The sequence below is a fragment of the Chryseobacterium sp. FH1 genome (assembly GCF_000735135.1).
Taxonomy (GTDB): domain Bacteria; phylum Bacteroidota; class Bacteroidia; order Flavobacteriales; family Weeksellaceae; genus Epilithonimonas.
Window position 1 is genome coordinate 1095759 of sequence record NZ_JPLZ01000006.1, and the last position, 115343, is coordinate 1211101.

Sequence of the window (115343 nt, forward strand, 5' to 3'; positions counted from 1 at the left end):
GAGGAGGGAAATCCCGTTGCTGGTTACGATGCTGGCGGACAAATTGACCACGCGAGAAATGACTTATTAGTGCGTGTGGCTGGTTCACAATTCAGAACCAAATTTTCTCCGGATGTGAACACAGATTTTGAATTTGGTGTGAAATACGAAAGAGAAAGCATCAAAGATTTCACCAATGAGTGGCAGTTTGTAGATTCCATCGGTTACAGCAATCCAAGAGATTTTGTGATTCCGGGAAATCTTGATACATCTAATCTTAATCTAATGTATCACATCGCAGGGCAAAACGACATCAACACAACAAGAGTTTCTGCTTACGCACAGTTTTCTAAAAAATTCTATTGGGGAAGCAACCGTATCTTCGTGAATGGAGGTGCAAGAATCCAGAATTGGAACTTCAACAAGGAAACATTATTCAGCCCGAGAGCGCAGTTTGCCATCAAGCCGAACTGGGATATGGATATGTTGTTCAGATTGGCTGGAGGGGTTTATTATCAGGCGCCATTTTACAAAGAAATCAAAGATTTGACGGGCGCTTTCAATCCGGATATTACGGCTCAGAAGTCTTACCAGATTATCCTAGCCAACGATTATGAATTCCAATTCAAAGAAAGAAAATTCAAATTGACGACTGAGGCTTATTATAAAAAAATGGAAAATTTGATTCCTTATTATATGGATAATGTGAGAGTTAGATATTCCGGAAAAAATAATTCCGAAGGGTATGCTTACGGTTTGGATGCGAGATTGTTTGGAGAGTTCGTTCCAGGAATCGATTCTTACATTTCTGCGAGTTACGCGAGAGTTTATGAGAATATCGAAGGAATGGGTTACATCCCGAGACCTACGGACCAGCGTTTTAGATTTGCAATGTTCTATCAGGATTATATGCCGAAGTTCCCAAGTATGCGCGTGAACTTGACGTTGACTTACGCAAGTGGATTGCCTTCCGGAACACCGGTTTTATTTGATGGCAACGGCGTTCCAGATTATTTGGCCGCTTACCGTTATCAAAAAACTTTGCCAGCTTACAAAAGAGTTGATATTGGTTTGACAAAGGTTTTCATCGACCAAAAAGACAACAAAGCGAGCGGAAACTTCTGGGGCAAATTCAAGGAATTGACTTTGGGTGTTCAGATTTTCAACGCGTTCAACATCAACAATACGATTGCAAACCAATGGATAAGCGATGTGAATGCATCTCCGCAAATGTATTATCCAGTGCCTGTTAGATTGACGGGAAGATTCTTCAACGTGAAGTTGGAGTTCAAATTGTAATTTTAAATTTTGGAAAAATGGAAAAACCAGAAGGTCTTGCTCATCTGAGTGATGAAGTGCTTACAAAAAGTTACAATACGGCGAAAGGCATTTTGATTGGATTCATCGTCGTTTTCGTCTTGCTGTTTGCCACTGCGATTTTCATTACCATCAAAAAAGGTTTTGGGGTTTTTACAATTTTGCCAATCGTTTTTATGTCGGTCTTGATGAGTAATATCACCAATTTTAATAAGTTAAAAGAAGAGATGAAAAACAGGAATTTGATTTAGCCATTACTTTAATATGAATACCAAAAGCTTCCAAACCGGAAGCTTTTTTTTGTCTAATGATCACATTCTCCAAAGACTCCATTTCGATTTGATCGCCGATGGATTCAAAGTTTTAATTTTATCATAAAAGTCACGAAAACTCTTGTTCCAAATCGTGTAATTGTGCGCAAATTTGAAAACCAATTCTTTGTTTTCGACATTGATCTTGACCTGCCAAATAGTTCTATTATTAATATTGATTGCGGTTCTGCTCAGTTCAGTGATGTCTTTCAAATTGAACTTTGCCGTTCTATTTTCTGGATTGATGGCGTAGAAATTATCATTGTCGAAGTAAAATTCATCATCACTCAATAATTTTTTTTCCAATCCGAATAGAAATGGTTTGGTTGAGATTTTAATTAAATCCTTTGGAATCGAATTGCTATAACTAATATTCTGATTGCTCGGTTTGAAACCTACAAAGTATTTTTTGTAAACTTCCCGACCAATCAAAAAAGCAAAAACAAAACTTGACAATACAACGGCAATCAAATAATTGTCATTAATCGAACTCATCGCCAGTGTGATTCCAACGAGGAATATCGCGTACAAAAGGACTATTAGAATGATTCTTTTTATCATAGTTTATCACTTCCATTTTTCGGACCACTTTTTTTCCTCTGGCGTCAGGTCATTCACGTTTGGGATATATTTCGGGTCAGGAATATACCAATCGAGGCCTTCGAAATAACTTTTCAGTTCAGGATTCTGGAAGATGTAGCCTCGTCTTGCAAACGGAAGATTTTTTAGAAGCTTTTTTTCAAATTCAGTTTTTGGCTCGGCAATATTTCCCGATTGGTAATAGGAGTGTGGCAAATACGCAAAATCCTGAACGCCAATGGAATTGACCGAATACACAAAAAGATCACCATTTGGTTTAAAATTAATTTTCTTAAAAATAACCTTCCCTTTTTGAATGTGAAATTTCAAAGCATCTCTTTCTATAAATGAGTTAGGACTTCCTTTTACATTTTCAGTTTTTCCAACGCCGTCGATTTTCCATTCATTGGCATCTTTAAAAAAACTTTTGTTGATGGAGAACGTTTCAAAATCGCCATTGTCTATAATCAAAGTGAAATCATCGATATGATTGTTTCCCCAACGTTTCGCCGGAGAAAGTGCGTATTCAAAATCGTAATTGTAGTCAATAGAACCCGAAACATCGTATTTGTAAGTATGCTTGATGATATTCAGACCTTTTTTGAAATGGGCTACAAAATGATAGACGTAGAAAAAATCCACATAGTTTCCGCTTTTGTTTCCTTCAAAATTCTTAAAATCGATAGCCTTGATTTTCCCCGCGTTATTGTACAAATTGTCAGAAACGTAGGCAACTTTGTAGTTTAATTTTTCTTGATTAAGTTCCACCGTGAAGTCGCTCATATATGGATGTTTCCCATTTTTCGGAGCGCCTTCCACATCGCCTTGCGGAGAGAAAGCTTCGAAACCGACAGTCAATGTTTTGGCTTCTTTTGGATTGAAAAATTCGTAGTAAACCGTCACTTCTATGTATTTATTCTTGATTTTTTTCAAAGTCAGAATTTCTTTTTTGACAGAAATGTTGGTTTCAGAAATCGGAATGAGTTGATTTCCTTTGGCGAAAAAAGCACCATCATTTGCCAAAATCAAATTGGGCAAAAGCATCAATAAAATTAAGAGTGCAAGATTTTTCATTCTTTTGTTTTTATTAGAGTCTGTCTAAAATTATTGAAATTTCATTTTTAATTAATATTTGTCTGCCCCAACCCTAAAAGGAGCAAAAATCAATTAAAAATGCTATCAAAATTACTCCCTTTAGGGTTGGGGAAATAATTTTGATGGAATTTTAAACAGGCTCTTGATGAATATATCAAAATTACTTTTACTGTAGATCTTTCCTAAGGAATTGTCGAAGTGATGGTTCTGGAAATTAATTTGTTATCCTTCACGCAAAAGGTAATGTTGTAACTATCTCCACCGTCACCCGCATTTAAAACAATGTACAACTCACCTTTGTTTCCAATGTAAACAAGTGAGTTTTCAGCATCAGTTCCCATCAGATTTTTGAAACTGGATTTCGGAAAATTGTAAGTTCGATTTTTTGATTTGACAGTTATATTTTTAATTTCCGTTGTATCTCCGCCATAATAGTTAAAAACTTTCTCGTCATCAATGTTGTAAAATCCTTTATCAGATTGGGTTATTTTATGTTTAGATTTATTGAAAGCTAGGGTTTCTATAATGATTTCAAAATCTTTATTTCGATGACTAGCTTTGTTAGGATTTAATTCTTTTTTTTCAAATTTTGGTAAACTTTCCAGTTCTACCAATCGACTTTTGTGAATATAACCTGTTTTCTCTTCGCCTTCAAATTTTGTAAAGCCTAAATTTTCATTGATGTTAAGGGGAAATTTTACAGCAATCCAATCTTTCGATTTATTCTCTTCATCTTGCACATAACTGTCAATCGCAAAAACTTGATGTTCTACAATTTTCCCAATTATTTTGGAGTTTTGATATGTTTTTTCGCGCACATTGGTGTAGCCATCATTATCATCAATGATGCAAAGTTGCGCTTGATAAACTCCAGTGAAAAGAAGAGAAATAAATAATAATAATATTTTCATATTATCAGATGATTTTATTTGAAGGTATTTCAAACTTGCAACAAGATATGTTCCACTCAGAAATGATTTTCAGAATGTTATGAAAAAAATAAAGAATAAAATAATCTGTCTTTGGAAAAACGCCTAAAAATAAGATTTTATAAATCTCAATTTGTGCGTGTGCTTATTTTGATCTTTGTTGAAGATCCCTGAAGAATCCAGACTGTCAATCCGCACTTTTCCGTGCGCGTGAATGATTTTCTGATCCGTCAAAATAAATCCAACGTGAATAATCCTTCCTTCCGAATTTTCAAAAAAAGCGAGATCGCCCGGTTTTGCTTCCTCGATGAAAGTCAGTGCTTCGCCGATTTCTGCTTGCTGATAAGTATCTCTCGGGATTTTGATGCCGTGAATTTTATAAATGATCTGCGTAAATCCACTGCAATCGATCCCGAAAAAACTTTTTCCGCCCCATAAGTAAGGAACATTCAAAAATTCTTTCGCACAATTCACAATGCTTTCGCTCAAGTCGTGTCCACGCGTTGGCGAACTGGTTTCAAAAGTCACTTCTGAACCCATTGAGAGCAATGTCCGTCCGCTTTCCAACATTGTCGATTGGAAAGGTTCTTTGATCAGATTGGTTTTTCTTGAGGCTAAATATTCGTCGGAAACAGGCGTGATTTGTTTCGTGTCCATCCAGGCTTCGTAGTTGTCGTAATGCGTACGGATTCTTGTCCAATTATTGGAAACATCGATGATGTCGGCAGATTCGCCGTACAGAAGTTGTGTTACGATTTCACTTTTGTCGGAGCAGTCTGCTCTCAGCGGAGCGATGGAAACGTTGCAAATTCCTTTGTTCATTTGTTGTGGATTGATTTCAAAAATACGAATTTTTTGGTCTCAAGTAAAATTGGATTATATTTTAAAGTATTGCCTATTGAGCCTATTGCCAAAAGCCAATTGATATCAGCGACTTATTTCTTTCTAATGAGATGCAATCCGTCTCGCAAAGGTAAGATTAGATTTTCGAAATCGGGATCTTCAGCCACTATTTTATTCACGAGTTTGATCTGTTCTGTGGATTTGTCTTTCGGGTTTTCCTGCAGGACTTTTCCGTACCAGAGTACATTGTCGATGAGGATGATACTTCCAGAACGCAGGTTTGGTTTGATGAGTTTCAGATATTCCAGATAGCTTTCTTTGTCGGCATCAATGAAAATCAAATCCCAAATTTTGTCCAGTTTTTTGATTTCTTCTTTCGCATTACCGATGATGAATTCAATTTGATCATTGTAATCACTTTCGGCAAAGTATTTTTTTGGAATATAAGATAGATCTTCGTTCTTATCGATCGTGTAGATTTTTCCGTCTTTGGGCAAACCTTCCGCAATGCTAAGTGAAGCGTAACCTGTAAAGGTTCCAATTTCCAAAACATTTTTTGGTTGAATGATATGCGACAAAATACTCAACAATCGGCCTTGCAAATAGCCGGAGATCATATGCGGTTGAGTTGTCTTCTGGTAAGTTTCTTTTCTTAATTTCTTTAGGATTGCTGGTTCTTGGGAAGCGTTTTCTTCCAGGTAGCGATCCATCTCTTTGTCTAATTCTTCGAAATAACTCATTCGGAATTCAAGATTTAAAATTTAATATTCAAAGTTAATGTAATTTGGATTTAATTACCAATTTTGCCTGAAAGTACATTGGATATTATCAATCGAGACCAATAATTATAAAAGCACTTCGACTCCGCTCAGTGTGACAATTATAATGTAAAATCTACTATTTGGATGTCAGTCTGAGCGGAGTCGAAGACTTTTTAAATTGAAGTCCATTCTACTTAATTATAAACCAATTTTGATTGGATAACAAATCCGCAACCCGACTTGAACGGAAATCCTTTTTTGCGTGAAGTAAAGTTCTATATTAAATGGAAATCGTCGACAAAAAAGATTGGGAGTGGAAGGCGGATAAGTTGCCCAAAATACAAGCACAAAAAAACCTCGCCATTTCTGACAAGGTTTCAATTCTGAACTCTGAATGAATCATTTATCATTCATCGTTTATCATTTATTTTTTAACTGGAGCAATGTCCATCAATTTCATAAATTCATCCAATTTCGGCATAATGATGATTTCCGTTCTACGGTTTTCACCACGTCCAGAAACTGATGCGTTGGTCGTTTTCGGATTGTATTCGGATCTACCACCAGCTGTGATTCTGTTAGGATTCACACCAAATTGGTTTTGTAAAACTTTCGCTACAGAAGTCGCTCTAAGCGCAGAAAGTTCCCAGTTGTCTCTTGGTGAGTTGTTGCTGTTCAATGGTGAGTTGTCTGTGTTACCCTCGATCAATACGCTGTAAGTATCATAATCGTTGATCACTTTTGCAACTTTTGCTAACACATCTGCAGCTGCTGGCTGGATTTCGTATTTACCAACTTGGTAAAGCATTTTGTCTGATAATGAGATTAATACAACTCCTTTTAGAACTTTCACATCAACATCTTGGTCTGCTATGTTATCAAGAGAACGTTTCAATTTGTTTGATAAAGCCAAATTCAAACTGTCGTTTTTGCTTTTTCCAGAGATCAATTGTTTGATGTATGCGTTGGAAGCATTGATCTCGCCAACCAATTTATCAATATTTGCGGAGCCTTTTCCTGCGTTGGACAGACAAGCATCTAGACTGGATTTTAAAGCGTTGTTTTGTCCTACCAAAAGATCGTTTTGACCTTTGAGAGAAGCGTTTTCACCTTTCAAGTCTTGAATTTGACGCATTCTATCGCCGGCATCTTCGATACATTGTTTGTAATTTAGATTAAGCGCGTCGAATTGTTTTTTGCTGACACAAGAGGTGAGGGAAAGTCCCACTACACCAATGGCCAGAAGTTTAAATAACCTCATATTGTAAATATTTATTTGTTTAAAAATAATAGTTCTGTTCGTAATTTTAACATTTCAAAAGTAAGAATTAATAAACGTATATTTGTGTTTATAACTTAATATTTCGTTATAAAATTGTGTTAAGTCTCTTAAAATTTCAAAACGCTCTTGAGCAATTACAACCTCAGTCGCAACAAAAAACATACCTTTTAGCGGTAAGTGGAGGCGTGGACTCTATGGTTTTGGCTGATTTGTTTGAGGTTTCAGGTTTGAAATTTCAAGTCGCACATATCAATTATCATCTTCGTAATGAGGATTCGAAGCTCGATCAGAAAGTGGTTTCAGACTTTTGCGAACTTTACAAAATTCCTTTTCATTTGTACGAAGTTTCGGAGAAGGATAAAAAGCCGGAAAATTCTATCCAGAATTGGGCGCGGGAATTACGTTACCAGTTTTTCCGAAAAATCCAAAAGGAACAAAATCTCGAATATCTTGTCACAGCGCATCATTTGAATGATCAGTTGGAAACTTTCATCATCAATCTTTCCAAAGCTTCTGGTGTAAAAGGTTTGAGTGGAATTCCTGCGAATCAGAATCAAATTATTCGCCCGCTTCTTGATTTTTCTAAAGATGAGATTTATGAATTTGCTAAGGAAAACAAAATTGAATTTCGCGAAGATAAGTCGAATCAAAAATCCGATTATCTAAGGAATAAAATCCGACACAATATTGTTCCAGAATTTGAAAAGATCAATCCAGATTTTCTAAATAATTTTTCGAAAAGCATCAGTTATATCAATCAAGCTAAAAATTTTATTGATGAATTTGTGGATGAAAAAATTGAAGCTTTCAAAATAAATTCTGACGAAAATCAAGCCATTATTAATAAAGAAAAATTATCACAGGAATCTGAACTGGTCAGGTATGAGATTTTGAAAAGATTTGGTTTCACCGATGAAAATGAAATGCAAAAAGTGCTGACTTCTCAAACTGGAAGTTCATTCTTTAATTCTAAATTTCAACTAATCATTAATCGAAATGAATTGATTTTTAGTAAGAAGCTAGAAGTAGTAAATGAGAATTTAGAAGAAATAGCGCTTGAAATTATGGATGGCGAAATCGTAATTCCTCAAAATATTAAAAATGAGATTCAGGAATTTGGAAATTGTTTTTGGAAATTTGATAAAGAGAAAGTTCAGCAACCTTTGAAATTACGAAAAAAACAAGAAGGCGATTTGTTTTTCCCTATTGGAATGATTGGAAAAAAGAAAATTTCGAAGTTTTTTAAAGATGAAAAATTGTCTATTTTAGCCAAGCAAAAAATCTGGCTTCTTTGTGATGCTAATGAACAGATTATCGGTGTTTTACCTTTTCGGCAAGATGGGAGGTTTGCTTCCGAGGAAATTGAAAGAACATTATCATTGTTCATTTAAAAATAATTAACCACATAGACACATAGAAAAATTTAAGTTTTTTTTAGCGTGAAAAATTAAGTTAACATAGTAAATGACACAAAAACAGATTACAGAACTGACTTACAAAATTTTGGGAGCTTGTATTGAAGTTCATAAGATTTTAGGTCCAGGTCTTTTGGAAAGTGTTTATCATAAAGCTTTGCAAGAAGAATTTAAAATTCAGGAAATAAATTTTAAATCTGAATTTATTATACCAGTAAACTATAAAGGAATCGATTTAGATTGTGGATTTCAGTGTGATTTTATAATAGAAGATTCTATTGTTTTAGAAATAAAATCTGTTTCTGAATTACACGATATTCATAAAGCGCAAGTTTTAAATTATATGAGTTTGTTGAAACTACCGAAAGGAATATTGGTAAACTTTAATGTTTCAAATATTTTCAAAGAAGGACAAAAAACATTTGTAAATAAATATTACGAACGATTAAACTAAAAACCATTTACACATATTGGAATTTATAAGAATGGTATCTATTTTACCTTTTTAATTTCCTTTATTGAAAATTAAATCTATGTGCCTATGTGGTTCAAATAAATTTTAAAAATGAAAGACTTAAAACTAGTGTTATCCACACTTTTTATATTCATCATCACCATTTTCAACGCTCAGATCAAGAATCCTGTCAAGTTCAAATTTGATGTGGTTTCTGTTGGCAATGATCAATACGAAGCGGTTCTGACGGGGACAATCGAAGACAAATGGCACATCTACTCCAAAGATCTTCCGCCAGATTCTGGAATCCCAACTGAGTTCAAGGTCACTTCAAAAGAAGGAATCCAATTGATCGGAAAAGTGACCGAAGTTGGTAAAAAGCACGACGAATTCTCGGAAGCTTTTGGGGCGCAGATAGTTTATTATTCTGACAAAGTGGTTTTCAAACAGAAGTTCAAGCCGAAAGATGCTTCGAAACCTGCGACGATCACAGCTGAGATAATGTATCAAACTTGTAACGACAGAGTTTGTCTGGCGCCAAATACATTAGAATTTGAAAAGCAAATTACAGGAACTGCGACTGCTGTGGCTACCGAAGAAAATGTTGAAAAAACAAAAGATACTGTTTACGAAGTTGCGCCTGCAGGACAAGTCGGCACTATTTTGAAACCAACAAATATTGAACAAACTCCTGTAGCAAAACAAGACGGTTTGCGCGTTAACTCTTTAGATTTCAAAAATCCATTGACAGATTGCGGAACTGTTGCGCAAAAACCGAATGATGACAATTGGCTTGTTTTAGGTCTTGGTTTCCTAGGTGGATTGATCGCGTTGCTCACGCCGTGCGTTTTTCCAATGATTCCGCTCACGGTTTCGTTCTTCACAAAAGGTAATAAGGACAAAGCGAAAGGGAAGCGAGATGCTTTTATTTACGGATTTTTTATCTTGTTGATTTTCGTTTTATTGAGTATTCCTTTTCATATTATTGATGGGATCTCTGGGAATATTTTCAACCAGATCTCGACCAATATTTGGCTGAATTTATTCTTCTTTGCGATATTTTTATTTTTTGCCTTAAGCTTTTTTGGTTATTACGAAATCACGTTGCCAAGCTGGATCGCGAACAAATCTTCAAAAGCTGAGGAAGCAGGTGGCATAATCGGGATATTCTTTATGGCGCTGACATTGGTCATCGTCTCATTCTCCTGTACAGGTCCGATTTTGGGAAGTTTGCTTGGTGGAGTAGTTGCGGGAGCTACAAATGTTCCGACACTTTTAACTTTTGCTTTAGGCGGTTTTGGATTGGCTTGGGCATTGGTTTTTGGCTTGTTGGCCTTGTTTCCGCAGGCGCTTCAAAGTTTGCCAAAATCTGGTGGTTGGATGAACACGGTGAAAGTGGTTCTTGGTTTTATTGAGTTGGCTTTGGCTTTAAAATTCCTATCGAAAGCGGATCTGGTTTCCAAAACTTTCTTGTTGAAAAGAGAATTGTTCATCGTACTTTGGATTCTGATTGCAATTGGATTAGTAGTTTATTTATTTGGTAAAATCAGATTTCCGCACGATGACAAGAAACCGAATATCAGTTTGGGAAGAAGGATTTTAGGGGTTTTCGGAATTGTTTTCGTGGCTTATTTGATTCAAGGATTGATTCCATCAGAAAAGCCGAAACTTCAAATGTTAAGCGGGATTTTGCCTCCGTTGAATGTCAGTTATTTCCACGATGAAAAAGACGGAATTCTTGGTTTGAAACCTTATCACAATTACTTCGAAGCGATAGAAGTTGCGAAGAGAGAGAACAAACCTGTTTTGATTGATTTCACGGGTTATGGTTGTGAGAACTGTAGAAAAATGGAAGAGTTTGTGTGGAGTCAGGATGATATTTTGCCAATCCTTCAAAACGACTTGATCATCGCTTCTGTGTATGTGGATGACAAGGAGGAATTGCCGGAAAATGAGCAACTTAAAATCGATATGGGCGAAGGTCAAATGAAAAAGATCAAAACAATTGGAGATAAATGGAGTTTGTTCCAGCAGGTTAATTTCAATAATAATTCTCAGCCTCATTATGTTTTGGTAACGCCAGATCAAAAAGTGATCAACATTCCGGTTTCTGGTTATATGCCAAAAGAGGATTTTAAAAAATTTCTGAAATGTGGAATTGATTTTTATAAAAACAATAATTAATATGGATTTCAGAGACGCAAAGATTGAAGATATCAAACAGATGCAATTGGTTCGAAATTCTGTAAAAGAGAATAAATTATCAGATCCGAATCTAATATCAGAAGACGATTATAAAGAATTCCTTACCAAAAAAGGGAAAGGCTGGGTTTGCGAAATCAAAAATCAAATTGTTGCTTTTGCTGTTGTTGATACGGTTGCGAATAATGTTTGGGCTTTGTTCGTTGCGCCAAGATATGCAGATCAGGGTATTGGAAAACAATTGCATAATATGATGCTGAATTGGTACTTCCAACAAACCAAAACACCAATCTGGTTGGGGACTGAACCCGATACAAGAGCCGAAGAATTCTACAGATTGGCCAATTGGGCAGAAGTTGGAAAGCATGGTAAAAATGAAGTCAAATTCGAAATGACTTATGATCAATGGATGAAGTCGTAATTTGGTCAATAACGATTTTATAATGAATTAAAATTTAGGGTACAAAATTTGTATTCAAAAATCCATAATGATGACAAATCGTTATGGATTTTTTAATTTTAATACTAATTTATAAAATGTAAAGCTATGGCCGAAATTCAAATCAAAGAGCAATCTAAAGGAAAGAAAACTCTGAGCAAAAAAGCAATCCACGTGGATATGACGCCAATGGTGGATCTGGGATTTTTGTTGATCACATTTTTTATGTTTACCACCAATTTCTCAAAACCGAACACCATCAATTTTTCAAATACGCCAAAGAACCCAACAAACATTGAAACTCACATTGATTATCGAAATTCAATCACTTTCATCTTAGGAAAAGACGGCCGAATCTTTTATTATCAGGCCTATAAAAATAATTTGACTGACAATAGTTTGAAAGAAGTTTCATTTGATAGATCTCAAGTGGCAAAAACCATAGAATCTGCAAAAGCCAACGCACCGAAAAAAGAGAACTTCACTGTGATCTTGAAACCTGCAGACGATTCGAAATACAAAACGATGATCGATATGTTGGATGAATTGACCATCACAAAATCCGAGCGCTACGGCATTTCTGATATGAGCGACAAAGAAAAAGAATTGTACGAAAATAAAATTCAATAAATCTCAACTTTGTCAAAGTTCCACACTTTGACAAAGTTTTTTTACTTAGAGTGTCTGATGGACGCTCTTTTTTATTTATTTTAGAAGAAAATTTAGCCAATGAAAAACTTTTTCCCAATTCTTATTTTACTTTCAGTTGTCTCCTGTAAAAAAACTGAAGAGACCATTGTTTCTAAGGTTGACAGCTCAAAAATCATCGATTCCATCAATGTTGCAAGAACCAAAATCAACGATAGTATTCTCAATAGCCGTAGTTTCAAAAATCTGGAAGGCACACACCGTTTGACGCACGATCAGCTTTCTGGATCTGGGAAGATCACTTTTAAGAAAGTGGGACAAGATGAATATCAAGTTTCTGGAAAGCAAACAAACGGCAAGGATTTTTTGTCGATCGATGGAACGGCGAGAATGACTTCTTCGAAAAATCTTAAATTCGATGGAAATATCAGACAAAGCATTTCGGAGTACGACAACGGAAAATTGGATCAGAGAAGTGGAAAGAGAAATTTTTCGACAAAAGACGGAGGCAAAACTTTCAAACTGCACGAATCTGTAAATAATGCGGGTTTTGCTGATGATATTAAAATTAAATTATAAAAAATGCTCAACTACGAAATAGAAGGAAACGGAACAGAAAACTTGGTGTTGCTCCACGGATTTATGGAAAATCTCTCCATCTGGGAGGATTTGAAACCGCATCTGTCCGAGAAATTCAAATTGATAAAAATCGATCTGCCAGGATTCGGAAAGTCAGATGTAATTGCCGAAGTTCAAACAATGGATTTGATGGCTGAAGAAGTGAAAAAACTAACAGACCATCTGAAATTAAATGAATTCCATTTTCTGGGACATTCGATGGGCGGTTACATTGCCTTGGCTTTTGCAGAAAAATATCCTGAAGATTTGAAATCATTCACGCTGTTTTTCTCAACCTATTTTGCAGACGACGAAGAGAAGAAACAGACCCGAACCAAAGGTTTGAGGATCATCAAAGAAAATCTGAGAGCATTCGTAAATGCCGGCGTTCCCAATCTCTTCAATCCAAACGAGCACGACATTCTGGAATCCAAAATAAAACTTGCCAAAGAAATCGCCTACACATCTTCCGTTGATGGCGTTCTTGCGTCGCAAAAAGGAATGACAGAACGTCCTGACAGATCCAAAGTTTTAGAAAACTTTGAAGGGAAAATCCTAATTTTATCTGGCAAGCACGATTCGGCGGTCAATTCAGAAAAAACCATCAAAAATCTGCCCGATAATACCAACATCAAATCATACGTTCTGGATTGCGGGCACAACGGACATTGGGAAAAACCGGAAGTTTGCGCCTCGATCATCAATACGGAATTGCTCTATCATCTACCCAAAAAATTCGTTCTCTAAAATGGAAATCCTATCAAAAATCCTCATCGCAATCGTTGCGCTAGAGCATCTTTACATCTTGTATATGGAAATGTTCGCGTGGGAAACCTTGGGCAAGAAAACCTTCAAAGATTCACTTCCGGACGAGCTTTTCAAACCAACAAAAGGACTCGCCGGCAACCAAGGCTTGTACAACGGATTTCTCGCCGCCGGACTCATCTGGAGTTTGTTCATATGCGACGCCGTTTGGTCAAAAAATGTAGCGATTTTTTTTCTTGGATGCGTGATTGTAGCCGGAATTTACGGCGCACTTTCAGCTTCGAAGAAAATATTTTTCGTTCAGGCTTTGCCAGCCATCATCGCTTTGGTTTTCGTCTTGTTGCGATAGATTTTTAGGAGCTTAATCCCGCTGTCCACTATATCTTTTTTGTCTTAGAAGTTTTGTCATCAAAAACAAGTTTTCGGATAAGACAAAAAAGGATGCCGTTCCCATCGGGGCTATGGGCTTTATCTATCTATCAAGATTGGTCAAAAAAAATTAAAGTTTCAACAAATATAACTGACAATTTTTCAGATTATTTAGGCATTTGAACCAATATTTTTACTGAAGTTTAATAATTTCTTTTTATTATTTTTGTTCTAAAATAACCTTTGGCTTCAATCGTTTCTTGATTTTTTATCATTTTTAATTTTAAAAATCCATAAATAGAATCATGTATTTTAAAGTTTTTTCTATTTAATATTAGTTTGCTCTCAAGGATTTTTATTGAATCTTTCTGCTTGTGATCTATTACAACATCACTTGCTTCTATATATTCGGTTTTAAATATATTGCGATAAATTTTTAAGGTAACTCCATTTCCATAATAGCCATTGAAATTGTCAATTAAAACAATTAAAGTGTCCGTTACTTTATTATCAATACGAATTTGAAAAAAAGATTCTGAGTTAAACTCATTATAATTTTTTTTAATTGTCCTAATTCTGTTTTGATTTCGAGATTATTTGACCTTTTTTGATTTCCGCCAATTTTTCTAAATCGATAGCCAAAATCAAATTCATTCTGTTGGTTTAAATTTTTAAAGACTTCGTTATTCTTTAAATTCTTACGAACTTCATATTTTTCATAATCTCTAATATTCTCTTCTTTGCAAGAAGGTAATAATAGTAAGATCGAAAAAAAAGATGTAGCTATTTTTAACATTGATTTTGTGAGTTTTATAAATAATCATTTGTTAAAACTCCTCCGCCTCGATCTTCTCTTTAAAATCCTCAATCGTTTCCTCCATAGATTTGAAATATTTACCGCCAGAAGCATTGATGTGTCCGCCACCGTTGAAGTGCTTTCTCGCAAACTGATTGGTGTCCACAGCATCTTTGGAACGGAAAGAGATCTTGATGAAATCTTCATATAGATCTTCCATAAAGAAAACCGCCATTTTGGTTCCGAGAACGCTCAGGCCATAATTCACGAAACCTTCTGTATCGCCTTTGTCAAAGCCATATTCTTTCAATTCAGCACGTTTCAACCAAAGAATGGCAACTTTTCCATCTTTAGTTAATTCGATTCTGCTAAGAACGAGAGAAAGCAAATGCAATCGGGAAATTGTATTCGTATCCCAAGTGTTGGAAGTGATGATGGCTGGATCTGCACCTTTCTCGATCAGATCGGCTACAATTCTGTGTGTGCTTGCGCTCGTAGAACGGAAGCGGAAACCGCCTGTATCGGTCATTATTCCGGTGTAAAGACATTGTGCAATATCCAGATTCACAGATTTTTCATCATTGTTGGCTTGGATAAAGTGATAGACCATTTGGCAAGTCGCCGGGATTGTCGTGTCAGAATATACATAATCGAATTGCTCAGGCATCTGATGATGGTCGATCAAGATTTTTTTTGCTTTCGCTTTCGTTACCCAATCGCCAAGAATTCCTATTCGCGAAGGTGAATTGAAATCAAGACAGAAGATCACATCCGCGTTATAGATCGCTTCGCCAGCCACTTTTCTTTTGTATTCGCCGATCACGATCTTCTTCGCTTCCGGCATCCATTTAAGGAACTTTGGAAAGTCATTGGGAACGATCACGGTTGCTTCGATGCCTTTTGTTTTCAGGTAATGTTTGAGACCAAGAGAAGAGCCGATTGCGTCTCCGTCTGGATTGTGATGTGATACGATGACGATATTATTTTCCGGAACGAGAAGCGCGTTGATCTCTGAGATTTCTTTGGCTGTAAACATAAATGATGATTGAAAAAGTGAAGTTCCAAAGGTAAAACTTTAAATAAAAAAATCGACTCAAATTTGAACCGATTTTACTGTTGATTTAAAAGTAATTTTCTCTCCCCAACCCTAAAGGGTGTAATATTACTTTTAAATCTAATCAAAATTGCACCCTTTAGGGTTGGGTAATAATTTTGATCTTCAATATTATTTTTTGATGATCTTTTGAACAGATTTTCCGTCAACTTTCAGATAATAAACGCCCGAAGGCAGATTTTTGATATTAATTTCAGTATTGCTAGCTGTATTATTGGAAATTGATTTCACGATTTTCCCTGAGTTGTCAATTAATTGCAAAAAAGCATTTGGTCTCAGATTTTCTATAGTTATAATGTCAGTTGATGGATTTGGAGCTATCATAATTTTGGATAGTTCATTCTCTTTTGTTCCTAAAGTAACCGATTTAAAATGTATTGATTGAAATATTGTATTATCAATGGTTAATGTTTTTTCACTTCCATTATTTGTAATAGTGTAATAATAATTTGAGTCGGGTTGGAAAAAACTACACAACAATCCAAAAAACTGATTCACTTCTCCATTGTCATCCATATAGTTTGCCAAAGTACAAGCCTTGTTATTTACTGTAAACTGATTTTCTCCAGTGTAAGTTAGATCAGCTGAGACAGTATTGAAAAAAGATAGATTTAGTTTTGATGGATTTGCTCTAAACTCGGTCACTTGCTGATAAGGCATTGATGGAGGAAGTTGATCAGAAAACATCTCCCCAACAACTTTGGTGACCTGCCAGCTTGTGTTTATTAATTCTGCATTTTGTGCAAAAAACAAATTGGCAAAAAAGATAAGCAGTAAAGTTTTTTTCATAGAATGTAATTTTTATTTAATCTTAAAATTACAGTTTTTTATAATATGGTTTTAATCGACTGATAGTTTTAATATGATCATAATACAAGTCGTCCTGCAAAAATTCCGTAACTTTGCAAATCATTTCTAATCGTTGAATGCTCAAATCTTTTGGTCATTCAACCTTTTAATTTTAATTCAAGTTAATGCACAAAGCAGGATTCGTAAACATCGTTGGGAAACCAAACGCCGGAAAATCAACCCTTCTCAATCAATTGATGGGAGAGAAGCTGGCAATCGTGACCCAAAAAGCACAAACCACAAGACACAGGATCTTCGGGATCTATAATGAAGAAGACCTTCAAATCGTTTTTTCTGATACGCCAGGCGTTCTGGACCCGAAATACGGTTTGCAGGAAAAAATGATGGATGTTGTGAAAGATTCTTTACAGGATGCAGACGTTTTCTTGTTCATAGTTGATGTGACGGACAAAGCGGAACAATCAGAATTCTTGATTGATAAATTGAACAAAATACCAGTTCCTGTTCTATTATTATTAAACAAGATCGACCAGACCAATCAGGAAGCGCTCGAAAAAATCGCGACCGACTGGCACGAGAAAATCCCAAAAGCTGAGATCCTTCCAATTTCTGCTTTAAACTCTTTCAACACACACGTGATTCTTCCGAAACTGAAAGAGATGTTGCCGGAAAATCCACCTTACTACGACAAGGAAATGTACACGGACAGACCAGAACGTTTCTTCGTCAATGAAGCAATACGTGAGAAGATCTTGTTGAATTACGAGAAAGAGATTCCTTACGCTGTAGAAGTGGTGACAGAACAGTTCAAGGAAAAAGAAGGTGCGATCGTTATTGATTCAATCATCTACGTGGAACGTGATACGCAGAAAGGGATCATCATTGGCCACAAAGGCGAGATGATCAAAAAAGTGGGTACAGAAGCGCGTATCGACCTGGAGAAATTCTTTAATAAAAAAATACATCTCAGCCTTTTCGTAAAAGTCAAAAAAGACTGGCGAAAAAATGATAGAGATCTCAAAAACTTCGGTTACCGTTAAAAACCTCCTAAATCCTTTTCTATAAAGGATTTTTTTTGTTAGCTTTGGTAGAAATTGATTCTGGAAATGAGAAATTTTAATTCATCTAAAGTTAATGACACGGTTTTAAACGGATTGATATTGATAATAAGATTATTCGTGGGAATATCAATGTTGACGCACGGTTTGCCAAAATTGGATAAGCTGATCGCGAATGACAAGATAGAATTTATGAATTTCCTGGGACTGGGATCAGCGATTTCTCTGGTGCTTGTTGTTTTTGCTGAGTTTTTGTGTTCCGTTTTCATTATGCTTGGATTTCTCACAAGATTTGCCACAATTCCTTTGATGGTCACAATGCTCATTGCGTTTTTCGTGGTTCACGGTTCAGATCCGTACGCGACCAAAGAATTGAGCTTGGTGTATTTCTTCTTTTATCTTACGATATTTGTCTTAGGTTCAGGCAAGTTTTCTCTGGATTGGCTATTTTCTAAGAAAGAAGCGCTTTACTAATTAAAACAGATTGGCAAAATAATCGCGGATGATGATCCAGAAATTTTTACCAAGAAAATAGATAAGGGTAGAAGTGATGATTCCTTTCACAGTAAAGAAAATGATTCCGCCGATGCCAAACTTTTTAAGTAAGATCTTCCACTTCGGTAATTTTTTCTCCTCCGACTGAATATGCTCTTCCATTTTTTATTTTTTTCAAAATTAAGGAAAATTATCCAATTTAGATTTGTTCAAAATAATTTTATGTTTGGCTACTATTCAGTTCTCCCACACCCAAACGCTACAACTTCTATACTTTTCAACTCGTTTACTAACGTTTGTTAGTTTTAAATTTTGTCCGTCGAAATATATTTTTATCTTTAGAGACTTCTAAAAATAAAAAATTATATGTCCTCAATTTCAATATCAGAAAGCTTAAAAAAATTAGGAATCTCCACCGAAAACAACGGAACTTCCACAGGATTGGAATTTTTCTCTTCTGGAAAAAAAATAGAAAGCAATTCTCCCGTTGATGGGAAATTAATAGCTTCCATCAAAACTTCTGACGCCAATGACTACGAAAAAGTGTTGTCAAAAGCACAGGAAGCTTACAAAGAATTCAGACAAATTCCTTCTCCAAAACGTGGTGATCTAGTGCGTCAATTCGGAAACAAATTGAGAGAATATAAAGACGACTTGGGAAAACTTGTTTCTTACGAGATGGGAAAATCCCTGCAGGAAGGTCTTGGAGAAGTACAAGAAATGATTGACATCTGTGACTTTGCAGTCGGATTGTCGCGTCAACTTCACGGTTACACGATGCATTCCGAAAGACCAGGTCACAGAATGTATGAGCAATATCATCCGCTAGGAATTGTAGGCGTGATCTCCGCTTTCAACTTTCCGGTGGCAGTTTGGGCTTGGAACGCTTCATTGGCTTGGATCTGTGGAAATGTTGTTGTTTGGAAACCGTCAGAAAAAACACCACTTTGTGCAATTGCTTGTCAAAATATCTTTGCTGAAGTAGCCAAAGAAAATGGACTTCCGGAAGGAATTTCAAGTTTGGTGATTGCGGATCACGAGATTGGCGATACATTGGTGAATGACAAAAGAATTTCGTTAGTTTCTTTTACAGGTTCTACTAAAGTTGGAAGAATCGTTGGACAAAATGTGGCGAAACGTTTCGGAAAATCGATTCTGGAATTGGGCGGAAATAATGCCATCATCATCACAGAAAATGCCGACATCAATATGAGTATCATCGGCGCAGTGTTCGGCGCGGTCGGGACGGCTGGACAAAGATGTACTTCTACAAGACGTCTCATCATCCACGAGTCTGTTTATGACCAAGTGAGAGACCGTTTGGTAAAAGCGTATGGACAATTGAAAATCGGAAATCCGTTGGACGAATCCAATCACGTTGGTCCTTTGATTGACAAATCTGCCGTAAAACAATATCAGGATTCCATCGAAAAATGTAAAGCAGAAGGTGGGAAATTCGTGGTTGAAGCTGGCGTTTTGGAAGGTGAAAATTACACTTCCGGCTGTTACGTAAAACCCTGCATTGCTGAGGTTGAGAATAGCTACGAGATCGTTCAACATGAGACTTTTGCACCCATTCTTTATCTGATCAAATATAAAACTTTGGAAGAGGCGATTGCGATCCAAAATGATGTTCCACAAGGTTTGAGTTCCGCAATTATGACTCAAAATCTGAGAGAAGCAGAATTGTTCCTTTCAAACGGCGGTTCGGATTGTGGCATCGCAAACGTGAATATCGGAACTTCTGGAGCAGAAATCGGTGGCGCTTTCGGTGGCGAAAAAGAAACTGGAGGCGGGAGAGAATCCGGTTCCGATGTTTGGAAATATTATATGAGAAGACAAACCAACACAATCAATTACACGACCAGTTTGCCTTTGGCTCAGGGAATTAAATTCGATTTAGATTAATAAAGTCGGAAGCTGGAAGTCAGATGTAAGAAGTTTTTTAAAATTCTGCATTTATCATTTATCAATCACCATTTATCACTTATAAAAATGAACACAATTGTACACGAAAATAAAGTAAAAGAAACTCTCGGCAAACACATCCTTGCAGACGGTTTCGATTTTGTAATGGATTTCGAAAAGTCCCACGGTTCCTACATTGTCGACCGTTTGACAGGCAAAGAATATCTCGATATGTTCTCGATGTTTGCTTCGGCTTCCGTTGGTTACAATCATCCTTACATTTTGGAAAAAGCCAATTGGTTGGGAAAAATGGCAATCTACAAACCCACATTGAGTGATGTTTACCTTCAGGAATATGCAGATTTTATGGACGTTTTCTCGAGAGTGGCAATCCCAAAAGAACTGCCTTATTGCTTTTTCGTGGAAGGTGGCGCTTTGGCTGTAGAAAACGCTTTGAAAACGGCTTTCGACTGGAAAACCAGAAAGAACTGGCAAAAAGATATTGACAAGGAGGCTAGTTTGGTCATTCATTTCAAACAGTCTTTCCACGGCAGAAGTGGTTACACATTGTCATTGACAAATACTTCGGACCCAAGGAAACACCAATATTTCCCAAAATTTGAGTGGCCTAGAATCACCAATCCAAAACTGAATTTCCCAATCACGGAAGAAAATTTGGAAGAAACCATCAAGCACGAACAAATGGCTTTGCTTAATATTCAGGAAGCGATTTTGGCAAATCCGGATGAGGTGGCTTGTATCATCATAGAGCCGATCCAGGCAGAAGGTGGCGACAACCATTTCAGAAACGAATTCTTCGCCGAACTGAGAAGGATCTGTGACGAAAACGAAATCCTTTTGATCCTCGACGAAGTTCAAACCGGAATCGGAATGACGGGAAAAATGTGGGCTTACGAAGACTTAGGAATTATTCCAGACGTCATTTCTTTCGGTAAGAAGACACAGGTTTGCGGAATCTTGGCCAACAAAGAAAAGCTGGACGAAGTAGAACATCACGTTTTCGTAGAAAGTTCCAGGATCAACTCTACTTTCGGTGGGAATTTTATCGATATGCTTCGTTTTCAGTTGGTTTTGGAAATTATTGAAAATGAAAATCTAGTAGAGAATTCAAAAATTGTTGGTGAGTTTTTATTAGAGGGCTTATTAAAATTAGAACAAAAATTCCCAGAACAGATTTTCGCATCTAGGGGAAAAGGCTTGATGTGCGCTTTCGATTTGAAAGATCACGACACCAGAAATTGGCTGAGAGAAAAGCTTTATGACGAAGGAATCATCGTCTTGACCTGCGGTGATCAGTCCATTAGATTCCGGCCGCATCTTAATGTAACAAAAGAAGAAATTCAGATTGTTTTAGATAAAATTAATTCAATATTTGAGAATTTACTATAAAGAATTTTTGATTTTGATATTTTTTTTATAAATTGCTATGCTTAATAAATATCAAAATCTGAATTATGGATGCAACAACCAGAGTCTCTGTTTACGAAAGCAGTAGCCCACAGGAGATCCAGCTGATGAAGTCTAAGCTGGAAGATGCAGGAATAAAATGTGATGTTGAGAACTCTTACCTTAGTTTTCTTTCGACTCCCACTGCAACCAACACTTTTATTAAAGTTGATCTGAACGACGAGAAAAGAGCGTTTGAGATCATCGACGAGTATTTAAAATCAAACCAAAATTGATTTCATATTTTTAAATTTTACGTTTTACAGAAATCGGGTTCAAATTTATTTGAGCCCGATTTTTTGTTTCTTATTTGATTATAGATTTAATTTATTATTTTGCATGAAATAATGGCGTAAACACACTGATGAAATCTACAATAACAAAAATTTTCTGTGAATCGAAACGTAAGATTTGTATATTGTCTGCCTTTTTCTCATTTATTATTGCAAATTCACAAAATAGAATTACACAAAAGTATATTGACTCTATTATAGATAATGGAGATAGTTTAACTCTTCAAACGTATTTTTATAAAGGACTGCTTTTGTATAAGAAAGCTAATCAATTCTCTAATAATATTAATTATAAAAATGGTATCATTAGAAGTGATTTTAAAATTGCTCGTAATCTTAATAGTCTGGGGAAATATAAAGAAACTTTTGATCAGATAAAAATTATCGAAAAAAAGCATCATAATTTCATCAGTAAAAATCCTGAGTTTGAATATAAACTTAGAGATTTAGTTGGTAGTAATTATCTTTCTTATCATTTCAAAAGAGAAGCTTCGACGGAATTTAAGAAAATGCTTCCGATTGCAGAAAAATTCAAAGATGAAAATGTAAAAGTAGATAAGAAACTTTATATCTACCAGTGTATTGCATCTTGTTACGAATTTGTTGAGAACGATAGTGCATATCATTACTTATATAAAGCATCTTACATTTTAAAATCAAAAAAACTATTTGATAATACTTCTATTCCATCCGTTTTCCATCATAACACACTATTTGTCTACAAAAATTTGGCAGATTATCAGATGTATTTTTCAAAGAATTTAGATTCGGCCACTTATTATAACACGAAGGCGGTAGAATTGGGACAAGTTGTAAAATCTGGATATGTGTATTTGTTTTATCTTCAGAAAGCTCAAATTCTTAATGCTAGTAAAGAGTATGCTAGCTCTTTAGATTATTGCTTTAAATCTTTAAAAAATACGAATGAGAATGTTGATAAAGAAGATTTGATAAAGTTGTACAAATTAATATCTGAAAACTACAAATCTTTAAAAAATAGGGAAAAACATTTTTTTTATATGAACAAATATATCAGCCTCAATGATAGTTTGTCTACAATAAAAAAAGAAGGAATCATTGTTTCTTCAGATTATCTTAGCTCAAAGCAACGAGAAAATGTATTGAAGCAGAAAAAAGTGAGAGAGAATTATTTTTTAGTTGGAATTACAGTGATAATTTTGATAAGCTTAGTATCAATTTTAATGATTATCGGTTATAGAAAAAGACAAAAAGAACTCCATCTTAGATTGCAACAGAAAAAGCAAAAATTATTAGAAAAAGAATTAGAAAAAGTCCAACTCGAGAAAAAGATAAATGATTCTTTCGATGAAGTTCTTCAGCTTGCAAAAGCAAATAGCTCAAGTTTTTTTGCACGCTTTCAGGAGATATATCCTTTTTTTACACCTCAGCTTCTGAATGTAGAGTCAAAACTTCAGTCAAGTGAATTAACTTTTTGTGCTTACATTTTCCTAAATTTTTCAACAAAAGAAATAGCTGCCTACACTTTCACGTCGGTTAAAACAGTTCAGAACCGGAAAAATCATATCCGTAAAAAATTACTTATTCCATCAGATAAAGATATTTATGTATGGATGAAAGAAACAATTACTTCGTAATTTCACCCTTCCTTTTTCTGATTTTCATAATTCAATTATTGAAGTTTCATTGAAAAATTACTTTCCATAAATTCATTTTTTTTAATGCAAATATTTGATTGTTAATAATTTGTATTAAAATTGGTGTGTCTTTTTTTTTGATTTTTTTTTAGTTTGTTTTGAATATAATTTAAAAATTCACTATTTTGTTTTTAAAATTATTCTCACATACACTCACACAAAAAATGATGAAACTTAAACTGATATTAAACATTTTGAAATTTGTTTTCTTATTATATTTACTTGTGGCACTTTTATCCCCTATTTTTACATATGCACAGGTGCCAATATCCAAAAATTACATTAATTCTATTACGAAAAAGGGTGATTATCTTTCAGGTATTTTATTGTTCGAGAAAAGTTTAGAACTTTATAAAAAGGCAAATAAATTGTCTATTCAAATCCATGACAGAGATGGTATGATTAGGACTGACTTCAAGATTGCCAGTACGCTAAATAGCTTGGGTGATTATAAGGGATGTTTTAATCATCTTGATATGATTGAGTCAAAATATGAAAATGACCTTTCAAAGAATCCAGAATACCAGTATTTATTAATTGAGATCACAGGATTGAACTATTTGAAGTATGATTTCAAACGGCAGGCAGCTCTCGAATTCAAAAAATTACCGGAATTAATTGATAAAGCTTTTTCGAATTCGGATATTAAAAAAGAAAAATTAATAAGAGCTTATATTGGCATTGCTTCTTGCTACGAATTTGTTGATAATGATCTGGCGTACTATTATATGCGAAAAGCTGCAAGCGTTATCAAGTCCAGAAATCTTTATAACACCCTGAATATTCCTAAGAATTTCCAGCGTAACGTTCTCTCTGTCTATAGGAATTTGGCAGACTATAAGCAATATTTTTCCAAAGATTTGGATTCTGCTTATTATTATAACGATAAAGTACTTGCACTTGGGCAACATATTAATTCTCCTTATATGTTCATTTTTAATCGCCAAAGGGCTCAAATCTTATATTCGGATAAAAAATACAATCTCTCTCTAGAATATTGTGAAAAGGCATTGAAGCAAATCAAAGAAAAGGCAGTAAAGGAGGACCTGATAGATGTGTATAAATTAATGGCGGAAAATTATCGTGCAATGGGTAATCTCAATGAAGCTTCATATTACTCGGAAAAGTATATCCCTTTGAAAGATAGTTTGGTTGGAACAAGAACAGAAGGAATTATTGTTTCTTCAGATTATCTTAACTCAAAGCAACGAGAAAATATATCGAAACAGAAAAAAGTGAGAGAGAAGTATTTTTTAGTTGGAGTTATAGTCATAATTTTGGTAAGCTTAGTATCAATTTTAATGATTGCCAGGTATAGAAAAAGACAAAAAGAACTCCATTTTAGACTGCAACTGAAAAAGCAGAAATTATTAGAAAAAGATTTAGAAAAAGTCCAACTCGAGAAAAAGATAAATGATTCTTTCGATGAAATTCTTCAGCTTGCAAAAACGAATAGTTCAAGTTTTTTTGCACGCTTTCAGGAGATATATCCTTTTTTTACACCTCAGCTTCTGAATGTAGAGTCAAAACTTCAGTCAAGTGAATTAACTTTTTGTGCTTACATTTTCCTGAATTTTTCAACAAAAGAAATAGCTACCTACACTTTTACGTCGGTTAAAACAGTTCAGAACCGGAAAAATCATATCCGTAAAAAATTACTTATTCCATCAGATAAAGATATTTATGTATGGATGAAAGAAACAGTTACTTCGTAATTTCACCCTTCCTTTTTTCTGATTTTTATAATTTAATCATTGGTGTTTCAGTGAAAAATTGTTTTCCTTAAAATTCATTATTTTTAAATTTAACGATTTGATTGTCATTTATTTGAATGTATATAGGTATACAATAGGTATGTCTTTTTTTTATGTTTTTTAAACTACTTCATTTCTTTGTATTAGAATATTCAGAGGGTGATTTTAAATCTATCATTCTTACTCTAGAAGTTCAAAATTAACAACCAAATGAAAAACACAAATCCATATATTTTTTTGCTGAGCGTATTCTCTGTAATGGGGAATACCATCTCGGCATTTGATCCTTAGAAAATCTTTAAATAATAACATAACAAAAAAACACAAATGAAGAAAAATTTATTATTAGTCGCTCTGCCATGGTCAGTTCTTGGTTATGGGCAAGTAGGTATCAATACAGATACGCCCAAAGCTACATTTGATGTGGTTGCAACTGCGGCAGACCCTACCGTAGTAGACGGTATTATTGCACCTAGATTAACAGGAAATGAATTAAAAGCTAAAGACGACATATATAATGCTGATCAGATAGGGACACTTATTTATGCCACAGCTGCAGCAGCACCGATAAGCCCAAAAACAATTAATGTCACAACAGCCGGTTATTATTATTTTGATGGAAGCGTTTGGGTGAAATTTTCACCTGCCTCTGCAGCCCAAATAGAACCGTGGAATGTTCAGGGCAGTACAACACCCGCTACTGACAATATTCAGGATATTTACCAATCCGGCAGTGTAGCTGTTGGAAAAAATGCTGTATTATCAGGTGCAAATCTTGATGTAGATGGTGCAGTAAGAGCAGGACAGCTTCATACGGGTACTGTAGGCGTTAACTCAGCTGCTTTTGGAGAAAACAATACGGTATCTGGAGAGAGTGCAATGGCTTTTGGTTTAGAAAATCAGGTGACACAATTTGTCTCGGGTGCTATTGGGTTTGCAAATTTGGTTACGCAGGAATATGCAATGGCTTTTGGGCAATCCAATAAAGTGCTCATCGGAGCCGGAGGGTATGGTTCTGCTGCTTTTGGTCAGAGCAATACCATCAGCGGAAGCAATTCCCATGTTTCAGGTGTAGGTAATAATGTTTCAGGATCCAGTGCTACAGCTTTTGGTCAAAGCAATACTGTTACAGCAAATTTTTCTCAGTCATTTGGTTATGCCAATAGAGTTGATGGAACAGGTTCGACTGCGTTTGGACAAGAAAATCGAACATTAGGTACAATAAGTGCAGTATTTGGTGTGAGTAATATTGCAGCATCTCCTGGTGAATTGGTTCTGGGTCAAAATAATGGTATCATAACAAGTTCTGTACCGTCAAATGCCTCTAACGGTGCCGGAATTGTGTTAGGTGCTCCAAGTGATCCAATTTTTCAGATAGGAAATGGTAATGAAACAAGAAATAATGCCGTAACCGTATTAAACAATGGCAGTATGGGTATTGGTATTACTGGTGCAGAAGCAGCTGCAAAGCCAACTGAGAAATTAGATATTGGTAGTGGGAATGTGCGTATAAGGGACATCAATAGCAATACTGGATCAGGAGGAACTGACAAAGTAGTTGTAGCTGATGCAACAGGTGTTTTGAAAACCATTGATTTCAAGGCCTATACATTATTTCATGCAAGACTTGCCGGTAGTCAAAATGGAACTTCAGGTATTGTTTTGCCACTGGTGTTTTCTACACCACTATCTACCTCAACTTATTACAGTTATAATACAAGTAATGGTGTAATGACATTTAATGAAGCAGGTAATTATTTGATCACGTTGCAAGCATCCTTTACAAATATTCCAGCTAATACACAATTAGTTTTGGGAATAAGACCTTTCCCTGATAGCAATTACATTGGAAGAGCCTCTCATTATAATGCTGGTGTAAATTCTTTGAATATTGGTGAGTTAATGAATTATACAACAGTAATTGTGGTGCCATCGAGCGGTTATCAAGTCAGATTTACAGCTACTGCTACTACTGATTTTTCTGTTTTAGCAACAGAAGCAGGGGCAACAGGAAGTGGAAATGTTACAAATGTTACTATTCAGAAGATATAACACTCCTACAATTCTATCATTCAACTGTTTATTAGAAAACATACGCGATAAAAACACAATTCATATATTTTGTAGATCATGTGTTTAATAGTGATCTACCAAAAAGTTACAAATTCTAAACAAATGAAAAAAAAATTATTATTATTCGCCCTGCAATTGTCGGCTCTTACTTACGCACAAGTAGGAATCAACACAGATGCTCCTAAAACAACCTTTGATGTCAATTCAAAAACTGGAAACACAGATATTGCTGGATTGCAAGCTCCGAGGCTTACCCGGCTGGAACTCACGAATAAAGGTAATACACTATATGGTCAGGATCAGAAAGGTGCTTTGATTTATGTTTCGGATATTAATTCAGGTGATAGCTTGGGACAAAGGATTAATATTGTATCAGTTGGATACTATTATTTTGATGGAAGCCTATGGCAGAAGGTCATGAATAATTCGGAATCAATAGGTTCTGCGGACTGGAAATTAATCGGAAATAGCGGAACAGACCATAATCTTAATTTTATTGGAACGACTGATGATGTGTCTCTTCGTTTCAAAGTAAATAATATAAACAGCGGATGGATCGGTAAGGATATAAATGATAATACATCTTTTGGTTACAATTCGCTTACAGGAAGTAGTTTTTCTACGCCCGGCAGTAGTCTCAACAATGTGGCAATCGGAATGAATACATTATCAAGTGCGTCTTCAGCATTTACGTGGTCAAATATTGCGATAGGAAATAATGTACTTAAAAATGCTACGGATCCAAGATATAACACAGCGATAGGAGACAATTCTCAAGCTAACCTCACTACTGGTCGAAACAATGTGAGTGTTGGGGTAGGAACTTTAGGAAATGTTACAACAGGTGGTCTTAATACAGCTATTGGAGGTTCATCCCTAAGTCTTGTAAATACAGGTTCTGCAAATACTGCTATAGGCTTATCCGCACTAAACGGAACAACTACAGGAGGCGCAAATATAGGAGTTGGACTATCAGCAGGTGGTAATATTACTACTGGAGGATACAATATTGTCATCGGTTCAGAAAATGTAAACGTGGCAGATGGTACAAAATCTGCACAATTAAATATTGGTGACTTGATTCGCGGTCAAGGTATGACTCGTGGAATCTATCCTGCAACTGGCGCAATCGAAAACAAAAGAGTTGGTATAAACCTTTCTTCTACTGAAGCCATTACTGCCACACTACACGTAAAGCCTACAGCTAGTGATGATCCGGCTCGTATAGAAAGCTTAAAAACAGGAACAAATCAAGACAAACTAGTTTTAGCTGATTCTACCACAGGAGTCTTAAGATCTCTGAATACAGGTCATATTGGTGGAACCAATGCCACACAAGGACAAATACTAACATCTACTGGAGCCAATACCTCACCTCAGTGGACAAACAGCCCACTCACACCTATTCAATTTGCAACAATAAATACTACAAATAGAACTGTTGCGAGCAATAGATTAATAGGTAGCTCTGTAACATTATCTCCTGGTAAGTGGGTCATTCATATTGGTCAGCTTGTTCGATCATCCAGTGCTAATGCTACCAATAATATGTGGATGCGTATCACTTTGAGTAGTAGTAATACAAATATTACCTCTACAGGTTATACTTATCTGGCCAGTGATTATGTTTCAGGATGGTTATCTCCGTCTGATCTTGCAGGTCAAGGAAACTCAGTTCTAACTGGTGTAATACCAATCAATGTTACAGCTCCTTTAACTATTTATACTTGGTTTACTTCCTGTGAATCCACAGGTACTCCTCCTCCTGCTAGTGTAGGAAATAATAGAGAAAATTATATGTTTGCTGTACCAGCATACTAATTTTATATACTAAAATTAGTATTTACACGTAAAGTAGTATTCATAAGATTTGCAGTATAAGGGAATGATTATTCTATATACTGCAATCTTTTTTTCAAAAATATAAAAGAAGTTGGTGTTATATCCTTACACTAACTCTCGGACACTTCGAATGAGAAATTGAGGTAGATTTGATTTAGATGAGATTTTGCTCAAATTACTAACAAATAAAATGAAACATTTGCGAAAAAATAATAAAATTGATTGCAGAATGGAAGTTCTAGAATATTCTATGCAACTTTAATTAAATAGCTTTAGAATTATTCATCTCACTCTAAAATCTATTTATTAAGATGTTTTTAATACTATTATTTGTGGTAAAGTCATAAAATCATTATCATTGCATTACCAAAGGGGAATTAGCTCATCTGGCTAGAGCGTTAGACTGGCAGTCTAAAGGTGACGGGTTCGATCCCCGTATTCTCCACTATTTCATTCCTAACTTTACAGTTGGGAATTTTTGTTTTTTCTAATTCTGAGAATTAATTTTAATTCAAACTCTTGTTTAATTTGGATAACTGTCCTATTTTTGTGAGACATTCAAAATTAATCTATCGAAAAAAAATTACTGTTTAAAATCTACTCAATGAAAAATTCTGTACTGGTAATTTTATTTTCAATATTTCTAGTTTCTTGTGGCGCATCCAAACCCACAAAAAGGTATTCTTACAAAAAACCAATTTCTACAAACAAATCCAGCAATCTTAAAAAACTAAGTTCAACTTATTCGGGCAATGTGTCTGGTACAAGAGCTTCAATTTTAGATAACGCTGAGAATTATCTCGGAACGCCTTACAAGTACGCTGGCAATACAAAAGCCGGCTTCGATTGTTCAGGATTGGTTTGTAAAGTTTTTGATGAGAATAGAATCCAAATGCCAAGACGCTCGTCCGACCAGGCCAAACAAGGAAAATCCATCAATGTTTCTGAAGCAAAACCAGGTGACCTGTTATTTTTTGCAACAGCTGGCGGATCATCTGTGACACACGTCGGAATTGTTCACGATATTATGAATAGCGGTGAAGTGACCTTCATCCACGCATCAACATCCAAAGGCGTTATCATCTCTTCACTCAACGAGTCGTATTGGAACAAAGCCTTCCTTTTTGCAAGAAGTGTCCTTTAGTTTTATTATTTTTGCGGAACACGATTTTCATCTCAAAAAGGAAATCAATTATCATTAATCAATTATCATTTATAAAAATATGTCTTTACAGGAAAAAATCGAAAAAGCTTGGGATAACCGTGAACTTTTGAAAGAAGAAGAATATCAAAATGCAGTAAGAGAAGTTGTAGCAAAATTAGACGCTGGTGAATTGCGTACAGCTGAGCCTACAGAAAACGGTTGGCAAATCAACGAATGGGTGAAAAAAGGAGTGGTAATGTACTTCCCGATCCAAACCATGGAAACCATTGAAGTTGGCCCATTCGAATTCCATGATAAAATTCCTTTGAAGAAAAATTATGCAGAAAAAGGTGTAAGGGTTGTTCCTCACGCAATCGCAAGACACGGAAGTTTCGTAGCAAGCGGTGTGATCTTGATGCCCTCATATGTTAACATCGGTGCTTACGTAGATTCCGGAACTATGGTTGATACTTGGGCTACAGTTGGAAGCTGTGCACAGATCGGTAAGAATGTTCACCTGAGTGGTGGTGTAGGAATCGGTGGGGTTTTAGAACCATTGCAGGCAGCACCAGTAATTATCGAGGATGATGCCTTTATCGGTTCAAGATGCATCGTTGTAGAAGGTGTTCGTGTAGGTAAAGAAGCTGTCCTAGGAGCTAATGTTTGTTTGACAATGTCTACAAAAATCATTGATATTACCGGACCGGAGCCAATTGAGACAAAAGGTTACGTTCCAGAACGTTCCGTTGTGATTCCAGGAAGCTATACCAAAAAATTTCCAGCAGGGGAATTTCAAGTGCCTTGTGCATTGATCATTGGAAAAAGAAAAGAATCCACCGACAAAAAAACCTCTCTCAATGATGCCTTGAGAGAAAATAATGTAGCGGTTTAATAGCTATTGATTTTAAACTTATATTTGTCATTCTAATGAGATTATCTGTCTTGTTAGAATGACATTTTTTTTTAAACTAAACCAACGAAAACAGTGAAACAGAAGTTCTCAAAATTTATTTCTGATTATCGTATCATCTTTGTGATCTATATTATTGTGGCTGCTTTCACAGCTTATAGCAAATACAAAAGAGGAACTGGGGGATATAATAACTATTTGATTTTCAAAGGTGTGTATGATAATACGTTGCAAGAGAAAAATATTTTTTTACAATATCCAGATCTTTTTTTTGACAGCAACCATTATGGTGTTTTTTTTAGTTTGTTGATTGCACCCTTTGCATTGATGCCAGATGGTTTTGGTTCTGTTTTGTGGAATGTTGCCAGCACGCTTGTTTTCCTTTTTGCAATCTACAAGTTGCCTTTTTCCAACGCTAAAAAATCTTTTTTTGCCTGGCTGTGTCTTCAGGAATTCATTACAGCGGCCACTTATTTTCAGTTTAATATTATTCTGACAGGATTATTGATGTTGTCTGCGATTTACATTTATGAAAGAAAAGAAACCCAATCCGCATTCGCCATTCTTATTGGCGTTTTTGTAAAAATCTATGGAATCGTGGGACTTTCCGCTTTTTTCTTTATTAAAAATAAAGCGAAGTTCATTATTTCATTAATAGTAATCGCAATTTTATTTTTTGTTTTACCAATGTTGATTTCAAGTCCGAAATTTGGTGTGCAATCATACTTCGACTGGTACACTTCTTTGACTGGGAAAAATCTTGATAACCAAGCTTTGGGAACACGTCAGGATTATTCATTGATGGGTGTTGTGAGAAGAATATTGGGTAATGCTGATATTTCGAATCTTATATTTCTAGTCCCAGGATTCATATTGTTTATGTTGCCATACATCAGAACAAAACAGTTCAAATTTCTACCATTTCAGATGATGATTTTGGCTTCCACATTATTGTTTGTTGTGCTATTCAGCTCAGGTTCAGAAAGTCCGACTTACATCATAGCAATTGCAGGCGTGATGATTTGGTTCCTGATGCAGAAGAAATTATCAAAAATTGACATTGGCTTATTGATTTTCGTGATGATTTTCACTTGTTTTGCATTTTCGGATCTGTTTCCAAAATTCATCAAAGAAGATTATTTTATAAAATATTCTACCAAGGCAATTCCTTGTATAGTAATTTGGTTCAGAGTGATGTATGAATTACTTACGAAGGATTTTGAGAAAGATTATAAATTAGATTAATGAAATTAAACCGATGAAAAAGATTTCCATCGTGATTCCCGTTCACAACGAAGAAGGCAATGTTTACTTGATCTATCAAAGAATGAAGACTGTCTTTTCTAAACTTGAGAATTATACTTTCGAGATGATTTTCGTGAATGATGGAAGTCGGGACAATTCTCAATTGATTTTGGAACAGCTCAGTCAAGAATTTGATAACGTTAAATATCTTGAATTCTCTCGCAATTTTGGTCATCAGCCAGCCGTAAAAGCAGGGATAGATTTTGCAGATGGGAATGCGGTGATCTCTATGGATGCTGATTTGCAACATCCGCCAGAACTGATTCCGGAACTGATTGAAAAATGGGAAGAAGGTTATGATGTTGTCTTGACAAACCGAAAATATCCAAAAGAAATCTCTTATTTCAAAAAGAAAACTTCGGAGGTTTTCTACAAGTTTCTTTCCAGTATTTCTGATGTAGATTTAAAAAAAGGAGGAGGTTCCGACTTCAGATTGATGGATGCAAATGTTGTCCAATCTTTCAGAAATTTTACCGAAGATGATTTGTTTTTGAGAGGTTTGACGAGTTGGATGGGTTTCAAACAAACTTCGGTCAATTTTTTGGCATGTGCGAGAAATGCTGGTGAAAGCAGTTATAATATCAAAAAAATGATGAAGTTTGCTTTCACCGGAATTACGGCTTTTAGCGTAAAACCACTTTATCTTGCAGCATATTTGGGTTTTATGTTTTCAGCGCTTTCAGTTGTCGGTTACGGGATTTATGTCATTGAATCTTTTGTTTCCGGAACAGAAATCTCCGGTTGGGCATCGCTAATCATGACGATTGTCTTTTTCGGCGGTTTGCAGTTGATAATCTTAGGCATATTCGGTATTTATTTAGGGAAAATTTTCAAACAAGTCAAAGAACGTCCGAATTACATTATCCGTTCAAAAAATTTATAAATGATTTTACTAAGTTTTGACATCGAAGAATTTGATATGCCTTTGGAGTACAATGGAGAGATTCCTTTGGATGAGCAATTGGCTGTTTCAAGAAAAGGACTGCAGAACATTCTACGAATTTTGAAAGAGAACGACATCAAAGCCACATTTTTTTCAACAGTAGTTTTCGCTGAAAATAATAAAGATTTAGTACAGCAGTTACTTTCCGAAGGTCACGAGTTGGCTTCCCACACGTGGTTTCACTCAGATTTCAAGGAAGAACATCTAGCCACTTCTAAGCAAGAATTGGAAAAATTATTCGACACAAAAGTCATTGGCCTTAGGATGCCGAGAATGATGGCAGTTTCAGAAGATGCCGTTTCTAATGCTGGATATTTTTATAATTCATCTATCAATCCTACTTATTTACCAGGAAGATATAACAATTTCACTGTCAGCAGGCAACCGTTTTGGCAAAAGAAAAGCTTGCAGTTTCCTGCTTCGGTCTCTACGATTTTCAGAATTCCTTTGTTTTGGCTAAGTTTTCATAACTTTCCACTTTCGGTTTACAAATTGCTATCCAAATTATCAATCAATTCCACAGGATTTTTGAACATCTATTTTCACCCTTGGGAATTTGCGGATATTTCAAATCCAAAATATAAATTACCTGGATTTACTTTCAAAAATACAGCAGAAGCAATGGAAAGTCGCTTTGATGATTTTATAAAGTGGGCGAAAAAAAATAATTATCAGTTTTCTACGATCAGAGAATTTTTGGAAGATTGGACACAAAAAAATAAGAATTAATGAAGATTGCTTACGATGCCAAACGTATTTTTTCCAGCGTATCAGGATTAGGGAATTATTCCAGAGATTTGTTAAGGGTACTTTCCAAGGTTTTTCCTGAGAATCAATATATTTTGATTAGTAAAAAATCCTCTGAAAAAGGCAAAGCGATTTTAGAACTTCCCAACGTTTCGCACGTCAAAACTTCCAAAGGAACTTTGTCCCGACAATTCAAAATGGGGATAGATGCACAGAATTTAGGTGCAGATATTTTCCACGGATTGTCCGGCGAATTACCGTTGAAATGGAACAAAAAACCAATTAAAAAAATTGTTACCATTCATGATTTAATCTTTGAAAGGTTTCCGGAGTATTATTCTTGGATTGACCGTAAAATTCATTTTTGGAAATTCAAAAAAGCAGCGGTTTCGGCGGATAAAATTATTGCAATTTCTGAGCAGACGAAGCAGGATATCATTCATTATCTTAAAGTCACGGAAAGTAAAATCGAAGTGGTTTATCAAGGTTGCCACGCTAGTTTCAAAGAAAAACAGTCTGAGGAAATTCTCAATCAGATCAAAGCAAAATTCCAACTTCCAGAGAAATTTATTTTGAATGTCGGAACCATTGAACCAAGGAAAAATCTTTTGAACATTGTCAAAGCTTTAAAAGATTCTAAAATTCCTTTAGTTGTTGTTGGTAGTAAAAAATCGAAATATTTTAAATTAATAGAAAAAGAAATCCAGAAAAATAAAATTGAAGTTCAGTTTTTGACTGGCGTTTCTATGGAAGAATTGGCAGGGCTTTACAAACTTGCAGAAATCTTCATCTATCCAAGTTTCTTCGAAGGTTTCGGGATTCCCGTGATCGAGGCTTTGTATTCTGGAACGGTTGTCATCACGAGCAATAAGAGCTGTCTTCCCGAAGCAGGCGGACCAGATTCTGTTTATATCAATCCTGAAAATGTAGCTGACATCAAGTCAAAAATTAATTTTCTTTGGAACAATGAACCAGAGAGAAAACGACGTGCAGAGAAAGGTCTGGAGTTTGTCCAGAAATTCAATGATGAGGTAATTGCGAAAGATATGATGAAGGTTTATGAAAATTTATTTTAATGGAAATTTAATTTTAGATGGGCTTCGAGAACCTCAGCCTGAAGACTGATAACAAAAAATCAGTAATTCCGTTCGCCAAAAATAGCCGACCCAACTCGCACAGAATTTGAGCCACATTCTATTGCCAAAGGAAAATCGCCACTCATTCCCATAGATAAAGTTTCCAAAGGTTTTAGGCTGGAAAGTTCATCAAAAAGATGTTTCAAAATTCCAAATTCTTCACGGATCTGCGTTTCGTCATCCACAAAACTCGCCATTCCCATCAAGCCTTTGATATCAATATTAGGATAGTTTCCGCCTAGAAATTTATTGAAAATATCTTTCGCCTCATCAACCGACAATCCGAATTTTGTCTCCTCTTTTGCTATTTTAACTTGAAGCAAAACATTGATTTTTCTTTTGTTCTTCAGAGCTTCTTTATCTATTTCTTTCAAAAGTTTTTCGCTGTCAACGCTTTCTATCATTGAGATAAAACCGGCCACAAATTTCACTTTGTTGGTTTGAAGATGTCCTATCAGATGCCACTCAATATCATTTGGAAGAACTGGTTGCTTTTCCAACAATTCCTGAACTTTATTCTCTCCGAAAGCCCGTTGTCCCAAATCATAAACTTCTTTGATCTTCTCAGCCGGATTGGTTTTGGAAACCGTGACCAGTTTTACATTTTCGGGAAGTTGGGAAAGGATGTTTTGATAATTTGACTGTAGTGACATAGGATTAGTTTATTAAATTAAAACTTTAACAAAAATAAGAATCTTTAAATTTGAAACCACATATAAACTTAGGTTTTATATGATTTTAAGAAAAAACAGATGAGTTTCAAATTCGATTTAATCTTTGCAACTTAATTTCACATTTTCACATACTTTTCTTCTTTGAGAAATCTCATAAATAATCAATCTGTAATTTGGCTGAATTTTCGTAAATTTGAGGAAATTTTTATTCGAATAATAATCAAAAATATATGAGTCAATTTGATGTAACCGTTATCGGTTCTGGTCCTGGTGGATATGTTGCGGCAATCCGTGCTGCCCAATTGGGTTTCAAAACAGCAATTATTGAAAAATATTCAACCTTAGGCGGAACTTGTCTTAACGTTGGATGTATTCCTTCAAAAGCTTTGCTTGATAGTTCTGAGCATTTCGAAAAGGCAAAACACGACTTTGCAAATCACGGGATCATCATCAATGAGCCGACTGCTGATATCGCAAGAATGATTGCCCGCAAAAACGAAGTGGTAGATCAAACCACAAAGGGAATCAACTTTTTGATGGATAAAAATAAGATCACCGTTTTTGAAGGTCTTGGAAGTTTCGAATCTGCAACCCAGATCAAAGTTTCCAAAAACGACGGTTCTTCCGAAGTGATCGAATCTAAATATACAATCATCGCAACTGGTTCAAAACCATCTAGTTTACCTTTCATCAATCTTGATAAAGAAAGAATAATCACTTCTACAGAAGCTTTGAATCTTAAAGAAATTCCAAAACATTTGGTAGTAATTGGAGGAGGTGTTATCGGATTAGAACTTGGTTCTGTTTATTTGAGATTAGGTTCTCAAGTGACTGTGGTCGAGTTTATGGATAAGATCATTCCAGGAATGGACGGAAGTTTGTCTAAGGAATTGCAAAAAGTTCTTAGAAAACAAGGGATGAAATTCGAACTTTCTACAGCGGTTTCTGCGGTTGAGAGAAACGGAGATTCTGTGAAAGTAACGGCTAAAAACAAGAAAGGCGAGGAGGTAACTTACGAAAGTGATTACGTTCTGGTTTCTGTAGGGAGAAGACCTTACACAGACGGACTTGGATTGGAAAAAGCTGGTGTAGAACTTGACGAAAGAGGAAGAGTGAAAACCAACGACCATTTGCAAACGAATGTTTCTAACATTTATGCCATTGGTGATGTAATCAAAGGTGCAATGTTGGCGCACAAAGCGGAAGAGGAAGGAACTTTGGTTGCTGAGATCTTGGCTGGACAAAAACCTCACATCAATTATAACTTGATTCCAGGTGTTGTTTACACTTGGCCGGAAGTTGCTGGCGTTGGTAAAACCGAGGAGCAATTGAAAGAAGAAGGCGTGGCTTACAAAGTGGGAAGTTTCCCAATGAGAGCGTTAGGAAGAAGCCGTGCAAGTGGCGACACAGACGGTTTTGTGAAAATCATTGCTGACGAGAAAACGGATGAGGTTCTAGGTTTCCATATGATCGGCGCAAGAGCTGCGGATCTGGTTGCAGAAGGCGTTATCGCAATGGAGTTCCGTGCAAGTGCAGAAGACATCGCTAGAAGTTCTCACGCGCATCCAACTTATGCAGAAGCTGTGAAAGAAGCGGCTTTGGACGCTACTGGAAAGCGATCAATCCATATGTAATCTTAGAGTTCAAAAGATTAAAATATATTAAGAGGAGCAGTTTTGCTTCTCTTTTTTTGTTTAAAAATTTTGTATTTTTGTTTTAAATCAAAATCACAAAAATGCCGTCAGAAAATATTTTTATCGCACATCCTAAAAATGCTGAACAAGTAGAAGCGTTAAAATCATTGATGAAATCATTCAAAATAAAATTTGAAATGAAAAAATCAGATGAGACTTTGTTGCATTTGGATGAGATCACGAAAAGTCTTTCTCAAGTAAGAAAAATAAAAGACGGCAAGCTGAAAAAGCAATCTGCAAGAGAATTTCTTGATGAAATATAGTGTTGTATTAACGCCAGATTTTAAAAAATATTTTAAAAAGCTTTACAAAAAATTTCCTTCACTCAAGAAAGATTTGATTAGATGATTGAGATTCTCGAAAATGATTTTGAAGCGGGAATTTCTTTAGGTCATAATTTATTCAAAATCAGACTGGCGATCGAGAGCAAAAACAAAGGCAAATCTGGTGGTGCAAGAGTAATTTATTTTTTTGTGTCAGAAGATAATGAGATCTATTTGATCCACATCTTCGATAAAAGTGATTTTGAAAATATTCCCAAAAACGTCATTCTTCAGATGCTGAAAAATGTTGGACTTATTTAAATAGAAAAGTTATTATGATAAAGGAACTTGATCAAGATTTCAGTAGTCTTAATGAATATATCGGTCAACTTGCGCCAAGTAAGATCTTCATTTTGGTGGATGAAAATACGCACGACCATTGCTTGCCAATCTTATTGCCCAACTTGGAAACCGACGCGCCATTCGAGATCATCGAAATCGAAGCGGGTGAGGAAAATAAAAACATCGGCACCGCAACCCAGCTTTGGGAAATATTCTCAGAAATGGAGGCGGATAGAAAATCGCTATTAATCAATCTCGGTGGAGGAGTGGTGACAGATATGGGTGGTTTTGTGGCTTCAACTTATAAAAGAGGATTCAAATTCATCAATATTCCTACGACTTTGCTTGCGATGTGTGACGCATCAATTGGTGGAAAAACGGGAATCGATCATCAATTCCTAAAAAACATCATCGGAACTTTTGCATTGCCGGAAGGGATTTTCTTCTATCCAAAATTCCTTGAAACTTTGAAGTTTGAAGAACTCAGAAGTGGTTTTGCTGAGATGTTGAAACACGGTTTGATTGCAGATGCCAATCATTGGAATGAACTTATTTCATTAAATAAAATCTCACCAGAACATCTTTCGCCATTCATCAGCCGAAGTATGGCAATCAAAAATGAGGTGGTGACAAAGGATTTCAAAGAGGAAAATGTCCGTAAGACTCTCAACTTTGGTCATACGATTGGTCACGCGGTGGAAAGTCTTTTTCTTCAAAAAGGGAATTTGATTCCACACGGAGAAGCTGTTGCGCTTGGAATGATCTGCGAAACGCACCTTGCATTTTTAGCTGGACTGATTGATGTTGATCATTCATCAACCATTATTACAAAGATCCAGCGATTTTTTCCTTACATCGATATTTCGGAGTTTAAGAATGAAGATATCACTAATCTAATGTTCAACGACAAGAAAAATCTGGATGGAAATATCAATTTTTCATTGATCGATGGCATAGGAAGTTGTACTTATGATCAGAAATTACACGCTGAACAGATCAATTTGACCTTGGATTTCTATAAAAATATCGAGGTTAATTAATGATGTTATTCAATGAATATGATTTTTAAGAGATTGATAATTAATAATTTGTATATTTTTTAGAACAGACTTCAAATATCAAAATAATTTTTGGCAAAGAATTTGGAAGTATCCTTCCCGTAAAACAAAAATTAAAATTTGATATTATGAAAAAGTTATTTTTAGGATTAGGTTTAGTAGCAGGAACATTTGCTTTCGCTCAAACAAGTCCAACATTCGGTATTAAAGCAGGAGTCAACGTTTCATCTATTTCTGATGACGGATACGAAGATTCTAAATCAAAAGTAGGTTTTGCTGGTGGTTTGTTTTTAAACGCACCAATTTCTGAGCAATTCAGTATCCAACCAGAGGTGATGTATAGCCAGTTAGGTTCAAAAGTTACTAGTAGATACACCGGTACAGTTTTAGGAAATACAGTTGATTACAGAAGTGATGCAAAATTGAATTTGGATTACATTACAGTTCCAATTATGTTTCAATTTAGAGCGACGCCACAATTTTATTTAGAAGCTGGTCCAGAGTTTGGTTTTTTGGTAAGTGCAAAAGCTAAGGATATCAATACTACTCAAGTTAATGGTTCTACTTCAAACCAAAATACAAATACATCAGAGGATATCAAGGATTCTTTCAGTGGATTCAATATGGGAGCTGGTTTAGGTTTAGGATATGACATCACGCCAAACTTCGGTATCAACGCAAGATATGTAGCAGGATTCACTGATATCAACAAGAAAAATAATAACGAAGACGGAAATACTTCATTGCAAAATGATGGAAATAAAAACAGAAATAATAATTTCCAGGCAGGAGTTTACTTTAAATTCTAATATTACAAAATCTTAAATATTACAAAAGGCCGATTAATTCGGTCTTTTTTCGTTTCTTAATTTATATTTTTGTCAAGAATAAACAATTAATAGATATGAAGAAGGTTTTTCAGTTATTTGCTATTTCAGCAACATCATTAATTTATGCACAATCTTTTGGAGTAAAAGGAGGTGCCAATATTTCAACTATCAGCAAAGAAAGAAGCTGGGACGACACGAATGCCAGACTTGGATATTATGTAGGCGCTTATATGCACGCTCCTATCAACAGTATTTTCAGCATTCAGCCAGAGGTGCTTTACAATAGTGTTGGTGTGAAATATGAAAATGGAAGAGCATCTCATACATTAGGCCTGGATTATGTTTCGGTTCCGATAATGTTTCAATTTGAGCTTATTCCAAAATTTTATGTTGAAGCTGGTCCACAGATGTCTTTTCTAATAGGAAATAGTGATAGAAACAAAACGGATGATGTTGTGACAATTAAGAAATATAGAAACAATTCCAATTACAACAATTTTGATCTTAGTGGAGGCGTAGGACTGGGTTTTAGAATTAATAATATCACGATTGGAGCCAGATATTTGGTTGGCTTCACTGATATTAAAAAATCAGGATCTACGACTTGGAGCAATGATGACAAGCAACTTCGTAATAATGCTTTACAAATCGGATTGCAATACGGATTTTAAATCTTTAGTTTTTCAAAAATCAAAAAGACCAACTGCGAAGTTGGTCTTTTTGATTTAGTACTATTGTAATTAATTATTTAACAATAAGATTTTTACTAGTAGTTTCTCCGTTGTTAGAAATTACGATTCTGTAAGTTCCGGTTTTCAAAGTAGAAATGTTAAGTTGAGTTTTGTCATTTTCCAAAGATCCATTCGAAATTAATTTTCCAGAAAGATCAAGAATCTGATAAGCTGCTCCCTTAGCTACATTTTTCAAAGAGATATTAACCTCACCTTTTGCAGGGTTTGGATAGATTGTGAATCCTTTGTTGAATGCTGCTTCGCTAACGGCCAAAACTTCTTTGATTCTGAAAGGAGAAGAGTTAACTGCCAAATATACATTGTTTACCGCTTTGATCATAATTCTTGCATTGTTAACAGATAGATTTGGAAGCACTACGCTTGCAGAACCATTATTTGGGAATTCACCTAAAACAGTTGCAAAGGTAAGTCCTGAATCGGTTGATAATAGAATCTGAACATTTGATGTATTGATAGGAGCAATATTAGTTCCTGCAACATCCCAAGTAACTGTAGTTGCTTCTCCACCGTTGTATTCTACATTGGTTGTCTGAGAAGTCACTTTGAAAGGTCCTGTGTTAGCAACAGTTAAAAGCATCATATCTCTAGCTGTCTGATTTCCAGTAGGCTTATTGTCATTAACTAATAATGAGAAATTAAAGAATCTTGCTACAGTTGGGATTACTTCCCATTTCGGATTTAAAATATTTGATACGATTGAAGGAAGGTTAGGAAAGTATCTCTGATTAGATGCTGTTGGCAAATAAGATCTGAAAACAGGTCCCATTGTTCCAGTTTCTATTGGAGGTTGTACATTACTTGTTGTATCAGTTTGTTCCCAAAGATAAGAAAGAGCATCTCCATCAGGATCGGTACCAGCACCAGTAAGAACAAATGCAGTTCCATAAGGGATTGTATAGTCAAGGCCTGCATCAGCAGTAGGGACGGCATTATTATTTGGTGTCTTTACAGAACAATCAGCCGGTCTGCTGATAAAACCATACATTTCATTTACACTCACAGAGTGGAAATAAGGATCACTATTTCTTTGAACATTAAGGTTTGCACCGCAAATACCTGCATAAGCCATGATTGTGCTACCACTACCTGGCTCAACTGAAGTAGATCCATTTTCATTACCGCCACAACTTCTGAAAGTGTGATTACCTCCAAATTGGTGTCCAATTTCATGAGCAACATAATCAATGTTAAAAGCATCATTTATCGGAGAGTTTGTCCCTGTTGTTCCTCTTGCTTTAGATCCCGCTAAACAAGGAGACCGTAATTGAGCTACACCGCCTGATGCCGTACTGAAAACGTGGCCAATATCATAGTTTGCACTTCCAATTATGTTATCACAAACAGTTTGATTTTCGTTTAAGATTGGGTAAGATGGTGCGGGGTTGTTATTTGTAAAATTATCAGAATCAATAAAAATAATTTGATCATTGTTCGGTACTAAAACCATCGTGAGAGATAATGTTTTTTCATAAACACCATTTACTCTGGTCATAGAAGCATTCATCGCAGCTAAAACCGCTGCTTTTTTCTGCTCCGTTGTTCCACCGCTAAGGCCCGCTCTATTTACGTGAAATGCAGAGTATTCTATTGTACAAGCTAGTGCCAGTCTGTATGTTCTAAGTTGTCCATCTCTTACTAATGGCGCTTTTGAAGCAACTTCTGGTGCTGAACTTGGCATTGCATCTTCTTCAAATCCACAGTTGAAGGTTTTAGGGTCAGTTGGCAAATTACTTCTTTTGTAAACAATGAAAGTAGATGCGTCATTGGTATAAGTATCAAGATAGCTAACTTCCCAATTATCAAAGTACATAATGTTGATCCCATCAAAAGGAGAAGTACTGAATCTAATTGTATTCTCCGGATGTCCTTTTTGATAACCAACATAAGAGTTGATCCCTTTGTATTTAGCAGATAATTCCTTTGACAATGTTGGTGCTTCTTTTACCACATAATCTACCAATTTACCAGTCGCTGTAGGAAATTTTAAAACAAAATTTTCATTGCTAGACTCTCTACTTGGCGCTTTTGCTAGTTCTGATTGTAACCCTTCAACATTAAGACTGTAAAGTTTATATTCTGTTGGGGTAGTAGTTCTTTCTTTTAGAGCAACTTTTCCGAAGGTGTTTACATTTTGGACTTGATTCCAAAAGTTCTTTTGAGCACTCAGCATAAAAGACGCCATTATGCCAGTGACCGTTAATAGTTGTTTAACCATAATTAATAAATTTAGTATTTAATTTTTCTTAAAATTAAGTTGATAATCTGTGCTTTATTTAGAAATTTTAAATTAAGTATTTTAGAAATTGATAAAAATTAACCTAATCGTTCTAATATTAAATAAAATCAGACGATAAAAATATAAAAAAACAACCAAATATTTCTATTTGGTTGCTATTTTAACATTTTAAAAATTCATTTTATTCTGAGATTTCCACCATACTTCCCTGCGTATGCGCATTCATCTGCGGTGCATAGTAGTTTTGAAGCGTTGCAATGCCACTGGAGAAATTACCGGATGCGTTCGCGACCAAATCATAGTCAAATATATAATCTCCTTTCGGCATATTTTGAATATAAAAATTCGTGGAAGCATCTTTTGTAGATTGATAATAGCCTAAATTATTCTTCCATTGGTATTTGGAAATAACATCTAAAGGCTCAAAACCAGACGCTCGCATATCTTTTAAATGCACAAACGACATAGGACGATCGGTATTTAAGATCATACGAATGGTAACAATATCTCCCACTTTTAAAGGTGAATTTTCGGTGATTTTCATCAATTGCTCCCCATTTTCAGTTTTTATTTTTTTGTAGAATTCTTTGGTGATAGCAATATAAGATTCTGAGGATTTTATTTGATCCAAATCTTCATAATACTGCCAGAAAATACCACCTTGCGCAATTCCCGGTCCTGGTTTAGAAATGGTGATTGTACCTAAAGATTGGTTCAAAACTTCGGATTTGATGGCTTTCTTGATATATCCAGTTGCCCTCTCCCCAGCCCTCTCAGAATGAGGAGCGATCACGTCGATGTTTTTTCCTCCCCAAACTACCGTGGCTTTGTCTGCTTCATCGTTAGTCCATGATTTTCCAGAATTCATGAAAATGTAAATAATTTCTGCTGTTGCACGAGAGGTTCCCCAAGAATTCACTTCTTTTTGTGTCGCCAACCAAATTTTCGCTTCTTCTATAAAGTTTTGGTCTTGTGGCGAAAGTTTTGCAACGGCTTCTATCGCTCCCGCTTGATTTACAGTTTTAGAACTATACCAGCCCCAGTCGTTGAAATTTTGCTTCCAATAAGTTCCCTGAGTTTCTGTATCTGTAGAAGTCTCTTTTAAATAATTCAGGATTTTTTTGGATTCCTTTTTCATTCCATAATCATCGAAAAGCAATGCGGCCCGATGGATTCCGAAGAAGGTAAAATCTGAAAATCTTGCCACTTTTCCTTTTTCCATCACCTCTTTTTTTATTGTTGCGCCTTTTCCACTCAGTGGATATTCTTTCTCCCAGAAATTACGACTGTATAGATAATCTATGGCGAAATCGCTCCAAGGATTATTTTTCTTTTCATCCCATTCCTTTTCGATAAAATTGTCCACATAACTGATTAATCTGGAAACCATTTGCTTTTGCCCAGATTGATACTCTGATGTATTTCCCTTCAACCAGCCATTTATTTTTCCTAAATTATTTAAAATGTAAATAGAACTATAATAAGAGCTATTATAGCCGGGAAGCCAAGGAAATCCGCCATCGCTGTTTTGATACCTCAACAATCTTTCCCAATCTTCGTTGATGGAATTTTTCATTTGATGGGTATCAAAAAGTCTTGCAACACGCTTCATTTGGTCTTCTTCGTTTTCAGATTGTAAAACCCACGGCGTTTCCTCCACAAGCAGTTGTTTCAATTCCTGATTTTTTTCTAAGTTGCTTTTCAGTAGATCTTTATCTTGATATTCCTTAAAGATTTTTTCCATTTTAGGATTTGCTTTGAAGATTTCCGAAGCAACCACATCTGCAAACCACGCATTAAAAATGCCGTCTGAACTGATGTTCAACTCAGCATTCAAATCTGGCAAAGCAAAAATAATCTCCCAAACCGGATTGGTAGAAAGTTCCAAGGTATTGGAATAATTGACTAAAGTTTTTGAAGTGGTTTCTTTTAAATTTTTAATGGTAAAAGTTTTTGTTTGCCCTTCTTTTACGAAAATCGGTTGTGTATCTGTAACCAGCATTCTGTTGGGTAAAACGGCAATTGCATTTTGTTCACCATCCGAAAAACTTCCTGCTTTTGCTGTGATTCGGGCAATGATTGAAGGTGTTTTTCCGTAAGGTGTTTTCAATTTCCAACTGACTACATTGCTGGTTTTAGCTTTTAAATTAAAATTTTGTTTGCTGTTGATGATTTCATATTGATAAGTAATATCTTCGTTGGTAAGCGCATCCAGAATTTGCACAGTTGCTTCCCCATCCAAATCCGTTTCCAGCAAACTTGAGATTTTTGATTGCAAAACCAACTCATCGCCTTCACGCAAAAATCTGGGGTAATTTGGAGTGACAGAAAAATCTTTTTGCGTAGCAACATCTTGCTCCAAAGTCGTTGCATTTCCGTCTTTGGTGTGAGCCAGGAACATCGTTTTCCATTTCGTCAATGCTTCGGGTGCATCAAATTCAAAAGAGATATTTCCTTTTTGATCTGTCACCAAATTGGGATAAAAGAAAGCCGTTTCATTCAGGTTTTCCCTGACTTTTATTTTTTCTTCTTCTTTTATTTTTTCTGCAATTTTATCAGTATTATCTTCTTTTTCTTTTTTATCAAATCTGGAAGTGCTTTTTAACGCACCTGTTGCTTCCGATGCATAAAGTGAACTTGGTTTCGGGCAACCCTGGTACTGTGACAAACCAGGAACGGTGGGACATGCATCGTCTGCATCAGTGACGCCATCTCCATCTGTATCATTATGAATAACCATATTGTACCCTTTCAAAAGTTCATAGAAAAAATTTCTGCTGAACCAATTAAAATCTGGTGAGTAAGGAAATGGAAAATTAAGATGTTTCCGATAGTGCGTATCATAAATTTGCTTCAAACCAGAAGAATTGCTGTAATCTTTAAAAATATAAAGCGGACGATAGATTTTTTGCCAATCGTATTTATTAACTACAAATTTATCTAAAGATTTATCATACATATTCACTAAAACTTCTGCTGTCACGTTGAGCGGAGTTGAAGCGTTCTTTTTATCCTCGGAAACTTTAATGCTCCATTTTTCTTTTGAATTAGGTTCAATTTTATCTCGGAAAGATGTAATTTCTATTTTTAAAGGAATTTCGTCTGGTTTAATGTTAAGGTCCGTAAACTCATTTTGCAAATCATTAAAACCAACCACACCAATCTGATAGTTCAGTTTTGTGATGTCTTTGTCGGTCGGGATTTTAACATCATATTTCAAAACGCCATTTCGGAATTTTTTGATTTCGGTCGTCGTTTTTCCATTTCCGTCTTGGATGTAAATCGTTCCGGTCGCATTTGGAATTGCACTATACGCATACATTCTTGCCGTTTTTCCACGTTCGAAATCTCCTTTTGGTTTCATCAATTTCAAAAATGGAAACTGATTTTTCTCCAGTTTTCTTTCGTTCCAAACTTCGAATGTTTGCACAGATTTTATAGTGTCTTTTCCTTCGATGTTGGAAATTACCAATTCATAATAAGCAGGTTTCAGTTTACCTAGATTCAGTTTTTCGCCGGAAGTATTTTTGGAAATAACTTTTTCTTTTTTCCAATTTTTTTGAGTTTTATTTTCATCATAAAAGTCGTGTGGAAATTTGTTGATAAAATCTTCTTCAGTCAATTTTGGAAGATTTTGAACCGCGTTTTTAAAATTATTTCTAATGATTCTTGCAGGTTCTTTTAATTCAAACAATTCTACTTGATAGGTTTTATTTAAAATCTGGTCGTTGTAGTTTTTCGTTTTCACTTGGGCAAAAATTTCATCAGAATTAAAGACTTCGCAAATTCTGTCGACTTCAAAATAATGGGAAACCGTCGCCACTTTCACATCTTTCTTTTCGCTTTGGGTCTCGCCGGAAATATCGGTTACAGAAGCATTGATTTCATAATTATCGATTTGAATTCCGTCGATTTTTTCATTTTTTTTCAAATCTACTTTTATGGTAAATTCTCCTTTGTCATTGGTTTTCGATTTCCCCAAAATTGAATTTTCTGTTGTGTGATTTTGCGGATACCACCAGAAATATCTCCAGCGAATATTTCGTTTTTTGATTTCATAATTCACATCCACATTTCCCAACGGAACGCCTGAAAAAGAAATAGCTTTTCCTTTGAGTTCAATGGTTTGTCCATATTTGTATTCGTCTTTCAAATCATCAAAAACAATTTCAAATTTGGGTCTTTTGTATTCTTCTACTGCGAAATATTTTTGACTTCCATAAGGATAATCTTTCACCTGAATTCTAAATTTACCATTCAATAAACCCTTTGGCAAAATGAAACTTCCTTGCGTGGAGCCAAATTCGTTCGTGACTAATTTTTGTGTGGCGACTTCTTTATTATTCGCATCAAATAAAGCAATTTCTACAGGATAATTGGGAACTACAATATCTTTTTTCTTCTCTTCTTTGGTCAAAATAGCTTTGAAATAGACGGTTTGGCCAGGTCTGTAAATGGCTCTGTCAAGAAATATTTGAGAAATTTCGCGGTCGTAATAGTTTTCTCTATCATATTCGTAGGTCGCAAAAAGATTGGTATCATTGGTTGCAGGATTTTGAACAATGAAAGACTGAAAATAGCCTTCATAATTTCTAAAATTCAAACTATCAATTTTAAAAGTGCCATCTTTTTTAGTTTTAACAAAATGTTTTTTTTCAATATCATGGTAATAATTGTTTACAGGAACAATATCCAAACGATTTTGTTGATTGGCTTTTCCGTCTTCGCTTTTCACCCATTGAAGGTCGAGCTTTGGTTGATCTTTGTTGAGAACCACAACTCGGGAGTCCGAAACGAAAAAAAGCAAATATTGAAATTCCTTTTTCTCAATATTTTCATATTTCGCATAGTAGATTCCTCTTTCCAAAGGCTTCAAGTCCAAAGCCGTTTTTTTGGTTGAAAAGTCTCCGAGATTTGGAAGTGAAATGGTTTCAGTTCTGATCAATCTTGATTCAATCTTCTTGTCAATTCCTACAGATCCGTAATAATCGAAATCTCCAATTCCGAAATATTCCAGTCCATGAATGAATTTTAAATTCTTGTTAAGATTGTCAATCTTGAAAATCTCCAACTTTAATTGGGAAATATTTGCATGTTCTGCAACCAAATGAATTGGTTTTTCTGGTTCAATATTATATTGATATTGCAGTTTCATCGAAGCTTGGGTAATGGTATTTTCTAAATTAATGATATTGTTCAAAAATTTGGAAGTTGGAAATTCGATTTTTGTCTTTCTTAAAATTTCTACCGCACTTTTCTTTTCGTTTTTATCACTTAAAATAGATGCAATATCATGTGCAATAAAAATTTTGTAATCGCCATTGATATTAGAATTTAAAAGCGTTTGCAGTTCTGGTAATTTATCTTTTGTTAAGCTTTTACCAGCATTAAAATTAATTTTTTGATGCTGAAAATACAATTTGGAATTTCCAGTATTGCGATCAATCAATTGGTCGTAAAGCGAAATGATTTTTGCATCGTTTATTTTCTTTTCATCATTCGTGAAAATATAATTGCTTTGTAAATAATTGATATACTGATTGTTTTTCCACTCATAAATTGTATTGTAAAACTGGAAATCCCTATCTCCTTCAAAGATGGGTGAGAATTTTTCGAGTTTTATATTTTTTAATTCAGAATTTTTTGTTTCAAAATAGACAAATTCTTTATTGAAGAAATTTTTAAAATCCAGTTTTGTCCACAATTCAATTTCCGAAATTTTTCCGTTATCACTGTTGATTCTTTGTACAATTTTCCAGGAATTTTGTTCAAAATAATCTTTTACAAATTCCATTTTCAAAACCTCAAAAAGCAAAAGATCATCCCCTTTTAATAATTTTTCCGTCTTTTCAATTTTTGCAAAAAACACCGATGACAAATCATTTTTAGCATCGTCTTTAGTATCTTTTGTGATGGCGAACTCCGCCTTCAAAGAGCGAATTAATTGTGCATCGTCTCTATCTTTAATCGCTTGATTTTGGATTTCAATAATCAGTGGTAAGCTTGATTTATATAAGCCTTCGCTATAACTTTCTGCGACTTTTCTCCATTTCGTTTCGTAGAAATTTTGAGAAAATGCGATGATTGAACATAATAACGAAAATAGAAGAGAAAGTTTTTTCATACCTAAAGATTAAATTCCTAATGAATCTGATAAATTTAATGAAATATTTCTATAAAAAAATCGCCTCAAGAATTGAGACGATTTGTAAAGTTTCCGCTCCAAAAGAGAGGGATTTAGGACGAGGATTTTATTCCGAAATCACGACGTTCGTACCCTGGGTATGCGCATTCATCTGCGGTGCGTAATAATTCTGCAAAGTCGTTATTCCATTACTGAATTTCCCGCTTGCATTCGCTACATAATCATATTCGAAAACATATTTACCTTTCGGCATATATTCGATGTAGAAGTTCGTGGACGCATCTTTTGTCGATTGATAATAGCCCAGATTATTTTTCCATTCGTAACCTGAAATGACATTTAAAGGTTCAAAACCTGCCGCTCTCATATCTTTCAGGTGAATGAATTCCATATTTCTATCTGTGTTCAGAATCATTCTTACCGTCACTTTATCACCCACTTTCAACGGCGAATTGTCATTGATTTTAATTAATTGTTCACCGTTCTCAGTCTTCACTTTTTTGTACAATTCTTTTGTGATGGAAATATAACTTTCCGAAGATTTTATTTTATCCAAATCCTCATAATATTGCCAGAACAAACCACCTTGCACAATTCCCGGACTGTCTTTTTTAATGGAAACTGTTGCCAGATTTTTATCTAAATTATCAGAAGTAATCGTTTGTTTCACATAACCTGTCGCTTGTGTTTGAGGCTTCAAAGCTTTTCCGCCCCAAGTAATTTCCGCCTTGTCAGATTCCGCAGAACTCCAAGATTTTCCTGAATTTAAAATCGTGAAAATCACTTCTGCAGTTCCACGCGAACTTCCCCAGGAATTCACTTCTTTTTGGGTCACAAGCCAGATTTTCATTTCTTCAATGAAAGTTTCATCCGTCGGAGTCAATTTATTAAAGGCTTCCAAAGCTCCCGCGTGATTCACGGTTTTTGAAGAATACCAACCCCAATCGTTCAGATTCTGTTTCCAATAAACGCCTTGAGTTTCCGTGTCTGTCGAAGTTTCTTTCAAGTAAGTCATCAATTTTTTCGAAATGTCTTTCAATCCATAATTATTGAATAACAAAGCTGAACGATGCAATCCGAAGAAAGTAAAATCGGTAATTTTTGCTGTTTTCGCTTTTGATGTGACCAAAGATTTCAATGTCGCACCTTTATTTTTCAAAGGATATTCTTTTTCCCAATAATTTCGGGTGTCGAGATAATCGATGACGAAGTTGTTCCAAACATTATCCTTGTCTGTTTTCCAATATTTATTCACTTCATTATCAACATAAGAAACCAGTTTTGCAACCATCTCTTTTTGCTCAGAACTTTGATAATCCTCCACATTTCCTTTCAGCCAATCATTGATTCTTCCAAGATTTTTCAAAATATACAACGAGTTGTAATAAGAACTCGGATAACCTGCGTACCAACTAAATCCACCATCAGGATTTTGCAATTTCTGCAATTCGCTCCAATCATTTTGGATGGAATTTCTCATCGTATTGGCATCGAACAATCTCGCCAGTTTTTCCATCTGCTCGGTCTCGTTTTTCGATTCCAAAACCCAAGGCGTTTCTTCCTGCAACAATTGTTTCAACTCTTGGTTTTTCTCCAGATTCGAAGTCAATAAACCTTTCGATTGATATTCATCAAATACCGTTTTCAGTTTCGGATTCGCTTTGAAGATTTCCGAAGCTAAAACATCCGCAAACCATTTGTTGAAGATGACATCAGCAGAATTATTCGTGTCATTTTTCAAACTTGGAAGCGCAAACATAATTTCCCAAATCGGATTTGTCGTCAATTCCAAAGTATTGGAAACATTGGTCAAAGTTTTGGAATTCGAGTTTTTCAGATTTTCCAAAGTGAAAGTTTTCGTCTGTCCTTCTTTCACAAAAATCGGAAGCGCATCCGTCACCAGCATTCTGTTCGGTAAAACTGCGATTGCTTTTTGTTCGCCGTCAGAGAAGTTTCCAGCTTTCGCAACGATTTTAATGATAATTGATGAAACATCATTCGGAACCTTCACTTTCCAGTTCACGACAGAATTTCCGTTTTCCGTTAATGAAAAAGTTTGTTCTTTATTAAAACCTGCAACCAAAGTCAATTGATTAATCCCGAATTTCTCAGAAATGTCTTCATTTGTAAACGCATCCAAAATCTGCAATTGCGCAACACCATTCAGTTTTTGATTCACCAAACTCGATAGTTTAGATTGAAGATTCAGTTCATCACCTTCACGCAAAAATCTTGGGTAATTTGATGTGATAGAAAACTCTTTCTGCGTCACCACCGATTTTTCCAGAGTCGCAGAACGCGCATCTTTCGTATGCGCCAAAAACAACAGTTTCCATTGCGTTAAAGCTTCCGGAGAAGTGAATTCAAAACTCACATTTCCATCTTTATCCGTCAAAAGATTTGGGTAGAAAAATGCCGTTTCGTTGAGGTTTTGACGAACTGGGATTTTGTCTAAATTTTCATTTTTACTTTGTTGAGAAATTGTAGTATCAGCTTGAATCTCACCTTCAGAAATCTGTACTCCAGCAACTCTACCGCTAAGTTGTTCTGCAACAGGAGCTGTAGCATATCCTAAAACCATTTTTTCTCTTTTTAACCCATAAGCAGTTACAACAACACCTTCAATCATATTTTTTGAAGTGGAATCAGAATAACTTTGAAAAATTCTTCCATCAAACCAGTTAAATTTTGGTGGACTAACATCAATATTTCCGAAATAATTAAATAATTTGTTATAACGTTTTTGTTCTAGATTACTTCTTATGTCATAAAAACTTTGATAATATTGAGAATAAAACTTTTGCCAATTCCAACTATTTGAAGCAAATTGGTCAAGCGATTTGTCATACATACCCGCCAAAACTTCAGCATTGATTTGCTCTTTGCCAGCACCAGAAACTTTCACAGTCCATTTTTCTTTTTGTCCCGGCTGAAGTTTGTCTCGGAAAGTCACCGTTTCAATTTTCAAATCATCTTTGCTGTCAGCAATTTTCAAATCCACATTCTCAGTTTTTACATCATTAAATGCAACCAGTTGAAATTGCAAATTAACTCTCGAAACAGTTTCATCTTTCGGAATCAAAGTTTCATATTCCAGAATTCCGTTTTTGAAAGAATGCGTTTCCGTCACCGTTTCGCCTTTTCCATTTTGAACAAAAACATTCACCAAAGCATCGTGAATTGCAGAATAAACGAACACTTTCGCCTTTTCACCACGTTTGAAATCCTGTTTTGGCTTTATAACTTCCAAGAAAGGTTTTTGATTTTGCGCAAGCGATTTCTTATCCCAAACTTTGAAGAATTGCTCCGTTTTTATCGTGTCTTTTCCTTCGATATTATAAAGTTGAAGTTTGTAAGTTCCCGCTTCCAATTTCCCTAAATCTAAATTGGTTGTAGGTTTTAGGTTGTCGGTTGTTGATTTCTTCGCATTGTCAGGCTGAGGCTCTCGAAGCCCATCAACAATAACTTTTTCAACCTTCCAATTTTTCACATCATCATTCTTATCAAATCTATCGTTCGGGAACTTTTGCACAAATTCTTCCTTAGAAAGTTTCGGCAAATCCTGAATTGTATTTTCAAATTGACTTCTGAAAATCTGCTTCGGTTCTTCCAGCTTTTCCAGTTTTGCATTGTAAGATTTTGCAAGAACTTGGTCGTTGTAATTTTTCGTCGAAACAGTCAATTTTACAGTTTCATCAGAAAAAATATTATCAACATTGTCCGCCGAAATATAATGAGAAACCGAAGCCACTTTCACATTCGTGTCCGCAGATTGTGTTTCGCCGTTGATATCCGTCAAAGAAGCATTAATGGCGTAATTATCAATCTGAATCCCTTCTAAAGTTTCATCTTTTTTAAGTTCTACTTTGATGGTAAATTCGCCTTTCTCATTGGTTTTTGCCGTTCCGAGAATTGAGTTTTCATTGTCATTTCCACGCGGATACCACCAGAAATAACGCCAACGGATATTCTGTTTTTTGATTTCATAATTCACGGTCGAATTGCTCAGGGCAACGCCGGAAAACATCATCGCTTTTCCTTTCAGCTCGATGGTTTGGCCGTATTTGTACTCGTCTTTTATCGGTTCAAAAGTCACTTCAAATTTCGGACGTTTGTATTCCTCAACCTGAAAATCTGCATAACCAGAGATGTTATAAGCAGAATTATTATCATCGTCAACTTCGATATTGAAATTCCCGTTCAGCTTATTTTTGGGAAGCGTAAAACTTCCATTAACAGAACCAAATTCATTAGTTGTTAATTTCAAAGTCTGTAATTCCTCGCCGTTGGTGTCGTTCAAAGTAATATTCAACTTCACTTTTTCCAGCGTTTTCATTTTCTGAGTTTCGCCGTTGATTCCCGTTGCAATCACTTTGAAATAAACGATTTGTCCAGGTCTGTAGATTTTTCTGTCGAGGAAAATCTGTGCACTTTCCTGGTTTTCAGATTTGTTTCGGTTGCCATAATCGTAACCATAAACATTTATCATCGAAAAGTTATTTCCGTTTTTCACAAGGAAGTTTCTGTAATATTCCTGATTCGCAGAATTTGGAAACTGGAAATTACCCGATTTATCCGTTTTTACTGTGTATTTTGTAACCGCTTTTCCGCGCACATATTCAGTAACATCTAGGTTTTCATTAATGAAAGCTTTTCCGTTTTCGTTGTTCACGAGTTTCAGAATATTCGCTTTTGGATTGTTGTCGTCTTTTTTAGAAAAGATAATTTTCGAATCCGAAACTATGAAATAATAATTGCCCTGAACCGAATTTTCCACCACATATTCCGCCAGATAAATCCCTGCTGGAAGTGCTTTTAGTTCGAGTGATGTTTTATGCGCTTTGAAATCCGACGACACTGGCAAACTAAATTCATCCTTTCTGACCAACGATTTTTTGACCTTGGAAAAAGGATTTTTATAAGAATCGAAAACGTAATTCAAAAAACCTTGCGAATCATCTTTCACTTCATAAATGTTCAAAGAAAATTGCTTTACATTTTTAGCTTCAGCAACGATGTGAATTGGTTTGTTTGGTTGCGTTTCTTTCTCGTAAAATAAGTTGAGTTGCGGATTTTTTATCGCATTTTCTTTGTTAAGAATATTATTGATGAACTTCGATTTTGGATATAATTCTTTCGCTTTATTGACCCAAACCAAAGCGGTTTTGTTATCGTCTTTTTGCAGAAGAAGCTCAATCATTTCATCAATAATCAGAACTTTGTAATCGCCTTTTTCAGATTCGTCTTTAACGAGTTTTTCAAGTTGAGCGAATTTGTCTTTGCAATTGTTAAGCTCACAATTATAATTGATTTTCTGATGTTGGAAATACAGTTTTGAGTTCCCAGAATTATCCAAAATTTCTGAATCATAAAGTTTATTGATTTTCTTCGAATTAACTTTCAATTCGTTTGGTGTAAACAGATTTTGATTTCTCAAAAACTCGATATAATTGAAATTTGACCAATCCAAAAGCGTAGAGAAGTAATCCAAATTTTCTGTCGCATCAAAAATCTCCTTGTATTTCTGCGTCTGAATTTTCTTCAAAACAGGATTTTCTTTCTCTAAATCTGAATAATTCTTAGTCAAGAAATTCTTAAAATCCAGTTTGCTCCAAGTCTCGATTTGTGATAGATTTTGATTGTCGATATTCGTTTTCTGATTGATTTTCCAGGAATTATTATCGTAATAATCATTAATGAATTCCAAAGTCAGAAGATGAAACAATTGCTTCTCATCGCCTTTCAGTTTGGTTTCCGTGTTTTGAAGCTTCGAAAAGAATTTGGAGTTTTCATCATTCTGCGTGTCGTCGTGCGTTTGCTTCAGTATGCTGAATTCCGCTTTCAGAGATTTGATGATTTGGATGGCGTTGTTGTCTTTCATCGCTTGGTTTTGAATGTCCAGAATTATCGGAAGATTACTTTTGTAAGTTCCTTTCTTGTAGTTTTCCTCCACTTTTTTCCATTGAGAATCGTAGTAATTCTGCGCCGAAAAGTTGATGTAAAAAAACATCAGCAAGAAAACTGAGACTGATTTAATAATTTTCATATGTGACTTTTATTTTTTTTTGAGTGAATGATTCACTGTATAAAGATGCATTATTTTATCAAAGGTTGGAAAGATTATAATCTTTTTTCAAAATTAACACTTTCGAAATCTTATTGATTTAGAACAATTTTTCGGACATTTGTTAAAAGTAAAATGTCGATTTTAAATTTAGCAAAAAAATATGTGATTGACAGCCAGATTTTTGTCTCGCTGATGGGAACGATGATGGCTGGATTTTTTATGCTGGAGCAAAACATATTCCGTTGGCCGAGTTTGCTGTTGATTTTTATCACGTATTTCAGTGGCTATCTTTACACGAAATATCAGAGTCGTAGAAAGACTTTCATCAAGATTTTGGTTTTTAATTTCATTTGTGGCATTCTCAGTTTTTGCTTGATTGTCTTTAATCATAATGAAATCAGATTGTTAAAATGGGCGGTAATTGTTATTATTGGTTTGCTTTACAATTCTTTTTTTCTTGAGAAATTCATTCGAAAAATCCCTTTGTTAAAAGTCTTTTACGTTGGCCTGACTTGGGCTTTGATAAATGCGTGGCTCATCCTACCAGAATTCAATTGGGAGATTTTCTGGATTTCGTGGCTGTTCACTTCGGCTTTGGTTTTGCCTTTCGATATCCGTGATATGAAAAGCGATGATGTAGTAACTTTCCCCATATTAATCGGTGTTCAAAGAACAAAGTACTTGGCTTATCTGCTGGTTTTCGTTGCTTGTTTATTAAGCTTGATATTTCTTGATAGAGAATTTGCCTTAAGTTTTTTAATAACAACGGTTTTCACATTTATTCTAATTTATTTTTCTGAAAATGATAATAAGGGAACGTACTTTTCATTTTGGGTAGAATCTTGTAGCGGATTGCCTTTGTTGGTGATTTTGCTTTATTGGCTTGTAAATTGATAGAAGGATTTTACTAATTAATTTTTGAAGTATTTGTAATCTGATGCATAAAAATATTCTTGCGTTAATTCTGTTTTTATGTAGCGTTTCTTTTGTGTCTGCGCAGGAGAAAGAGAAAAAGGATTCTATCTATTATAAGATTGAAAAGTACTCAGACAAAAGAAAATTCACCAAATTCATCCACCGTTTCATCTTTCGTCGGGAAGCAGATTCCGTTTCGGTGAAAACCCGTACTGAGAAAGAAACACAAGCGTCTTACGACGGAAAGCACATCCGAAATATCAAAATCGAAACGATTGACCCATTTGGATACAATACCAAAGAAAAAAAGGAAAAAGCCAAATGGTACGATTGGTTCACAAATCATCTGCATTCCAATACCAGAATTTCGACGGTCAATAATTATTTGCTCTTCAAAAAAGGCGAAGAATACAACGCTCAAAAACTCTATGAATCCGAACGTCTTCTTCGTGAAATGCCGTTCGTAAATCGAGTGAAAATCAGTATTGCAGACAGTACCTCGACCAAAGATTCTATTGATGTCGTCGTGCAAGTTCTCGATTCCTGGAGTTTGAAACCACGCGGAAGTTTTTCGGGAAGCAAAATCGGAATGGGCGTTACAGAAGAGAATTTTTTAGGACTCGGACACGAAGCCAACTTCCTTTACAGAAACGATTCCAAGCAAAATCAGGATTATCTGATGGGAAGTTACACGGCTTACAATCTGTTCGGTTCCTACATCAATGCCCAGCTTTTGGGCGAACGAGATTTTTGGAAGAATGAGCGAATCAATGTGAATGCGAGAAGAGATTTTTTCTCTCCTTTGACGAAATGGGCTGGCGGTTTTTCATTTGAATATTTTATGCGAAATGTGGCTTTGCCGATGGTGGACAGAAGTGCGTTGCCAGAAGTTCAAATCAAGGTTTACAGTCAGGATTTGTGGGGCGGTTATCAGATTCCGGTTTCGGCAAATCCAGAGGAAAGAGTTTCCAGTAACATCGCTTTCATCGGGCGTTTCCAGAATTATCAATATAAAGATAGTCCCGGAATTGACCAGTTTGATTACTTCAAAACTTACAGCAGTTTGTTGGGTTCGGTTGGTTTTATTCAAAGGAAATTTGCCGTCGAAAAAAATATTTTTCAATACGAATTGCCCGAAGATATCTCTTATGGAAACTCATTAAGCGTTACCGCCGGCGTACTTTCCAGAAGCAAAGAAGTGATGCCTTACGCTGGAATCTCTGCTGGATATGGCGAGTTTACGAAAATCGGTTATTTCAATTTGAAAGCGCAGTTTGGAAGATTTTTCAATGAAGACAGTCAAAACAGAGAATCTTTCCGGTTGGACGGAACTTATTTTACAAATCTGATGGATTGGAAATTTGCGAAAGTCAGACATTTTTTCGCACCGACTTTAGCGCTTGGAAATCCACAACACAATTATTCCTATCGAGACCGAATCAACCTTTCTGCCCGTGACGAATTCCCGGTTTATAACGCCGATTACATTGGAACCAAGAAGTTGGTTTTGAGATATCAGCTTCAGCTTTTTGTGAATAAGACTTGGAAGAATTTCCATTTCAGTCCTTATCTCACGACTGCTGTTGGCTGGTTGGCGATGCCGAATGACAGCTTGATGAAAACGAATGCAAACACAAAAATTGGAATTGGAGTTTTGATTAATAATCCATATTTGGTGTTCAATAGAATTCAAATTTCGTTTACGTATTATCCTCGAGTTCCATTTGATAACAATTCTGTTTTTGATTTTAACAGCAATCGAAACAACGTTTTACCATTGAACAGTTTTGGCGCAGATATTCCGCATTTTGTGAATTTTGGAAACTAAAATTTCATCAAAATTATTTCCCCAGCCCTAAAGGGAGTAATTTTGATGAAATTTTAAATCAATTTTGCTCCCTTTAGGGTTGGGGAAAAGAAATTGATTTAAAATAATCTATTCTAAATATTTCAATTCTTTTTTGATTTAAAATTAATCTAAAACCGTTTTTTTATCTTTACATAAATTTTGAGTGATGGAAAATATCAACGACATTAAAATAAAACTGATTCAGAAAATCTGCGAATCCCAGAATTATTATTTGTTGTCTTCACTTCTGAGAAATTTTGAAAATAAGTCTACAAACATAGTCGCAGAGCCAGAATCCATTTACGAATCCGAAAGACCAATGACTGAAGAGGAAGTTGATGAGTATTTTAAAGAAGAAAAAGTCGTTCTTCCAGATTATGTCCTGAAGATGATAGAACAAGGAATGGATGATGTGAGAAATGGAAGGGTTTACACAGAGGAAGAAATGGATAAAATGGATGAAGAATGGCTGAAATAAAAGTCGAATGGACCCATTTTGCAAAGAAACAAAGAGACGAGATTTTCGAATATTGGAACAATAGAAACAAGAGTAATTCTTATTCTAAAAAATTAAATCTGGTCATCAAAGAGAAAACCAATCAATTAAAATTACAACCATTTTCTGGAAAGAAAACTATCAATGAAACCACGAGAATGTTAGTCTTTAAAAATTATAGTTTGATTTATAATATAGAACCGGAAACCATTTCAATCATTTCATTTTGGGAAAACCATCAGAATCCTGAAGCGCTCGAAAATATTTTAGGATTATGATTATCAATAAATTATCACTTATCAATTTCAAAAGCCACTCCGAAGTTTCATTTGACTTTTCGCCACAAATCAACTGTTTCGTTGGGAACAATGGCGTTGGGAAGACTAATATTCTGGATGCGCTTCATTACTTGTCGGTTGGCAAAAGTTTCCTTGGAAATTCTGACCTCAATAATATCAAATCCGAAGAAGATTTCTTTACAATTGAATCCGAAATTCAGAATGAGGAGAAGGAAGATATTATCAAAATCCTGCATCCGAGAGAATCCAAAAAAGTCATCAAGAAAAATGATAAAGCTTACGACAGATTGGCGGACCACATTGGTTATTTGCCCAGTGTGATGATTTCGCCGTACGATTCCAATTTGATTTCGGATTCCGGGGAAAGTCGCAGGAAGTTTTTGGATGCGATGATTTCTCAGACGGATTCGGTTTATCTTTTTGATTTAATTCAGTACCAAAAAACCATTCAGCAGAGAAATGCATTGTTGAAGAATTTTGCTAAGAATAGATATTTTGATAAAGATTCTTTGGAGATTTATGACGACCCGATTTCAAACTTCGGAACACGGATTTTCGAAAAAAGAAAGGAATTTGTTGAGAACCTAAATCCAATTGTCCAGCATTATTACGACATCATTTCAGGCGGAAAAGAGAAGGTTTCTGTAGTTTATGAATCTCACCTTTCTGACAACACATTCCAAGAACTTTTATCTAATTCAATTGATAAAGACCGAGTTCTGACCTACACTTCCAAAGGAATTCACAAGGACGATTTGATTTTCGAAATGAATGGAAATTCCATTAAAAAAATCGGCTCACAAGGTCAGCAGAAATCGTTTTTGGTTTCATTAAAACTCGCTCAAATAAACCGAATCAAAGAACTGACCGGGAAATCGCCGATTCTTTTGCTTGATGATATTTTTGATAAGTTGGATGATACCAGAGTTTCGCAATTGATTGAATTAGTTAACAAAGAAAACTTCGGGCAAATCTTCATTACGGATACGCACAAAGAGCGGACAGAAAATGTTGTGAAGAGAATCCACGAAGAAAGTAAGATTTTTGAAATTTCATAAAATCATTATATTCTTTTGCAAATCAATAACTTGATTATAATCTAAAACTAAATTTTCCCGAAACAAGACAAAAGTCATATTCCAGATTCACTTTTGGAATGGATAACTATTTACTTTTGCGAAGTAATTTTTAATAATTCTAAATAAAAATAATATGAAGAAGTTTTATATTTCAATTTTGGCTTTGTCGGCTATCATTACCAAAGCTCAAAGTTTTGAAGAGGTTTCGCAACCTGCGCTTCAAAATTACTTTTACTCTGCGAGCGCGGTTGCAGATTTTGATAATGACGGATTTCAAGATATATTTTTCACGGGCGCCATCGATTCTGACGGTGACACAAACGTAGATGTCACGTCCAATGATTTCTATAAAAACACAAATGGAAATTTCTCATCCATTCAAAATTTTGGAGACAATTCTGTTCATTTGAGTGCGGTCAAGTTTATGGATTTTGATAATGACGGACTTTTGGATGTGGTAACGACTGGTTTGAGTTATAACGATATCGTCAATTATCAGCAATACAGATGGAAAAATACGGGTTCAGCTTTCACTTTGGTAGATAATGCGTCTGGAAAAATCTACGGTGGATTGGACGTTTTCGATTTCAACCACGATGGAAAACAAGATTACGCCATCAACGGAACGCAATATATTGAAGGCGTTGGATTTTCTCAAGATTTGGATTTGTACACGAACAATTCCAACGGTTTTCAAAAGACGGAAGCTTGGTTGCCGGGAACGCAGAACGGAAGTTTCAAGATTGTGGATTTGAATAATGATAACGAATTGGATGCTGTTGTTAATGGTTTCAATTCTGATTACGAAGGAACTTTCAATATTTATATTAATGAGAATGGAACGCTAGTTCAGAAATCTCAACTTCCGCCGGTGAGCGATAGCAATATGGCTTTTGCTGATTTCAATGGTGATGGTTTTCTGGATTTTGTGGTGACCGGTCAGGATGAGAATTTCGATTCTTATTTGGCGGTTTTCACCAATGATGGACAAGGTAATTTTACGGAAAGCAAGTTCGAAGGCGAAGGACTGTCGGCTGGAAATGTTGAAGTTGGCGATTTGAACAACGATGGTTATTATGATTTCGTAGTGATGGGCGATGATGACAACTACGATGGTTACACGAATATTTATCTTTATAATCCACAACTTCAGAAGTTTGAAAAGTCGGAAAATTCTGGATTGTACAATCTTGGAAGTGGCGGAACTTTGGCTTTGTTTGATTACGATAACGATGGAAATCTGGACATTCTCGCCAACGGTTTCGATTGGGCTGACCCGGATTTGATGCCTTACACCAAGTTGTTTAGAAATACGACAACCGTTTCCAATCAAAAACCAAATGCGCCAACAATCTTGACCGCGACTGAAAATAACAACAAAATCAATTTCACTTGGTCTGGTGCGAGTGATGACAAGACTTTGGAAAACTCGCTTCAATATGAATTGACGGTTGGTTCGGAAGCTGGAAAGGCTGACATCGCAAAATATATCGTGACGACAAAAAGTTGGTATTTGGATAAAGCCAATTTGCCTTCGAAGATTTTTTGGAGTGTGAAAGCTATTGATGCTTCCAAGAAATATTCGGATAAATCTCAGGAGAAGGAGTTTTCTGTTTTGGCGGTTTCGGATTCCAAGAATGAGACGGTCTCTATCTATCCAAATCCTGTGAAAGATATTCTGAATATAAAAACAGCCAGCAAAATCAAATCACATAAAGTTTACAATCTTTCAGGACAAGTTGTGAATGCGAAACTGATTTCAGACAAAACCATCGATTTCTCCCGTCTTGAAAAGGGAATTTATGTTGTGGAAATTCAGTTGGAAAATGGGAAAAAACTAAGTCAGAAAATTATAAAAAACTAATAACCAAATTTTCATATCCATATCTACATTTTACAAGAAAATCCCATTCACTTGCTGAATGGGATTTTCGATTTTATTTGTCGTGAAAAGAAGTACAAAACGTCAACATAGCCCTGATGGTAACGGCATCCTTTTTCTTTTCCGTTAACTTCGGCTACGCTCAGGCAACGGAAAAGAAAAAGATATAGTGGACAGCAGGTTGGAATCGTCTGCCGATAGACCAATCGTCGTGCTCCTAATTATTTATAAAAAACTTCCGTCGAATGAGAATGGGAGCAGGTCTCGGATGGATTTAGTCTTGATGATTTCGCCGTCTGGTGAGGCAAAATAGATTTCGATTTCGTCTTTTTGCTTGGCTTCGTATTCCAAAATCGATTGTCGGCAACCGCCACAAGGTGGAATGGGTGTGGAGCTGAGGACGTCTTTTGGACCTCCAATCACGAATATTTTTTTGATTTTGACGTCGGGATAATTGGCAGAAGTCCAGAAAATTGCGGTTCTCTCGGCGCACAATCCGGATGGATACGCGGCGTTTTCTTGGTTGCTTCCGGTGATGATTTCGCCATTTTCCAGAAGAAGCGCGCAACCGACGAAGAAGTTGGAGTAGGGCGCGTAGGCGTTTTCGCGGACGGATTTGGCTTTGTCGAATAGTGTTTTTTCTATTTCTGGCAAGTCGTTGTAACTTGGGTAGGTCTGAAAATTTATCTTTATTTCTTTTTCCATTTTTAAAAATGAGGGGAGGTAAAAATACAAGTTTTATGGAAACAAATTAACATTTGGCGAAAAAAAACATCTAATCGTTATGATAAAGCAATTTTTGGTTTTGAGTTTTGTGTTGATTTTAGGATTTGCAAATGCTCAGGACAAAATTTTTTGGGATAAAAATCGGAAGTTGGAATGGACGGATTTTCAATCTGGTGCGAAACCAACTGGTTCCAAGACGGCGGCGACTACTTTTTGCGGGATTTCTTACTTGCTGAATAGTTCGACGAAGAAATTCAGTTCGAAGCAGGTGAAAATACAGTCATTTTTTGTTCCGTTCAAATCTTGGGCGCATCTGGAGCACAAAACCGATGTTATTTTGATGCACGAGCAAAGTCATTTTGATATTGCGGAGCTGTTTGCGCGAAGATTCAGGAAGTTGATTAGCGATAAAAATTTGGATGCTAAATCTTTGCAGAAGCATTACGAGCGGATTTATGATGATTACAAAGCTTATCAGCAAGATTATGAAACGGTGACGAATCACGGTAGAATTCGTGATAAACAGTACGAATATTCTCGGAAAATTGATGAAGAAATAGAAGAATTGTCGGACTTTAAAATTTAAACTTTCGGTTGTCTTTTTTCTCTGAGAGTTTCTTTTTGTTGTCGATTCTTTTTTGAACCTGGCGCTTTGAAGGTTTGGTTTTGACTCTGTATTTTGGAACGAAAAGCGATTTTTCTACCATTTCCAGCATCTTTTCGGTCACGATTTTTTTGTTCGCGAGTTGCGTTCGGCTTTCTGATGAAGTCATTTGGAGAAGACCTTCGGAATTGATGCGGTTTTTGAGTTTGTCGGATATTCTAACTTTCTCTTCGTCTGAGAAATAAAAACTTTCTGAGACGTTCCAAATCGCCGTGACAGCGGTTTCCACTTTGTTCACGTTTTGTCCGCCAGCGCCGGAAGAGCGGGAAGTTTTGTAGCTGATTTCTGACGTGAAGTTTTTCATTTCTCGATTGATTTTTTCAACGCCAGTCGGTTGACTTTTCCGTTTGGCGTTCTTGGGATTTGTTCTACAAAAATAATGTCTTTTGGTTTATGAAATGATTTTTCGTAGTTGATGGCTGAAAGTTTTTGGTTGATGGCTTCGGATTCGCTTCCTTCGATTATTAGAATTAATCTTTGTCCTAACGTTTCATCCTCAATTCCAAGAAAAATAGCTTCATTTGGAATGTTTTGTTTTACTAATTTTTCCAGTTCTTCAGGGAAAATCTTTGCGCCTCCGGAATTGATGACATTATCTAATCTTCCAAGGAATCTAAATTGGTTTTGATTATTAATTTCGACCAAATCGTTGGTCTGCAAAACTTCTGAATTCAACTTCGGTGCAAATATTTTCAGACAGTTTCTCTCGTCCAAAGAAATTTCCACGCCTTCAAAAACCGTGAACCAATCTTCCTGATGCGGAAAAATCTGTCTCAAGGCAATATGAGAAAGCGTTTCGCTCATTCCATAAGTCTCGAAGATTCGAGTGGGGGAGTTTGAGGGTTTGAGCGCTTGAGAGATTTTGTTTTTTAAAGTTTCAGAAACTGAGGCTCCACCGATGATGAGATTTTTGATGAGATGAAGTTTGTCTAGTGAATTTTCGACCTGCAAAGGCGTCATTGCACAAAAATCGATTTCTTGAGTGATGTTTTGAAGTGGATTTGTGGAAGGTTCTGCGATTTTCAGTTTTAATTTTCTGAGAATACTTCTTACGACCATCATTTTTCCCGAGATATATTCTATAGGAAGACAAATTAATGCGACATTTCCTTCTTTTAAATCTAAAAAGTTGCAAGTCATCTCAGCAGAATTCAACATTTTTGATTTTTCTACTTCAAAAATTTTCGGAATTCCGGTAGAGCCAGAACTCTGAATTTTGACTGTTTTTGAGTCCGAAAACCACTCTTTTACGAAGTCTAAAACTTTGGTTTCAAATTCATTAGATGGTGTTCCTTGATCGGATAAAGGTTTGGAAAGGTCGATTAACATTAGGCTGAGCGAAAATTTATTTTATAAAATTATGCAATTTTTTTTAAAAATAATTTGGAAGTTCAGAAAAAAGCTCTAAATTTGCACCACAATAAAGGACAGACCTATGGTGTAGCGGTAACACTACTGTTTTTGGTGCAGTCATCTGGGGTTCGAATCCCTGTGGGTCTACAATCAAGGAGAAATGATCATTTTGATCGTTTCTCTTTTTTTTTACACCGTCTAACTCATTATTAATGTGAAAGATATGGTGTGCTATGGAGTTAATTCGGGCGGTTCGATAATGTTTTCCGTCAAATTCCAATTTTTCAGGAAATATCGAACCAATTATTGCCCGCTTTGTCTCAATGCCTCCTTCTTGGTAGTGTTTTCCGATATTTTGAAGTGTCTCTAAGGCTTGTTCGAGCAGTTTTTCTATATTGCTAATTTGAGGAACTGAATTTTTATTTAATTCTTCTTCCAATTTTGAAATCCGTTCTTTGCATTCCCTTTTAATTTCCAGATATTCAACATCATCAATTATCTCTGACAGAAACTTATTTCGGGCAAAAGATAGTTTGTTATTGAGTGAGTCAATTTCGTCAGATATTTTCTTTTTCTCTTTTAATGGATTATTAATGAAGTTCTGATAATTCTCAGTCAAAAGCATTTTTAGATATTTTTTAACCGGTGCATTCATTTCATATGCCATCAATCCATCTTCAAAAACTTTGTTGACAAGTTCCGCTCTTTCTCTGAACCCGCAGGTAGAATTACAATGGTAATAATAGTATCGATTATTTCGACCTCTCGAAGCACTGGCAGTAATTGTCTTACCACAGTTAGGGCACGTTAGAAACCCTCGAAGAGGAAAGTTTTCCTGAACAGTGATTTTTGTGTTCGGTCTTTGAGGTCTTTTCTTACCATCTAATATTTCTTGTACCTTGTCAAAAAGTTCCTCACTGATCAAAGGTTCGTGTTGACCTTCAACAAAACAGGCTTCTTCATCTTTATGCTTTGGAACAAACACTTTACCGCAATAAATAGGATTACGGATAGCTATATGAAAAGATGTCCTGCTGACACCTTTCCTCAAAGACTCATTTATTTTAGTTCTTATAGAGTTGCTTGCATAAATACCTTTTGACAACTCATTAAATGCCCACTTCATTTTTGTTGCTTCCGGTTCTTTCATTGCAATATACTTTTTCCCATTCTCTGTAATCTTATTTGCATATCCAAATGGAGCTTTGCCCATAACACGACCTTCTTTAACAGCTCTTCTCATACCATAAAAAACATTGAGTGCTCTTCTGTCATTTTCAACCTCAGGCGCAGCCAGATATATCGCTAACATCATTTTGTTTTCCGGGATGGAAAGATCAAGCGGTTGTTCAACGGCTTGTAATTCTACACCCAGCTTTGATAGGATGCTTATCATCTGATAGGCATCGCCTGCGTTTCTGCTAAACCGATCCCATTTTGTAAACAAAATGACATTGGTTTTAGAAGTTTTCTTTTTAAGTTCAACCAGAAGCTTTTTCCATTCAGGACGGTTAAAAGATTTTGCAGAATGATCTTCATAAATAACATTACCTACAGTAAAATTATTCTGTGAACAGAAACGTCTTAAACGTTCTTCCTGGTCTCTTTGTGAATAACCTTTATCCGCTTGTTCATCTGTCGATACACGTATATATAGATCTGCTGTTTTCATAATTTTAAAATTTAATTCTGTTGAGTAATATTGAAGTATGGTAGAATAATAGAATGTCAGATTTTTATCAGCAGTCGATATTCTATTTATGAGTATCATTTATGATCAGTATCGAAATACTTTTTGATAACCATTAAAGTAAGATTGTACAGAAATTCCATTATCTGTTCAGCTTCCTCTTTTGTCAATTCCATACCTTCTGATCGGAAATATTCAATTACTTCCTCAATTGGTATTTTTTTTATTTCTTTTGTCTGAGACGTAAATGCAGAATTTCCCTAAATATAATTCAGAGAAATTCCATTTTATTAATGGTAAGTACCTTGATGCACTCTAAGGCATCAAAAGTCTTAACCTAAATAAACCACGCATTTTATTAGAGTCATTCTTCTGTTAACTATTTAATCAGCATTTTTTTTCACAGAGAGAATCTATCTCAAAACTCATTAATAATTTACCACCTATCACAACTTCTTTGAGTTCATCCATCAACTTGTCTACAATCATTTTCATCTGATCTGCTTTCTCAGTGTTAACTTTTGCTATACTGTGATGTACGCTCATATTATAATCAGTAAAAGAAAATATATTACTAGAGAATTGATCAAATAGATAGTGGTATTTATGAATGTCCTTATCAGCATAGATACATAATTGCCAAAGGGCTTCACTGGTCATATAATTAGGCAGATAAAATGCTTTTGCATATATGTAAGTTCTGCAAAAGGACAGGAGAAATAATGCGAAGAGATTATCTACACCTTGATAATTTTTTTCTTCTCCATCAATCAGTTTATAAAACTGCAATGAACTTTCCAATGTGCTCTTGTAATGGAAATGCAAGTCATTGTGCTGTGAATGATGAGGCATCTGCCAATGCGGTTCGGGATGATATTCGTCCGAGGAAAAGACCAAATGTTTGGCTTGCATAATGAAAACAAAGAAGCTCTGGTATTGATAAAGATTCTTTTGAATCCAGTACCGATCGTGACCGACCAATAAAAATTTGTATTGAGTTCCAAAAAGGCTCGTCAAAGAATGAGTGATGGATTTTATTTTTTCATTATTGACATTCAAACCGATCAAAAGTAGATAGTAAGTGGTAACTTCTCCATAGGTTGTTTGATGAAAGTAATAGATCTGCTCTAATTCTACAAAAGTCAGGATTCTGTCAATAGCTCTTTCAAGTATTTCATCTTTTGGATATTCTTCCATTGGAAACAAATATTGGTCGACCTTATAAATTTCTTCATATTGCTTTTTGATCAGATGTTTCAATTCATAAAATCTAGCTTCGATGTATGTAAATAAGGAATCCTCAATGATGCGTAATGATTCAAACATTTCGTTGTTATAAATAATCTCATCTTCCTCAATCGCCTTCTTTGCTTCGTCAAAAAGTTCAGTTACAAAATATTCGTGTTGATTCTTTTTGACAAAAAATTGCTTGAGTTCCGGAATATAAATCAACAAATTATTTATCCTTTGATTGAGATCGATGTCACTTGTCCTATTTCCGGTATACAATTTCTCTAGATATTCCAGGTCATATTCTATCAGTTCTTCGAAAGAGGTGAAGATACTGTTATAAGAATCCTCTGAGATAAGTCTTTCTACCTGTACCCGATGGATTTCGTGGTCGTGGTGGAAAGAATCTTCGTACCGATTAAATTTTTTGTGATATTTTTTCCAATTTCTGTTTATCAAAAGTGAAGAACGAGAGTCTGCATTTTGATAGATCATTGATGACTGTTGGCAGTGGTATTCTATAAATGGATGACCTTTAGAAAATTGATATTCAAGTCTGGAATAATCAATGAAATAGATATAAACTTGATATTGTTCTCTGACTTCGGCAACCCATTTTTTTGACTGTAATTTTACAGCATCTGCATTTTTAGAAACGGAGATCAGTAGGTGTGATTTAGTTGAGTTCCTTTCCTGCTTGTAGAATATCTGAACAATTGAATAGTCGTGTACAAGCTGAATCAATATACTTTCCAAGAACTCGTTGGCAAGAACTGAAAACGGAGATTTATTTGGCGTTTTCATAACTGATCGTTTTTAGTTTCATAATCACTATCGTAGTATATAAAGATAGCCTCAATAAATAAGCGAACCAAGGCAAACCATACCATCATATCGATATGTACACCCATTTCGGGATCGCTGTCAAATCCCAAAGTCTGTTTCAAAACAAAATCAGGGTCTTTCATATTTTCTTGATATTTCTTAAAGTAATCAATTCCTACTATTGATATTATTAGTAGGAATAGCTCATTAATACATTCCTCGGAAGTGATTGCATTCATTATATAATTTATGCTATCAAATTGAGTCACATCATCGACCTTAGATTTACTCAAATTACCCTTACCCTTGTCAAAGTAAAAATGAATGAGTAATAACAGGCAGGACAGCAGTCCTGCCGTCTTGACATCCCGCCTGCTTGCATCTTTGATCTCAATCTCTCCTGATAATAATTTCTCCAATTCATATTCTTGAATCAAATCAGGATAGCTATCGAGCAGTTCTGTAAGTCTGGGATTATTCAGCTGGTCACGCAGGCAGAATATACCTAATTCAAGATCTTCTCCTTGCGAATTCTGAACCAGAATACTTAATGCGATCTCAGCTTGCTCTCTTGTTTGTACAAGCTGTTTCTCTTTACTAAAGGGTGTGTTCTTTTTCATTTCAATAATTTTGCTTTAGTAAAGTTGACGAAGGAGTGAAGGGTATTCTATTACAGAAAGGGATATCTTATTCAGAATTATCCTTCACGTTATCTTTGATCTTTATGACACCTCTTTCACTCATTACCTGCGCTGCATCCAGCATTTTAATAAGGTAAATATGTGGAGTGATAAGGTCATAATCAAATTCTTCCCTGTAAGGTGAAAGTGACACGTGAACAATTTCATTCAAGAAAAACTCATATTCGTCCAACCTTTTGCATCTGAATGCTTTCTCGAACACAAGAAATGGATCTTGATATTCTTCTTTGTTTAAAGATGCCTGACTTATGATCTGCCATTCTTCGGGAACTTCTTTTACCTTCCATCTTTTAGCTTTGAATGTTAGCAGATAAGCTCCCCTTATAAACGATTTGACAGCAGTATGAAAATCGAAGACGTCTCCCGGACGTTCTTTATTACAGACCTCAGTTTTGTAAACATACAGCATAACTTCGTTAAGCGTATTTTTATAGCTGTCTACCGTACAGTAGTTAAAAAAAGCGTTGATTAGCTCAAAAGGATCTTCAATTTCGTATGTTGCCCAGAAATTGGTCTCCATCGATATTTTTATCTTTTTCATAATAATATGATTTAAAATAGAGGACTAAATTCTGGTCTTCAGTGTGAATAATCTATACTTTTTAGGAATAAAATATCCGACGGAAGGGATGTTTTACAGGATAATTTTTTAACTTTACAATTCAGACGAATTAACAGAAATGGCTTTATCTTTAAGCCTTTAAAATTTTGATAGCCGCTATGGAACAGAAAATACATCAAGGAAGAAATGTGAAACGCTTTAGAGAAATGCTTGGCATCAAGCAGGAGGCTTTAGCATTTGACTTAGGCGAGGAATGGAATCAAAAGAAAATTTCTCTGTTGGAGCAGAAGGATGTTATCGAAGATGACTTATTGAAAGCGATTTCTACTGCACTTAGAATTCCTGTAGAAGCAATCCAAAATTTTGATGAAGAGCAAGCTATCAACATTATTTCAAATACATTTAATGATGGTTCTTTTTTGAACACGGGACATACTCCAACGTTTAATGTAAATCCAATTGACAAATTGATTCAGCTTCACGAAGAAAAAATTGCGTTATATGAAAGAATGTTGAAAGAGAAAGACGAAATGATGGATAGGCTTGAGAAGCTTATTAACAAATAAATATTAGTAATTCGGGATAATTACTTTTTCATTTGAAAGGCTCAACTTAGGTTGAGCCTTTTGTTTTTAATTGAAAGCAAGTCTACCAGTGACTTTACAACTGCGATTTCTTAGGCAGACTAATAGGAATTCCTATTTTTATACCGAAACTCAAATTTCTGTCAATGAAATCATCTTTTTCTTCATAAATATTAGTATTCTTATTTAATCTTTTGGAATCAGTTAAATCTTCAAATCTTCCATATAATAAAATGGACAATAAACTTCTATCTTTAGTTGTATCATTTATATTAAAAACTAATCCTCCCTCGGTTCCAAATTGAATTTTATCATTCTCTCTTCCTTTTATGTTAGTTAGTTTATAAAAATTAGAATAATTTAAATTTGCAGTTATATATAAGCCTGGCACTAAATTTTTCATTGGCACAAGATAATATTCTCCAACCAGCTGTCCTAAAAATCCATTTTTTAAATCATTCAAATTATATGCAACGCCAGTCTTATTTTTTTCTGTATTAGAGTTGCCGTTGCTGAAAAATGGAGTCGTTGTAGTATAGTTAAAGCTTTCTAGGGTTGAAATATTATTTGATCGAGATAAGTTGATGCCAGCTTTTAAATAATGAGATATTCTGTTTGGAACAACTATTAGAAAATTTCCAGAGAAATTTATTCCGTAGTTAAATGGGTAATCTTTTTTAAAATATAGAGAATCTAATTCTTTGAATTTTGTATGATATAGATTTACCTTTTCTGTTCTTAAATATGGACTGATACTAAACCAAATGTAATTTTTTTGAGTCCATACACTGCTAGCTATTTCAATTTCCTTATTTATTCCTTCATCTTCACATTTATCATATTTTTTTCTGTAAATTTTAGTAATAGAATCAACTTTATCATTATATGTATCGAGATCAATATCGCCATTTTTCATACTATCAGCTATTTTAACACTCTGTAAAATAATCTTTGTGTCATTATCGACGTTCAACCTTTCATCAGTAATTTTTAGATCATTTTTAATAATTCTTATTAATGCTAATTTTTGAGTTTTAGTCAGTTCTGGTAATGTATATGTGCAGGTTTTAGTTTTAATGCATTGAAAATAATAATCATATAATAACTTGGAAGCAATATAATCATCTACAGATTCTAATTCTATTTTCATTTTGGCCTTTCTAATATTGGCTTTAGCTACAGCTAGTTCAAATTTATGTGTTGATTCAGGAGGATATTTTGCAGAATTATGATTAGAAATTATGTATAGTGTAGGTTTAAATTCAAAAGCTGTGTTAAATGAATTGTATCCTTTTAGAATGCTAAAATTTTTATCAGTTATACCACCTTTAAATTCTAAACCTAATAAGAACGATTTATCTTCATTCAATGGAAAAATGCCTGTTATGCTAGCATCTGGTTTAGAAATATCGATTTTAATTCCATTAACAGGACTACTCTCTCCAAATATGGAATAGGTAATATCCTGAATAATTAATTTGTCAAAAGCTTTGTTGGAAACAAGTGAATCTGTTTTTTGTGCTTGCAGAATATTACAAAATATTACACATAACAAACATAATGTAGTTAATAAGTTTTTCATAGTTTTTAGTTTTAAGATAATTTAGGGTACAGAACTCTGATTTATAGATTGTTATCAGTAAATTTTTATTAAAAGTAAAAAAAATAAAAAATAAATCAATATTAATTTTCTGATTAGTTTATAATTATTTTTTCAAGCATCACTTTCAGTACCAATACTGCGTATGAAATTTCAAAAAAAATTTTGACTGATATTAAGTACTCATTTTTTGCTTCATCTTAGTAGTGGAATATTAAATGTTTCTTTGAAACTTACTGATTCAAATTATTTTTAAAAGAAAAAAAGGAAAAAAAGAAAGCCATTTCATAGTCGTTGCAGATTTTAATAAGCAAGTTTATAAAGAAAAATACGACCTGAAAGGTGGAGATTTTTCTTTATACCGATAGGCTTGAACTTGTGTTTATAATCTGAAACTATTCCTTTGTTTTCTTTTTATTATTTTTTCACTACCAATTACAATCTTCAAATCGGAAAGACCTGCCAAATATCTATTTCCATTTTAAATATTTTGATTTAAGATTGATAAACTCTTTCTATAAAAAATTCCATTTCCAATAAAAATTTTCGACTTCGGAGAAAATTTCAGCCCTCTGCAAGAGCAAGTTGTTTTGAGCATCTCGAATCGTTTCGAGATGCTCAAAACACAACTTGCTGTGTTCCCGCGAACACAGCATCACATTGGATTTCATTACATTGAAAATGCATAAAAAATGATCTTGATTAAGTATTTTTAAAATTATGCACATAGGTAGATATGTACATACGTAAATACCAAAAGAATTAAATTTCTAAGCTTTTACCGAAATTAATACTTCTTTCAAAATGGTTGCTAGTTTAGACTTTTAGTGACAATCAAAGCCAAATACTTCGTTACAGAGCCAATCGAAATGCATACCTCATTTTCAGAATTAATTTTCTGAAAAATGAAATTATGCTACACAAAGAAGCGGTCAGCAAGGAAATGTGGGGACTTCTACAAAAACTGATGAAAGATGAAATGCTAAAGGACTTCACTTTGGTGGGCGGTACCGCCTTAGCCTTGAAATTAGGACATAGGTTATCTATTGACATTGATCTGTTTACTACGAAAGACTTTAACCCACAAGATTCAATTAGCTATCTGCAAAAAGAATATAAGGCAACAGATGAGATAGTTTTTGAAAATACCGTTATGACCTATATTGAAGATATAAAAGTTGATCTTTTAGCTCACAAATATCCTGTTATAGCAATGGATAACATTTCAGAAAATGTTAGAATGATTTCAAATGATGATATTGGTGCTATGAAACTTCACGCAATATTTCAAAGTGGAGCAAGGTTAAAGGATTTCGTAGATATGTATTTTCTTCTTGAAGAAAATCCTTTAAAGTCATATCTCGATAGCTACCAACAAAAATATAACGGAAATTCAAATTTAGTAGCACGTTCATTAATCTACTTTGATGGTATTAGAAAACAATATGATGTTTCAATGATTCAAGGGAAAGAGAATAATTGGAAGACAATGCAGGAAAGACTCAAAAAAGCTGTTTCCAATCCCAATCTTAAATTTGGAAGTTCACTTTCAAAAAAAGCTATTCCCATTAATAAAGGGAAAGGATTTAGAAGGTAATTTTGTTGCGAAAAAGAGATAAAAATCTTATATTTATAGTATGAGAATAGAAGATAAAATATTACCTGATATTCATCCTAAATTCTTTTGGGACACCGATTTTAACTTATTAGATTGGGAGACAGCCTATGTTCCTATCATTACTCGAATCATCGAAAGAGGAGGTCAAAATGAGATTGATGAAATTATAAAATACTATGGTCGTGAAAAGGTTGAAAATACAATTCGACACGAAATCCATTTCTTGGCGAATTATGCAATTAGGCGTGCTATAGAATTTTTTCCGGAACTAAAAAAAGAGGAGATGCACTGCTATCTAAACCGAAAGGATAAACCTTACCATTGGATTTAATTTTAGAAAACTTTATTTGGAAATCACCCCCAAACCAATAATATTAATGAGAAAATAATTTCTCATCATAAAAATTGAAAGGTGCTAATTTTCGTGAGGCATTGCGTGGTGAAAATTAGCTTCTTTTTTCTTTTGGTAACAAATGTAAGGTGTCCGCTTTTTAGCGGACTTCTTGCATTTAAAATCAATTTTTTAAATTATTTCTGCTTTAGCAGTATCGAATAATATACGAGTTCCCGAGTAGCTAGTTGGCTAAATTCTTTATATAGATCGCGATGACATTTTCTATACTTTTTTCCACTGTCACAAAAACAATTTTCTGTCCTTTTCGGTTCCTTTCCTTTTGCAATAAATAGCAACCATTGCGAAATCTTTTCAGAATCATTAGTTCTAAACCTATTCAAAAAAAATTCTTGGATTCCTTTATCTCCGTGCGATCTTTCATTCAAGAAATAACCATTCAATTCTCTATATAACTGATTGTGAAAATAAGGTGCGACGTGTTTAATAATAAACGCCTCTAAAGTGATGCCTTTTTTACAAATCAAGGATTCTTCTGGTGGCGTTACAATACAACAATGTCCATCGGGGAATACATGCCAGTCTATATTAACGGGAATACGTTGAGCTGTTTCATAAACCAGAGGTAATTTATTAGGATAACCATCCTTAACCTCTATTTTAATGCTATAGGAATCAATTAAATTTTCTTCCTCGTCAGGAAGATGAAGTCTGCCTTCAATATAGGGATTGCAAGCTTCATCTTCTACTAAGGAAAAGTCAAAAAAATTGAGTTTAAGCTGTTTAGCTTCTTCTATAAATAATCGTCTGGAATTCATTTTGCCCAAGGAAAAGATGTTGATGCACCAACCGCAGCCGCAGCTGCCTTAGAAGACGAACTCTGATTTTCATCCTTACCTTCAGGAAATCTTTCTCCCAAATGTTTTCTCCAAAGTTTACTTGCTTTTAACTCATTTTCTTCTTTTAAGGCTTTTTCAGAATCATCGATAAAATCGTTAAGAGCTTTTATAAAATTGTTTTTTCTGGTGTCATCATAACTTTCAAATAAGTTATCATAAGGCACTGCCGGAACAATACATTCAAACCGTACGTTTAAAGTATTTTTAATTTCCTTAAGAATATCTTTTAGGGTTATATCATCTCTTTGATTCAGCACAATTTTGTTCTTTGCGTTAACTGCTAAAATAGTCATCGCTAAACCACTAGGCATTTTATTTCTAAGATTATCACACCAAGCCTTCAGATATTTAACTGTTGAAATCAAAATGCCATTTTTATCTTTGTTTGAATTGAACCAATCGATAACTGCTTTTGGATCACTTCCTTCAAACCCATTATCTTTCACTGCTATCTGATAATCCTCTCCTGCAACTTTATAATACACAGGGTGGTCAACTTCATAGTCTGAAGTAAATATTGTTCTAATGCATTTCTTCCTATGTTCGCTTGGTGTAGCCGTATATCCATTTACAGCCTGATGAACCCACTTTTGTAAAGTTGTTGCAGAAACATCCGGTTGTCTGAAAAAGTAAACTCCGTCATCTAAATCACAGATGTCGTCTTTTGTTCTGATACCCGTCTTCATTTTATAAGAACCCTGAATATAGAATTTCGGTTCGTACTCCGAATGATTGTCTTTAAACCATTTTCTGATCCGATCTCTTAACTTAGTTTTGGAATTGGTCATTTTGGTGCTTTTATCAGCATCAATGGAAATAGATCGATTGAATTTCTTAAATAAATTGTTACAATTAGCCATAGTGTGTTATTTTAAAAAGTTTATTATTTTATGCAAATTTTTCTTTGAAAGTTCATCTCCAATTGACTCAAGTTTAATCAAATGTTTTTTTGAAGATTCATTTAAATCAATCGTATCGGTACCCATATCATATTGAACTCTCAGATATTTAAATCCTTTATCTTTAAGTGTTCTTTGAAAAAACTCGATATACTGTTCTGTTATTTGAGCTTGACTGTCCAAAATAATATCCAATAGTCTGGGCTTTGGAATCAACCAATACCACAGATCTTTAGGTTTCCAGTTTGATTTAATGATATGTCTTCCTTTTCCTGTTCCCAATGACAATAATTTGATTTGGGAAAATTCATAGCCCATTTTATCAGTTGCTTCTAAAACTCCTATCAGTGCAGGATTGTTTGCGAAGACACCACCATCTATCATATTAATGTTATGTCCTTCTCCGAATTTATTTTTGTAGGAAAATGTATTAGGAGGAAAATATACTGGAGCAGAAGCACTCGAAAGAGCAACCTCGTGTGCAGGTAATTTAAAATCTCTAACAAATTCAGAATTATGTTTAGTTTTTAGAACATTTATTTCTCCCATTCCTCCATTAAAAGTGGGAATACAAACATTGGTTTTAAGATCATCTAACAAAGGCTCAACTCCTCCGTTAGCGTCAGTATATACTTCTCGTATTTTTTCACGAAGAGATTTATTACTATACATTGACCCAGCGAATATTCTAACTTTGCTAGGTAAGATTTTCAAAAACCATTTGGGAAAAATAATTTTAGCATTCTCTTTATAAAACTCTAATAATTTTGATGCAGGAATTCCTAATGCAATTCCTATAGACAGAATTGCTCCAGTAGATGTTCCGCAGATTAGGTCAAAATGTTCGTAAAGTTTTTTTTCTGGATCTATTTCTTTCAATTTTTCTTCCAATTCAGCAAGCACCTTAGCAGGAATTATTCCTCTGATGCCTCCTCCATCAATCGATAGTATTTTAATTTGCTTATTCTCTTCCATAATTGTGATCTTAAAATGAATCTCCACACATAGCCCACCAGTTATCTCTATTCCAAGTTGTAGAAAAATATCTTTCCAATTTGATATTTAATTTTCTACATATTTCTAGAGCATCCTCATTAGCATTATGAGGACTTTTAGTAGCATGATATAAGGTTGTATTAGGAAAATAAATCCATTCACAGTTTTTAATTCCTTTTATTCTATCCTTGTATCCGAGTTTCTTCATTTCATTTTTAAACTCTGTATGTTTCTCTGAGATGTCATAAGTAATAATTGATTCCATAGTTTACTTTTTCGATTAATTCTTGTTTTGTGTCAATTTTAATTATAGATTTGTTGCGTTAGTAAAACAAAATCAAATCTGTTGCAACAAAGATATATATTCTTTGTTGCACAAATGAAACATAACAATTTTTACTATGGAATCTACACTCGATACTGAATTATTAGCAGGTATGCTTAAAACTAAGCGAGGAACGCAGGGTTTAAGAGCTATTGCTGAAGAGATTGGAAGTGTCAGTTTCGCTACACTTTCGAGAATTGAACAAGGGAGAATACCAGATGTTGATACGTTTATTAGAATTTGTAAATGGTTAGAGGTTTCAACAGAAACATTTATACTTTCATCATCCACCAAAGCGGTTTCTTCAAAAGACAGGATTGTCGCCCATTTAAGAGCTGAAAAAGAGCTTAGCAAGGAGCATGTTAATATGATTCTTAATATGATTGACTTAGCTTATAATTCTAAATAATCCTTTTGGCACCAGTAAAATTAAGATACGGATTTAAAGCCGAAGCGGAAAGAATATCTACTAAACTTAGAGAAGAAGTGGGTGTTCACCCTTGTGCAAAATTGTGTGCCTTTGCATTAGCGAAACATTTGAATCTTACAGTCTATAAAGCTACTGAATTCCTTACTGATGAGACAAGTTTGTCATTGTTGGAAGGTACGAATGGGTATAAAAATGAGTGGAGTGCATTGACAATGCTTAACAAAGATGATAAAAGAATAATTATTTATAATCCTTTTAATTCTGAGGTGAGGCAACAAAGCGATCTGATGCATGAAATTGCTCATGTTATATGCAAACATGAATTATCAAATGAAACTTTAACATTCAAAGTTCCTTTTGGAATGAGAGAGTATAATCCAATACAGGAAGAAGAGGCAAAATGTTTAGGGTCCTCACTTCAACTCTCGAAACCTTCTCTGTATTGGGCTAGAAAAAGAAATTTAACACACGAACAAATATCACAGGTGTTTAACGCAAGTGTAGAAATGGTTCGATATAGAATGGCGATGACAGGGATTTACAAAAAAAAATAACTGTTTGTGTCTAAATAAAATGATGTAATATTTTTTATGTAATGCTAATACAATTTATAGGCTTATTTTAAGAAGTTAATTAAAATAATTACCTATTATGACATATTATTAGTTACAAAAGTGTAATTAATCAAATGGTCTAAATTATCTTGTACAGTCCCATCTTGTATTGTTCTTAGATATTTATTTGTCCCAGTAGCGACAACGATAATGTCTGTTCCCCACTTCCAAACTTTAGATGTGTAATTCCAAAGTAGTGTTTGTGCTGAATTTTGTGAATTATCCAGTAATTTAATAGCTTCTGCCTTGGAATACTTTTTAGCCGGATTGTCAACTGTGTTTTTTTCTTTATTTGCAGTATGAATTGCATAATCGGTAATTGTTCCATTTGCATCCTTCCAAACGCCAGATATCGCATAGTGTGCCATAATATTAATTTTAAATATTTAGTGTAAATCAATACCGTAATAGAATCCATTAACTTATACGAAGAATAAACTTAAGTTTTTAACCACGTTTAATACGACAAAAATATAATCATTTATTACAGATTTTTGATGTTACAAATATAATTATGAGAATTATTAATTATCTCAGTATTTTCACTTAATCTAAATAAAACTTTATAATTTTATCTACTAATTAAGTAATAGATTTTTTAGATATAATTTCATATATGATTGTAGTTCTCATTTCATTTACCTAAGATTAGGCGAAAAATTAGATATAACCTCTACACTTATTATATTTGTCTAGTAATTACAATTTTAGGATTTACCTTTTCAATTAGCTTTCTAATAAAACCATATTCCTGATCACTCATCTGCTTTCCTATGATCAAACTTTCGATATTTACTTCAATAAAATTTCCTGTTTCACAAAACGCTCGAACTTCTTCTTCATAACTCCAAAAATTTAATTTCTTAGAAAGAATATTTTTTGTGGTCATCTCATCATATCTTTCAATAACTGCTAAGTCAGATAAATACTCTATTTCTTTTACAGGATATTTTACATCATCTATTCTAACCCCAAAAGCTACTCCTCTATGTCCGTTTGCGTAATGAGACCAAAGTAAAAAATTATCAGGACTTTTAGATAACGCACAAAGTTTCAGTTGCTGTTTTTGAGAATAAATTAAATCTAGAATGGTTCTATCTAAAACACCTTCGCTATAAAGATAATGTCCTTCCATAGGATCATTTAATGTGTCATATTTTGCTGCGTAAAGTCTGTTATTAAGAATTATATCAACAAAATTTTTAAAATTATCAGTTGTTCTGTATTTGTAAATAATCTCTGTCATTTAGTAGTGTTTTTGAATGGGAAATTCTGCACGATTTTAGTATTTCTGCGTTAATAAGCTGTCTAATAACAGCTAGGAAGCTAATTTAAATGCTGAATATCAAATTAAGTTAATTGATCAGAATTCCGCATTTCTAGTTTATTTCTTTGCGGAATTCTTTAATATTTGAATTATTCCAATTAAATTCATTAATTTCATGAGATGGTTAAATCACTATTTATTCCGCATCCGGCCATTTGCATCTTGAACCGCTCGTTTACCTGGAGCTATTCCAACCATCCTTCCATCACTACCTTGAACACCTCGATAACCGGATTTTATTTCAACCATTCTCCCGTCGCTACCCTGAAGTCCTCTTGATCCTGATTTTATTTCGACCATTCTTCCGTCGCTACCCTGAAGTCCCCTCGATCCAGAATTGATTTCAACCATTCTTCCATCACTACCTTGAAGTCCTCTTGATCCTGCTTTAATTGCAATCATTCTTCCGTCGCTACCCTGTAGTCCTCTTCCTCCAGGTGGAATTGGAACCATTCTACCATCTGACCCCTGAAGTCCACGATATCCATCAGGTATAATTATAGACATTCCATCACTTCCTGTAAGTGTTCTTTTCATATTGATAAGTTTTTTTGAAATTATGTTAATAAATCAAAGATAATTATTCCATTCTATTAAAAATTACGGGATACCGTAAATCAATAAAAAAATATATCTACACAAAATGATTACAACTAAAATTTGAAAAAACTTCCAAATCTGTAATTATTCGGTTCAAGTTATGTACATCTTTGTCTTGTTTCTCTTTCAACTGCATTTTTTAAGGACCAAAATAGTATTTACCAAATCAAATTTGATATTTAAATAAAATGCTCGAATATTTTAATTAAAGAATCCATAGATGCTCCCTTATCATTTAACATAATAAAAATCCTTAAAATTTATTATAAAGTTTGTTAAAATATTGCTATTTTCGCAATCGATAAAAACAACCAATGAAAAAACTCATTATATGCTTGGGGATCCTTGTTGTGGGAAATTCACATGCCCAAAAAGTAAGCTGGCAGAAGAATATCGAGTCCGGCACTCAGGATTTTCTTTCGGGTCTTGCTATTACTCTAGATGGTCAATATCTTGTATCTGGCTCTACCATCCAGTCCAATAAAAATCCATTTGGCGACAATCAGAACAAAGGTTACGACTACCACATCCTCAAACTCGACCAGCAGGGTCAAAAGATCTGGGAGAAGTACTTCTCCGGAAACCAGCACGACTATATAAGTTCCACCACTGCGACGCAAGAAGGTGGATTTATTTTAGCCGGGACTTCCTATTCATCCTTGGCTTTGGATAAAAAAGAAAAATCCAACGGATCATCCGACATGTGGATAATCAAGGTGGATGAGAATGGCGAGGAGGAATGGCAGAAGACGATCGGTACCAGATATTCCGAGGAGGCAAAATCGGTCACCCAGACAATGGACAAGGGATTTGTGGTGGCAGGAAGCACCAACAATCCCAAACTTGGATTCGGCTCAAAGGACGTCATGGTAGTGAAGCTTGACAAGACGGGAAAGATTGTCAGCCAGTTGATTCTTGGAGGGAAAGGTCTGGATGAAGTTGAGAAGGTCATCGCCACAAACGATGGTGGTGCCCTGTTGGGGATCTATTCCAGAAGTGGCATTTATGATGGAGAGGCAAGGCAAAAGATAAATTCTAGGGATCTTCAATCTCTGAACTCAGGTTTAAATTTAAATCCTACAAATAGCCCTTCCGCTTCAAGCCAGCAATCTGCTACGTCGACAAACAACAATTCCTCAAACCAGACCAGACAGTCCACAACGGAATCGTATGACATAAATTTCTACGGGAAAGCATTCAGAAACGAAGGAGAGGGAGATTACTGGATTGTGAAACTGGACAAGGACGGAAATGTACAATGGGAGAAGAACTTCGGAGGCCTCGAGGATGACCATATCCGTACAATGGCATTGACCGATTCCGGTTATATCATAGGAGGTGATAGCAGATCGCAGACATCAGGAAACAAAACGGCAAAATTGGAAGAAGGCACAGACCTTTGGGTTCTTTCAATGGATCTGGACGGAAACGAGGAATGGCAGAGATCGTACAACTTCAAGAAGAGGGATGTACTGATGTCATTGAATACTATTACAAATATAAATTCCCAGACCAAAGGATATTTGATCGGTGGATACACCCAGAGCGAGGGAAATGTTCAGAAGAATGACGAGACCTTCTGGATGCTCTATATCGACATGAATGGCAGGGAGGTATGGAGAAAATATGTCGAGGGCAAGGAGAAGAAGAACGAGGAGAGACTGGTCTCAGCAATATTGAATAGGGACGGCTCATACATTCTGGCTGGGACGAGTGCCGAGGTACTTGGGAAGGAGAACTGGAAGGTGGTGAAACTGTTGGACAGAGATGTGGAGGAACTGATGGAGAGCAAACATATCCAGATCTATCCGAATCCAGTTAAGGAATATTGCTATGTTGAGATCGGATTGGACTTCGACCAGGCAGACATCTATGTTTATGATATGGCCGGCAGGATTTTGCAACAAGTCCAAACAAGAAATAAAGTTACGAAGATCAATACCTCGAAACTTCCCCAGGGAGTTTACATCATCAAAGCGAATTTCCCGACACAGAAAGACAAAAAACTAACTATTAAAATCGTGAAAGATTAACATTATGAGAAAGATGCTATGCTATTTTTTAATTTTTAATTTATGGAGTTTAGTGTTATTTGGACAAACAGGATCAATTGTAGATAATACCAGCAAGATGTATCCGGCAGCCCCTACTTCAAATAACTTAATGAAGTTTGAGGAGGTTCCTGTAAGTTACTATACTGGAATTCCCGATATTTCTATCCCCCTCATATCAATTCCTACAAATAATAGTAATGTTTCAGTTAGTGTGTCATTAAAATATCATCCCTTAAGCGCAAAACCAGAAGATAAAGCATCTGAAGTTGGTTTAGGTTGGAGTCTTATTGCAGGAGGAACAATTACCAGGGCAATTAAAGGAGGCATGACAGATGAGCTAACCGCTGTGATACCATTTTCTGACAAACCTAAATCTATACTTGGAGTTTACCACTCCGATGTGAACAAGTGCATAACAGGGAATTGTCAAAATTATACTGGGCAACAGGAAAAAGAATTTTTATACTATGGCCTTAGTGGTAAATGGGATACAGAATATGATCTTTATCAATATAGCTTTATGGGATTTAATGGGAGATTCTATGTGATTAAAGATTCTTCAGGCAAATTACAAGTTAAAAAATTGGATAAGAATAATCTGAGTATTGAATGCAATGTTGATGAAAATAGTAATCTAACACTTGGTACAAAGCCATTGGCGTTTAAAATTATTGATGATAAGGGGATGAAGTATATTTTTAATGTTCTGGAAAATACGTATAATACAACAACCACTGTTAATGGTGATAATCTAAGTTTTTCCTTTGATGCAGGAGGTGTTACAGCATTTCATTTGAATAAAGTATTAGACCCGAAAAATAATATCTTAATTAATTATTTGTATTCCGAGGCAAGACGTCAAGATTTGCCACAGCAAGTACAAAGAACAACAAAATTTCCTTTAAATCAGCAATTGCACTATGGTCCACTTAATAGTACTATAATGCAATACAGTCTTAAATCAAATACCAAATCAACAACTACACATACAGATGTTAGACATTTGCTGGAGATAGAAATTGTAGGAAAAGGTAATATAATATTTGACTATGCAAAAGGTAGATACGATACAAACTACGGCTCAGCGCAGACTCAACTATATAAACTTAATTCTGTCAGCAGTGGAATTAAAAATGGGAGCAACTTTATTTTAAATGAAAAATATAGTCTAGGATATGATTATACGCAGACCAATTATAAAGAAAGGCAGACATCTTTATTGAACTATAGTGGCAAAATGATTCTTAAAACTGTGGTTAGAAAAGATCGCGTCAATGCCGATGTAATGTCTTACGAACTTGCTTATAATCAAAACTCTGAAACTTTAGAAATTGATCCTTGGGGATATTACAAAGGGTTAACGGGTAGCGGGATACTGACTGATGTTTTAGATTATATGATAATTCCAACTGGAGGTAAAATCAAATATAACTTTGAAGAAAATGTTTATAGTTATAAGCCAAGTATCGGTGTTGAGGGAATAAATCTAATTGAGGATCAATATGAATTTATTGATCATGAATCACAAATAGAATTTGAGGAGTATAACAATAAGTTATTGTTTTTCGAAACAGACCGACACCAAACAGTTAACCTTGAATCTTTTGTACAAAATACTCCCTCATTTCCTTGGAGATTAAATGTTTATAAGCAACGTTCTGATGGGGCGTTTAATACTTTGCCTGATTTTTCTATCGAGTCTAAAAATTCAGGGTCTGGACCTTGTCAAATCTGCCCTCCCGATAATAATCCCAATGAAAATCCGGGTAACAATGAACCTGTATCAGATGTAGATTACTATGCAAAAGAACTTCCAGAAGGAAAATATTTTGCAAGTTTTGTCCCAAAAAATACAAATAGTACAAATTTTCCAGCTATTAATTATTTTAAAGCGTACACCTCTTCAAGGATTCCCAAGAATGAACATTTTGCAAAAGGTGGAGGTGTTCGTATAAGTAGCATCAATTATTATAAAGATACAAACTCTAATGCTGCAATGGAAAAAGCTTTAAGTTATGACTACAGAGATATTAACGATGCATCCTTGAGCAGTGGAGCGTTGGCTTATCCTATTCCCATTTATGAATACAAAGAGGAGTATACAAGTACAGGGACAGGGGCAGATTCTCATTTTTTTTCGGGAACTTATAATAATTCCACAAATTATAATATTTTGCCAGTTCAGAAAACTCAAGGAGGCGATGTCGGTTACCAGTACATAACCGTTAAAGAACAGAAAAATAATGAAGACTTGGGGAAAACTATTTATAAGTTTTCTTCCCCAATAGATGAGCCTGGTGAAACTTTTTTTTCTTGCAATACTGAAAACCTTAAGTTACCAATTATACCATTGCCCAATTTTGATTATAAGAGAGGCCTGCAATTGGAAGAAATCGTACTCGGCAAAACAGGAGATTCGATCACTCATAAAAAAAACACCTATCAATTTACCCATATTTCTGAAAATGTTGGATACAGGTTTGAAGATGCCACATACAACAATGTAGACTCAGACAGGAGTAAATACATCAGCCAACAGGCATTCGATCCTAACCGATCATATAATGCGGCATTGGGAGTATTCTATTATGTCACAGAACATTTAGGTACATCGAAACTATCAAGCAGTGTGGAAAAATCATTTTTTTATGAAAACGGAAAAAAGACCATGACTACAAAAAAGAATTACGTTTATAATAATAATGATCTTCCTGTGTATACTAAAACAGAATTTCCCGACCATAATATTATGGAGGAAGCAAAATCATATTCAACAGAAGTTACTGACCAAAATTTAACAGGAGCCAATATGATAGGTATTCCACTTGTTACAGAAACCAAAAATAACGGTAAGGTAATTTCCAAGACCGAAACCGTATATGAAAACCTCTTGCCTAAATATGTCAACAGCTATTCCTTAGGCTCTGCAACTTCCAAGGAGGAGATTCGATTTGATTTTTATGATGAAAGAGGAAATCTAAGGCAATATACCACAAAGGATGGTAATTCTGTAACTGTGATCTGGGGTTACAACCAATCACAGCCAATTGCAAAAATCGATGGGGCGAAATATTCGGATGTACAATCACATTTAGGCAACATCGTCGCTCTTTCAGATGCTGATTTCTACGCAGGAACCAATAATGATGAGTCTGCACTGACAATTGCTCTTGATGATTTCAGGAACAAATCAATTTTATCCGCCTATCAGATTACGACTTACACACATGACCCGTTAGTCGGTGTGAGAACAATTACCCCTCCTTCCGGTATCACCGCAACCTATATCTATGATGATGCCAACAGGTTGGATAAGATTGTAGACAGCAATGGAAACATTTTGAAAGAATATAAATACAGTTACAGACAATAAAATTAAAATTATGAAAAAGATAACAATATCAATTTTTGTTTTAGCGTTTTTTTCGCTAAAAGCACAGAATATCAACTTCACAAATTTATATGGGCATGGAGCTTCCGAACCAGAAAATTATCATCTTTCTAATGTCAATACAGGATTTGGAGGGGATTGGGGATTGGACGTGAAATGGTGGGGAGGGGTTAAGTTGAGATCAGCCCTAGGGCTTCTATATATAACAAGAGACGGTAATGTAGGTATCGGAAAAGAGCCAAATTTGGCAAAATTAGATGTAGATGGTAACATTACAAGCACTGGGAACATCACAGGCAGTGATCTGATAAGCGGAGGATCCAACAATTGGATTTTTCATACCCCCGACGATGGTAGAAAAACGTTGCACATTGCTCCAATTAGTTCCAATGGATATGATTTTACAAAGGAGACCACATTTAGTGATGGAAATGTAGCAGTTAGGGGAAAGCTTGAGGCCAAGGAAGTCAAAGTAACACAGTCTCCAACGGCCGATTTTGTATTTGAGGAAGATTATCCTCTTTCATCCTTAGAGTCTGTAGAACAGTATGTCAAAGAAAAAAAGCATCTCCCAGAAATTGCCTCCGCCAAAGAAATGGAAAAAGAAGGGGTCAATATTGGCGAATTCCAGATCCAGCTGTTGCAGAAGATCGAAGAGCTGACTCTATATTCCATTGAGCAGAATAAACAGATCAAAATTCAAGCAGAAAAAATTAAAACTTTGGAATTGGAAAACCAGCAGGTAAAAACCTTGATGGAAAGGATTGAAAAGCTTGAGGATAGCTCAAGAAACTAAAATAAAACTAATCAACCATAAAAGTAATCTTATGTACAAAAAGATACTTGCCGTTATGGGAATTTTCTGGAGTATTTCAGGTTTTTCCCAGCAACCAACGGTTTTAAGTCAATATACTCCTCCACAGGTGGTTAAGGATTATGAGATTTACCTGCTTCCTGGTTTTCATGCTAACTCAAAAGATGGGAATTACAATAATGGTGAAAGCTTTGTCGCAGTTTTAGGCAACAAACAAGAGAGTCAACCACCTTCGCCCGCTTTCACACCAAAATCTGGTGAGAACTATGTGTATTCCAGAGAATACCTGGTGCCTGTTACAAGCACAAACGAGTATGTGCCACAGATACAGAGCATCCAATATCTGGACGGTTTGGGAAGACTTGTTCAAAGTATCTCTATCAAATCTACACCTCGCGGTAAGGATGTGGTAACGCCATTCGAATATGACCCGTTTGGAAGACAGGTGAAAGAATGGCTTCCACTGCCACAGAGCGGTTCTTCCCAGCACGGACATCTTTATGATGCCGTTGACACCAGCCACTCCGCTCAGCTTTATGGCAACAGTCTTCTCTACTCAGAAAAGAAGCTGGAAGACTCGCCTCTCGACAGGTTGGAGAAACAGGCACATCCAGGTTCGGAATGGGGCATCAGCACCAGCCATACCCAACGATTCGGTTATTTTACAAATAATGGAAGCGATGTTCTAAAATTCAGAACAGAAACGATCTGGAGCAAGGGAATAACAAAAGACTCCCTTTATCTGGCAGCTGGCAACTATTATCCGGAAGCCCAGCTTTACAAAAATCGAACAATCGACGAGGACGGAAATGTAAGCTATGAATTTAAAAATGGACAAGGGCAGATTTTACTAATTAGGAAAATGCTTGATAATGATCCGGCGGACACATATTACGTCTACAATGATTATAATCAATTGGCGTATGTTGTACCTCCTTTAGCATCCGCCCGAATACGTACCAGCCCTGCAACAGATCTTAGAAACTCTACAAGTGAGTTGCTTAAGCATCTATGCTACCAGTACAGGTATGACAGAGATAATCATTTGGCAGAGAAGAAACTTCCTGGTAAAGGCTGGGAATATATGGTCTATGACAAAGCCGACAGGTTGGTTTTGACCCAGGATGCAAACTTGAAGGAATCTAATAAATGGCTGATCACCAAATATGACAAATTTGGGCGAGCAATATATACCGGCTTTCTGCCGAGAAACCAGAGACGGGAAAGTTTGCAGACAGAGGCTGGCAATTTTGTCATTACTGAATCCGTAAATGGAATAGGCTTTGCAAAAAACGGAATGCAAATTTACTACACCAATGATCTGTTTGTAGATATAGAGACCGTACTTTCGGTCAATTACTATGATACCTATCCATCATATACTGGTTTGCCTGCAATACCGCAAGCTGATACATTTGGGCAGAAATACCTGACACATACCCCTACATCCCTTGATGGCAATGCAACTGTGAAGGTCAGCACCAAGGGGCTTCCCACGGCTAGTCTTGTAAAGACACTGGAGGCAAATACCTGGACAAAAGCCTATATGCTGTACGATCAGAAGGGGAGAGAGATCTCTTCCTATAGCTCCAACCATCTGGGTGGCTATACCAAAACAGAGTCTGAGCTCAACTTCTCAGGTGTGGCACTTCGCAGGAACACCTACCATAAGAGAGGCGCAACAGCAAGCCCTGCAGAGGTTACTATAAAAGAACGTTTCGTATATGACTTCCAGAACCGTTTGCAGGATCACTATCATCAGGTTGACAGCAATGCGGAGGTTCTCCTCACACAAAATAGCTACGATGAGCTTGGCAGGCTGGCAAACAAGAGGGTGGGAAATGATCTTCAGAGCATCGATTACGATTATAACATCCGTGGATGGATGACGGGGATCAACCTTGTTAAAACAGATACCCTGAAACCATTGGACATCACAAAGGCGTTTGCCTACAAGATAAAGTACAATAATCCCGACAACCCTTCATTGGGAACGGCAAAGTATAATGGTAACATTGCGGAGATCGACTGGACATACGGTTCCAATAACAAAAGACGTTATGGTTATCAGTATGATGGATTAAACAGATTGCTGAAAGCCAACTATCAGGAGTTCAACATTACCACTACCTCTACTCCTCATTTTTTTGACGAGGAAATAGGCTATGATCTCAATGGGAATATCAGAAGTCTTAGCAGGTACGGGCGAAGTCTGGCAATAGGCGGACCCTCTTCCGCGGTATTGATAGACAAGCTGAAATATTATTACGAGAATAATGAGCTGAGCAACACGCTGACAAAGATTACCGACAACGAGGGGCAACCTGCCAACCCTTCGGGTTATCCCGGAGGCGGAGGAAACATTACTTATGACGACAACGGAAACATGGAGAAAATGCCGGACAAGGGCATAACACAGGACATTCTCTATAACCACCTGAATCTCCCTAAAAAAATTGTCCAGCTGGACAAGCCAATTTCCTATGGCTACAGGTCAGATGGTGTGAAGTTAAGCAAGCTCTTTGTCGTAAACAACGAGCATATAGCGACGGACTATCTGGACGGGTTCGTCTACACAAGCAAATATTCTGTTGCAATAGACCTGGCACTGAGAACTGATGATACTGCCACAAGAAAGATGGCGGTTGCGGGACAAGAAGAGGCGTTTATGCTTGAGGAGAAACCGACAGAGACAAATTTGGCTGTCGGATTAAGCACAGCAGGTCTTGAGTTCTTCCCTACATCGGAAGGTTTTTACGATTACAAAAATTCTAAGTACATTTACCAGTACAAGGATCATCTTGGCAATGTAAGGCTGAGCTACAGCAGAAATGCGGGTACTGGAGCGATTAAACTTGAGGAAAGCAACGACTATTATCCGTTCGGGATGAACTTTGTCAATTCTGGGATTGAACTGGTGGATTCACAGTATAGTCCTAGTGCGACTTATAAAAATTACAAGTACAACGGCAAGGAGTTGCAGGAGACTGGGATGTACGACTATGGCTGGAGAAGCTATATGCCGGATATAGGACGTTGGATACAAGTTGATCCCCTGTTTAATGATCTTGATACAAACATAGACTTCGACAAGGGGAATGATGACGATGATGATATAGATATGTCTATCGCCTTTGCTAAAAAAATGGAAGTTGGAGGCGGAGTATTTAACACAGATAATCTTAATCCATATTCGTATGGGTATGATAATCCTGCCAGCTTTAATGATCCTGATGGAAGATGTCCAGTATGTGTTATAGTTTTATTGGCAGTGTTGGTTTCGGAGCCGATGAAAAATGGGACTCGAAACCCGACTGCAGATAGAGCTGCATTTGCGCAAGCTGAGGGATTTAAACGTGACCATATTTCAATGGTCACCGGTGGCGTAGGAGGAAGAGCGAAAAGTGGAGCAAGTGTCGTTTTGAATGTTGCAAAGGGGCAAGCAAAGAAACAAGTGCAAAAAGAAGTTCAAAAATCTTTTCAAACGTATACAAAACCACCTTTAAACCCTAAAACAAACAAAACTTATTCCGGTAAAACAAGTGGAACAAATACTCCTGAGAAAAATGTAGCTAAACGAGATAAAAATCATCATATGAATAAAACTCATGGACCAGCAAAACTGGATAAAAGTACACTAAATCAAAATGCTCAAAAAGGTAGAGAACAACAGCTGATTAAACAAAATGGTGGATCACAATCACAAGGAGGAACTTCAGGAAATGCACGAAATGCTGTCAGTCCGAACAATCCCAATGCACAGACGTACGATAAAGCTGCTAACAAGGAGTTTGGAAAAATGGGAAGTTCTTCCTCAGGTAACTCTAATTAACATAATTTGATATGAAAAGACAAAAAATAACAGAAGGTTCAATATTAGAAATAAATATTGAAGGTAAGTATTATGTTTATGCTCAGATTTTAGTGAATGGTCTTGGGTATGCCTTTTTCGATTTTAAATCGAAAGAAAAATTAACAGATTTTAATTTACTTTTAAATTGTAAGGTGCTATTTATTTTAATGGTTTATGACGATATTATTACTAAAAGTGCTTGGTTGAAGGTTGGTAAGATACCCATTCGAGAAGACCTATTAATTCAACCGATGAAATTTATACAAGACGTATTGAATCCAAATGATTTTGAACTTTATAATCCTAATACTGGTGAAATTACTCCAGTGACAAAAAAAGAGATTAGCGGTTTAGAACGAGCTTCTGTTTGGGATAAAAATCACGTAGAAGATAGAATAAGAGATTTTTATAACAAAAAACCGTGTGCTTGGTTAGAAGAAGATAGAGAATTATTTGGTAGGGATTTACCTTAAAAAATGAGTTGTTATGAAAATTAATACTTTAAATGATTTTAAAATTATAATAAAAGGGCAACTTGGAGTTAATCTTCCAGTTATATTAATTATATTATTATTTTGTTATATGCTACTTTTTAAATTCAATTTAGATTATAGGTTAAGTGTAGTAATGGGTTTTATAATAGGATGGTTTTTATGGGGGATTTTAATTAGAAAATGGATTGTATGGTGCTTAAACCATAATGTAAAACCAGATAGAATATTGAAGCTAGGCAAAAGGTCATTATTGCTTTGGGGAAGAAATCAAATAGATGAGATTTTGAAAAAGCGACAAAAAGATTAAAGAACTGATAAATAACAAATAGATTTGTAAAAATGAGAATTTTATTAAGATATTCTCTAAATTGTTGTTATCATTCAGTCTTGGTCAGGTATTACAAACCAGATCAAACAAACTGAAATTATATCATTCTGATGAAGTCGATGAAATGAGAACTTATGTCGGTAATGAATATTGTTTAAGACTCAAACACCGATTCAAATTTTCACAGATAGATTAGTTCATTATAAATTTGATTGATAATATCATATTTAGAATAAAGAAATGCTGAACGAATTATATAAAAAGAAGAATCTAAGTCTGAGAAGTCACGTGAAAAGATTGAATAGAAAAATCATTTGTTTGAGCAAATTATGTTAAATTCTATCTTAAAAATTTATTATTGGTCTATGAACACTCCCTAACAATTTAGTAAATATTCCAAGTTAGTAAGTGAATGATTATTAGGTTAGCTACTATTATATATGGTAATTTTAAAAAACAATTTTTCTGAGTCCTAAAAAGACGCTACCCCTTCGGTTTTATGCGTTTCATTTTCCAACACGAAACTCGATTTTGTCCAGTCTTAATGGCGGTGTTCTGGTGGTCTAAACGGTTTCGTTTCCTATATAAAAACGAAATTGAAACGAATATGGAAGTTAAATTATCAAAATTAATTTAGGAGTTTTTGTCAGAACTATTCTGATTATATTTATTTAATTTGATTCTGAGATCTCAATTCTTCGCACAATAATATCATGTTTGTAACTGATAAAAAGAATAAAATTCGTTAGTTTATTTCTAATAACTTTTGCAAATCTTCTACAAAATGTTTCGAAATTTGTTCATCTACGACTACATTGTAAAATTACAACCAGTTGAAATTCAGCTGGTTGTTTTTTTTGTGGCTATGTTTTAATGTAGTTGGTCACTTTTTTTAAGTAGGCTGTTTTTAATTCATTATCTCTAAAACGTAGCTAAATCTAATTAAATTTAGCGTATTCACATAAATCAATGGCAAAGCAAGAAATTTTTAAATTACAGCTAAAGTCGATTAATAAAGGTTATTGCAAATGATTTTTAAAGTATTGCAATCACTCTATTCAATGCCCCTAGAGATCTAATTAGTTAATCAATATTTATCAGATTCAAAATCATAAGTAAGCTCTTTAAGAAAATATTTCCTATATACATTGAGTAAATCTGATTCAAATTCGGATAATGCGTAAATGAGCTTTCTTCGTATTTCCAGATTTACGGTAGTTTCTGAGCTTCTACAATTTTTTTTATAACATTCGGGTCCAAACCTATCATAGCTTTGAAATAGTGATGGGCTCCGATCTGATGGGTATTGTAAATTTCCGAATTTTTGCATCGCTAAAACAATGAAGTCTGGGCGCGGAGAAGCAGACCTTTGTGAGTGGCAGTTTTTATCTGGGCAAGCATACTGTGCTTTAGAATGGGAGAATCTACATGAGAGAGTGGTTTTTTTTTGGTCTATTTAGAGCATACTTTTATCTACTAAAACAAGTTGTGTTATATCTCAAAGATACTCAAAATTGAAAGTAATTCACAACATAAATTACTGCTGTTTACCAAACCTCACAACCACCGGAAAATGATCACTCCACCCACCTATATATCGTGACCCAGAATATGTCCGTAACGGAAAATGGCTGTTCTTACTACTTTTATTTCTAAGTCGCATATTGGTGTAGATTTCCGGGACGATCGTTTGGATATTGAAAGTAGCTTTGAGCGAATCCTCAGTAAATAAAATCTGGTCAAAACAAACACCAGTTTTTCCGTGATAAGTCGTGAATTGTTGCTTCTCGTACAAAGCCTCAAACGGATTGGTCAGTATTGGTTGCTGATTTCGATCAAAGCAAAGTCGCTGTATGGCTTCAGCATCTGGATTGTCATTGAAATCACCCATCAAAACAATCGCTTCTTTCTTCTCAACTAGGTCTTGAACAGTTTCATGCAACTTTTCCAAGATATAATCCCGTTTTTCTTTTTTGATATCCCGATTCCTCTTAGATGGCAGGTGCAGTACAAAAACGTGGAATTTATTTTCCTCAAACAGGAATTCAGCGTGAAGAATATCTCTGGTGTCAAATTCCAAACTATCATCCAACTGAAACTTCAGTATTTGCGACTTAGCCAAGGTATATTTGCACTTATCAAAAAGAATGGCAACGCTCAAACCTCTGGAATCTTGAGATTGTTGGTAGATGATTTCGTAATTGTGAATTGGCGAATTGTCATTGGTCAAATCCTCCAACACAGATTCAGCGCCAATTTCGGCCAAACCAATAATGGAAGGCAATTGTCCAAAATCCTCTTCAATATATCTAAAGACATTGCTGATTTTCCGAATCTTCTGGCTGTACTTGTATTCATCCCAATTGTATAAACCAAAACTGCTAACGTTGGCCTGATTGGGCGGATAGAAGTTCTCGACATTGTAAAACATCATCAATTCTGAATCCATAGACCCTACCAACGTTTTCTACGCATGAATAGGAAAGTCAAAAACACAATCGTCGCCATCACGCCCAGAATAATATAATAGCCATATTTGTGGTGCAATTCCGGCATCACGTCGAAGTTCATTCCGTAGATTCCCGCTATAAAGGTGATTGGTAAAAAGTAGACCGAATAGATGGCCAAAAGCTTCATCACTTGGTTGGCTTTCTGGTCAGACAAGGCCAGGAACATCGAGATCATATTCGTGGTTTGTGCATTCAAATGGTCAAAGTCGGCGATAACGTCTTTCTGTTTATCAATGAGATCCATCACTTGCACATCTTCAAGATCAAGCGTTTTGAACTTCGAAATCCATTCGCCAGAGATATTCAGGATTCTGGTATTGAGACCAGATTTGCGTTTCAGTTTGTAAAGTCTTCGGATTTGTACGGAATCATTCGTGTTTTTTAGAAAAATCTCGTTTTCCATCACATCCAAAAGTTCCAACAGACTGCTACTTTCATCATCAAAACTTTTCATTATTTTCAACGCCAATCGCAGCGCCAGATCATCTCGGTGAACAAGGTCAATATCCTCTTTGTCCAGTTCCGCGCACATTTCTTGGATGCTTTTGCTCTTGGTTCTATGAGTCGTGATGATGAGGTTTGGAAGCAGGAAAATACCCAATTTACTGCTGATGTCGCTGATGTTGTTCAATGTTCGGCGTTCCAGATCAGTAGCTTCCCGTGTCAGAAAAAACTTCACATCGCCCACTTCTTCAAATTTTGGAAGGTGGTTCGGGTCAATCGTATCCTCCAAAAGAAGCTGATTGATATGATAACGCTGATGCAAAAACTGGAGATCTTCCTCCGTAGGCGCAGTCACATCGATCCATTCCCAATGCTTTGCTTTATATTTCTGTTCTATAGGCATACCGCAAAACTAAATAAAATTACAATTAGTTGATACAAATCGTTCATTCAAATTATTTGGGCAGCTTTATCCGTCTTCCATTCCCTCCCGATTTTACATCGGGATCCACTCAAGCCGTGCTGCAGATTCAATGTGATAAAATATTCAACATAAAAAGACATTTTGTCATTCAGTAGGAATCGCTACAATATTTTAATATTAGCTTAGGTTCTTTCAGAGTGACAAATGGAATATGATATGGGTAATATATTTTTGCGAATTAATTGTTTGTAAGTCATTCTAATATACAACATCTCAATTCTAACTTCTAACAAAAAAACCTATGTAATAAATAAAATAATTATTTTTGCAGGGACTTTTAAAATAACAAAATGATCAAAAGTGTAATCTCAGGCGTAGGCCATTACGTTCCTGAAAATATCGTGACCAACGATGACCTTTCCAAACTGATGACCACCAACGATGAGTGGATCACCGAGAGAACAGGCATAAAAGAAAGAAGACACCGCAAAAACCGCGTCGATTCCGAAGAGACAACTTCTTTCTACGGTTTCAAAGCATCAGAGATCGCTCTGAAAAACGCCAACCTTACCGCCCAAGACATCGATTATATTGTATTTGCAACACTTTCTCCGGATTATTATTTTCCAGGTTCAGGTGTACTTTTGCAGGAGTTGTTGGGTTGTGGAACGATTGGTGCCTTGGATGTCAGAAATCAATGTTCAGGATTCGTCTATGCAATGAGCGTTGCAGATGCTTTCATCAAATCTGGATTGTACAAGAATGTTTTGGTGGTAGGTGCAGAGATCCATTCTTTCGGATTGGATTTTTCTGATGCTGGAAGAGGTGTTTCCGTCATCTTCGGAGATGGTGCTGGCGCAGTGGTTTTATCAGCTAGTGAAGACGCCAACGACAAAGGAATCTTGTCTGTCAATATGCATTCCGAAGGGAAATATGCAGAAGAACTGGCCGTGAAATTCCCTGGAACCAAATTGGGCTGGAGCGATACTTTACTGACAAACCCAGACTCTGTAACTTCCGAAGATATTTATCCAGTGATGAATGGAAACTTTGTTTTCAAACACGCTGTGACAAGATTCCCAGAAACGATTTTGGAAGCTTTGGAAAAGGCAGGAAAGAAGATTGAAGATTTGGATTTACTCATTCCACATCAGGCAAATATCAGAATTGCACAATACGTTCAGCAATTGTTGCATTTGCCAGACGAAAAAGTCTTCGTGAATATCCAAAAATATGGAAACACAACCGCTGCTTCTATTCCGATTGCTTTGAGTGAAGCCATCTTGGAAGGCAGAATGAAACGGGGTGATTTGGTTTGTATGTCCGCCTTCGGAAGTGGTTTCACTTGGGGAAGTGTCCTTTTTGAATATTAATTCAGTTCCATTAAAAATAAAAGAGCGCTATTCGGATTTCCCAATAGCGCTTTTTGTTACTCATTGATCTGTTTGACGACTTTATCAGATAAAGACTTCAACTGTACCATTTCTTCCAGACTCAGGTTCATTGCTTTAGCCAATTCAATCGGAATGCAAGTGGCTTTTTCTTTAAGTGTCCTACCTTTTTCCGTGAGATGGATTTTCACCACACGCTCGTCTTCTTTGCTTCGTTTGCGAGTCAGATAATCTTTTGATTCCAGACGTTTCAGCAACGGTGTCAAAGTTCCATTATCCAATTGTAAAATTTCTCCAACTTGATTGACGGTCAAATCGTCCTTTTCCCAAAGCGTCATCATTGCGATGTATTGTGGATATGTCAAGCCAATATCTTTTAGGATCGGTCGATAACACTGCATTATTTCGCGGTGTAAAACGTAAACGGAGAAGCAAAGTTGCTTGTCAAGTTTTAGTAAATCTTCCATATTGGGCTTTTTAATTTAATCGTTTCCAATTTTCAAAGATAACAGATTTTTCACTGTGTCATCCTGAGCGGAGTAGAAGGACGAGTTTGGGCAAGCAAATTTTAGTCGTTGCTCACAGTCAATTTCACTTCCATATTTCCTCTTGTTGCATTAGAATAAGGACAGATTTGATGCGCTTTCTCAATCAATTCCTGAGCTTGTTCCAAAGAAACACCCGGAATGTTCGCATGCAATTCAGTCTCTAATCCAAAACCGCCGTTCTCTATTTGTCCAATTCCAACTTTTGCCGTAACGGTTGTTTCGCCAGTTTCTATTTTGCTTTGTTTGATGACTAAGTTCAATGCGCTGTCAAAACATGCAGAATATCCTGCTGCAAAAAGCATTTCTGGATTGGCAAAGTCGTCGTTTGCGCCACCTAATCCTTTTGGCATTCTCACTTCTAAGTCTAGAATTCCGTTATCACTTTTCACGTTTCCGTTTCTTCCTCCTGTGGCTGTAGCGCCAATGCTGTACAATGTTTTCATTTTGTTGATGATTTAATTATTATTTGATAGGACAAATGTATGGTGTAAAATTATATTGTGCACAATATAAAATGAAGTTTACATCGAAATCGATTATTGATGTAAACTATAAAAGCATATTTTTGGATTTTAAATTTAAATGAAATCATAATAACCATTATCCTTTCCAAGGATTTTATTGTCATTCGTATTCAGCCACCTTTTCAGAACAGTAGCATAAACTTTTCGGAAATCTTCCTTGTAGATCAAATCGCCATCATTAAGATTATTAAGATCTGGAAGCTCATTCAGTAATCCCTTTTTCTTAAGTCCGCCACTGATGAAAAACATTTGGTTAGCCGTTCCGTGATCGGTGCCGTTACTCGCATTTTGCGCCACGCGTCGCCCGAATTCTGAGAAGGTCATAATCATCACATCATTGAATTTTCCATTCTCCTTCATATCTTTAGTGAAAACCTCCACCGCATCATTTATGGATTGGAAAAGTTGAGTCTGACGCTGATTCTGATTGGTATGTGTATCAAAACTTCCAACTGATAGATAATAAACTTGCGTATTAATATCAGATTTAATCAATGAAGCAATCGTTTTGAAGTCTTTCCCGATTTGTGTCGTAGGATAAACTTTGTCCGTTGGTTTCACCTTACTTTCCTTAAAGATATACTCTGAATTGTTGACTGTATTTCCCAGCGTGCTGTAAAGATAACTCGCCAAATCGTGGTCGTGATCGTGGTTATCAAAAGCCAATTTTTTATAAAGACTTTCTTGACTGTTGTCGAATAATTTCTTTGGATCTTTGAATGCGATTGCTTTCTTGTTTTCGCCCTTCATTGCAAGACTTAGCAGATCATCAACTTCGATCGCCTGAGTAGGATTGGTGCAATCGTGGCAAGCTTCATCCAAATATCTTCCTAGCCAACCTGTGTTTACGAACTGATCGCTATCGCTCGCCGAATGCCAAATGTCCATACTCCGAAAGTGTGATTTGTTAGGTTCTGGATAACCAACGTTATTCATCACCGCGAGTTCTCCGTTGTCATAAAGCTCCTTGAAGAATTTCAAATTCGGATTAATTCCTGCTTCGTCCGTCAAGAGCAATGCATCATTTTCCTTGATTGAAATTTGATTTCGAGATTTATAATAGATGTCATTTTTAATAGGAATAATAGTGTTCAGTCCGTCATTTCCACCAGTGAATTGGAGAATGATGAGCGTTTTTCCATTCATTGCAATTGCTTCTGGAAGCGTCAAAGCTTTTAGGAAATTTGGAAATAAAAACGATGCGGTTGCAAGACTTGTGGTTTGGAGAAAGGTTTTTCTAGTGATAATCATAACGGCTTATTTTTAACAAAGTTGATATTCGGGCGTACACATCAAACTGATCATCAGGTGTTGCTTGCTTTTCCCAGCATTGAATTCCGTGATCATATTTCTCATTTTATTTGTCGGATTTGGCAGTAATAGTGCAAAAAGATCTTCATTCAGAATATTGCTGACGCTTTCCCAATGGATCGTGATTTTGTTTTGCTTGTTGTTGACAATCAGTTTCTTTTCTCCTCTTCCCATATTTAGGTCATCATCGGATTTTGGTTCCACATCCAACGTTTTGTAACCTGCCATTACAGATGGGATTTTCATTCTCAGAAGTAGGGTAGAACTGTCGATCCATCCAATTCCAGAAGGCCATCCTGCGACATTTGGCGGTTGAAGAAGTTGTTGTCCTAGGATTCTTTCGAAGTTGTAGATCGTGTTTCCATTCTGAATGTCCATTGGCAAAATTCTTCGAATTCCAACTATCAATTCAACTGGCGATTTCACTTTTGCCCCGATATTTTTCTCGGTATAAAACCAATTGGAGAGAAAAATCTCATCCAGCAAAGCCTTGATATTATAATTTGACTTATAGAAAGTTTCGCTTAATGATAGAATCAGTTTATCGTCCGGCGTTTCGTTAACGAAATATTTATAGATTTTGCTTGTAATGAATTTGGCGCATTCTGGTTTTTCGAGAATCATATTAATGATATCTGTTCCCGTAAAGTTTCCCGTTTTTCCAAAGAATTCTTTCTCTCCAGAGTCGTGTTGCTTCAGGTTTTCACGGAATTCTCCATTCTCATCATAGCTCCAACCGGTGAAAGCTCTTGCCGATTCGCGAATGTCTTTTTCTGTGTAGTTTCCTGTGCCGAGCGTAAAAAGTTCCATAAGTTCTCGAGCAAAATTCTCGTTGGCTTTCGCTTTTTTATTTTGTTGATTATTCAAAAAATTAAGCATTGCCGGAGATTTTGAAACTTCAAAAACCAAATCACGAAAATTCCCTAAGCCGTGCTTTCTAAAAATATTAATGATATCAAGATTAAAAAGTGACTGCTGAATCCTCGTGGCAAAATGGCCGTGCCAGAAAAGCGCCATTTTTTCCTGAAGCTGATTTGGACTGTTGATCATCAGATTTTGCCAAGCTTTTCCGATGGCCAAGTTGTGGTCTTTATTATATTGATTGACAGGTTTTTTGTCAGTCGATTTAGACATTTCCTGATATTTCTGATAAGTTATTTTGTAAACTTCAATCTCAATAGGTTTGTATTCGGAATTTGATGTCAAATCTTGATAGAGTTTCTTTTGACTGATGTTTTTAAGCTTCTCAATATCATTGTGATGAATCCCAAAACCCGCTCTGGAAACCAAATGTTTATTCTTCAGAAAGTTATTCATAACAAGTATTTAATGATTTGATTAATGAATGATATTGATGTTAAAGCAAAAATGATGAAAACGACCTTTTTGTCATAAAAAATTAATATGAAAGTCTTTTTTAATGGATTGAATATTAGATGATTGTTTGGTACGATGTTAGATTTGTGAAACAATTTTGATGCTTTGGCACGGTATTTACAAGTAAGACCTTTGTAAAATTTAAAATTTAAGAATATGAAATCTTTAAAGCAATTAATATTAGGAGCGGGAATTTTGGCAGGAGGTTTATTATCTGCACAAAGTTCTGAGATGAACAATATGCTAAAAGTAGGTCTTAACGGAGGTGTTTCTACAGGCGGTAATACGGCTGCAAACCTTGGAGTTGACTTGGCTTATCAGCATCTTGTGACGCCAGGTTTTGGTCTTGGTATCGCAACTGGTTATAACAATTATTTCGGTAAAGATAGAAATGTATCAATCAATGGTGCTAATGTAGATGTGAAAAACAATGACTTCGGTGTGATTCCTGTAGCAGCGCTTTTTAGAATATATCCTAAGCAAACGGGATTCTATTTCGGAGCTGACTTAGGTTACGGATTCATCGTTGGAGATGATTACGTTGCAGATAATGTAAACGTTGCAAGACCAGATGGTGGATTCTACATCAAACCAGAAATCGGTTACCACAACAGAGATTGGAACTTCTTTGCTCAGTACAATAAAACATTTACTGGCGACAAAGGACAGATTGGCGATCAAAAATACAACGCCGGAGCAATCGGAGTTGGATTTAGCTACAACATTCCTTTAGGAAACTAAAATTTAATTTCTATTTCTTAAATTTAAGGAATTAGGACATTATTCAATAAACTATGATACAGGTAAAGCCTTCATTTTCTAATGGAGGCTTTCTTTTTTCAAAACTTATCATATATCAATAATAGTTTCGATTGATTCTAATTAGATTTGCATCATTAAAATTATTTAAAAAAATGAAAAAAGTATTATTACTTGCAGTACTGGTTAGCGGACTTGCTTTCGGACAAACAAAAAAATTAACAAGCTCAGACGTTCACTGGTGGGGATATAAAATCGCAAAAACAGAAGCATCTTCTCATGATGGAACTGTAAACGTGAAATCTGGAAACCTTGTTCTTAAAAATGGAGCGGTTGTAGGTGGAGATTTCGTTTTGGATATGACGTCTATCAATGCAACAGACCTTTCTGGAGAATACCAAGGAAAACTGAATGGTCACTTGAAAAACGGTGATTTCTTCGAAGTTGAAAAATTCCCGACAGCGACTTACAAAATCACTTCTGTGAAGAAAAACACAAACAAAGATTACAACTTTGTGGTAAACGGAAATTTGACTGTAAAAGGTAAAACGGCACCAGTATCTTTCCCTGCAAAAATCACTTCTGCGAACGGCGTTGTGACTTTGGAATCTGACAAATTTTCTTTTGACAGACAGAAATTTGATGTTACTTACAAATCTTCTATGCAAGATGTAATGGTAAAAGATGATGTTGATTTGAAAGTTAAAATCAGCGTAAAATAATATTTCATCAAAATATAAAATTTCAAAGAGCAGAATTTTTTCTGCTCTTTTTTTGTTTTAAATTTGAATCTCAAACTTCAATCTTCAAATCTCAAATTTTGAAATTATATACAATTAGCGGTTTAGGCGCAGACGAAAAAGTTCTCGAGAAACTCACGTTCAATCCCGAGATAGAAATCGTTCACATTCCTTGGCTGATTCCGGATTTGGATGAGGATTTTCACAACTACGTTTCAAGAATGTCTGAGTTTATAAACGATTCCGAAGATTTTTATTTGTTGGGATATTCTTTCGGTGGAATCATCGTACAGGAAATTCACAAGTTGAAACCTGCTAAAAAAATCGTCATTCTGGGAAGCATCCGATGCGATGCAGAAAAGTCTAAACTGATTATCGCAGGACAAAAAACCAACGCCGTCAGATACATACCACTCAGGATTTTTAATGATAAAAGTACTTTGTTCTATACTTTTTTCAGAAGGCTTTTCGATCCAAAAAATCCGAAACTCACCCAATATTTCCGAGTAAAAGACCCCTATTACCTCAAATGGTCTATGGACAAGGTCGCGCATTGGAAATTCGATAAAATCCCCGATGTCATTCAGATTTCCGCAGACAAAGACATTGTTTTTCCAATAAAAAATTCACAACCGGATTTCGTTATTAAAAATGCAACACATCTTTTCCCCGTAACGAAGGCGAAAGAAGTTTCCGAGATTTTGAAGATGATTTTTGTTTGATTTTTTGCTTAAAAACAATCAAATCTGATAAATAAAATTTAATTTCTTGTGAGGATAATTCCTAAATCATGAGTTATATTTTTCCAAAATTCAGTTGGTGGAATCGTGATGAACAATAGAATCTCAATCGTCCAAATGATGATTACTAAAAGATAAGGACTTTTCAAAATTAGGCCTCTTGTATTTGATTGTAACCAGCGAGAAAAATACAACTAAAAATTTGTACTTCTTTTCCATCATTATTTGATCTGAAAATCCGGATGCCCACATTGCCAAAGGATGAAAGCGATTTTCTTAGATTCTTCTTTGAAATATTCATCTTTTGTACTGCCACCAAAATGTCCTGCATTGTAATTCACATCTAAGAAAACGGGATTTTTGGAGCCATTTTCATTTTGCATTTTCCCCGCAAATTTTGCCGGATTGTAACTTGCAACTCTTGGGTCATTGAAACCTGTTGTAACCAGAATTGCGGGATAATTTTCACCTTTTTTGATATGGTGGTACGCATCCATTTCCAACAAAGATTTGAATTCCGTTTCATCTTTGATTGTTCCAAATTCTGCAATATTTCCAGGACCATTGGGGTCAAATTCAGCACGCAAGGTGTTCATCATTCCTACTTCTGGGATTGCAACTCTGTACAAATCTGGTCGCTCTGTTATTGCACGCCCGATTAAAATTCCGCCTGCGCTTCCGCCAGTAATTGCCAATTTTTTAGCAGAAACATATTTATTCTGAATCAAATATTCTGCACAGGCATTGAAATCTTTCCAGGTATTTGGCTTGTTCGTTTTCTTTCCGCCCAAATGCCAGTCGTTGCCTTTTTCCCCACCGCCACGTATGTGCGCAACGGCAATCACGGTTCCTTTGGTTAGTAGTGGAATGAATTCCGTACGGAAAGTAGGCGTGAGCGAAGTGCCATAAGAACCGTAGCCATACATATATCCGATGCTCTTTCCGTCGCGCTGTACCTTGGTTTTGTCATAGATGATGCTCAGCGGAACCATCGCGCCGTCGTGTGAACGCACCTCAATTTCTTCCACAACCAGATTTTTGACGAAGGGCATTTTGTAAATGATTTCAAACGGATTTTTGGTCATCTTTTCTGTTTCCAAATCAAAGGTTGAGAATTGATTGGGAATATTCCAACCGCTGTTCACAAGCAATATTTCATTGTCTTGCGTGGAGATATTTCTTGCCTTGATATTTCCTTGCAAATTGATTTCTGGTGATGAGATTTTTCCCGTCTTCAAATCATAAAAGGATTGTTTGATGATTAATTCATTTTTACTTTTATTGATGATGATAAAATCTTTGGCCGAATATATTTTGGAAATTTTCCATTCCGGATTTCCTTTGAAAACAATTTCTGCGTTCTTCAAGTCCGGGTTTTGCAAATTGGTTTTGAGAATATTAAAATGAGGATTTCTTTTGGCCGAAAGCAAGTACAAATCGTTTCCGTAAGCAATGATGTTTTGAACTTCGTCAGACGCTGAGGTCAAAGGTTTCCAATTGATTTTGGTTTGATTCAGTTTAGATTTGGGAGCAAAATAAACGGTAAGATTTTTGTCAACCGTTAATTTTACCAAGAATAGATAAGGAGAATTTTCAAAAGTCATCAGACTCGGCATTTCCTGCGGTTGCAGACCAAAATCTGGATGCGTCGTTGCGCTGATTACAATTTTGTCCGATGAAACCGGCGTTCCAACAATGTGAATTTTACAAGGCATGTTTAGCATCGTTTCTGGGTCGTGCACATCGTAATTTTTCAGTTGTGTGTACGTGATTTGGTCGTTGCTTCCCGAAACGAACGATGGTCCCAGCGCCAACGGAATGATTTCTGGTAAAAATTTTCCTGATTTCACATCATAAATATGCAAATCACTCACTTCATTTCCAGCCTCACTCAGAGAAAATAGAATGCGCGAACCATCATTGCTCACAAAGGTTTCAAAGTCAAATGTCTTGCCTGCCACGTGGGTTTGCGGGTCAAATATCAAGGTTTCTTTTCCTGTTTTGATGTCTTTAGAATAAAACTTATTCACCTGCTCGCCGGGAAGACTTTTATCATAAAAATACATTCCGCCCGCTTTGGCAACAGGATTGTAGCGCACAGAGCGCATCGCATCTAGGTCTCGGAATTCTTGGATTAATTTTTCCTGCCCTGGGATTTTTGCCAATTGAGAATTGGTATATTCCGATTGCGCTTTGAACCAATTGATGACTTCAGGATTTTTGATGTCCTCAATCCATCGGTACGGGTCATTGATTTTCATTCCCCAATGTGTTTCTACGACATCCACCGTTTTTGATTTGGGATATTGATATTGAGCTTTTAAGGTGCTTGTTGCTAATATGATAGCAGAGAAAGCAAGAATTTGAATTTTCATCGGTTTAGTTTTATGGTTATTTTTTGAAAAAATTTTTCCCACTTTTTGCATTCGATTATACATCATCTTCTATTTCTAATTTTTTTTCATTAATGATAATTGATTTTTGAATCAATAAAACTTAGAATTAAAGGCGAAAAATATAATTTACTCAAGTGAAGTTGTTGAAAAATAAACGCTTATCTAAGTTAAATAAAATATTGATGCGATAAAATGAAAATTAAATTATTTTCATTAAAGTGAACAAAAGTGTATTTTATATTAATTATAATGGTGTATTTATTGATTAATATTCAAAATTTAATTTTTAATTTATGCTTGATTCAGAGCTATTTTTTACGACGAATTGCATAGACTTCAAAAATCAATTACTTTTACCGCAATCAATTTGTCTTAATGGAATCTATCAGTGTTTTTGATATTATAAAAATCGGAATCGGACCGTCATCTTCCCACACAATGGGACCTTGGAACGCATCCAAGATGTTTTTGGATTTGGTCAAGCGCAATCATTCTTTGCAGGAAGTGAAAGAAGTTTTTGTGGAATTCTTCGGCTCATTGGCAAAAACTGGCTTTGGTCACGGAACCGATATTGCAGGAATGCTCGGCCTCAGCGGAGAAAATTTCCGAACCATCGACACCAATAAGATTGATGAGAAAATTGATAAAATAAAATCAGAACAAAAAATCCATCTTGGCGGAGAGATTTGGTTGCCATTTATTTATGGTCATCATTTAATCCTTAACAAAGAAAAATCCCTTGATTTTCATCCAAACGGAATGATTTTCAAAGTGGTTTTCGAGAATGGCGAAGAGCTCAGTCAGGATTATTATTCCGTCGGAGGCGGATTTGTTGCCACCACAGAAGATAATTCGATGGAAGACCGTTGTGTCCGCACGCTTTATCCTTGTCATCACGGTAGCGACATTCTGAAATACATCGATAAATTGAAGCTTGATAAAATCTCGGACTTGGTTTTTCAAAACGAAGAATCCTGGAGAACGCACGAAGAAACGCGTCAGAAAGCATTAGAAATCTGGGAAAATATCAAAGATTGCGTTTACAAAAGCATCAACAAAAAAGGAATTTTACCAGGCGGTTTAAATGTTACCAGAAGAGCTTCTGAAATGAATGAAAAACTCCTAGGAACTCAGATTTACAAAAACAAAAACGAATGGTTCGAAATGGTTAGACACCAAGAAAAAACATTCAGTTCCGTCACAAAATGGGTTTCTTGTTTTGCACTCGCTGTCAATGAGGAAAATGCCTCTTTCGGAAGAATTATCACAGCACCTACAAACGGCGCAAGCGGTGTGATTCCTGCTGTTTTGATGTACGCCCAGACTTTTACGGAATTCAATTCTGAGGAAGACATTATTAGATTTCTTTTAGTTGCAGGAGAAATAGGAACTTTATTCAAAAAAAATGCAACTATTTCTGCGGCAATGGGTGGTTGTCAGGCGGAAGTTGGTGTTTCTTCAGCAATGGCGGCAGCTGGACTTACTGAGATTTCCGGGGGAACGCCAGCCCAAGTTTTGATGGCTGCGGAAATCGCAATGGAACATCATCTAGGACTGACTTGCGACCCAATTGGCGGACTTGTTCAAATTCCTTGTATAGAAAGAAATTCTATGGGTGCGATGAAGGCAATAACCGCAGCATCTTTGGCATTGGATGGTGATCCTTCGAAAGCGAAAGTCTCTTTGGACAGTGTTATCAAGTCAATGTGGGAAACGGCGTTGGACATGAATTCTAAATATAAAGAAACTTCCGAAGGCGGTTTAGCTGTTGCGGTGAATGTCGCGGAGTGCTAGTTTTTGGAAATTTTTCAAAGTTTTTCAGTCTGAGGTTCTCGAAGACATACAAAAATCTAAGCGAAGCTTTTCCAATTTAATGATCATTACTTATGAAAAGATATTAATTGCTTTATTTTATATTGAAAAATCCCTTGGATTTTGAATTTTTATGATCTTCGAGAGCCTCAGACTGACAGTCGGTTTAAAATATTTTTTATCAGTAAAAATTTAGGTTTCAGATCTTAATTATTCTAACTTATAATTTACCATCCCAATATTAATTTTCCGTAATAAAGAATCGTTAAAAAAGAAGTCATTTTGTTATCAAAAATAAAAAGTGTATCTTTGCACCAATTATTAGACGATCTTTTTAAATGAATTTATTTACGGAATCCAATCTTAGCGCTGAAGTTCTTCAGGCGATTGGCGACCTCGGCTTCGTAGAGCCGACAGAAATCCAAAAACAGACTATTCCTTTTATCTCTACAGATACTCGCGATCTTATCGCACTTGCGGCAACGGGAACAGGCAAAACAGCAGCGTTTTCGCTTCCGATTTTGGATATGATAGACGACAATAGTCGTAAAATCCAATTATTGGTGCTTTGCCCTACTAGAGAACTTTGCCTCCAGATTACCAAAGACATCAAGAATTATACTAAATACCTTAGAAACATCAAGACTACTGCAGTCTATGGTGGTAGCAGTATTATGGATCAGATCAAATCTCTTAGAGACAAGCCACAGATCATCGTGGGAACTCCAGGACGTGTGATCGACATGATCAACAGAAAAGCATTGGACTTTTCTGAAGCGCAATGGGTAGTTTTAGACGAAGCTGACGAAATGCTTTCTATGGGTTTCAAAGACGATTTGGAAACTATATTGAAAGAAACGCCAGATACAAAACAAACTTTCCTTTTCTCTGCTACAATGAGTAAGGAAGTGGAACGTATTTCTAAAAATTATTTGACAAATCCTCATAGAATTACTATCGGATCTGTCAATGAAGTGAAGAAAAATATTACACACGAATTTTATGTAGTTGGTTACAGACAGAAGAAAGAAGCTCTTAAGAGGCTGATTGATGCTAATCCAAACCAATACTCCATTATTTTCTGTAGAACAAGAATGGAAACTCAGGAGGTTGCAGACTTCTTGATGCAGAATGGTTATGCGGCAGATGCACTTCACGGTGATCTTTCTCAAGCTCAAAGAGATACAGTGATGAAGAAATTCAGACTGAAAAACATCGATATTTTGGTAGCAACAGACGTTGCAGCTAGAGGATTGGATGTGGATTCTTTGACTCACGTGATCCATTTCTCTTTACCAGATGATCCAGAAGTTTTCGTTCACAGAAGTGGAAGAACAGGACGTGCTGGTAAAAACGGAATCTCGATGACGTTGGCAAAACCAGAGGAAAGCAGAAAAATGAAGCAGATCAAGGCTGAAACCAAGATCGAAATCGTTGAGAAAAAAATTCCTACCGGAAAAGAAATTATCAAAGCTCAAGTTGGCGGTGTTTTCGAAAAGTTATTAACAGAACACGTAGACGTTATTGATTTTGACGAGAGTTTGATCCCAGATCTTTCAGCTTTCACAAAAGAGCAGTTGGTAAGTCAACTATTGCAATTCCAATTGAAGGAAATGGCGACTTACTATCAGAATAGTAATGATCTTGCAGACCAGAAATTTGGTAGTAGCAGAGACGACAAGCCAGGAAGAAGAGATAGAGATGGCAGAGATAGAGGTTCCAGAGATAGAGGTTCTTTCCGAGATAGAGATGGCAGAGGAGATCGTGGTGGATCTAGAGATGGCGGTAGAGACCGCAAGCCTAGACGCAACAACGAAGATATGGTAAGATTCTTCTTCAACCTTGGAAAAAGAGACCAATTGAAGAAAGTTGATATGCTTGAGATCATCAACAAAGCGACTTCTAAATCTAAGAAAAGAGCTGACATCGGTGAGATCGAGATCTTGGACAAATTCAGTTTCTTCGAAATTGAAAAGTCATACAAGAATGAAGTTATGGATGGATTAACTAGTATGAAGTTTCGGGGAAAAGAAATGAGAGCAGAAGTTGCTCAATAATCAAAAAAGCCGAAAATTTATAAAAAATATAATACGTAAAAACCTGCTAATCAGCAGGTTTTTGTGTTATTTAATCTTAATAATTAATTAACATAAAAATTTCCATTGCCTTTTGTTTTTTAGTCATATTTGCACAAATTAAACAAAAATAATGGGAATAGGTAATCTTTTCAGAGCGTTCCAGCCTAAGGATAAAATCTTTTTTGAACTGTTTCTTCGTGTAGCAGATAACTTGGTGGAGATGTCAAAAACATTTCACGATGGTTTGCTGGATTTTGATATCAATGATGAAACGTTATTGAATCAAATGAGTGATTACGAACATAAATTGGATGATTTGACTCACGAGATTTATGTACAACTAGGCGAGAACTTCATTACACCATTTGACAGAGAGGACATCAACTACCTGGCTTCTGGATTAGATGATATTGCTGATTATATCTACGCTTCTGCAAAATATATTTATTTGTATAAAAGTCCAGAGAACAAAGTCTATTCTGAGTTTTCTCTTTTGATTTACAAATGTTGTATCGAGATCAAGAAAGCATTGGAGAACTTGAAAGATTTCAAAAATCCAAACGAGGTGAGAGAATCTTGTATCAAGATCAATTCTTACGAGAATATTGCCGATGATGTTTTGAGTCAAGCAATTGTGAAGTTGTTCGAAACTAATGATGCCCTTTTGATCATCAAACAAAAATCGATTCTGGACTATCTTGAGATCGTGACGGACAAAGCAGAGGATGTTGCCAACACAATGGAGAGCATAGTTATCAAATACGCATAAAAGCAGTATCTAAAAATAAACGAATGGAATTTCCAATTCTACTGATTGTCATTATCGCTCTCGCGCTGATATTTGATTATATTAATGGTTTTCACGATGCAGCCAACTCTATCGCAACCATTGTTTCTACAAAAGTATTGACGCCTTTCCAAGCAGTTCTTTGGGCCGCATTCTGGAATTTTGCTGCATTTTTCATAGCTGCTTACGTTGTAGGCGAGTTCAAAATTGGTAACACGATTGCCAAGACCGTGGATGAGAACTTCATCACACTCGAGGTTATTTTTGCAGGTCTTATCGCAGCGATCGCTTGGAACTTGCTCACTTGGTGGTTCGGGATTCCGTCTTCATCATCTCACACTTTGATCGGTGGATTTATCGGAGCTGCATTGATGCACGCTTTGATCACAGATTATCATTTGATTGCAATCACACATCCAGAATATTCTTTCTTCGAAAAGGCTTACCAATCGTTTGTTCAGCTCTTTTCTCAGAATGTTGTGAAGTACAAAGTTGTAATTCCGATCTTCTTATTCATTTTTATGGCGCCATTGATTGGTATGGTGATCTCAATTATCATTACTTTGATCATTGTGAATATCTGTAAAAGAGCCAATCCGCATAAAGCTGAACGTGCTTTCAAAAAACTACAGCTGGTGTCGTCCGCATTGTTCAGTCTTGGACACGGAACCAATGATGCTCAAAAAGTAATGGGAATCATAGGGGCTGCGATGATCTATTTTCACGTGAATATGATGAAAGATCCTTTGTATCTGAATATTGCTGAGGCAGATCGTTTTAACTTTTTTGCAGAGCATTATCTTTGGGTGCCAATCGTTTCTTTCTTAGCCATCGCATTGGGAACAATGAGTGGCGGTTGGAAGATCATCAAAACGATGGGAACCAGAATTACGAAAGTAACGCCTTTGGAAGGTGTAGCAGCAGAAACCGCTGGAGCAGTAACGCTTTTCATTACAGAGCAACTGAGAATTCCAGTTTCTACAACGCACACTATCACAGGATCGATCATTGGAGTTGGATTGACAAAAAGAGTTTCAGCCGTAAGATGGGGTGTAACTGTGAGTTTGCTTTGGGCGTGGATTCTTACCATTCCAATCAGTGCCATCGTTGCGGGAATCACTTATCTTCTTGTAGTATTGATATTTTAAATTTTAAATTTAATTTTTTAACATATAGCTTTCCAGTTTTGGGAAGCTTTTTTTATGATTAATTCTAATAAAAACAAGATTCAAAATCTTGGTAGAACAATTGTAAAAAACGTATTTTTGCGTCAAACAAGTTTTTAAATGGAATTCCTAGATCAGTATCAGAAAATTGTAGCAGACGCTATCGAAAAACATACGTTTACCAACAAACCAGACGAGTTGTATCATCCGATGAATTACATCATTTCTCACGGTGGCAAGAGACTTCGTCCGATTATGTTGCTAATGGCCTGCGATCTTTTCCAAGGCGATTTGGAAAAAGCTTTGAAACCATCTTTGGCCATTGAGTTTTTCCACAATTTTACTTTGATCCACGATGATATTATGGATGAAGCGCCATTGAGGAGAAACAAACCAACAATCCACACTCTTCATGGAATCAATGTTGGGATTCTTTCCGGAGATGCTTTATTGATCAAAGCTTATCAATTCTTTGAAGATCTGGAACCGGAACTATTCAAAAAATGTATCAAGATATTTTCTGAGACTGGTGCCGTTCTTTGCGAAGGTCAGCAGTTTGACATCAATTTTGAGAATATGTCGAATGTCTCTTACGACGATTACATCCAAATGATCACTTTCAAAACGGGTGTTCTAAGTGCCTCATCTTTCCAGATCGGAGCGTTGATCGCTGGAGCGTCAGAAGAAGATGCAGAAGCGATGTACAACTTCGGAAAGCACATCGGGATCGCATTCCAAATTATGGATGATTATCTGGACGTTTTCGGAAATCAGCAACAATTTGGCAAGAAACACGCGGGTGATATTTATGAGAATAAGAAAACTATCCTTTACCTTTTGGCTCTTGAACATGCCAATCCGGAAGAACTTTCTGAACTGAATTATTGGTATTCCAAAAAAACTGACAATGTCGACAAAGTTTACAGCGTTGAGAAGATTTTCCGAAGAACAAAAGTGGATGACAAAGTTCTAAGACTGATCCAAAAACACAACGAGATTGGACAAAGTTATCTTGATCAGATCAATCTTCCAGACGAGAAGAAATTGCCTTTCCGAGAACTGGCGAATTATCTTTTGAGAAGAGAATCTTAATATAATAATGTACCGATTTACCAGTCTCATAAAATCTCAGATATTGGTAAATTTTTACATTGATAAATTGCTACATTTAAAATAATGAAATTCAGAACAGAAGTAGATATTAATGCAAGTGAGAGAAAAATTGGAACAGATGACTGCATCTTTTCCATAGGATCGTGTTTTGCGACGGAGATGCACGACAAATTTTCTGAAGGTCAAATCCAGTCTTTGAACAATCCATTTGGGACGATTTTCAATCCGTATTCGATCAATAATGCGATCCAGCAGATTTATGATGCGAAGGAATATCAGGAAAGTGATTTGATCTTGGCCAATGAAAGTTACATCAGTCTCGATCATCATTCATCCTTCGATTCGCGGTTTGCGAAAAAATCGTTGGAGCAGATCAACAAAAATATTGAAGAAGCGAATCAGTTTTTGCAGAACACGAGTTTTGTAATAATCACATTTGGAACGTCTTATATTTATGAATTTCTTCCAAAGAAAAAGCTGGTTGCTAATTGCCACAAGATCCCACAAAAGTTTTTCGAAAAACGATTTTTGTCCAATCAGGAATTAACGGAATCCATCAATCAAACTATTGATACTCTGAAAGATATTTGTAAAAAAGATGTGCAGATCCTGTTCACGGTTTCGCCCGTTCGTCACACCAGAGATGGTATTGTCGAAAATCAATTAAGCAAATCAAAATTGATAACGGCCATCCACGAATCAATTTCTGGAAAAGAAAATTGCCATTATCTCCCGATTTACGAATTGATGATAGATGATCTTCGTGATTACAGATTTTACAAAGAAGATATGATCCACCCGAATTCTCAGGCTGTTCAATACATCTGGGAAAAGTTTGGAAATGCTTATTTTGCTGATGAGACCAAGCTTTTCATTAATGAAAACAATAAGATCCTCACTGCGCTCAATCACAAAACAGCCGATGATAAAAATCCAAAATATCAGGAATTCTTAGAAAAGATCAATCAAAAGATCCTTGATCAGCAGAAGAAAGTTCAGCATAAAATTTTCAGCTAATAGCTTACGGCAGATGGCCATTTGCTATCAGCCAATCGCCAATTGCATCACACTATGATAGACACACACACCCATTTATACTCCGAACAATTCGATGAAGACCGCACAGAGATGATCCAACGGGCTTTGGACAAAGGCGTGGAGAAATTCTTCCTTCCGGCAATTGACTCCGAAACACATCAGAAAATGCTCCTTCTCGAAACCGAATATCCGGGCACAATTTTTTCGATGATGGGATTGCATCCTTGTTCCGTACAGCCAGATTCTTGGGAAAATGAATTGAATCTCGTTCAGAATTATCTTTCCCAGCGAGATTTTGTGGCCATTGGAGAAATTGGGATTGATCTGTATTGGGATAAATCGACTTTGGATATTCAAGTCAAAGCTTTCGAACAGCAGATCGATTGGGCGATCGAGAAAGATATTCCAATTGTGATCCATTCCAGAGAAAGTTTTGACGAGACCTTTGAAGTTTTGGAGCGAAAGAAACATCCGAAATTACGCGGGATCTTTCATTGTTTTTCGGGAAATCTGGAACAAGCAAAACAGGCGATCGACCTTCAATTCGTTTTAGGAATCGGAGGCGTGGTGACATTTAAAAATGGAAAGATCGATCAGTTTTTGAATCAAATTCCATTAGACAAAATCGTTCTGGAAACAGATTCACCTTATTTGGCGCCAGTTCCTTTCCGTGGAAAACGAAACGAAAGTTCTTACGTGGAATTGGTCGCTGGAAAGTTGGTTGATATTTACGGAAAAGATTTTGCTGAGATTGATAGGATCACGACTGAAAATGCCAATAAAATTTTTAGTACTTTAGACTGATAATAAATCTAATAGTCTAAATATGAAAAACAAACCTCAAATTTTACTGATCATAGGCATCATTGCTTTGGTCATTGGCGGATATCTTTACTTTCAAGTTGATGGTGACGCGGTCAATCAAAAAAATATAGAAATTGCTACCACAGCTACCAGCGCAGAAGAAGCTGCAAGACAGATCTCTTCCAATAATAGGAGTGAGGTCGGTGGTAATTCGATGGCGCTTTTTCTGCTCGGATTAGGTGGTGCGATCACTGTTGTGTCAATCCTTAATATGATGAAAAAGAAACCCGCATAAAATAAAAAACCGGAAATTGCTTCCGGTTTTCTTTTTATTTTTTTCTGTAAAAATTGCTTTTATTCTTAGGCTTTTCGGAGCGTTGACCGTTTGGTCTTGGTCTCGGTGTGAAAGGCTTGTTGTTGCTGTCTCTCTTTTGCTCTACAAGATTGTCTGTGTGAAAAGGATGATCCGTTACAACAGGAATTTTCTTCCCGATCAATTTCTCGGTATTTCTAAGATTCGCAAGATCCAAAGCATCTACGAATGAGAAAGAAGTTCCTTCTGATCCGGCTCTTCCCGTTCTTCCGATTCTGTGAACGTAAGTTTCGGAAACATCGGACAATTCGTAATTCACAACATATTTCAACTCATCAATATCAATTCCTCTCGCTGCAATATCTGTCGCAACAAGGATTCTCGTTCTTTTTGATTTGAAGTTGGAAAGTGCGTTTTGTCTTGCATTCTGAGATTTATTTCCGTGGATTGCTTCTGCAGAAATATTGGACTGATGCAATTTCTTTACAATCTTATCTGCGCCATGTTTAGTTCTCGAGAAAACCAAAACCTGATCAAACTTCGGATCTTCCAAAAGGTGGATCAAAAGATCGGTCTTGTTGTTATTATCAACAAAATAAATACTTTGCTGGATCGTGTCAGCCGTAGAAGAAACCGGAGCCACTTCAACTCTTACCGGATTGATCAAGATCTCAGAAGCCAACTTTGCGATTTCTTTCGGCATCGTTGCAGAGAAGAAAAGGTTTTGTCTTTTTGCTGGGATCAATTTCAGGATCTTCTTCACATCGTGAACAAATCCCATATCCAACATTCTATCCGCCTCATCAAGAACAAAAATTTCTAAGTGATGAAGCTTTACAATGCCTTGAGAAATAAAATCCAACAATCTTCCTGGCGTCGCGATCAAAATATCAACACCTCTTTTGAGTTGCTGTTCTTGTGCGTGCTGTTTCACACCGCCAAAAACCACAAGTGATTTCAGTTTCAGATGTTTTCCGTAGTCCTGGAAATTTTCTTCAATTTGGATTGCCAATTCACGCGTCGGCGTCAGAATCAACGCTTTGATCTGGTTTCTGTGTGGTTCTTTGGCAGAAGAAAGATTTTGTAAAATAGGGATGGCAAATGCCGCTGTTTTTCCTGTTCCTGTCTGTGCGCTTCCCAATAGATCTCTGCCTTGCAGGATAGATGGGATCGCTTTTTCTTGTATTGGTGTAGGTTGTTCGTAACCTTGCGCTTTTAAGGCGTCTAATATTGGCTTGATCAAGCCTAATTCGTCAAAATTCAAATGGAATATTTTTTTTAATTTAATAAAGTAAAAATTCCTCCGTATATTAGGAGGAATTAATATGTTGCAAAGGTAACTTATTTAAAATAAAGTCGAGATTAAGTCTTATTTAACTTTTTCCCACTTTTGATTTTGTTTAATTTCATCAATCAGAGTTGTGAGATCTGTCAATGTTTGCGGTTTTTCGCCAGCTGACATTGCAATGTCTCTTTTGGTTCCGTCAGCAAAAGTAACTCTCAAATTTACTTTCGACGCGTCCATAATTTGTTTGTCGATGTAACTTGCATTTAATGTTTTGATGTTCGCAGCATCTGTCGCAACCAGCAATTTTTTATAATCTTCTGGACTCAAGGTCGCTTTGAAAGTTCCTTCTCTCGGTTTATTAAAGTCATCTTTCGATCCTCCTTTTGTAAAATTGAAACGTTCTGCTTCCAAAATTGCATTTCGGTTGGAATCAATCGTGATTTTAAAAGTTGGGCAAAATCCGAAACAAGGACCAACTTCGTATTCTATTGCAGAATATTTTGAAACCTGAGATGAGTTACAAGACATCAATCCTAAAAAAACCATTAGTGTGAATAAATATTTCATCGTATTTTTTTTGTGTTTAGACTTTCAATAATTGTTCCGAAAATTAACCGTGCAATTTTTTCCAGATGGCATCTTTCAATTCCTGAAGTCCTTCGCCGGTCACACCGGAGAAGAATAAAGGTTGTCTGTTTTCCGGGAATTCTGCTGCGATCTCTCTTTTCAATTCATCATCCAAAAGGTCAGCTTTTGAAACAGATAGAAGGAAGTCTTTGTCCAAAAGTTCAGG

General features: G+C 35.7%; 99 protein-coding genes, 2 tRNA genes and 1 pseudogene (2 of these 102 cut by a window edge). 63 read left to right on the top strand and 39 right to left on the bottom strand.

The genetic code is table 11. The annotated features are described in order from the left end of the window. Window positions 1-1278, top strand: the 3' portion of a protein-coding gene (locus IO90_RS11875; RefSeq protein ID WP_410492594.1) for a TonB-dependent receptor plug domain-containing protein. Its footprint begins 930 nt before the window's first position; 1278 of the gene's 2208 nt are visible here — the last part of the coding sequence; the start codon falls outside the window, past its left edge; its stop codon occupies window positions 1276-1278. Between the two features lie 17 nt (window positions 1279-1295). Then, window positions 1296-1547: a hypothetical protein gene (locus IO90_RS11880; protein ID WP_034966712.1), complete on the top strand. Its 252-nt coding sequence runs from the start codon at window positions 1296-1298 to the stop codon at window positions 1545-1547. 60 nt (window positions 1548-1607) lie between these two features. On the opposite strand, the gene IO90_RS18430 is transcribed toward IO90_RS11880, so the two are convergent. The 6 genes from IO90_RS18430 to IO90_RS11910 form a co-directional block, all read right to left on the bottom strand. After that, window positions 1608-2168 (bottom strand): hypothetical protein, encoded by a 561-nt coding sequence (locus tag IO90_RS18430; RefSeq protein WP_131450870.1) that lies wholly within the window; start codon window positions 2166-2168, stop codon window positions 1608-1610. A 6-nt stretch (window positions 2169-2174) separates the two neighbouring features. Next, a complete protein-coding gene (locus IO90_RS11890) occupies window positions 2175-3260 on the bottom strand; it encodes a YARHG domain-containing protein (protein WP_034966715.1) in 1086 nt (361 codons plus the stop codon). 203 nt (window positions 3261-3463) lie between these two features. Beyond that, window positions 3464-4192 (bottom strand): hypothetical protein, encoded by a 729-nt coding sequence (locus tag IO90_RS11895; RefSeq protein WP_034966718.1) that lies wholly within the window; start codon window positions 4190-4192, stop codon window positions 3464-3466. A gap of 123 nt (window positions 4193-4315) precedes the next feature. After that, window positions 4316-5032, bottom strand: coding sequence for a C40 family peptidase (locus IO90_RS11900; protein ID WP_034966720.1), 717 nt, complete (start codon window positions 5030-5032; stop codon window positions 4316-4318). A gap of 113 nt (window positions 5033-5145) precedes the next feature. Beyond that, a complete protein-coding gene (locus tag IO90_RS11905) occupies window positions 5146-5793 on the bottom strand; it encodes an O-methyltransferase (protein WP_034966723.1) in 648 nt (215 codons plus the stop codon). Window positions 5794-6238: 445 nt separating this feature from the next. After that, entirely contained in the window at window positions 6239-7075 is an 837-nt protein-coding gene (locus IO90_RS11910) for a flagellar motor protein MotB (RefSeq protein ID WP_034966726.1), read from the bottom strand. 116 nt (window positions 7076-7191) lie between these two features. Here IO90_RS11910 and tilS point away from each other — a divergent pair, with 116 nt between their 5' ends. The 8 genes from tilS to IO90_RS11950 all read left to right on the top strand — a co-directional run bounded on the left by tilS (window position 7192) and on the right by IO90_RS11950 (window position 13986). Further along, window positions 7192-8487: a tRNA lysidine(34) synthetase TilS gene (gene tilS, locus IO90_RS11915; protein ID WP_034966728.1), complete on the top strand. Its 1296-nt coding sequence runs from the start codon at window positions 7192-7194 to the stop codon at window positions 8485-8487. A gap of 73 nt (window positions 8488-8560) precedes the next feature. Then, window positions 8561-8965 carry a GxxExxY protein gene (locus IO90_RS11920; protein ID WP_034966730.1) on the top strand — a complete coding sequence of 135 codons (405 nt, stop codon included), beginning with the start codon at window positions 8561-8563 and terminating at the stop codon, window positions 8963-8965. Between the two features lie 111 nt (window positions 8966-9076). Continuing rightward, entirely contained in the window at window positions 9077-11149 is a 2073-nt protein-coding gene (locus tag IO90_RS11925) for a protein-disulfide reductase DsbD family protein (RefSeq protein ID WP_034966733.1), read from the top strand. A gap of 1 nt (window position 11150) precedes the next feature. Next, window positions 11151-11588: a GNAT family N-acetyltransferase gene (locus tag IO90_RS11930; protein ID WP_034966735.1), complete on the top strand. Its 438-nt coding sequence runs from the start codon at window positions 11151-11153 to the stop codon at window positions 11586-11588. Between the two features lie 126 nt (window positions 11589-11714). Continuing rightward, on the top strand, window positions 11715-12236 hold the full coding sequence (locus tag IO90_RS11935) for an ExbD/TolR family protein (RefSeq protein ID WP_034966738.1): 522 nt from the start codon (window positions 11715-11717) through the stop codon (window positions 12234-12236). Window positions 12237-12335: 99 nt separating this feature from the next. Further along, on the top strand, window positions 12336-12833 hold the full coding sequence (locus IO90_RS11940; protein WP_034966741.1) for a hypothetical protein: 498 nt from the start codon (window positions 12336-12338) through the stop codon (window positions 12831-12833). A gap of 3 nt (window positions 12834-12836) precedes the next feature. After that, the gene (locus IO90_RS11945) at window positions 12837-13619 is read left to right on the top strand and encodes an alpha/beta fold hydrolase (RefSeq protein WP_034966743.1); all 783 of its coding nucleotides are present in this window, start codon (window positions 12837-12839) and stop codon (window positions 13617-13619) included. A 1-nt stretch (window position 13620) separates the two neighbouring features. Then, complete coding sequence (locus tag IO90_RS11950; RefSeq protein ID WP_034966746.1) at window positions 13621-13986, top strand: DUF1304 domain-containing protein; 366 nt, start codon at window positions 13621-13623, stop codon at window positions 13984-13986. A 519-nt stretch (window positions 13987-14505) separates the two neighbouring features. Here IO90_RS11950 and IO90_RS11955 read toward each other — a convergent pair. From IO90_RS11955 to IO90_RS11965, 3 genes are all read right to left on the bottom strand, one after another. After that, the gene (locus tag IO90_RS11955; RefSeq protein ID WP_034966749.1) at window positions 14506-14802 is read right to left on the bottom strand and encodes a hypothetical protein; all 297 of its coding nucleotides are present in this window, start codon (window positions 14800-14802) and stop codon (window positions 14506-14508) included. A 31-nt stretch (window positions 14803-14833) separates the two neighbouring features. Then, complete coding sequence (locus IO90_RS11960; protein WP_034966752.1) at window positions 14834-15838, bottom strand: DHH family phosphoesterase; 1005 nt, start codon at window positions 15836-15838, stop codon at window positions 14834-14836. A 189-nt stretch (window positions 15839-16027) separates the two neighbouring features. Next, window positions 16028-16705: a T9SS type A sorting domain-containing protein gene (locus IO90_RS11965; RefSeq protein ID WP_034966754.1), complete on the bottom strand. Its 678-nt coding sequence runs from the start codon at window positions 16703-16705 to the stop codon at window positions 16028-16030. 185 nt (window positions 16706-16890) lie between these two features. Here IO90_RS11965 and era point away from each other — a divergent pair, with 185 nt between their 5' ends. After that, window positions 16891-17766 (top strand): GTPase Era, encoded by an 876-nt coding sequence (gene era, locus IO90_RS11970; protein WP_034966758.1) that lies wholly within the window; start codon window positions 16891-16893, stop codon window positions 17764-17766. A gap of 66 nt (window positions 17767-17832) precedes the next feature. Further along, a complete protein-coding gene (locus tag IO90_RS11975; protein ID WP_034966760.1) occupies window positions 17833-18258 on the top strand; it encodes a DoxX family protein in 426 nt (141 codons plus the stop codon). Here the strand turns inward: IO90_RS11975 and IO90_RS11980 are convergent, their stop codons facing one another. Then, window positions 18259-18441 carry a hypothetical protein gene (locus IO90_RS11980; protein WP_034966764.1) on the bottom strand — a complete coding sequence of 61 codons (183 nt, stop codon included), beginning with the start codon at window positions 18439-18441 and terminating at the stop codon, window positions 18259-18261. A 204-nt stretch (window positions 18442-18645) separates the two neighbouring features. Here IO90_RS11980 and IO90_RS11985 point away from each other — a divergent pair, with 204 nt between their 5' ends. The 14 genes from IO90_RS11985 (at window position 18646) to IO90_RS12050 (ending at window position 35417) form a co-directional block, all read left to right on the top strand. After that, window positions 18646-20187, top strand: coding sequence for an aldehyde dehydrogenase family protein (locus IO90_RS11985; protein WP_034966767.1), 1542 nt, complete (start codon window positions 18646-18648; stop codon window positions 20185-20187). Window positions 20188-20274: 87 nt separating this feature from the next. After that, window positions 20275-21597 (top strand): L-lysine 6-transaminase, encoded by a 1323-nt coding sequence (gene lat / locus IO90_RS11990; protein ID WP_034966771.1) that lies wholly within the window; start codon window positions 20275-20277, stop codon window positions 21595-21597. A 65-nt stretch (window positions 21598-21662) separates the two neighbouring features. Continuing rightward, on the top strand, window positions 21663-21890 hold the full coding sequence (locus tag IO90_RS11995; protein WP_034966774.1) for a DUF2007 domain-containing protein: 228 nt from the start codon (window positions 21663-21665) through the stop codon (window positions 21888-21890). Window positions 21891-22018: 128 nt separating this feature from the next. Beyond that, window positions 22019-23563: a helix-turn-helix transcriptional regulator gene (locus IO90_RS12000; RefSeq protein WP_131450872.1), complete on the top strand. Its 1545-nt coding sequence runs from the start codon at window positions 22019-22021 to the stop codon at window positions 23561-23563. Window positions 23564-23787: 224 nt separating this feature from the next. After that, window positions 23788-25338, top strand: a complete 1551-nt coding sequence (locus tag IO90_RS12005) for a tetratricopeptide repeat protein (protein WP_034966780.1) — start codon at window positions 23788-23790, stop codon at window positions 25336-25338. A 366-nt stretch (window positions 25339-25704) separates the two neighbouring features. Beyond that, a complete protein-coding gene (locus IO90_RS12010) occupies window positions 25705-27429 on the top strand; it encodes a hypothetical protein (protein ID WP_034966783.1) in 1725 nt (574 codons plus the stop codon). Between the two features lie 123 nt (window positions 27430-27552). Beyond that, complete coding sequence (locus IO90_RS18435; protein ID WP_131450874.1) at window positions 27553-29271, top strand: hypothetical protein; 1719 nt, start codon at window positions 27553-27555, stop codon at window positions 29269-29271. A 392-nt stretch (window positions 29272-29663) separates the two neighbouring features. Then, window positions 29664-29737: transfer RNA gene (locus IO90_RS12020), tRNA-Ala, on the top strand. Between the two features lie 159 nt (window positions 29738-29896). Then, window positions 29897-30436: a C40 family peptidase gene (locus IO90_RS12025; RefSeq protein WP_034966786.1), complete on the top strand. Its 540-nt coding sequence runs from the start codon at window positions 29897-29899 to the stop codon at window positions 30434-30436. 79 nt (window positions 30437-30515) lie between these two features. Next, window positions 30516-31328, top strand: a complete 813-nt coding sequence (locus IO90_RS12030; RefSeq protein WP_034966790.1) for a 2,3,4,5-tetrahydropyridine-2,6-dicarboxylate N-succinyltransferase — start codon at window positions 30516-30518, stop codon at window positions 31326-31328. 93 nt (window positions 31329-31421) lie between these two features. Then, entirely contained in the window at window positions 31422-32591 is a 1170-nt protein-coding gene (locus IO90_RS12035; protein WP_051878604.1) for a glycosyltransferase family 87 protein, read from the top strand. Window positions 32592-32604: 13 nt separating this feature from the next. After that, a complete protein-coding gene (locus tag IO90_RS12040; RefSeq protein ID WP_034966794.1) occupies window positions 32605-33534 on the top strand; it encodes a glycosyltransferase family 2 protein in 930 nt (309 codons plus the stop codon). Continuing rightward, the gene (locus tag IO90_RS12045; RefSeq protein ID WP_034966797.1) at window positions 33535-34323 is read left to right on the top strand and encodes a polysaccharide deacetylase family protein; all 789 of its coding nucleotides are present in this window, start codon (window positions 33535-33537) and stop codon (window positions 34321-34323) included. Continuing rightward, window positions 34323-35417 carry a glycosyltransferase family 4 protein gene (locus IO90_RS12050; RefSeq protein WP_034966800.1) on the top strand — a complete coding sequence of 365 codons (1095 nt, stop codon included), beginning with the start codon at window positions 34323-34325 and terminating at the stop codon, window positions 35415-35417. Before IO90_RS12045 ends, IO90_RS12050 begins: the two co-directional genes overlap by 1 nt. Before the next feature lie 59 nt (window positions 35418-35476). Here IO90_RS12050 and IO90_RS12055 read toward each other — a convergent pair whose 3' ends face one another. Next, entirely contained in the window at window positions 35477-36130 is a 654-nt protein-coding gene (locus tag IO90_RS12055; protein ID WP_034966804.1) for a YggS family pyridoxal phosphate-dependent enzyme, read from the bottom strand. A 251-nt stretch (window positions 36131-36381) separates the two neighbouring features. Here IO90_RS12055 and lpdA point away from each other — a divergent pair, with 251 nt between their 5' ends. From lpdA to IO90_RS12085, 6 genes are all read left to right on the top strand, one after another. Continuing rightward, the gene (gene lpdA / locus IO90_RS12060) at window positions 36382-37785 is read left to right on the top strand and encodes a dihydrolipoyl dehydrogenase (protein WP_034966807.1); all 1404 of its coding nucleotides are present in this window, start codon (window positions 36382-36384) and stop codon (window positions 37783-37785) included. Between the two features lie 101 nt (window positions 37786-37886). Then, window positions 37887-38108: a DUF2683 family protein gene (locus IO90_RS12065; protein ID WP_034966810.1), complete on the top strand. Its 222-nt coding sequence runs from the start codon at window positions 37887-37889 to the stop codon at window positions 38106-38108. Window positions 38109-38189: 81 nt separating this feature from the next. Further along, window positions 38190-38429, top strand: coding sequence for a type II toxin-antitoxin system RelE/ParE family toxin (locus IO90_RS12070; RefSeq protein WP_034966813.1), 240 nt, complete (start codon window positions 38190-38192; stop codon window positions 38427-38429). 14 nt (window positions 38430-38443) lie between these two features. Further along, window positions 38444-39490 (top strand): 3-dehydroquinate synthase, encoded by a 1047-nt coding sequence (gene aroB / locus IO90_RS12075; RefSeq protein ID WP_034966816.1) that lies wholly within the window; start codon window positions 38444-38446, stop codon window positions 39488-39490. A 146-nt stretch (window positions 39491-39636) separates the two neighbouring features. Further along, on the top strand, window positions 39637-40317 hold the full coding sequence (locus tag IO90_RS12080; protein WP_034966819.1) for a porin family protein: 681 nt from the start codon (window positions 39637-39639) through the stop codon (window positions 40315-40317). Window positions 40318-40412: 95 nt separating this feature from the next. After that, on the top strand, window positions 40413-41009 hold the full coding sequence (locus tag IO90_RS12085; protein ID WP_034966823.1) for a porin family protein: 597 nt from the start codon (window positions 40413-40415) through the stop codon (window positions 41007-41009). A 73-nt stretch (window positions 41010-41082) separates the two neighbouring features. Here the strand turns inward: IO90_RS12085 and IO90_RS12090 are convergent, their stop codons facing one another. The 3 genes from IO90_RS12090 to IO90_RS12100 form a co-directional block, all read right to left on the bottom strand. Further along, the gene (locus IO90_RS12090) at window positions 41083-43305 is read right to left on the bottom strand and encodes a reprolysin-like metallopeptidase (protein ID WP_034966827.1); all 2223 of its coding nucleotides are present in this window, start codon (window positions 43303-43305) and stop codon (window positions 41083-41085) included. Between the two features lie 202 nt (window positions 43306-43507). Then, window positions 43508-49450 carry an MG2 domain-containing protein gene (locus tag IO90_RS12095; protein ID WP_034966829.1) on the bottom strand — a complete coding sequence of 1981 codons (5943 nt, stop codon included), beginning with the start codon at window positions 49448-49450 and terminating at the stop codon, window positions 43508-43510. A gap of 127 nt (window positions 49451-49577) precedes the next feature. Further along, on the bottom strand, window positions 49578-55517 hold the full coding sequence (locus IO90_RS12100; RefSeq protein ID WP_034966832.1) for an alpha-2-macroglobulin family protein: 5940 nt from the start codon (window positions 55515-55517) through the stop codon (window positions 49578-49580). A 153-nt stretch (window positions 55518-55670) separates the two neighbouring features. Between IO90_RS12100 and IO90_RS12105 the strand changes: the two genes are divergently transcribed. The 6 genes from IO90_RS12105 (at window position 55671) to IO90_RS12130 (ending at window position 62040) form a co-directional block, all read left to right on the top strand. Then, window positions 55671-56432, top strand: coding sequence for a UbiA family prenyltransferase (locus IO90_RS12105; RefSeq protein WP_081871815.1), 762 nt, complete (start codon window positions 55671-55673; stop codon window positions 56430-56432). Between the two features lie 43 nt (window positions 56433-56475). After that, window positions 56476-58281: a hypothetical protein gene (locus IO90_RS12110; protein WP_034966835.1), complete on the top strand. Its 1806-nt coding sequence runs from the start codon at window positions 56476-56478 to the stop codon at window positions 58279-58281. 187 nt (window positions 58282-58468) lie between these two features. After that, on the top strand, window positions 58469-58780 hold the full coding sequence (locus IO90_RS12115) for a hypothetical protein (RefSeq protein ID WP_034966837.1): 312 nt from the start codon (window positions 58469-58471) through the stop codon (window positions 58778-58780). Continuing rightward, window positions 58768-59076 carry a type II toxin-antitoxin system RelE/ParE family toxin gene (locus tag IO90_RS12120; protein WP_034966838.1) on the top strand — a complete coding sequence of 103 codons (309 nt, stop codon included), beginning with the start codon at window positions 58768-58770 and terminating at the stop codon, window positions 59074-59076. The genes IO90_RS12115 and IO90_RS12120 overlap by 13 nt, the downstream gene beginning before the upstream one ends. Next, window positions 59073-60155 carry a DNA replication/repair protein RecF gene (gene recF / locus IO90_RS12125; RefSeq protein ID WP_034966840.1) on the top strand — a complete coding sequence of 361 codons (1083 nt, stop codon included), beginning with the start codon at window positions 59073-59075 and terminating at the stop codon, window positions 60153-60155. The genes IO90_RS12120 and recF overlap by 4 nt, the downstream gene beginning before the upstream one ends. A 154-nt stretch (window positions 60156-60309) precedes the next feature. Beyond that, the gene (locus tag IO90_RS12130; RefSeq protein WP_034966843.1) at window positions 60310-62040 is read left to right on the top strand and encodes a T9SS type A sorting domain-containing protein; all 1731 of its coding nucleotides are present in this window, start codon (window positions 60310-60312) and stop codon (window positions 62038-62040) included. Between the two features lie 243 nt (window positions 62041-62283). Here IO90_RS12130 and cdd read toward each other — a convergent pair whose 3' ends face one another. Next, window positions 62284-62763, bottom strand: coding sequence for a cytidine deaminase (cdd, locus tag IO90_RS12135; RefSeq protein WP_034966844.1), 480 nt, complete (start codon window positions 62761-62763; stop codon window positions 62284-62286). Between the two features lie 79 nt (window positions 62764-62842). Here cdd and IO90_RS18440 point away from each other — a divergent pair, with 79 nt between their 5' ends. After that, a complete protein-coding gene (locus tag IO90_RS18440) occupies window positions 62843-63370 on the top strand; it encodes a DUF922 domain-containing protein (RefSeq protein ID WP_051878608.1) in 528 nt (175 codons plus the stop codon). Here IO90_RS18440 and arfB read toward each other — a convergent pair. Both arfB and IO90_RS12150 read right to left on the bottom strand, forming a co-directional pair. Then, window positions 63360-63752: an alternative ribosome rescue aminoacyl-tRNA hydrolase ArfB gene (gene arfB, locus IO90_RS12145; RefSeq protein ID WP_034966847.1), complete on the bottom strand. Its 393-nt coding sequence runs from the start codon at window positions 63750-63752 to the stop codon at window positions 63360-63362. The two genes, IO90_RS18440 and arfB, sit on opposite strands and share 11 nt — an antisense overlap. Then, a complete protein-coding gene (locus IO90_RS12150) occupies window positions 63749-64777 on the bottom strand; it encodes an AMP-binding protein (RefSeq protein ID WP_034966850.1) in 1029 nt (342 codons plus the stop codon). Before IO90_RS12150 ends, arfB begins: the two co-directional genes overlap by 4 nt. A gap of 100 nt (window positions 64778-64877) precedes the next feature. Here IO90_RS12150 and IO90_RS12155 point away from each other — a divergent pair. Beyond that, window positions 64878-64948 (top strand) — tRNA-Gln (locus IO90_RS12155). 589 nt (window positions 64949-65537) lie between these two features. On the opposite strand, the pseudogene IO90_RS19105 reads toward IO90_RS12155, so the two are convergent. The 4 genes and pseudogenes from IO90_RS19105 to IO90_RS12170 all read right to left on the bottom strand — a co-directional run. Beyond that, a pseudogene (locus tag IO90_RS19105) lies at window positions 65538-66572 on the bottom strand (recombinase family protein); the annotation flags it as partial. A 306-nt stretch (window positions 66573-66878) separates the two neighbouring features. Then, on the bottom strand, window positions 66879-68525 hold the full coding sequence (locus IO90_RS12160; protein ID WP_034966852.1) for a hypothetical protein: 1647 nt from the start codon (window positions 68523-68525) through the stop codon (window positions 66879-66881). Continuing rightward, complete coding sequence (locus IO90_RS12165; RefSeq protein WP_034966855.1) at window positions 68522-69166, bottom strand: hypothetical protein; 645 nt, start codon at window positions 69164-69166, stop codon at window positions 68522-68524. Before IO90_RS12165 ends, IO90_RS12160 begins: the two co-directional genes overlap by 4 nt. Window positions 69167-69233: 67 nt before the next feature. Then, complete coding sequence (locus IO90_RS12170) at window positions 69234-69788, bottom strand: hypothetical protein (RefSeq protein WP_034966858.1); 555 nt, start codon at window positions 69786-69788, stop codon at window positions 69234-69236. Window positions 69789-69967: 179 nt separating this feature from the next. Between IO90_RS12170 and IO90_RS12175 the strand changes: the two genes are divergently transcribed. Continuing rightward, complete coding sequence (locus tag IO90_RS12175; protein ID WP_034966862.1) at window positions 69968-70375, top strand: helix-turn-helix domain-containing protein; 408 nt, start codon at window positions 69968-69970, stop codon at window positions 70373-70375. 94 nt (window positions 70376-70469) lie between these two features. On the opposite strand, the gene IO90_RS12180 is transcribed toward IO90_RS12175, so the two are convergent. Continuing rightward, window positions 70470-71975: a hypothetical protein gene (locus IO90_RS12180; RefSeq protein WP_034966865.1), complete on the bottom strand. Its 1506-nt coding sequence runs from the start codon at window positions 71973-71975 to the stop codon at window positions 70470-70472. Between the two features lie 931 nt (window positions 71976-72906). Here IO90_RS12180 and IO90_RS12185 point away from each other — a divergent pair. Together IO90_RS12185 and IO90_RS12190 are read left to right on the top strand one after the other, a co-directional pair. Further along, on the top strand, window positions 72907-73590 hold the full coding sequence (locus IO90_RS12185; RefSeq protein WP_034966867.1) for a nucleotidyl transferase AbiEii/AbiGii toxin family protein: 684 nt from the start codon (window positions 72907-72909) through the stop codon (window positions 73588-73590). 40 nt (window positions 73591-73630) lie between these two features. Further along, complete coding sequence (locus tag IO90_RS12190; RefSeq protein ID WP_034966870.1) at window positions 73631-73942, top strand: DUF6922 domain-containing protein; 312 nt, start codon at window positions 73631-73633, stop codon at window positions 73940-73942. A gap of 197 nt (window positions 73943-74139) precedes the next feature. Here IO90_RS12190 and IO90_RS12195 read toward each other — a convergent pair whose 3' ends face one another. Genes IO90_RS12195 through IO90_RS12210 form a run of 4 tightly spaced genes read right to left on the bottom strand, consistent with a single transcriptional unit; the run spans window position 74140 to window position 77022 of the window. Continuing rightward, window positions 74140-74781, bottom strand: a complete 642-nt coding sequence (locus IO90_RS12195) for an SEC-C metal-binding domain-containing protein (RefSeq protein WP_034966874.1) — start codon at window positions 74779-74781, stop codon at window positions 74140-74142. After that, a complete protein-coding gene (locus IO90_RS12200; RefSeq protein WP_051878611.1) occupies window positions 74778-75722 on the bottom strand; it encodes a cyclic GMP-AMP synthase DncV-like nucleotidyltransferase in 945 nt (314 codons plus the stop codon). The genes IO90_RS12195 and IO90_RS12200 overlap by 4 nt, the downstream gene beginning before the upstream one ends. A gap of 6 nt (window positions 75723-75728) precedes the next feature. After that, on the bottom strand, window positions 75729-76736 hold the full coding sequence (locus tag IO90_RS12205) for a CBASS cGAMP-activated phospholipase (RefSeq protein ID WP_034966877.1): 1008 nt from the start codon (window positions 76734-76736) through the stop codon (window positions 75729-75731). 10 nt (window positions 76737-76746) lie between these two features. Continuing rightward, complete coding sequence (locus IO90_RS12210) at window positions 76747-77022, bottom strand: hypothetical protein (protein ID WP_034966879.1); 276 nt, start codon at window positions 77020-77022, stop codon at window positions 76747-76749. A 136-nt stretch (window positions 77023-77158) separates the two neighbouring features. On the opposite strand from IO90_RS12210, the gene IO90_RS18445 reads away from it, so the two are divergent. Together IO90_RS18445 and IO90_RS12220 are read left to right on the top strand one after the other, a co-directional pair. After that, a complete protein-coding gene (locus IO90_RS18445; protein ID WP_051878614.1) occupies window positions 77159-77491 on the top strand; it encodes a helix-turn-helix domain-containing protein in 333 nt (110 codons plus the stop codon). A 5-nt stretch (window positions 77492-77496) separates the two neighbouring features. Continuing rightward, window positions 77497-78066: an ImmA/IrrE family metallo-endopeptidase gene (locus tag IO90_RS12220; protein WP_034966882.1), complete on the top strand. Its 570-nt coding sequence runs from the start codon at window positions 77497-77499 to the stop codon at window positions 78064-78066. Between the two features lie 95 nt (window positions 78067-78161). Here the strand turns inward: IO90_RS12220 and IO90_RS12225 are convergent, their stop codons facing one another. The 3 genes from IO90_RS12225 to IO90_RS12235 form a co-directional block, all read right to left on the bottom strand. Beyond that, entirely contained in the window at window positions 78162-78494 is a 333-nt protein-coding gene (locus IO90_RS12225; protein WP_034966885.1) for a DUF3892 domain-containing protein, read from the bottom strand. A gap of 314 nt (window positions 78495-78808) precedes the next feature. After that, the gene (locus IO90_RS12230) at window positions 78809-79372 is read right to left on the bottom strand and encodes a DUF2971 domain-containing protein (RefSeq protein ID WP_034966888.1); all 564 of its coding nucleotides are present in this window, start codon (window positions 79370-79372) and stop codon (window positions 78809-78811) included. A 213-nt stretch (window positions 79373-79585) separates the two neighbouring features. After that, window positions 79586-79990 (bottom strand): hypothetical protein, encoded by a 405-nt coding sequence (locus IO90_RS12235; RefSeq protein WP_034966892.1) that lies wholly within the window; start codon window positions 79988-79990, stop codon window positions 79586-79588. A gap of 377 nt (window positions 79991-80367) precedes the next feature. On the opposite strand from IO90_RS12235, the gene IO90_RS12240 reads away from it, so the two are divergent. From IO90_RS12240 to IO90_RS12265, 6 genes are read left to right on the top strand one after another with little or no spacing between them, the layout of a single operon-like run. Continuing rightward, window positions 80368-82086: a T9SS type A sorting domain-containing protein gene (locus IO90_RS12240; RefSeq protein ID WP_051878617.1), complete on the top strand. Its 1719-nt coding sequence runs from the start codon at window positions 80368-80370 to the stop codon at window positions 82084-82086. Between the two features lie 4 nt (window positions 82087-82090). Continuing rightward, window positions 82091-85480, top strand: a complete 3390-nt coding sequence (locus IO90_RS12245; RefSeq protein WP_131450876.1) for a hypothetical protein — start codon at window positions 82091-82093, stop codon at window positions 85478-85480. 10 nt (window positions 85481-85490) lie between these two features. Continuing rightward, window positions 85491-86294 carry a hypothetical protein gene (locus IO90_RS19055; protein WP_051878620.1) on the top strand — a complete coding sequence of 268 codons (804 nt, stop codon included), beginning with the start codon at window positions 85491-85493 and terminating at the stop codon, window positions 86292-86294. Between the two features lie 31 nt (window positions 86295-86325). Beyond that, on the top strand, window positions 86326-90144 hold the full coding sequence (locus tag IO90_RS12255) for a DUF6443 domain-containing protein (RefSeq protein ID WP_081871816.1): 3819 nt from the start codon (window positions 86326-86328) through the stop codon (window positions 90142-90144). An 11-nt stretch (window positions 90145-90155) separates the two neighbouring features. Next, window positions 90156-90638 (top strand): Imm26 family immunity protein, encoded by a 483-nt coding sequence (locus IO90_RS12260; protein ID WP_034966899.1) that lies wholly within the window; start codon window positions 90156-90158, stop codon window positions 90636-90638. 13 nt (window positions 90639-90651) lie between these two features. Further along, window positions 90652-90966 (top strand): hypothetical protein, encoded by a 315-nt coding sequence (locus IO90_RS12265; protein WP_034966903.1) that lies wholly within the window; start codon window positions 90652-90654, stop codon window positions 90964-90966. A 1558-nt stretch (window positions 90967-92524) separates the two neighbouring features. Here the strand turns inward: IO90_RS12265 and IO90_RS12270 are convergent. Continuing rightward, window positions 92525-93436: an endonuclease/exonuclease/phosphatase family protein gene (locus tag IO90_RS12270; RefSeq protein WP_131450877.1), complete on the bottom strand. Its 912-nt coding sequence runs from the start codon at window positions 93434-93436 to the stop codon at window positions 92525-92527. 5 nt (window positions 93437-93441) lie between these two features. After that, window positions 93442-94344, bottom strand: a complete 903-nt coding sequence (locus tag IO90_RS12275; RefSeq protein ID WP_034966909.1) for a CorA family divalent cation transporter — start codon at window positions 94342-94344, stop codon at window positions 93442-93444. A gap of 371 nt (window positions 94345-94715) precedes the next feature. Between IO90_RS12275 and IO90_RS12280 the strand changes: the two genes are divergently transcribed. After that, on the top strand, window positions 94716-95738 hold the full coding sequence (locus IO90_RS12280) for a 3-oxoacyl-ACP synthase III family protein (RefSeq protein WP_034966911.1): 1023 nt from the start codon (window positions 94716-94718) through the stop codon (window positions 95736-95738). Window positions 95739-95794: 56 nt separating this feature from the next. Here the strand turns inward: IO90_RS12280 and IO90_RS12285 are convergent, their stop codons facing one another. The 4 genes from IO90_RS12285 to IO90_RS12300 form a co-directional block, all read right to left on the bottom strand. Continuing rightward, window positions 95795-96223 (bottom strand): MarR family winged helix-turn-helix transcriptional regulator, encoded by a 429-nt coding sequence (locus IO90_RS12285; protein ID WP_034966915.1) that lies wholly within the window; start codon window positions 96221-96223, stop codon window positions 95795-95797. Window positions 96224-96324: 101 nt separating this feature from the next. Then, complete coding sequence (locus tag IO90_RS12290; RefSeq protein WP_034966919.1) at window positions 96325-96747, bottom strand: organic hydroperoxide resistance protein; 423 nt, start codon at window positions 96745-96747, stop codon at window positions 96325-96327. A 135-nt stretch (window positions 96748-96882) separates the two neighbouring features. Beyond that, on the bottom strand, window positions 96883-98079 hold the full coding sequence (locus tag IO90_RS12295; RefSeq protein WP_051878628.1) for a DUF1501 domain-containing protein: 1197 nt from the start codon (window positions 98077-98079) through the stop codon (window positions 96883-96885). A gap of 12 nt (window positions 98080-98091) precedes the next feature. Next, window positions 98092-99456 carry a DUF1800 family protein gene (locus IO90_RS12300; protein WP_034966922.1) on the bottom strand — a complete coding sequence of 455 codons (1365 nt, stop codon included), beginning with the start codon at window positions 99454-99456 and terminating at the stop codon, window positions 98092-98094. Window positions 99457-99672: 216 nt separating this feature from the next. Here IO90_RS12300 and IO90_RS12305 point away from each other — a divergent pair, with 216 nt between their 5' ends. From IO90_RS12305 to IO90_RS12315, 3 genes are all read left to right on the top strand, one after another. Further along, window positions 99673-100257 carry a hypothetical protein gene (locus IO90_RS12305; RefSeq protein WP_034966927.1) on the top strand — a complete coding sequence of 195 codons (585 nt, stop codon included), beginning with the start codon at window positions 99673-99675 and terminating at the stop codon, window positions 100255-100257. Window positions 100258-100430: 173 nt separating this feature from the next. After that, window positions 100431-100997 carry a YceI family protein gene (locus IO90_RS12310; protein WP_034966931.1) on the top strand — a complete coding sequence of 189 codons (567 nt, stop codon included), beginning with the start codon at window positions 100431-100433 and terminating at the stop codon, window positions 100995-100997. A gap of 98 nt (window positions 100998-101095) precedes the next feature. Next, the gene (locus tag IO90_RS12315) at window positions 101096-101737 is read left to right on the top strand and encodes an alpha/beta hydrolase (RefSeq protein ID WP_034966933.1); all 642 of its coding nucleotides are present in this window, start codon (window positions 101096-101098) and stop codon (window positions 101735-101737) included. 239 nt (window positions 101738-101976) lie between these two features. On the opposite strand, the gene IO90_RS12320 is transcribed toward IO90_RS12315, so the two are convergent. Next, window positions 101977-104130, bottom strand: a complete 2154-nt coding sequence (locus IO90_RS12320) for a prolyl oligopeptidase family serine peptidase (RefSeq protein ID WP_034969069.1) — start codon at window positions 104128-104130, stop codon at window positions 101977-101979. Window positions 104131-104526: 396 nt separating this feature from the next. On the opposite strand from IO90_RS12320, the gene IO90_RS12325 reads away from it, so the two are divergent. The 8 genes from IO90_RS12325 to IO90_RS12360 all read left to right on the top strand — a co-directional run bounded on the left by IO90_RS12325 (window position 104527) and on the right by IO90_RS12360 (window position 113244). Beyond that, window positions 104527-105945 carry an L-serine ammonia-lyase gene (locus tag IO90_RS12325; RefSeq protein WP_034966936.1) on the top strand — a complete coding sequence of 473 codons (1419 nt, stop codon included), beginning with the start codon at window positions 104527-104529 and terminating at the stop codon, window positions 105943-105945. A 356-nt stretch (window positions 105946-106301) separates the two neighbouring features. After that, the gene (locus tag IO90_RS12330) at window positions 106302-108020 is read left to right on the top strand and encodes a DEAD/DEAH box helicase (RefSeq protein WP_034966938.1); all 1719 of its coding nucleotides are present in this window, start codon (window positions 106302-106304) and stop codon (window positions 108018-108020) included. 151 nt (window positions 108021-108171) lie between these two features. Beyond that, window positions 108172-108810, top strand: coding sequence for a DUF47 domain-containing protein (locus tag IO90_RS12335; protein ID WP_034966941.1), 639 nt, complete (start codon window positions 108172-108174; stop codon window positions 108808-108810). A gap of 23 nt (window positions 108811-108833) precedes the next feature. Next, window positions 108834-109976, top strand: coding sequence for an inorganic phosphate transporter (locus IO90_RS12340; protein ID WP_034966943.1), 1143 nt, complete (start codon window positions 108834-108836; stop codon window positions 109974-109976). A gap of 138 nt (window positions 109977-110114) precedes the next feature. Continuing rightward, on the top strand, window positions 110115-111086 hold the full coding sequence (locus tag IO90_RS12345; RefSeq protein ID WP_034966946.1) for a polyprenyl synthetase family protein: 972 nt from the start codon (window positions 110115-110117) through the stop codon (window positions 111084-111086). An 84-nt stretch (window positions 111087-111170) separates the two neighbouring features. Next, entirely contained in the window at window positions 111171-112124 is a 954-nt protein-coding gene (locus IO90_RS12350) for a GSCFA domain-containing protein (protein WP_034966949.1), read from the top strand. Between the two features lie 54 nt (window positions 112125-112178). After that, a complete protein-coding gene (locus IO90_RS12355; protein ID WP_034966950.1) occupies window positions 112179-112949 on the top strand; it encodes a TatD family hydrolase in 771 nt (256 codons plus the stop codon). Between the two features lie 22 nt (window positions 112950-112971). Next, window positions 112972-113244, top strand: a complete 273-nt coding sequence (locus tag IO90_RS12360; protein ID WP_034966953.1) for a hypothetical protein — start codon at window positions 112972-112974, stop codon at window positions 113242-113244. A 34-nt stretch (window positions 113245-113278) separates the two neighbouring features. On the opposite strand, the gene IO90_RS12365 is transcribed toward IO90_RS12360, so the two are convergent. The 3 genes from IO90_RS12365 to obgE form a co-directional block, all read right to left on the bottom strand. Next, on the bottom strand, window positions 113279-114526 hold the full coding sequence (locus IO90_RS12365; RefSeq protein WP_034966956.1) for a DEAD/DEAH box helicase: 1248 nt from the start codon (window positions 114524-114526) through the stop codon (window positions 113279-113281). A 105-nt stretch (window positions 114527-114631) separates the two neighbouring features. Next, a complete protein-coding gene (locus tag IO90_RS12370) occupies window positions 114632-115117 on the bottom strand; it encodes a DUF6438 domain-containing protein (RefSeq protein ID WP_034966958.1) in 486 nt (161 codons plus the stop codon). Window positions 115118-115160: 43 nt separating this feature from the next. Next, window positions 115161-115343, bottom strand: the final stretch of a protein-coding gene (gene obgE / locus IO90_RS12375) for a GTPase ObgE (RefSeq protein WP_034966961.1). The gene runs 801 nt beyond the window's last position; only the last 183 of its 984 coding nucleotides appear in the window; its start codon lies off the right edge, out of view; it ends in the stop codon at window positions 115161-115163.

What these genes read in the sequence shown, in the direction of transcription:
- IO90_RS11880 (WP_034966712.1), top strand. Translation starts at nt 1,296, where the DNA reads ATGGAAAAACCAGAAGGTCTTGCTCATCTGAGTGATGAAGTGCTTACA.
- IO90_RS18430 (WP_131450870.1), bottom strand. Translation starts at nt 2,168, where the DNA reads ATGATAAAAAGAATCATTCTAATAGTCCTTTTGTACGCGATATTCCTC.
- IO90_RS11890 (WP_034966715.1), bottom strand. Translation starts at nt 3,260, where the DNA reads ATGAAAAATCTTGCACTCTTAATTTTATTGATGCTTTTGCCCAATTTG.
- IO90_RS11895 (WP_034966718.1), bottom strand. Translation starts at nt 4,192, where the DNA reads ATGAAAATATTATTATTATTTATTTCTCTTCTTTTCACTGGAGTTTAT.
- IO90_RS11900 (WP_034966720.1), bottom strand. Translation starts at nt 5,032, where the DNA reads ATGAACAAAGGAATTTGCAACGTTTCCATCGCTCCGCTGAGAGCAGAC.
- IO90_RS11905 (WP_034966723.1), bottom strand. Translation starts at nt 5,793, where the DNA reads ATGAGTTATTTCGAAGAATTAGACAAAGAGATGGATCGCTACCTGGAA.
- IO90_RS11910 (WP_034966726.1), bottom strand. Translation starts at nt 7,075, where the DNA reads ATGAGGTTATTTAAACTTCTGGCCATTGGTGTAGTGGGACTTTCCCTC.
- IO90_RS11920 (WP_034966730.1), top strand. Translation starts at nt 8,561, where the DNA reads ATGACACAAAAACAGATTACAGAACTGACTTACAAAATTTTGGGAGCT.
- IO90_RS11925 (WP_034966733.1), top strand. Translation starts at nt 9,077, where the DNA reads ATGAAAGACTTAAAACTAGTGTTATCCACACTTTTTATATTCATCATC.
- IO90_RS11930 (WP_034966735.1), top strand. Translation starts at nt 11,151, where the DNA reads ATGGATTTCAGAGACGCAAAGATTGAAGATATCAAACAGATGCAATTG.
- IO90_RS11935 (WP_034966738.1), top strand. Translation starts at nt 11,715, where the DNA reads ATGGCCGAAATTCAAATCAAAGAGCAATCTAAAGGAAAGAAAACTCTG.
- IO90_RS11940 (WP_034966741.1), top strand. Translation starts at nt 12,336, where the DNA reads ATGAAAAACTTTTTCCCAATTCTTATTTTACTTTCAGTTGTCTCCTGT.
- IO90_RS11945 (WP_034966743.1), top strand. Translation starts at nt 12,837, where the DNA reads ATGCTCAACTACGAAATAGAAGGAAACGGAACAGAAAACTTGGTGTTG.
- IO90_RS11950 (WP_034966746.1), top strand. Translation starts at nt 13,621, where the DNA reads ATGGAAATCCTATCAAAAATCCTCATCGCAATCGTTGCGCTAGAGCAT.
- IO90_RS11955 (WP_034966749.1), bottom strand. Translation starts at nt 14,802, where the DNA reads ATGTTAAAAATAGCTACATCTTTTTTTTCGATCTTACTATTATTACCT.
- IO90_RS11960 (WP_034966752.1), bottom strand. Translation starts at nt 15,838, where the DNA reads ATGTTTACAGCCAAAGAAATCTCAGAGATCAACGCGCTTCTCGTTCCG.
- IO90_RS11965 (WP_034966754.1), bottom strand. Translation starts at nt 16,705, where the DNA reads ATGAAAAAAACTTTACTGCTTATCTTTTTTGCCAATTTGTTTTTTGCA.
- era (WP_034966758.1), top strand. Translation starts at nt 16,891, where the DNA reads ATGCACAAAGCAGGATTCGTAAACATCGTTGGGAAACCAAACGCCGGA.
- IO90_RS11975 (WP_034966760.1), top strand. Translation starts at nt 17,833, where the DNA reads ATGAGAAATTTTAATTCATCTAAAGTTAATGACACGGTTTTAAACGGA.
- IO90_RS11980 (WP_034966764.1), bottom strand. Translation starts at nt 18,441, where the DNA reads ATGGAAGAGCATATTCAGTCGGAGGAGAAAAAATTACCGAAGTGGAAG.
- IO90_RS11985 (WP_034966767.1), top strand. Translation starts at nt 18,646, where the DNA reads ATGTCCTCAATTTCAATATCAGAAAGCTTAAAAAAATTAGGAATCTCC.
- lat (WP_034966771.1), top strand. Translation starts at nt 20,275, where the DNA reads ATGAACACAATTGTACACGAAAATAAAGTAAAAGAAACTCTCGGCAAA.
- IO90_RS11995 (WP_034966774.1), top strand. Translation starts at nt 21,663, where the DNA reads ATGGATGCAACAACCAGAGTCTCTGTTTACGAAAGCAGTAGCCCACAG.
- IO90_RS12000 (WP_131450872.1), top strand. Translation starts at nt 22,019, where the DNA reads ATGAAATCTACAATAACAAAAATTTTCTGTGAATCGAAACGTAAGATT.
- IO90_RS12005 (WP_034966780.1), top strand. Translation starts at nt 23,788, where the DNA reads ATGATGAAACTTAAACTGATATTAAACATTTTGAAATTTGTTTTCTTA.
- IO90_RS12010 (WP_034966783.1), top strand. Translation starts at nt 25,705, where the DNA reads ATGAAGAAAAATTTATTATTAGTCGCTCTGCCATGGTCAGTTCTTGGT.
- IO90_RS18435 (WP_131450874.1), top strand. Translation starts at nt 27,553, where the DNA reads ATGAAAAAAAAATTATTATTATTCGCCCTGCAATTGTCGGCTCTTACT.
- IO90_RS12025 (WP_034966786.1), top strand. Translation starts at nt 29,897, where the DNA reads ATGAAAAATTCTGTACTGGTAATTTTATTTTCAATATTTCTAGTTTCT.
- IO90_RS12030 (WP_034966790.1), top strand. Translation starts at nt 30,516, where the DNA reads ATGTCTTTACAGGAAAAAATCGAAAAAGCTTGGGATAACCGTGAACTT.
- IO90_RS12040 (WP_034966794.1), top strand. Translation starts at nt 32,605, where the DNA reads ATGAAAAAGATTTCCATCGTGATTCCCGTTCACAACGAAGAAGGCAAT.
- IO90_RS12045 (WP_034966797.1), top strand. Translation starts at nt 33,535, where the DNA reads ATGATTTTACTAAGTTTTGACATCGAAGAATTTGATATGCCTTTGGAG.
- IO90_RS12050 (WP_034966800.1), top strand. Translation starts at nt 34,323, where the DNA reads ATGAAGATTGCTTACGATGCCAAACGTATTTTTTCCAGCGTATCAGGA.
- IO90_RS12055 (WP_034966804.1), bottom strand. Translation starts at nt 36,130, where the DNA reads ATGTCACTACAGTCAAATTATCAAAACATCCTTTCCCAACTTCCCGAA.
- lpdA (WP_034966807.1), top strand. Translation starts at nt 36,382, where the DNA reads ATGAGTCAATTTGATGTAACCGTTATCGGTTCTGGTCCTGGTGGATAT.
- IO90_RS12065 (WP_034966810.1), top strand. Translation starts at nt 37,887, where the DNA reads ATGCCGTCAGAAAATATTTTTATCGCACATCCTAAAAATGCTGAACAA.
- IO90_RS12070 (WP_034966813.1), top strand. Translation starts at nt 38,190, where the DNA reads ATGATTGAGATTCTCGAAAATGATTTTGAAGCGGGAATTTCTTTAGGT.
- aroB (WP_034966816.1), top strand. Translation starts at nt 38,444, where the DNA reads ATGATAAAGGAACTTGATCAAGATTTCAGTAGTCTTAATGAATATATC.
- IO90_RS12080 (WP_034966819.1), top strand. Translation starts at nt 39,637, where the DNA reads ATGAAAAAGTTATTTTTAGGATTAGGTTTAGTAGCAGGAACATTTGCT.
- IO90_RS12085 (WP_034966823.1), top strand. Translation starts at nt 40,413, where the DNA reads ATGAAGAAGGTTTTTCAGTTATTTGCTATTTCAGCAACATCATTAATT.
- IO90_RS12090 (WP_034966827.1), bottom strand. Translation starts at nt 43,305, where the DNA reads ATGGTTAAACAACTATTAACGGTCACTGGCATAATGGCGTCTTTTATG.
- IO90_RS12095 (WP_034966829.1), bottom strand. Translation starts at nt 49,450, where the DNA reads ATGAAAAAACTTTCTCTTCTATTTTCGTTATTATGTTCAATCATCGCA.
- IO90_RS12100 (WP_034966832.1), bottom strand. Translation starts at nt 55,517, where the DNA reads ATGAAAATTATTAAATCAGTCTCAGTTTTCTTGCTGATGTTTTTTTAC.
- IO90_RS12105 (WP_081871815.1), top strand. Translation starts at nt 55,671, where the DNA reads ATGTCGATTTTAAATTTAGCAAAAAAATATGTGATTGACAGCCAGATT.
- IO90_RS12110 (WP_034966835.1), top strand. Translation starts at nt 56,476, where the DNA reads ATGCATAAAAATATTCTTGCGTTAATTCTGTTTTTATGTAGCGTTTCT.
- IO90_RS12115 (WP_034966837.1), top strand. Translation starts at nt 58,469, where the DNA reads ATGGAAAATATCAACGACATTAAAATAAAACTGATTCAGAAAATCTGC.
- IO90_RS12120 (WP_034966838.1), top strand. Translation starts at nt 58,768, where the DNA reads ATGGCTGAAATAAAAGTCGAATGGACCCATTTTGCAAAGAAACAAAGA.
- recF (WP_034966840.1), top strand. Translation starts at nt 59,073, where the DNA reads ATGATTATCAATAAATTATCACTTATCAATTTCAAAAGCCACTCCGAA.
- IO90_RS12130 (WP_034966843.1), top strand. Translation starts at nt 60,310, where the DNA reads ATGAAGAAGTTTTATATTTCAATTTTGGCTTTGTCGGCTATCATTACC.
- cdd (WP_034966844.1), bottom strand. Translation starts at nt 62,763, where the DNA reads ATGGAAAAAGAAATAAAGATAAATTTTCAGACCTACCCAAGTTACAAC.
- IO90_RS18440 (WP_051878608.1), top strand. Translation starts at nt 62,843, where the DNA reads ATGATAAAGCAATTTTTGGTTTTGAGTTTTGTGTTGATTTTAGGATTT.
- arfB (WP_034966847.1), bottom strand. Translation starts at nt 63,752, where the DNA reads ATGAAAAACTTCACGTCAGAAATCAGCTACAAAACTTCCCGCTCTTCC.
- IO90_RS12150 (WP_034966850.1), bottom strand. Translation starts at nt 64,777, where the DNA reads ATGTTAATCGACCTTTCCAAACCTTTATCCGATCAAGGAACACCATCT.
- IO90_RS12160 (WP_034966852.1), bottom strand. Translation starts at nt 68,525, where the DNA reads ATGAAAACGCCAAATAAATCTCCGTTTTCAGTTCTTGCCAACGAGTTC.
- IO90_RS12165 (WP_034966855.1), bottom strand. Translation starts at nt 69,166, where the DNA reads ATGAAAAAGAACACACCCTTTAGTAAAGAGAAACAGCTTGTACAAACA.
- IO90_RS12170 (WP_034966858.1), bottom strand. Translation starts at nt 69,788, where the DNA reads ATGAAAAAGATAAAAATATCGATGGAGACCAATTTCTGGGCAACATAC.
- IO90_RS12175 (WP_034966862.1), top strand. Translation starts at nt 69,968, where the DNA reads ATGGAACAGAAAATACATCAAGGAAGAAATGTGAAACGCTTTAGAGAA.
- IO90_RS12180 (WP_034966865.1), bottom strand. Translation starts at nt 71,975, where the DNA reads ATGAAAAACTTATTAACTACATTATGTTTGTTATGTGTAATATTTTGT.
- IO90_RS12185 (WP_034966867.1), top strand. Translation starts at nt 72,907, where the DNA reads ATGCTACACAAAGAAGCGGTCAGCAAGGAAATGTGGGGACTTCTACAA.
- IO90_RS12190 (WP_034966870.1), top strand. Translation starts at nt 73,631, where the DNA reads ATGAGAATAGAAGATAAAATATTACCTGATATTCATCCTAAATTCTTT.
- IO90_RS12195 (WP_034966874.1), bottom strand. Translation starts at nt 74,781, where the DNA reads ATGAATTCCAGACGATTATTTATAGAAGAAGCTAAACAGCTTAAACTC.
- IO90_RS12200 (WP_051878611.1), bottom strand. Translation starts at nt 75,722, where the DNA reads ATGGCTAATTGTAACAATTTATTTAAGAAATTCAATCGATCTATTTCC.
- IO90_RS12205 (WP_034966877.1), bottom strand. Translation starts at nt 76,736, where the DNA reads ATGGAAGAGAATAAGCAAATTAAAATACTATCGATTGATGGAGGAGGC.
- IO90_RS12210 (WP_034966879.1), bottom strand. Translation starts at nt 77,022, where the DNA reads ATGGAATCAATTATTACTTATGACATCTCAGAGAAACATACAGAGTTT.
- IO90_RS18445 (WP_051878614.1), top strand. Translation starts at nt 77,159, where the DNA reads ATGGAATCTACACTCGATACTGAATTATTAGCAGGTATGCTTAAAACT.
- IO90_RS12225 (WP_034966885.1), bottom strand. Translation starts at nt 78,494, where the DNA reads ATGGCACACTATGCGATATCTGGCGTTTGGAAGGATGCAAATGGAACA.
- IO90_RS12230 (WP_034966888.1), bottom strand. Translation starts at nt 79,372, where the DNA reads ATGACAGAGATTATTTACAAATACAGAACAACTGATAATTTTAAAAAT.
- IO90_RS12235 (WP_034966892.1), bottom strand. Translation starts at nt 79,990, where the DNA reads ATGAAAAGAACACTTACAGGAAGTGATGGAATGTCTATAATTATACCT.
- IO90_RS12240 (WP_051878617.1), top strand. Translation starts at nt 80,368, where the DNA reads ATGAAAAAACTCATTATATGCTTGGGGATCCTTGTTGTGGGAAATTCA.
- IO90_RS12245 (WP_131450876.1), top strand. Translation starts at nt 82,091, where the DNA reads ATGAGAAAGATGCTATGCTATTTTTTAATTTTTAATTTATGGAGTTTA.
- IO90_RS19055 (WP_051878620.1), top strand. Translation starts at nt 85,491, where the DNA reads ATGAAAAAGATAACAATATCAATTTTTGTTTTAGCGTTTTTTTCGCTA.
- IO90_RS12255 (WP_081871816.1), top strand. Translation starts at nt 86,326, where the DNA reads ATGTACAAAAAGATACTTGCCGTTATGGGAATTTTCTGGAGTATTTCA.
- IO90_RS12260 (WP_034966899.1), top strand. Translation starts at nt 90,156, where the DNA reads ATGAAAAGACAAAAAATAACAGAAGGTTCAATATTAGAAATAAATATT.
- IO90_RS12265 (WP_034966903.1), top strand. Translation starts at nt 90,652, where the DNA reads ATGAAAATTAATACTTTAAATGATTTTAAAATTATAATAAAAGGGCAA.
- IO90_RS12270 (WP_131450877.1), bottom strand. Translation starts at nt 93,436, where the DNA reads ATGGATTCAGAATTGATGATGTTTTACAATGTCGAGAACTTCTATCCG.
- IO90_RS12275 (WP_034966909.1), bottom strand. Translation starts at nt 94,344, where the DNA reads ATGCCTATAGAACAGAAATATAAAGCAAAGCATTGGGAATGGATCGAT.
- IO90_RS12280 (WP_034966911.1), top strand. Translation starts at nt 94,716, where the DNA reads ATGATCAAAAGTGTAATCTCAGGCGTAGGCCATTACGTTCCTGAAAAT.
- IO90_RS12285 (WP_034966915.1), bottom strand. Translation starts at nt 96,223, where the DNA reads ATGGAAGATTTACTAAAACTTGACAAGCAACTTTGCTTCTCCGTTTAC.
- IO90_RS12290 (WP_034966919.1), bottom strand. Translation starts at nt 96,747, where the DNA reads ATGAAAACATTGTACAGCATTGGCGCTACAGCCACAGGAGGAAGAAAC.
- IO90_RS12295 (WP_051878628.1), bottom strand. Translation starts at nt 98,079, where the DNA reads ATGATTATCACTAGAAAAACCTTTCTCCAAACCACAAGTCTTGCAACC.
- IO90_RS12300 (WP_034966922.1), bottom strand. Translation starts at nt 99,456, where the DNA reads ATGAATAACTTTCTGAAGAATAAACATTTGGTTTCCAGAGCGGGTTTT.
- IO90_RS12305 (WP_034966927.1), top strand. Translation starts at nt 99,673, where the DNA reads ATGAAATCTTTAAAGCAATTAATATTAGGAGCGGGAATTTTGGCAGGA.
- IO90_RS12310 (WP_034966931.1), top strand. Translation starts at nt 100,431, where the DNA reads ATGAAAAAAGTATTATTACTTGCAGTACTGGTTAGCGGACTTGCTTTC.
- IO90_RS12320 (WP_034969069.1), bottom strand. Translation starts at nt 104,130, where the DNA reads ATGAAAATTCAAATTCTTGCTTTCTCTGCTATCATATTAGCAACAAGC.
- IO90_RS12325 (WP_034966936.1), top strand. Translation starts at nt 104,527, where the DNA reads ATGGAATCTATCAGTGTTTTTGATATTATAAAAATCGGAATCGGACCG.
- IO90_RS12330 (WP_034966938.1), top strand. Translation starts at nt 106,302, where the DNA reads ATGAATTTATTTACGGAATCCAATCTTAGCGCTGAAGTTCTTCAGGCG.
- IO90_RS12335 (WP_034966941.1), top strand. Translation starts at nt 108,172, where the DNA reads ATGGGAATAGGTAATCTTTTCAGAGCGTTCCAGCCTAAGGATAAAATC.
- IO90_RS12340 (WP_034966943.1), top strand. Translation starts at nt 108,834, where the DNA reads ATGGAATTTCCAATTCTACTGATTGTCATTATCGCTCTCGCGCTGATA.
- IO90_RS12345 (WP_034966946.1), top strand. Translation starts at nt 110,115, where the DNA reads ATGGAATTCCTAGATCAGTATCAGAAAATTGTAGCAGACGCTATCGAA.
- IO90_RS12350 (WP_034966949.1), top strand. Translation starts at nt 111,171, where the DNA reads ATGAAATTCAGAACAGAAGTAGATATTAATGCAAGTGAGAGAAAAATT.
- IO90_RS12355 (WP_034966950.1), top strand. Translation starts at nt 112,179, where the DNA reads ATGATAGACACACACACCCATTTATACTCCGAACAATTCGATGAAGAC.
- IO90_RS12360 (WP_034966953.1), top strand. Translation starts at nt 112,972, where the DNA reads ATGAAAAACAAACCTCAAATTTTACTGATCATAGGCATCATTGCTTTG.
- IO90_RS12370 (WP_034966958.1), bottom strand. Translation starts at nt 115,117, where the DNA reads ATGAAATATTTATTCACACTAATGGTTTTTTTAGGATTGATGTCTTGT.